This is a genomic window from Pantoea sp. Morm, from assembly GCF_016643525.1.
In the GTDB taxonomy this organism is placed as follows: Bacteria; Pseudomonadota; Gammaproteobacteria; order Enterobacterales; family Enterobacteriaceae; genus Pantoea; species Pantoea dispersa.
The window spans coordinates 1-99,867 of the sequence record NZ_VOQX01000009.1 but is presented as its reverse complement, the minus strand read 5'-3'; the positions used below and the strand labels follow the sequence as shown (position 1 = coordinate 99,867).

Sequence of the window (99,867 nt, the reverse complement as noted above, 5' to 3'; positions counted from 1 at the left end):
CGTCAAAAGACTGGGGCAACAAAACCGCCTTCCATCAGCTCACCTTTGTGAATGGCGCGCAGGCAAAGGTGTTTATTCAAAACGCGATTACCGATACCGGTGAGCAGATCGCCCAGCAAAACGGCGAGTTTTTGCTGCAGGATCACGATCCCGCAAACGCGGCGGCAGACCGCTGGGATGATGATTTAAAAATCAAACGCTGACTGTTTAGCCCTTCATCTGTGCCGCGATCGTCGCGCGTTTGGTTGCGGCACCCGATGCGTTATCCACAGCAAAGATTTTCCCTATCCCAGCGAGAATTGTTTCCGGCTGGCAACGCAGCGGAAACTCGATAATTATCAGGGCATGACTAAATATCGTGTAAGAGTGGGTTTTCACAACCCCTCAGCCCTGACCTTCAGGCAGCTGGATGAAATACTGGAACCGCAACGCTTCTGGCGCAGTGACACGCGCAGCGGTACGTTTCGCTACTTCATGGAGTATGAGTATGAGTCGGAAGTGCGCGATATCTGCGAAGTGTGCGAGCTGGCTTATTCGCAGGCGTGCAAGGTGAAGAAATGCCCGCTGATTCTGGTGCAACCCTGCGAGGCAGAGGTTTCGCTCAGCGTTAACGATTGAGATTCGCCGTAGCGAATCTCAAGCTTGCTGTCATCATGCCGCTATTTTACGGCACTCCTCTGCACAGCGCTGACAGGCCCGAGCGCATTGCTGGCAGTGCTGATGTTGATGCTGCTGGCATGCCTGCGCGCACTGCTGGCAGATGTCGGCACAGAACTGACAGAGCTGCTGCACCGATCCACTGTTCAGCGCCATAAACTGCGCCGCCAGGCGACAGGTATTCGCGCACTGCATATCCAGCCTGATGCACTCGCGCATCATCTCCACATTTTTCTCATCCAGACAGGACGTTGCGCAGTGGTCGCACGCGGCTGCGCACAGATAACAGGCCTCCACGCAGCGTTTATATTCATCAGGCATGTTTCCTCCCTGCATTAGTGATTAACCGTTTAAGCCTGGAAAGGATTGGTCATTATGCAATGAAGGAAAGCGTTAGGATTTATTACCGCGCTGTGCTTAACGTCGCGATTTTACAGCAGAAAATAAAAAAGCAGTCATAAAGGCTGCTTTCTTTGGGATTTTGGTCGGCACGAGAGGATTTGAACCTCCGACCCCTGACACCCTTGACTTTCCTAGAGGGATCAAAAGTCATGGTATTCAAGGCACAGCAGCATTCACACAAAGAAGGTAAATGTGAATGGCTACTATTAGACAACTACACTCGGGTAAATGGAATGCTCAAGTAAGAATTGCAGGACGCAAACCTGTTTCATCAACCCATCCTACAAGATATAAAGCTGAAACTTGGGCTAAATCTCAGGAGACGAATCACCCTAATCAAGTCACTGATACTCCTCAAAAAGGGCGACCAAAGGTAAACACGATTAATAAATTAATACCTTCATACTTGAAAGAGGCCATGACTGTGAAAGGTAAACAGCGTGGAGGCTATGAGGCAATCATGTACAAGTTGAATACTCTCTCAAAATTTTTCCACGATCAGCCTTTGGAAAACATAACAAGCGAAGCTGTTGCATCCTATCGAAGTAAACGTATGCAGTCCGTAGCAGGAAGCACTGTTAGGTTAGAGATGCAATTGTTATCAAGGCTTTTACGATGGGCTAAAGCTGAAAAGGGGATCAAATGCGATGATGTGGTGCAGCCAGTTAAACTCCCGCCACCTAGAAAGCCTCGCGTGAAGATCATTGAACCCTTGGAGTATCAAATGTTGCTTGATGCAATTAGCCCAAGGATAAAGCCAATAGTAATCCTTGCTTACGAAACAGCTATGCGCCGTGGCGAGATTTTAAGTATAAGGCCAGAGATGGTCGATCTCAGAAGACGCGTTCTCCATCTGACTCAAACAAAGAATGGTGAAAGCCGTGATGTTCCACTTTCGTCTATTGCCCTGTCGCTACTCACAGAATTATGTGATGGAAGAGATAGCAATCAAGAGTTATTCCCTTATGTTGACTACACAGTAACGCAGGGATTCAGAAGGGCAGCACGGCGTATTAAGTTGACTGATGTCTTTTTTCACAGTCTCAGACATACCGCAATTACACGTTATGCAGACAAGGGACTTAACACGATACAACTGCAATGCATTTCGGGACATAAAAGCATTACCATGCTTGCAAGATACAGTCACATTAAAGCAAGTAGTGTAGTTGATTTGATGGGGTTAGTTATTTGGGGGGGAGCCCCCCTAAATTCATTTTATAGTTCTAACTTCCATCATCATTTTCTTTCCTTTAGAAGTGAGTCGCCATTCTTTATCTTCCAAAGTGAATAAATTAAGAGCGATAAATTGTAATTCGATTGTTTGAAAATCGCTTTCATCCAATCTAACAATAAAGTCATTGGGAACATCTTTATCAAGTTTGTCTATGATTAAGTCAGAAAGTTTACTTTCACTGACGCCTTTGTAAACATAAGGAGAAAGAAAATGAAATAATTCACGCCATGACCAAGACATTTTATGTGATGAATGTTCTTCCCATTCATTGAAGACAGGTGATACTCTGTAATTAAGTTCAAAAACAGAATCAAAATCAGCAAGTTCACCAGCATAGGTAAGATCATTATCAATAGGAAACTCAGCTAACTTTCTTCTTAATTCTTCATTCTCTTTCTGGAGTTCAATTAAGTCACGTAAATCGGACTCATTAGATTTTTTATCGGATCTTACCCAGCCAATCGCAGGATGTATTTTTATGGTTTTTGTCATGCTCATGGATACAAGGCCAGGTAGTTCTTTGACAGATGACCAGGTTTTTCTGAGGCGTCCAGTTTCAGCTTTTTTAATAAACTTAATGAGTTTTTCTTTGGCTTCAGGAGATGACTCAGTTTTTTTGGATGGTAGTGACTCTGGGTCTTCATGAACTAACACAACAACCTTCAAGCCTTTAGAAACAGCATAATCGAATTCTTTCTCAGTGTAACTCAAACCATCTTCAGCTATAGTGCCGTACTTTCCACCTATAATCAGTAGATAGTAATCACAATCATCAATGATTTTTTTAATGAATTCCCATTGTTGCTCATCAATAGCGGGAAACAATTCCATTCCGGCAGGAATACAATCCATTTCCATCAATGTTTGAATAACACTACTTCGTTCTTCTTTAAGATCAGTAAAAGTAGAACTGACGAAAACCTGATATCTTTTATCCATTTTATTCACCAAATCAGAATGATAATCTAATTTTTTTGAGTCAATAAATTTCATTGCAAAGGTTGGAGCAATCCGAGATTGCTCCAATACTTTACAAAAGGGGTACTACTTAAGGTAGCGATCGAAAATAGACTTAAAAAGGGCACTCAGCGCAACCTTACTAATCCAAATCAAAGGGATTAGGTAGGGCTTAGGATTGCCGTTTCGGTCAAACAAGATTGAATGTAAGCGCATCGGGATTCCTTCAAGCGACTTTACATGGAACCGAAACTGCCATTACAATGACCTTGACGTGATCGTCAGTAAGGCAGTTCGGCAACGAAACTTCTTTACTGCAAAACACCTTCTGGTGTTGGGAAAGCTGGAAAACACCTAGCCGTGTTTCCAGCTTTTTTTCTTTTCATAGCCACTCCTCTCATGTTTAAACCCATCAGATTTGAACCATTAATAGAAGCCTACCACGTATCTTTAGAAGCCACTATCGCGGCTTATGGATAAGTTAATAATTTATCCACAATGATTCTAAGCATGTGAGTAAGTCTGTGCATAATCATCATGTAGTGGCTTGTGAAGCGACTTTCCCCTACATGCATACATTTTATCCTGTCACATCGTTCTCACAAGAGTTGATTTTCACAAAAAAATCCTTCCTGGGGGGTGGCGAAATTCCTAGATCCGCATTCCGTAAGGGCTGCCACTGATGTCAACGGTCAACAACTTTTTTTTCACTTTTTGATCGACTGCCTGTTTTTACTCAAATAAGAGTAAAATCAGGGGGTTTTAGCAAGAACAGGGTAATGAAATGTGGGGGAATGAAACTAAATTGCAGGTTTTTTTGTCACTAACGAAAATCTTTTCATTCCTATGTTTCGAGCGTCATAGCCGCCTTGCAATCCTGGCTTGCTGGAACCTCAACAGTGCGGGTTATGTTATGCCCTGTGTAAACGCATAGGGCAGATCTCCCATTCTCCACATGACCTGCTCCCCGTTTATTAACACACCGCAATGTTAGTAATGTCTTCATAAGTCACATGACGACTCCCCCATGAAGAAGCGTTTTTCCGACGAACAGATCATCAGTATTCTCCGCGAGGCTGAAGCCGGCGTTTCTGCCCGGGAACTCTGCCGTAAGCACGCCATTTCCGACGCCACGTTTTATACCTGGCGTAAGAAGTATGGCGGCATGGAGGTGCCTGAGGTTAAGCGCCTGAAGTCACTTGAGGAAGAGAACGCTAGACTCAGGAAGCTGCTCGCCAAGGCCATGCTGGATAAGGAGGCGCTTCAGGTGGCTCTGGGGCGAAAGTACTGACGACAGACCAGAAGCGCGAAGTCGTGGTGTTAATGTGTGATGCGACGGGTCTGTCGCAACGTCGTGCCTGCAGACTCACAGGTTTGTCCCTGTCGACCTGCCGCTATGACGCTCAGCGTCCGGCGGCTGATGCCCATTTATCAGGGCGCATTACTGAACTGGCACTGGAGCGCAGGCGTTTTGGCTATCGCCGCATCTGGCAGTTGCTGCGTCGGGAGAGCCTTCACGTCAATCACAAGCGGGTATACCGTATTTACCACCTTAATGGACTGAGCGTAAAACGCAGACGACGCCGTAAAGGGCTGGCAACCGAACGGTTTCCGCTTCTGCGCCCGGATGTGCCGAACCTGACATGGTCGATGGATTTCGTTATGGACGCACTGACCAATGGTCGGAGGATCAAGTGCCTGACCTGTGTGGATGATTTCACTAAGGAGTGTCTGACGATAACCGTTGCTTTCGGTATTTCAGGGGTTCAGGTCACGCGTATTCTGGACAGTATCGCGCTCTTTCGAGGCTATCCGGCGACAATAAGAACTGATCAGGGCCCGGAGTTTACCTGCCGCGCACTCGATCAATGGGCCTTTAAGCTTGGTGTGGAGTTACGACTTATTCAGCCAGGTAAGCCAACGCAGAACAGATTTATTGAGAGTTTCAACGGTCGCTTTCGGGATGAATGCCTGAACGAACACTGGTTCAGCGATATTCTTCATGCCCGGAAAATCATTAATGACTGGCGGCAGGACTATAACGAGTCCAGACTTCATTCATCGCTGAAATACCAGACGTCGGCTGAATTTGCAGCAAGCTGGAGAAATGGAAAATTAGAAGGTAAACAAACCGACATTACTAACTGAGTGTTGTATCTAATACTGGGGGTAGGTCACTGACTGTGAACAGACAGTTGTGAACGGAGGGATAAAACAATAGACTAAGCAGCGCATGACTCTCATCAAACGCTGCTATGTCGGGGAAATTGGTTGGTCGGCACGAGAGGATTTGAACCTCCGACCCCTGACACCCCATGACAGTGCGCTACCAGGCTGCGCTACGTGCCGAACGTGGAGGGTTATACTACTGGTTCCATTGGCGATTGCAATATGCCGGCAGCTTAACTGCCTCATAATTAATCAGTTTGCCGTGAACCGTTTCTCTTCCGTCAGCACCTGCAACAGCAGCGCCAGCTGAGGTTTATGATCTTTCAGCTCTTTGCCCTGGGCATCGTACGCGCTGTAGTTACCGTTGTTGCTGAGCACCAGCGTCACCGTTGGCGTGGTCACCACCAGTTTGCCATCTTCACTGCTGGCGACCCAGTTATGGCTGCGCTGCGCGGCAAACAGATCTTCACCTTGGGAATAGTTAACCGGATTGGTGCGCACGTGCAGCAGGCGCTGCATCAGCGTGGTCATCACATCCTGCTGATCGGTCAGGCGATCGATGCTCTGCGCCGGTGTATTCGGCCAGTGCACCACCAGCGGTACCTGCAGCGTCGCGCGGTTGCCCGGATTATCGCTGTTGTCGAAGGTAATGGCGCGCTGCGCCGTGATCACCACCACGGTATTCTTCAGCGCATCATTCTGCTGCAGCGTATGCAGCACCGTCGCGATTTGTTCATCCACGCCTGTTGCCTGGCGCATATAGCTGCGCTGGCGCGCTTTGGTGCTGTCGCCGGTTACCGTCACGCCGTTGAGCGCGATCCATGAGAACCAGGGCGCGCCGCCTTTCTGACCATTGAGCCAGTTCTGCCACTGTGTCACCGTGGTGCTGTTAGGCTGGGTATCGGCCTGCGGCAGGCTGTAATCCGCCAGCAGCGCCTGACGGTACAGCGGCTGGCTAAAGCCATCGGAAGAGAACAGGCCGAACTGATAACCCTGGCTGTTCAGCGCGCCGAGCAGGGCAGAGGGCATGCGCGCCGCCAGCACGCCGTCCATGTAGCTGGAGGAGATACCGTAGAACAGACCGAACAGGCCTTTTTCCGGCTGCAGTCCGGCGCTGTAATGCTGGGTAAAGCGCACGTTTTCACTGGCGAACTGATTAAGCGACGGCAGCGCTTTATCCACCGTGGCATTGTTCAGGCCGTCCACCGTCAGAATCAGCAGGTTGTGGCGCGTTCCGCCATCGCGGAACGTAATATCGCTGAGCGGATACTGCACCGACAGCGCTTCCGGATCGCCCTGTTGCACCAGACGGCGCTGATACTCCTGCGCATCCAGCAGGCCGTGTCGCTCCAGAAAACGCCGTGCGGTCATCGGATAGGAGAGCGGCAGGTTGGCACGCTGCATGGTAATCGGCCGGTAGAAGTTGGCGTCTGCCCAGATATACAGCAGATGACTGGCAAAGAAGGCGCTGATAAACAGCGCGGCCAGCGGCTTGCCAAACGAACGCCGGTTCAGGCTGCGCAGCTTTTGCCAGCTCCAGGTGGCAAACAGCATCTCAACCAGGAAAATCAGCGGTACGCTGATAAACATCAGCTGCCAGTCGCGCGCCATCTCGCTTTGATCGGGGTTGACCACCAGTTCCCACACCACCGGATTGAGGTGCAGATGGAAACGGCTGAACACCGCGCTGTCGACCATAATCAGCGTCAGCCCGGCGGTGGCGACCACGGCGGAGAGCACGCGCAGCAACCGCTGCGACATGGCGACAAAGGTCAGCGGGAAGATAATCAGCAGATAAGCGGCAAACACGATAAAGCTGAAATGGCCAATCCAGCTGGTAAACGCATAAATACGGCCGGCGAGGGAAGAGGGCCAGTCGGCGACCAACAGGTAGCGGCTGCCTAAAATAAGCGCAAACAGAATATTAAACAGGGCAAACCAGTGCCCCCAGCTGATCATCTGGGAGACTTTTTCACGGTAGCGCTGCCGGTTGGTTACCATATTTATGAGGTCAAATCTGCAATTTAGTGGGCGTTGTCATCGCGCACGGAAGACTGCAGCGCTTCCGCAAACGAGCGGGCGAGGCTGCGGCGCTGGGCCGGTGCGATGTCGGTGTTGATCAAATTGGTCACCATGTTCCCCAACACCATCAGGGAAAGATCGGTTGGCGCTTTGTCTTTTTCAAGAACCTGCGCCAGCTGCGCGAGAAGCTGTTCGACGCGCGCGTCGCTGTAACGGGATGATTGTGGCATATCGTCGACTAATCAAGTGTGAAAACGCGGTATATTACCGTAACAACGCACTTTTTTCCGCAATTTTATCGCAAGCAGAACGATCAGTTTGTGCGCGCAGTTGAAAGCGGCTGCGGGCGGTGTTTGAATACGCGCCTGAGCCAAAAGGAGAGTCTACCATGAGTCTGGATATCGACCAGATTGCCCTGCATCAGTTAGTCAAACGTGATGAAAACCAGCTGGAACTGGTGCTGCGCGATACCCTGTTACCTGCCACGCAGGCGGTGGAAGAGATGGCGGAAGAGTTACACCGCGTCTATAGCGCCAAAAGCAAGGCTTACGGCCTGTTTAATGAAGACAGCGAGCTGGCGGAAGCGCTGCGCAACTGCCGCAAAGGGCAGGATGACTTCCTGGCGTTCAGCCGTGCGGCTACCGGACGCCTGCGCGACGAGCTGAGCAAATACCCGTTCGCCGAAGGCGGCGTGGTGCTGTTTCTGCACTATCGCTATCTGGCGGTGGAGTATCTGCTGGTGGCTGTGCTGAACAGCCAGTCGAGCATGCGCGTTAACGAGCAGCTCGACATCAGCAGCACGCACTATCTGGACATCAACCATGCCGATATCGTGGCGCGTATCGATCTCACCGAGTGGGAAACCAACCCGGAATCCACGCGCTACCTGACCTTCCTGCGCGGACGCGTGGGGCGCAAAGTGGCTGATTTCTTCATGGATTTCCTCGGCGCCAGCGTCGGTCTGGATACCAAAGCACAGAACCGCGGGCTGCTGCAGGCGGTAGATGATTACTGTGCCGAGTCCAGCCTGGATAAAAATGAGCGCCAGAACTATCGCCAACAGGTCTACAGCTACTGCAATGAACAGCTGCAGGCGGGCGAGGAGATTGCGCTGGAAGATCTCTCCAGCGAACTGCCGCCGCTGGGCGAAAAAACCTTTCAGGCGTTTACCCAGGAACAGGGTTATGAGCTGGAAGAGCATTTCCCGGCTGACCGCAGCACCCTGCGTCAGCTGACGAAGTTTGCCGGTAGCGGCGGGGGATTAACGCTTAACTTTGATGCCATGCTGCTGGGCGAGCGCATTTTCTGGGATCCGGCCACCGATACGCTGACCATTAAAGGCACGCCGCCAAACCTGCGCGATCAGCTGCAGCGTCGTACCGGCGGCCAGTGATCGCCCGATTTGCGCCATAAAAAAACGCCGCAGATGCGGCGTTTTTTCGTCAACCCGTTAGCGATTAAGCGCGAACGAAGTCGATGTGGTGCAGTTTTGGCTTGAACGGGTGACGCTGAACAGCCTGAACTTTAACTTTGGTTTCTTTACCGTCAACAACCAGAGTCAGCACGTCGCTGTAGAACTCAGGCTTGGCCTGCATGTTCATCACAGCGTCGTGGTCCAGTTCGATAGAAACCGCAGCGTCTTTACCGCCATAGATGATGGCCGGGAATTTATTCGCTGCGCGCAGGCGGCGGCTCGCACCCTTACCCTGCTCTTTACGTACTTCTGCATTAATAGTGAACATCTTAAGATCTCTTCTATAGTTCCTGCTACAGGCGACCCAGCAACAGGACGGTTATTCAATACGCTTTTACGGATGCAAAAGCGGGCGGCATTATAGCCGGATTGCCACAGCGGGGCAAATGATTCCGCCGCTTAGCGCAGCTCGTTAGCGCGGCGATAGCGTCCCTGATAATCGAACATTTTTTCCCGCACCTGCCAGAAGTGGCCTTTGGCGCGCGCCACCACAAAATCGGGATGGCGCAGCAGCGGCTGCAGCGCCACCACATCGGCGGCGGTCTGCCAGCCGAGCTCCACGCCGGGCGCACGCTGATGTGGCCGCATAAACAGCTGCTCAAAGGCGGTGCGCTGCGCCGGGGTGCGCAGGCGAAAGCGCTCGCTGACGCTGGTGCCATCCTCATCAAAATAGGTGGCTTGCAGCCATTCGCCTTTATCATCGCGTCCGTGCGCCAGCGTCATACCACTGCAGCGCAGTACGCGCGCGTCTTTCAGCTTCAGCGCCGCTTTCAGCATATCATCGGGGTCGACCAGCACCTTGTCGCACTGCTGGCAGCGGCGCGCGGCGATATCATTTTCTGCACCGCAGTCCGGGCAGCTTTTAAAGCGGAAACGGTAGTCGCACTGCTCGCGATTGCCCTCGTCATCGTCGATCACGCCCTGACAGCGGCGGCCAAAGTGCTCGATGACGTGGCCATCTTCGGTCGCCTTGCCCCAAAAGGTATTCGCAAAGCCGCAGGCCGGACAAAACACCTGCACCGGCTGGTTATCGCTGGCGCCTTTCGGTGCGCCGACTTCGGGCGTAAAGAGATCGTGCGGGTTTCCGGCGTAATCAAGGATCAGGCAGTCGGTTTTGCCCGGTGCCAGCCGCAACCCGCGACCGACAATTTGCTGATACAGGCTGACCGATTCGGTCGGGCGCAGAATGGCGATCAAATCGACGTGCGGCGCGTCGAAGCCGGTGGTCAGCACCGCCACGTTAACCAGAAACTTAAGCTGTTGCGCTTTGAACTGCTGAATCAGCCGGTCACGCTCTTTCACCGGGGTTTCCGCCGACACCAGCGCACTGTTTTCCGGCAGCAGGCTGAGAATTTCCCGCGCGTGTTCAACGGTCGCGGCAAACACCATCACGCCGCGGCGCGTCTCAGCGAACTCGATGATCTGTCGCATGATCTGCGGCGTGACGCGCTGCTGCTGTTTCAGTTCACGGTTAAGATCGGCCTCACTGAACAGGCCATTATTCTGCGGGATCAGCCGACTGAAATCGTACTGCACCACCGGCATATCCAGCCGCTCAGGTGGCACCAGAAAGCCATGTTTGATCATATAGCGCAGCGGCAATTCGTAGATGCAGTCGCGGAACAGCGCGTTATCGTCGCCGCGCACCATGCCGTGATAGTGGTACTGGTAAATCCAGCCTTTGCCCAAGCGGAATGGCGTGGCGGTCAGCCCCAGCAGACGCAGCTGCGGATTGTGCTGGCGCAGATGGGCGAACAGCTGCTGATACTGGCTCTCCTCGTTGTCGCTGATGCGATGGCACTCATCGACGATCACCAGCGAAAAGGCGCTGTCAAAACTGGCCAGATTGCGCGCCGCTGATTGCACGCTGCCGAACACCACTTTACCGTCGCTCTGCTTGCGCTGCAGGCCCGCGGCGAAGATGTCCGCCTCCAGGCCATACGCCTGATATTTACTATGGTTCTGCTCCACCAGTTCTTTGACGTGAGCCAGCACCAGCACGCGACCGCGCGCCAGCCGCGCCAGTTCGGCGATCACCAGGCTTTTGCCGGCGCCGGTCGGCAGCACAATCACCGCTGGCGTGGCGTGGCGGCGAAAATGGGCAACGGTGGCATCAACGGCTTCTTGCTGATAGGGGCGCAGGGTAAACGACATGGGAACCGGCTTTTTCTGGAACGGACGCGCATTATGCCATGAAAGTGGCTGAAACGCAGGATCGGCACTATTAGCAGGCGAAGGTTCAGGCTATACTGCCCACACTTTTTCAACGGTTAACCCTGCGCTCAATTATGCCGTGGCCGCCGCGCTACGCTGTAAATGATTTACCGGGCAAATGCCGTTTCAGTTCCCCTCCGCAGTAACAGGCAAAAAAGCGAATTCATGCGACTCGACAAATTCATATCTCAGCAACTGGAAGTTAGCCGTGCCATCGCTGGCCGTGAAATACGTGGCAGAAAGATCACCATCAATGGCGAAGTGGTGCGCGACACCGCGTATAAAGTCCTGCCGGACGATGCCGTAGAGTACGACGGCAATCCGCTGACGGTGCAGCAGGGCCCGCGCTATTTCATGCTGAATAAACCGCAGGGCTATGTCTGCTCCACCGACGATCCGGATCATCCCACCATTCTCTATTTCATTGAGGAGCCGGCGGCGTTCAAACTGCACGCGGCAGGGCGGCTGGATATTGATACCACCGGGCTGGTGCTGCTGACCGATGATGGTCAGTGGTCGCATCGCATTACCTCTCCGCGCCATCACCTGGAGAAAACCTACCTGGTGGAACTGGAGCAGCCGCTTGACGCGGGGCTGATCGAAAAATTTGCTGCCGGCATTCAGCTGCACAACGAGAAAGATCTGACCAAACCGGCGCAGCTGGAAATCCTCGATGAGAAAGCCGCGCGCCTCACCCTCAGTGAAGGGCGCTATCACCAGGTGAAACGTATGTTTGCGGCGATGGGCAACCACGTCACGGCGCTGCATCGTGAAAGCATCGGTGAGATTGTGCTGGATGAGGAGCTCGGTGAAGGCGAATACCGTGAACTGACCGAGGCGGAAATCAACAGCATCGGCCTGCCGGACGAACTGAAACAGCGCAAATAGCGGGAGACAGTGGTGCGTAAGGAAAAAAATTCACCGGTGGGATTAGTGGTGATTCTGGGATTGCTGGCCATGCTGATGCCGCTCTCCATTGATATGTATCTGCCGGCGATGCCGCAAATTGCCCGTGAATTCGCGGTGTCGGCCGGCAGCGTACAGATGACGCTGAATCTCTACATCCTCGGCTTCGCCATTGGTCAGCTGGTGTATGGCCCGCTGGCCGACAGCTACGGACGTAAACCGGTGATTGTGCTTGGCACGCTGATTTTCGCCTGCGCGGCGGCAGCCTGTGCGCTGTCGCAATCCATTGACCAGCTGATTCTGATGCGTTTCCTGCACGGGCTCTCCGCCGCCGCGGCCAGCGTGGTGATTAACGCCCTGATGCGCGACAGTTATTCGAAAGAAGATTTCTCGCGCATGATGTCGTTTGTCATGCTGATCACCACCATTGCGCCGCTGCTGGCCCCGATCATCGGCGGCTGGCTGCTGCTGCTGTGGAACTGGCACGCCATCTTCTGGACGCTGGCGCTGGCGGCGCTGATTACCACCGTGCTGGTGGTAACGCAGATCCGCGAAACGCTTAAGCCCGAGCAGCGGCAGCGTTTTCACCTGCGCACCACGCTGAGCAATTTTGTCGCGCTGGTGCGGCACAAACGCGCCTTCAGCTATATGCTGGCAAGCGGCTTCTCGTTTGCCGGGCTGTTTACCTTTCTTAATGCCGGGCCGTTTGTTTACATTGAAGTGAACCATGTGTCGCCGCAGAATTTCGGCTACTACTTTGGCCTCAACGTGGTGTTTCTGTTTGTCATGACGCTGATTAACAGCCGCGCGGTGCGCCGTTTCGGACCGCTGGCGATGTTCCGCCTCGGTCTGCTGATTCAGTTTGCCATGGGCATCTGGCTGCTGATTGTCAGCGCGCTTAACCTCGGTTTCCTGCCGCTGGTGTTTGGCGTGGCAATGTTTATTGGCTGCGTATCGACCGTATCCTCCAATGCGATGGCGGTGATCCTTGACGAATTTCCCCATATGGCCGGCACCGCATCCTCGCTGGCCGGTACGCTGCGCTTTGGCGTCGGTGCGCTGGTTGGCGCGCTACTGTCGCTGGTCAGCGTCAACAGCGCCTGGCCGATGGTCGCCACCATCGCGCTGTGCGCTACCGTCTCAATCGTGCTGTTCAGCTACGCCGCTCGTCCGCGCCACACCGCGTGATGGCGGCGGGTCTATGCTGAGCCCGCTGTTATTTCACCTCCTGATTTGCTCCTCTCCGCACTCTCGCTCTGCTTAATGTTTCCATATTGTGAAAATTAATTGATAAAAAAGTAACGACATTGCGTCTAAAATGATTGTTAAGCGCCGCGTAACGCGGTAAACATAGGCATAAATGCGAGAAAGCTCGCAAATAATAAAGTTGCATCACGCTTTGTGCTTAAAACGAGAAGGCTATCCTTGACGTCCGTATGCTGAGCTTGCCAGGTGGGGATTCACCGCGATGAAGCCGTCCGTTGTGAATAACGTTACTGTCTCTGGGAACCGAAACACTATGCTGCAACTCTCGGTTGTGCATCGTTTACCACAACTATACCGCTGGTCGCTGGAACATGCCGGCGCCATTGAACGCCAGGAAGCAGCGAACGGCGCGCATGACGGGGATCTGGTCGCGCTGCGCCTGCTGAGCCATGATGGCCATCCGGCGCTGGAGATCCTGCAGCAGCTACAGGAAACGCTGGCGCAGATTCAGGTCGAGTGCAAAATTGCCGAATGTGAAGGGCAGCCGTGTTTGCTGATTCAGCGCGGCGACGAGAGCGCCACTAACTGTTGTCTGAAAAATCAGGGCGTGGCGATCGCCGAAACCTTTGACGGTCACTGAGGCCCGATCTCGCCCTGCGCGGAGGCCAGCAGCTGACGCGTATACTCTGCTGCGGGCGCGTTGAACAGCGCTTCGCATTCACCCTGTTCCACCACTTCACCCTGGCGCAACACCACCAGCTGATGACACAGCGCGCGCACCACCTGCAAATCGTGACTGATAAACAGATAGGCCAGCTGATGCTGCTGCTGTAAACGGCGCAGCAGGGTGAGGATCTGCTTTTGCACCGAGCGGTCCAGCGACGAGGTGGGTTCATCCAGCACGATCAGCTGCGGCTGCAGGATCAGCGCGCGGGCGATGGCGATACGCTGGCGCTGACCGCCAGAGAATTCCGCCGGGTAGCGACTGCGGCTCGCTGCCTCCAGGCCAACCTCTTCCATCACCGCAATGACTCTGGCTTCCTGTTCGGCAGCGCTGAGCTGCGGCTGGTGCACCGCCAGCCCTTCGGCAATCACCTGCTGTACCGTCATGCGCGGATTGAGTGAAGAGTTGGGATCCTGAAACACCACCTGAATGCGCTGGCGCAGCGGCAGTAGCTGCTTCGCGCTCAGCTGATGCAGCGGCTGGCCGTCGAACCAGATCTCGCCGCGCGCAGCAATCAGGCGCAGCAGCGCCAGGCCGGTGGTGCTTTTGCCTGACCCGGATTCGCCGACTAACCCGAGGCTTTCGCCGCGCCGCAGGGTAAAACTGAGATTGTGTAGCGCGGTTTTTTCCGCCATGGTGCGCTTCAGCAGTCCACGGCGAATCGGGAAACCCACCTGCAAATTATTCACCTGCAACAGCGGCGGCGCGTCGTTCAGCGGCACCGGTGCGCCGTCCGGCTCGGCGGCCAGCAGCTCACGGGTATAAGGCTGCTGTGGCTGGCGAAACAGTGCGTCACAGCGGTTGTGTTCCACCTCGCGCCCGTTGCGCATCACCGTCACGCTGTGGGCCAGCTGACGCACAATGTTCAGGTTATGGGTAATGAACAGCATGCCCATGTTCAGTTCGCGCTGCAGTTCGCGCAGCAGCTGTAAAATCTGTGCCTGTACCGTGACATCCAGCGCCGTGGTGGGCTCATCGGCAATCAGCAGTTTGGGCTGCGTCAGCAAGGCCATGGCGATCATCACGCGCTGGCGCTCGCCGCCGGACAGCTGGTGCGGAAAATCCTGCAGGCGCGTCGCGGCCTGGCGAATGCCTACGCGATCGAGGCAGCTGAGAATTTCAGCGCGCGCCGCTTCACGCCGCATGCCACGGTGCAGCGATAGCACTTCATACAGCTGTTTTTCCACGCTGTGCAGCGGATTGAGTGACACCATCGGCTCCTGAAAAATCATCGCCATCTGGTTGCCGCGCAGCCCGCGCATTTCACGCTCGCTGGCCTGCAGCACATCGCGCCCGTCAAACACAATTTCGCCCTGCGGATAGCTCACCGGCGGCTGCGGCAGCAGACGCATAATCGACAGCGCCGTCACGCTCTTGCCCGATCCCGATTCGCCCACCAGCGCCAGCGTTTCGCCGGCGTCGATGCGCAGCGAGATATCTTCCACCACGCGGCGCGGCCCGAACGCCACCGCCAGATGCTTCACCGTTAACAAACTCATTTAGCGCCCCCGGCTCGGATCAAAGGCATCGCGTACCGCTTCGCCGATAAAAATCAGCAGCGACAGCAGCAGGGCGAGGGCGAAGAAGCCGGAAAGGCCAAGCCACGGTGCCTGTAAATTGTTTTTTCCCTGCAGCAGCAGTTCGCCCAGCGACGGCGAGCCCACCGGCAGGCCGAAGCCGAGAAAATCCAGTGAGGTTAAGGTAGTAATCGAACCGCACAGGATAAACGGCAGAAAGGTGAGCGTGGCGACCATGGCGTTGGGCAACATGTGGCGCAGCATGATGCGGCTATCGCTCACGCCCAGCGCGCGCGCGGCGCGGATATAATCAAAGTTACGCGTGCGCAGGAACTCAGCGCGCACGACGCTCACCAGGCTCATCCAGCCGAAGATCACTGTCAGCAGTAACAGCCACCAGAAATTGGGCTGAATCACGCTGGAGAGCAGAATCAGCATGAACAGCGTCGGCATGCCGGACCACACTTCAATCAATCGCTGGCCGATCAGGTCAACGCGGCCGCCAAAGTAGCCCTGCAGGGCACCCACCACAATGCCAATCACGCTGGAGAACAGCGTTAACAGCAAACCGAACAGCAGCGAGATGCGCGTGCCGTACAGCAGACGCGCCAGTACATCGCCACCGTTAGCATCGGTACCCAGCCAGTTTTGCGCCGACGGCGGTGACGGGAAGGGCACGTCGGTGGCGAAATGAATGGTGCTGTCGCTGAAGCGGATGGGCGCCCACAGCGCCCAGCCCTGCTGATCAATACGTTGCTTCAGCCACGGATCCTGGTAATCCGCCGCCGTGGCAAACTGGCCGCCAAAATCGCTCTCGCTGTAGTTGAACAGCAGCGGTGCGTACCAGCGCTGCTGATAGTGCACCAGCAGCGGTTTGTCATTGGCTAATAATTCCGCGCCCAGCGACAACACAAAAATGAGCAGAAACAGCCACAGCGACCAGTAGCCGCGCCGGTTATGACGAAAGCGCTGCCAGCGCTGCTGGTTAACGGGAGATAAACGCATCAGCGGCCCTCAAAATCAATGCGTGGATCGACCAGCGTATAGGTCAGATCGCTGAGAATATTCATCAGCAGGCCAATCAGCGTAAAGATATACAGCGTGCCGAACATCACCGGATAGTCGCGCTGAATGGTGGCATCATAGCCGAGCAGCCCCATGCCGTTGAGTGAGAACATCACCTCAATCAGCACCGAGCTGGTGAAAAACATACTGATAAAGGTGGCGGGAAACCCGGCGATCACCAGCAGCATGGCGTTGCGAAACACGTGGCCGTACAGGATGCGCTTCTCATCCAGGCCCTTGGCGCGCGCCGTGACGACGTACTGTTTGCGCACCTCATCTAGGAACGAATTTTTCGTCAGCATGGTCAGGGTGGCAAAGCCGCCAATTACCGTAGCCAGCACCGGCAGGGTGATATGCCACAGATAATCGCTGATTTTGCTGTACCACGGCAGCGTATCAAACTGCGGCGAAGTGAGGCCGCGGAGCGGAAACCAGTCAAGATAGCTGCCGCCGGCAAACAGCACAATCAGCATGATGGCAAACAAAAACGCCGGAATAGAGTAGCCGATGATAATAAAGATGCTGCTCCAGATATCAAACGCACTGCCGTTGCGCACCGCTTTTTTGATGCCCAGCGGAATCGACACCAGATAGATGATCAGCGTGCTCCACAACCCGAGGCTGATCGACACCGGCAGGCTCTCTTTAATCAGCTGCAGCACCGAGGCGTTACGAAACAGGCTGTCGCCAAAGTCAAAACGCAGGTAATTCCACAGCATTTCACCATAGCGCTGCAGCAGTGGCTTATCGAAGCCGTAGCGATGGGTTATTTCTGCCACCACTTCCGGATCCAGCCCGCGCGCGCCGCGGTACTGGCTGTCGCCGGGATTGTCGCGCACCAGCGCACCGCGCGCGCCGCTGTCACTGCCGCCGCTGCCAGGCAGACCGGTACTATGACCAAACTGGATGTTGGCCAGCGCCTGATCGACCGGACCGCCCGGCGCAATCTGTACGATAAAGAAATTCAGGGTGATGATGGCCCACAGCGTGGGAATAATCAGCAACAGCCTGCGCAGGAAATAAGCACCCAAACCGCTCTCCTCAGCGTCGATCGGCCGGTAAACGACCGGCTTTGTTCACATCGTACCACCAGTTTTCCAGCCCGGTGGCAAACGCCGGTTTAATCTGCGGATGGGAAAACTTGTCCCACCAGGCCAGCCGCTGCTCAGCGTTGTACCACATCGGAATCATGTAGGCGTTCCACAGCAGCAGGCGATCCAGCGCCTGACCGAGCGGCAGCAGCGCTTTTTCATCGCCCTGATGCGCCACGATCTGCTGCACGAAATGGTCGACCAGCGGATCTTTTACCCGCGCGGTGTTCCACGAGGAGCTGATGTAATCCGACTGCCAGACATACTGCAGGCTGGTGGAAGGCCACGGCATCGCCTGATAAAGCGACGGAATCATGTCGTAATCGCCTTCGCGCAGCCGGCGCAGATATTGCGAACTGTCCACCTGGCGCAGCGTCATCGTAATGCCAAGCCGTGCCAGGCTGTGCTGGAACGGCAGCGCCCAGTCGTTCAGAGAACCGCTGCGCAGCAACAGTTCAAACTGAAACGGCTGGCCGGTTTTCACTTTCACCAGCTGCTGATTTTTGATCTGCCAGCCTGCCTGCTTCAGCAGCGCCATCGCCCGCAGCAAATTGTTGCGGTCAAAGCCGCTGCCGTCAGAATGCGGCGGCGCGTAGGCGTTGTTAAAGACCTCGGCAGGCAGCTGCGCCTTATAGGGCGCGAGCAGGACCAGCTGATCGGCGTCAGGATAGCCTTTGGCGGCGTAAGCGGTGTTCTGGAAGTAGCTGTCGGTTCGCTTGTAAGCGCCGTAGAACAGCGCTTTGTTCATCCACTCAAAATCAAACGCCAGCGTCAGCGCCTCGCGCACGCGGCGGTCGGCAAACAATGCTTTCTCGTTATTGAACGCCAGCCAGCGCGTGTCGGTGGCGACGTCATTCGGCGTGGTGGCTTTCACAATGGCGTGGCTGGTGAAGTTGCGCCCGCGATATTGTGTGGCCCATTTCTTCGCCGAACTCTCTTCGCGCAGGTCATAGGCACCGGCCTTAAACGCTTCAAAAGCCACGTTGTCATCAAGATAGTAGTCGTAGCGCAGGGTATCAAAATTAAAGCGACCGCGGTTCACCGGCAGATTGGCCGCCCAGTAGTTCTTCACCCGGCTATACTGGATGAACTGGCCGGATTTGTACGAAGTGACGCGGTAAGGCCCGCTGGCGAGCGGCGGATAGCCAATAGGCTCATTGAATTTTTTGTTCTGCCAGAATTTTTCCGGCAGCACCGGCAGCGTGATCCAGCTCAGCACCAGGTCTTTGTCTGGTTTGGGCATCTCAATGCGCACCGTCAGCCGGTTCAGCGCTTTCACCTGCACGCCACGAAACGCCACGCGAAACTGCGGCACGCCTTCGGTCATGAATTTGCCGAAGGTGAAGGCGACATCCTGTGCGGTGATCGGCGTACCGTCCTGAAACTGCGCGTGCGGATTGATCGACACTTCCATCCAGTGATAATCGCTGGGATAGCGTGCTGATTCGGCGATCAGCGGATAGTAGCTGCCGGGCTCATCGTCTGAGGTGGTAAACAGGCCGTCGTACAGCGTGTCAGTGCCGATACCGGGGTTGCCGCGCGACGCATAGCGGTTGAAGTTGTCGTAAGTGCCCACCACGGCGAGGGTGATCTTGCCACCTTTTGGCGCCGCCGGATTGGCGTAATCATAATGGCTGAAGTTGACCGCGTATTTCGGTTCGCCCAGCTTCGCAAAGGCATAGCTTTCATGGATAGTGACCGCGTGCACCGGCGCAATGGCGCTGCACATCAGTAGTGCTGTGGCAAGACGAAGCAGCATAAGTGGGGCGCTCTCCTGTGGTAATCCGCACTGTATGGTAGCAGTTTCATGCGCGGTACGTGACGTTAACCCAAACTGGCCTGGCTCTGATAGTAGCTGATCAGCTTTTCCGGGCGCAGCGGGCGGCTAAACAGATATCCCTGCAGATGCGTGACGCCGCGGTTAACCAGCCAGGCCGCCTGGTCGCCGGTTTCCACCCCTTCCGCCACGGTTTTCAGGTTGAGTTTCTTTGCCAGCAGCAACACGGTGTCAAGCACCGGCGAGGTTACGGTTTCGGTGCCGATACTCTGCACAAAGCCGCGATCGATTTTCAGGTAGTCGAACGGATATTTTTCCAGATAGATCAGCGCGCTATGGCCAGTGCCGAAATCATCGATGGCAATCTTGAAATTGTGTTCATGCAGCCAGGCGAAGATTTCGCCGGCGTTCTTCTCCCGCACCATGGTGCGCTCGGTGATTTCAAAGACATAGTTAAAATGATCGGCGGGCATACTGGCGATCCACGCCTGGACGTCGCGGCGAAAACTGGCCGATGCCAGATGCTGCGGTGACATATTCAGACTGAGACGGGTGCCGCGCGGCAGTTGCTGACAGAGAAAACGCGCGTCGCGCGCTACCAGGCTGAACAGATGTTGGGTCAGAGGAATAATCAGGTTCTGCGCTTCGGCGTGGCTGATAAATACATCGGGTGGGATCATGCCTTCAACCGGGTGGGTCCAGCGCAGCAGCGCTTCAACGCCATAGGGTTTGCCGTTGTGTGCCGTTACCAGCGGCTGATACTCAACGTGAAACTGACCGCGCCGGATGCCGAGCAGGATTTCACGTCCCGGTCGCTGATGCAGCGACAGCAGCAGCCAGCTGATTGCGGCAACCAGCAGCGCCAGCAGCAGGCCGGTCAGCAAAGCCAGCGTGTAATCGCGTGAGGCCAGCGTGCTGCCGTAAAGCACAAAGCGCATGCTGCCGTCATCAAGCGTCAGGTCGGTGAGGGCGGGCGGCAAATCGCGGCTGCGCACCACCTGGCTGGTGCCGCTGAGCAGCGCGCTGTCGCCTGCCACCAGCGCCATGCGCGTGATTTCGGGATGGTAAGAGGCCAGCAGCTGGTAAGGCGTCATGCTGAGGTTCATGGTGGCGAGGATGCCGGTTTCGTTCGCTCCCGGACTTTTCAGCCACAGCGCCAGCGCTGGTTTGGCGGGCTGCAGCGGCGTGCCGGGCAGCAGGCGGACATCACGGTCGCGCTCCAGCTCTGAATCGGGTGAAATGGCGCTGGCGGCCAGCAGAAATGCGCCGGTAGCCGAGGAGCAGTAAGCGTTGCCGTCGCGTACCAGTAATATCGCGCGAATGTTGCCGGCAAAGGCGGCGCGAGAGGTCAGCTCACGGTTGACGCTGTTGCAGCTGAGTTGAGTGTATTGCTGCAGTGGATAAAGGCTCTCGACCAGGGTTGACATCACCTGTTGCAGATCGTCACGGCTGTGAGCCAGCAGCTGCTGGTGTTGCTGGACGCGTTTTTGCCATGTCAGCGTGAGCAGGACGGTGACAAACAGGATAAAAAACGCGACCCCAATAATTACGCTACTCCAGGCGATGCGCCGCGAGTAGCTGGCATGACGATTTAACGTCCCCGACAGTGGCATGGAGTTGGTTCCCCTGATCTTGCCCTTTTTATTATAAAAACGCATACAACTGTGCTGGTTCAAGGCAACGAGAATATAACGAGGCTGCGCGAAAAGTCTCGTTATATTTTTGATTCACAATTACTTTTTCCGCCATGGATTTGGCTTAAGCAACCGCAGACGAAAAAAAACGCTGCCGGGGCAGCGTTTTCAGATTCTCTGGCTGAGAACATCAGGAAGGAAGGGGGTTAACTGGGGTTTTTTGCCAGTACCCGACGCGCTTCGCGGTAGCGGTTTTTCCAGTAACTGTCGTTAAGGCTGGAAATCATCACGCCGCTGCTGGTAGACGCGTGTACAAAATTGTCGTTGCCGAGATAGATGCCAACATGGCGACCGGTGGAGCCGGCGCGGAACAGCACTAAATCACCCGGACGCAGTTTACTGCGTGAAATCTCTTTACCGCTGTCCTGCTGTTCCGAGGTGGAACGCGGCAGCTCTAAACCAAACTGTTCGCGAAAGGTGCGCTGAACAAAAGCAGAACAGTCAATGCCGCGTTTGGTGTCGCCGCCTAAGCGATAACGCACGCCTTTCCAGTCACTGTACTGCTCCATGATGCGGGACTTAACGTCCACGTTCTGCACCATTTGTTCAAATTCGTCCTGAGACGCCTGAAGTAAAAAACCATTCTGGTTGTTAACTTCATGATTCTCGTTATTCGCGTTCTGACCGTTATGGGTACTGCTACATGCCGATAAGAGGGTTGCTAATGCTACTGCGGGAATAATCCGCCTGAGGTATCTCAGAATTGGTTGAGACTTGACCATTGTACGTGTTTTCCTTCGATGTCCTTACGACAGAATGTCGCCAGCCAGATGACAAAACGGGTTGAGATTAATAAGTGCGACCCTCTAAGACAATTCCTTAATTACTAAAATGTGTTAATGCACACATTTTTGTTGCTTAAGGTACCGAATTTTATGCTGCACGGTAGTAATCGGAGTTGAGGTTAACCGATTACAGACCGCGTGGCGAGTGCTTTTATATAAATTTTTATAGGTTTTTTTGATGTGAAATCAATCTGTAACACAACGGTTACTTTATCAACAACTGGTAGCGATTTAAGCGTCAATTAACGGCAGGAACAGCGGCTAATTCTGGCGCTAAGGGAGATTTTAAGAGGGTTCTGACTGGACAGGCCAGGAATAACGCCATTGTCAGACGATTTGACGCATAGGTTTTTCTTTTATCAGAAAACGCTTAGTTCGCTAATAATTTATTGCAGGATTAAATAAGCGCAGGCGATCTTAAAAACAGGAAATAATCGCCTGTGCTAAACTATTACGCCTGGGGTTTATATTTTCCGGGCAGCGAACGATAGAGCCAGTTCACCAGTTTGTCGCTGGCCGGTGTTAATAACCACCAGCTCAGGCCCACCAGCACCACCGACAGCGAACCGACCGCGATATCGGTAAACCAGTGTGCGCCTGCCATTACGCGCGGCAGGGAAAAGACCACCACAATCAGCAGGCCCATCAGGAAGGCGCGGAAGCCGAAATAGCGCCACATAAAGCAGGCGAAGATAATCAGCATCATGCCGTGGTCGCCGGGGAAGCTGTCTCTGGACGCATCTTTTGCCGGAATACCGGTCAGTTCGCTGACGCGATGCACGTTATCAAAGAACAGCGTCGGGCTGGCATGCTTAACCGGCAGCAGGTGGCCCAGCTGGTTAAGAATCACCGCCGTCAGCAGCATGGTGATACCAATCGCCAGCATACGACGTCGGCCCTGCGGCGTTTCGCGGCGCCAGAACCACAGATAGAGCAGGCCCATCGCCAGCAGCGACACCGCATCAAAACCGCGGAAATTGGTGATCGCCACCAGCAGCGCAAAGCCGTGATGGTCGACCATCTGGTCGTTAAAGCCAAAAAAGATGCCTTTGTCGAGAGCGAACCAGAACCCGTGCTCCGGCGGCAGATACCACGACATAAATAGCATCACACCCAGCGCATTCAGCAGCAGGATGGTGATCAAACGAGTAGTGCGCATAAAAGTAACTCAAAAAGAAAAAAATAACGGGCAAACCTACCGCAGCTAATTTAAACGAATCTTCAACAGGGCAGTCTGCAAGGCGTTCCAGTCGGCGGCCTGATGGTGGATCAATTCGATACGGCTATCCGGTGGCGTGACCGGGCGCGTTTCGATGAACAGGTCTTCGCCCTGACGGTTAATGCTGACCAGACCGTCAGCGGTACGCAGCACGCCTTTCACGCGATCCACCGGCGCAAGCCGCGCCCACTCTAAAGCCGGAATGGTATCGAACACCGTGTCACCATCAAAAATCCAGCCACAGGAAGCATAGCCCTGACCTTCATTTAACGCACGACGCCAGCGCGCTTCGCCTTCCAGTTTCAGCGCCGCCAGCCCCTGCGGGCGTGACGAATGATGATGATGCGCGGCATCGGGTACCGCACGATCCGCCAATGCCGGCTGACTCAGCAACGCCGGATCAATATTGCCCCAGCTGGCTTCCACCAGTTGACGGTCGCCTAAATGCTGCTGCTGCCAGCTCGCCAGCCGCTGACGATCTTCCGCATCCCATTTGTCGCTCTTATTGGCGATGATGATGTCTGCGGCGATCAGCTGGTCGCGAAAGTTTTCATTCTCCGTGACGCGCGTATCGGCTAACTGACGCGGATCGAGCAGCGTCAGCGTGGCGTCCACGTGGATCCACGGCTGATAGACCGCCGCGCGCAGCATATTCAGTAACTGTTTGGGATGGCCAAGGCCGGTGGGTTCGATAATCAGGCGGTCGGGCTGAGTCTGCTTCAGCAGCATATTCAGCCCGACCTGCAGCGGCAGGCCGTTAACACAGCACATGCAGCCGCCGGGGATCTCTTTCAGCGTGGCGCCGCGGTCGGCGAGCAGGGCGCCGTCAATGCCGATCTCGCCAAACTCGTTGACCAGAATGGCCCACTTCTCATTGGCCGGTTTGTGCGCCAGCAGATGTAACAGGGTGGTGGTTTTACCGCTACCGAGAAAACCGGTAATCAGGTTCACGCGCGTCATAATTTACTCCGTTAAAATAGCCGCGCCGGACAACCGCATCCGGCGCGCAGGCTGTTGTTATACTATAACAATCAACCGCCGCCGGAGAAAATCGTGCGCTTAATCGGCGCGTCCCATATAACGACGCTCGGCAATATGGATACGGATGCGATCGCCATTGCTCAGGTACTCCGGCACCTGAATCGACAGCCCGGTGCTCATGCCCGCCGGTTTGGTGCGCGCGCTGGCGGATGCCCCTTTGATGCCAGGTGAGGTATCAACGATCTCCATGTCTACCGTCTGCGGCAGTTCCAGCGCCAGCACCTGACCATCCATGGTAAGCACCTGGATACCGGGAATGCCGCCTTCCGGAATAAACAGCAGCTCTTCTTCGATCTGATCTTTTTTAAAGCTGTACGGCGTGTAATCTTCGTCATCCATAAACACGTATTCGTCGCCGTCGATGTATGAGAAGGTCACCGCGCGGCGGCTGAGCTGGATGGCATCAATAATGTCGTCGCCCTTGAAGCGCTCTTCAACTTTCAGGCCGGTGCGCACATCGGTGAAACGCATCTTGTACAGCGTGGCGGCACCGCGCGCGCTTGGGCTCTGGACATCGATATCCTTCACCAGCAACAGTTTACCGTTCCAGGTGACGGCCATTCCTTTTTTGATTTCGTTTGCCTTTGGCATAATGCTTGACTCGCTATAACCAGGTAGATGCGCGCCAACTTACTCGCGCGGTGAAAAACAGGCAAGTGAGGCCGGTGAAAATTGTTGGTCGCGCATAGAATTCCGCGGTGCAGACTGCTATTGTCGGCCGCTAATCTTTGCAGGAGCGCATGATGTTATGTCGAGACCAGTGCGGTGCCTGCTGCACAGCCCCCTCCATCTCTTCCCCCATTCCGGGTATGCCTGACGGCAAACCGGCCAATACCCGCTGCGTTCAGCTTGACGAACAGCAGCGCTGCAAAATCTTTGGTTCGCCGCTGCGTCCGGCGGTGTGTGCCGGTTTACAGCCACAGGCGGAGATGTGTGGCAACAGCCGCGCCGACGCCATGATCTACCTGCTGCAGCTGGAAGCGGATACCGCGCCCTGAGTTTCAGCTGACGCGAGCTGAACAGCACGCTCGTCACAGGCGCTGCGTTACAGCAACGCGTCAGCGCGCCCGCTGTGAAAAATCCTAAATCCGCCGCGAAGTGTGCGGAGCATCAAAAATCTGCTACGCCGATTGCGCATTTTCTTGCCTGTAACCGGGTGCTGTACCATATTCCCTGAAACGTTTCAGCGTTGTCCTCCCGGCTAAGTCCGTGTCGTACAGCGTATTTTTTCGCCATCAGGCTGAAACGATTCACTTTCAGCAAGCGAGGAGAAATATGTTCCAGCTCGAAGTTCAGGCCATTCACACCGGCGCCAGCGCGTCCGATAAAGAACAGGCCATTCGTCAGGTTGCCGCTGCGCTTACCGCGGCCGGAAATGTGGCCGAAGGCTACGTCGACGGCATGCTGGCGCGCGAACAGCAAACCACCACTTTTCTCGGCAACGGCATCGCCATTCCGCACGGCACCACCGATACCCGCGATCTGGTGCTGAAAACCGGCGTGCAGGTTTATCAGTTCCCGCAGGGCGTGGACTGGGGTGATGGCCAGACAGCGTACGTCGCCATCGGCATTGCCGCCAAATCTGACGAGCACCTCGCGCTGCTGCGCCAGCTGACCCACGTATTAAGCGATGACAGCATCGCGGAGCAGCTGAAATCTGCCTCTGCTGAAGAGCTGCGCGCGCTGCTGATGGGTGAAAAGCAGGCCGCTGAATTCCAGTTCGATACGTCGCTGATCGCCACTGACGTGGCCGCCAGCGATCTGATGACGCTGCAGGCGCTGAACGCCGGTCGTCTGCAGGCGGCCGGTGCCGTTGACGCCAGCTTTGTCGCGGACGTTGTCTCGCACGCGCCGCTCAGCCTCGGTCAGGGCATCTGGCTGAGCGACAGCACGCACGGCAACCTCAACAGCGCGGTGGCAGTGAGCCGCAGCGCGACGCCGCTGACACATCAGGGCGAACCGGTAGCGCTGCTGCTGACGGTCGCCGCCACCGATCAGCGCCCGCTTGAGGTGCTGGGCTACCTCAGCAATCTGCTGCTGAACAAGCAGGCTGAACGCCTTCTGAAGGCGGACGCGGCAGGTATTCTCGCGCTGCTGACCAGCGAAGTTGATGAGGCTGCGGACGTCTTAACCGCGGAATTCACCATCCGCAACGAGCACGGTCTGCATGCGCGTCCGGGCACCGCGCTGGTGAGCGTGATCAAGCAGTTCAACAGCGATATCACCGTGACCAATCTCGACGGCAGCGGTAAGCCGGCTAACGGGCGCAGCCTGATGAAGGTGGTCGCGCTGGGCGTGAAGAAAGGCCATCGTCTGCGTTTCACCGCCAGCGGTGACGATGCGCAGCAGGCACTGCACGCTATCGAAGAAGCCATTAATAGCGGTCTGGGCGAGGGGGCAGCATGAGTCGTCGCGTTGCCACTATCACCCTGAACCCGGCGTACGATCTGGTCGGCTACACGCCGGAGATCGAGCGCGGCGAAGTTAACCTGGTCAAAACCACCGGGCTGCACGCTGCGGGTAAAGGCATCAATGTCGCCAAAGTGCTGAAAGATCTCGGCATCGACGTCACCGTCGGCGGCTTCCTCGGTAAAGAGAATCAGGACGGCTTTCAGCAGCTGTTCAGCGAACTCGGCATCGCTAACCGTTTTCAGGTGGTGCAGGGGCGTACCCGCATTAACGTTAAGCTGACGGAAAAAGACGGCGACGTCACCGACCTCAACTTCTCGGGCTTTGACGTCACGCCACAGGACTGGGACCGCTTCACCGCCGACTCGCTGACCTGGCTGGGCCAGTTCGATATGGTGTGCGTCAGCGGTAGCCTGCCAGCGGGCGTTGCGCCGGACGCGTTCACCAAATGGATGAGCGATCTGCGCACCCACTGCCCATGCATCATTTTTGACAGCAGCCGTGAAGCGCTGGTGGCCGGTCTGAAAGCGGCACCGTGGCTGGTAAAACCCAATCGCCGCGAGCTGGAGATCTGGGCCGGCCGCAAGCTGCCGACGCTGCAGGATGTGATTGACGCCGCGCACCAGCTGCGCGAGCAGGGCATTGCCCACGTGGTGATCTCCCTCGGTGCGGAAGGCGCGCTGTGGGTCAATGCCTCTGGCGAATGGATCGCCAAACCGCCTGCGTGTGAAGTGGTCAGCACCGTAGGCGCCGGAGATTCGATGGTTGGCGGCCTGATTTATGGCCTGCTGATGCGGGAATCCAGTGAACACACGCTGCGTCTGGCGACGGCGGTGGCGGCCATGGCCGTCAGCCAGAGCAACGTCGGCGTGACCGATCGTACCCAGTTGGCCGCGATGATGGCGCGTGTCGACTTACAACCCGTTAACTAACAGCAGGAGAGCGATAATGAAAACGCTGCTGATAAAAGATTCTTCACTCGGCCTGGCATCAGGCCATTTAGCCTCGGAACGTCTGCAGGCGGCGGCAGGGCAGGCGGGACTGACGCTGGTCGACAGCGCCGCGGACGCCGAACTGGTGCTGGTGATTGGCCAGCAGGTTACCGACAACGCGCAGCTCGCCGGCAAGTCCGTTGCCCTCGTGGATGTGCAGCAGGCGCTGCGCGATCCGCGGGCGGCACTGGCGCTGGCTAAAGATGCGGCGCAACCGTGGCAGCCGGCTGCGGCAACCCCGGCGGCAAGCGCACCGGCGCAGAGCACCGGGCAGAAACGTATTGTGGCCGTCACCGCCTGTCCGACCGGCGTGGCGCACACCTTCATGGCAGCCGAGGCGATTGAGGCGGAAGCCAGTAAGCGCGGCTGGTGGGTAAAAGTGGAAACCCGCGGCTCAGTCGGCGCTGGCAACCCGATCACCCCGGAAGAAGTGGCTGCGGCCGATCTGGTGATCGTTGCGGCGGATATCGACGTTGACCTGGCGAAATTTGCCGGCAAGCCGATGTACCGCACCTCCACCAGTCTGGCGCTGAAGAAAACCGCACAGGAGCTGGATAAAGCGCAGGCGGAAGCCAAAGTCTGGCAGCCTTCCGGCAACCAGGCGGCAGCCAGCCAGAGCGACAGCAAAGAGAAAGCCGGTGCCTATCGGCATCTGCTGACCGGCGTATCTTATATGCTGCCGATGGTGGTCGCCGGCGGTCTGAGCATTGCGCTGTCATTCGCCTTTGGGATTACCGCGTTTAAAGAGCAGGGCACCTTAGCCGCGGCGCTGATGCAGATCGGTGGCGGCAGCGCCTTTGCGCTGATGGTGCCGGTGCTGGCGGGCTTTATCGCCTTCTCGATTGCTGACCGTCCGGGCCTGACGCCGGGTCTGATTGGCGGCATGATCGCCACCAGCATCAACGCCGGTTTCCTTGGCGGCATCATCGCCGGTTTCATCGCCGGTTACGCCGCGAAACTACTGAGCAGCAAAGTGAAGCTGCCGCAAAGTATGGAGGCGCTGAAGCCGATTCTGATCATTCCGCTGGTGGCCAGTCTGATTACCGGCCTGCTGATGATTTACGTGGTAGGCAAACCGGTTGCCGGCATCATGAGCGGCCTGACCAGCTGGCTGGCGAACATGGGCACTGCTAACGCGGTCCTGCTGGGCGCGATTCTGGGCGGCATGATGTGTACCGACATGGGCGGTCCGGTGAACAAAGTGGCTTACGCGTTTGGTGTTGGTCTGCTGAGTTCGCAAACCTACGCGCCGATGGCCGCGATCATGGCGGCCGGTATGGTGCCACCGCTGGCGATGGGGCTGGCAACGCTGGTAGCGCGTCGTAAGTTCAATAAAGGTCAGCAGGAGGGCGGTAAAGCCGCGCTGGTACTCGGCCTGTGCTTTATCTCCGAAGGTGCCATTCCGTTTGCGGCGCGAGATCCGATGCGCGTGCTGCCATGCTGTATCGTGGGTGGCGCAGTGACCGGTGCGATCTCCATGGCGATGGGTGCCAAACTGATGGCGCCGCACGGCGGGCTGTTCGTCCTGCTGATTCCAGGCGCCATTACCCCGGTGCTGGGTTACCTGCTGGCGATTGTGATTGGTACGCTGATTGCGGGTCTGGGCTATGCGATTCTGAAACGTCCGGAAGAGGAACTGGCCAAAGCCGCGTAACGGCAGCCAGGAACAACAAAGGGAGCCGCGGCTCCCTTTTTTTATTGGCGACAGGCCCCGGTGAAACCCGTTACGCCTGCTGCTCGGCCTTCAGCCAGGCAATTTCATCCTTCCAGATATCCGGATTGATGGTTTCGAGAATCATCGGGATACCGTCAAAACGCGCATCCTTCATCAGCCAGCTAAACGCGGTCTTGCCAATGTTGCCCTCGCCGAGGCTGTGATGGCGATCCACGCGGCTGCCGAGCGTGCTTTTGGCATCGTTAAGGTGCATACCGCGCAGATAATGGAAGCCTACCACGCGCTCAAACTCGGCAAAGGTGGCTTCACAGGCAGCTTCGCTGCGTAAATCATATCCGCCAGCGAAGGCGTGGCAGGTGTCGATGCATACGCCGACGCGCGATTTATCCTCGACGTGGTCAATAATCGCCGCGAGGTGTTCAAAGCGGAAACCGAGGTTGCTGCCCTGGCCGGCGGTATTCTCAATCACCGCTACCACGTTGTGGGTTTTATCCAGCGCAATGTTGATCGACTCGGCGATGCGCTTCAGGCAGGCATCTTCATCAATCTGCTGCAGGTGGCTGCCGGGATGGAAGTTGAGCAGCGTCAGACCAAGCTGTTCGGCGCGCTGCATCTCATCGATAAACGCCTCGCGCGATTTCTCCAGCGCGTCCATCACCGGATGGCCGAGGTTAATCAGATAGCTGTCGTGTGGCAGGATTTGCGCGGCGCTGAAGTTGTACTGATCGCAGGCGGTTTTAAAAGCGTCGATCACCTGCGCAGAGAGCGGCGCGGCTTTCCACTGGCGTTGATTTTTAGTGAACAGCGCAAAGGCTGTGGCTTCGATTTCATGGGCCCGGATCACTGCCTGGTCTACGCCGCCGGATGCGCTTACGTGTGCGCCGATATATTTCATGCCGCTCTCCTGAATGGGCGATTGCTGATGCAAAACGCCCATGATAGCGGATGCGCTTACGCCATGAAATGTTGCACCAGCACATTGAGTGCGCCGCCGCCGAGAATCAGCCAGATAAACATCAGCAGACCGAGCAGCAGCGGTTTGACGCCCGCCTGCTTCAGCGCGCCGAAACGGGTGGTTAAGCCCAGCGCCGCCATCGCCATCGCCAGCAGCAGATTCGCCAGCTGATTCAGTCCCGTTACCACCGGCGGTGGCAGCAGATGCAGCGAGTTAAACAGCGCCACCACAATAAACAACAAGGCAAACCACGGAAAGCGGATCGGCTGCTGTGCCTGACGCTGGTGGCTGCGCTGGCGCTGCAGCCAGCTGCCGAGGATCAGCAGAAACGGTGCCAGCATCATCACCCGCAGCATCTTGGCGATCACCGCCGTGTTCTCCGTTTCCGCGCCCATCGCATGGCCAGCCGCCACCACCTGCGCCACTTCGTGCAGCGTCGAGCCGGTAAAGACGCCAAAGTGCTGCGCGCTGACCTGCGGCAGCAGCGTCCAGAGAAACGGGTACAGCACAATGCCGACGGTGCCAAACAGCACCACGGTGGCCACCGCGACCGCCACTTTCGACGGTGCGGCTTTGATCACCGGTTCACTTGCCAGCACCGCTGCCGCACCGCAAATGCTGCTGCCGGCACCAATCAGCCACACGGTTTCGCGATCCATTTTCAGTACACGGATGCCGATCAGGCAGGTGATCAGAAAGGTTGAGCTTAGCACCAGCACATCAATCAGCACGCCGCTGACGCCGACATCGGCGATCTGCTGCACGGTGATGCGGAAGCCGTAAAGAATGATGCCGAGTCGCAGCAGTCGCTGTTTGGCCAGCAGCACCCCACTGTCGCACGGGGTCGCAACGCGGGGATACAGGCTATTACCCAGCACGATGCCGATAATGATGGCCAGCGTCAGCGCGCCGAATCCCGCGCCCGCCAGCCACGGCTGACTGGCCAGCCACGCGGCACCTGCGGCGATGGCGGCGGTCAGCAGCAGTCCCGGCAGCCAGCGATGAACATGAAAAGGGGTTTTGTTGACGCTTAGTTCAGCCATAATACGCTTCTCCTCAGTGAGGCTTTAGCGTGCGCCTGGCTGGCTTAAAAGTGAAATTGATAATATATTTATAATCAACCGGAATAAGTGATAAGGAAGGGCAACAATGTTCATGCGCTTGCGCCGCTGGGCGAAGCTCATCAAACGGGACGTGCTGACGCTGTGGTTTGCCTGTCGCGATCCGCGTACGCCGTGGTGGTTTAAGCTGCTGGCGTTTGGCATCGTCGCTTATGCGCTCAGCCCCATCGATCTGATTCCGGACTTCATCCCGATTATTGGCCTGCTGGATGACGCGATTATCATCCCGCTTGGCGTGATGATCCTGCTGCGTCTGCTGCCGCGCGACGTGCGCATCAGCAGCGCCGAACGCGCCGAGGTGCAGCGGGCGCGCGGCAAAAAGATCGTCAGCTGGAGCGGCCTGATTCTGATGCTGCTGATCTGGCTGGCGGTGGTGATCTATCTGGTGAAGCGGTACGCCATGTAAGGAGCACGCATGCACATTACGCTGCGTCAGATTGAAGTGTTTACCGAGGTGCTGAAAAGCGGCTCCACCACGCAGGCCTCACAGGTGCTGGCGCTGTCGCAGTCGGCGGTCAGCGCGGCCCTGGCCGATCTGGAAAGTCAGCTCGGCGTGCAGCTGTTTGACCGCGTCGGCAAACGGCTGGTGCTCAACGAGCACGGCCGGCTGCTCTATCCGCGTGCGGTCGGGCTGCTGGAGCAGGCGATTGAGATCGAACAGCTGTTTAAAGAAGACAACGGAGCGATTCGCCTGTTTGCCAGCAGCACCATCGGCAACTATCTGCTGCCGGGGATGATCGCCGCGTATCGCCGTGATTTTCCCACGCTGCCGCTGGAGCTGAGCGTCGGCAACAGCCAGGACGCCATCAATGCGGTGGCTGATTTTCGCGTCGATATCGGCCTGATTGAAGGGCCGTGCCATGAGCCGGATATCATCAGCGAACCGTGGCTGGAAGATGAACTGGTGGTGTTCGCCGCGCCGGATGCGCCGCTGTTACGGCAGCCGGTGACGCTGGAGACGCTGGCCGCTGCGCCGTGGATCCTGCGCGAGCGCGGTTCCGGTACGCGTGAGATTGTCGATTACCTGCTGCTGTCGCACCTGCCGCAGTTTCAGCTGGGGATGGAGTTAGGCAATTCGGAGGCGATTAAACACGCGGTGCGCCACGGCATGGGCATCAGCTGCTTATCGCGCCGGGTGATTACCGATCTGCTTGAGGCGGGCACGCTGACGGAAGTGCCGGTGCCCCTGCCGCGCCTGACGCGCACCCTGTATCGCATCCATCACCGGCAGAAACATCTGTCGAAAGCGCTGAGCCGCTTCCTCGCCTATTGCCGGGAATAGCTGCGGTGTGTCCTGTGCTGTGGCTAATAATTCCCGGCCGATTATGAAGGTAACTAATAACCCGAGGCGAATGCTATACAGTGCAGGCTTTGCTGCTACAATCGCGCCTTATTTTTATCCAGCATAGCGTTTACACATGCATAATGACTCAAAAACAACACAACAACCTGGGCTGCGCCGTGAATTAAAAGCGCGCCATCTCACCATGATCGCCATTGGCGGTTCTATCGGCACCGGCCTGTTTGTCGCCTCGGGTGCCACTATCTCTCAGGCGGGTCCTGGCGGTGCGTTACTCTCCTACGCGCTGATCGGCCTGATGGTCTACTTCCTGATGACCAGCCTCGGCGAACTGGCGGCGTTTATGCCGGTCTCCGGTTCCTTTGCCACCTACGGCGCCAAATATGTCGAAGAGGGCTTTGGCTTCGCGCTGGGCTGGAACTACTGGTACAACTGGGCGGTGACCATCGCTGTTGACCTCGTCGCCTCACAGCTGGTGATGAACTACTGGTTCCCGGACACGCCGGGCTGGATCTGGAGCGCGCTGTTCCTCGGTCTGATGTTCCTGCTCAACTATATTTCGGTCAAAGGCTTCGGCGAGGCGGAATACTGGTTCTCACTGATCAAAGTCGCCACCGTTATCATTTTTATTGTGGTCGGTGTGCTGATGATTACCGGCATCCTGCGCGGCGCAGAAAATGCTGGCTGGCACAACTGGACGGTGGGAGATGCGCCGTTTGCCGGCGGGTTTGCGGCGATGATTGGCGTGGCGATGATTGTCGGCTTCTCTTTCCAGGGCACCGAACTGATCGGGATTGCCGCCGGTGAATCAGAAGACCCGGCGAAGAATATCCCGCGCGCGGTGCGCCAGGTGTTCTGGCGCATTCTGCTGTTCTATGTGTTCGCGATCCTGATCATCAGCCTGATTCTGCCGTATACCGATCCGCAACTGCTGCATAACGATGTCACCGATATCAGCGTCAGCCCGTTCACGCTGGTGTTCCAGAATGCCGGTCTGCTGTCCGCGGCGGCGGTGATGAACGCGGTGATCCTGACGGCGGTGCTGTCGGCGGGTAACTCCGGGATGTACGCCTCAACGCGCATGCTGTTTAACCTGGCGCAGGAAGGCAAGGCACCGCGCATTTTTGCGAAGCTGTCGAAAGGCGGCGTACCGCGCAATGCCCTGCTGGCGACCACGGTGGTGGCAGCGCTGTGCTTCCTGACCTCGAAATTTGGCAATCAGGAAGTGTACCTGTGGCTGCTGAATACGTCAGGGATGACCGGCTTTATCGCCTGGCTCGGCATTGCTATCAGCCATTATCGCTTCCGCCGCGGCTATGTGGCGCAGGGGCTGAATCTGGCCGATCTGCCTTACCGCTCCGGCTTCTTCCCGCTGGGTCCGATGTTTGCGTTCGCGCTGTGTCTGATCATTACGCTGGGGCAGAATTATCAGGCATTTCTCGCCGATCGCATCGACTGGTACGGCGTAGCCGCAACCTATATCGGCATTCCGCTGTTCCTGGTTATCTGGCTGGGCTATAAGCTGACGCGCGGCACCCGCTTCGTGAAATACAGCGAGATGGAATTCCCTTCCTTTAAGCAGTAATGCCTGACAACGCGGCCACGGCCGCGTTTTTTTGCGAACTATTACGCTATGCAAACCTGGCGCAAACCATTCGGGCTTTGTTACAGAGACAGCATTGATAATTATTATCACCTGCTCTATTGTGGCAGCCGTTATAAGGCGACAGGAAACAGGTAGAACAATGCGTAGTACGGACTCCGCGCTGGTGGCGGAACATGGCACCGAAGCCGATACCCTGACCCGTTATCGTCAGGTTCTGCGTCAGCGACTGCTGCTGATTGGTGTGCTGGTGCTGGCGATCCTCGCTTCAGTTATCCTCGATTTCACCCTTGGCCCGGCCGGCCTGACGCTCGACACGCTGTGGCAAACGCTGCTCCATCCCGCAGCGGTGGACGCCGGCACGCGCGTGATCGTCTGGGACATCCGTCTGCCGTATGCGCTAATGGCGGTGGTGGTCGGCTTCTCACTCGGCCTCGCCGGTGCTGAAATGCAGACCATCCTCAATAACCCGCTGGCCAGCCCGTTTACGCTCGGCGTCTCGTCGGCAGCGGCGTTTGGTGCCGCGCTGGCGATCATTCTCGGCATTGGTATTCCCGGCGTGCCGGACCAGTGGCTGATCTCCGCCAATGCCTTTGTCTTCGCCTTGTTTGCCGCGCTGATGCTGGATGGCATCACGCGCTGGACCAAAGTCTCAACCTCCGGCGTGGTGCTGTTTGGCATCGCGCTGGTGTTCACCTTTAACGCCCTGGTTTCGATGATGCAGTTCATCGCCAGCGAAGATACGCTGCAGGGCCTGGTGTTCTGGACCATGGGCAGTCTGGCGCGTGCCTCATGGGAAAAACTGGGCGTGCTGAGCGCCGCCTTTGCCATCCTGCTGCCGTTCTCGATGCTCAGCAGCTGGAAACTCACGGCGCTGCGCCTGGGTGAAGATCGCGCGGTGAGCTTCGGCATTGATGTGCGGCGTCTGCGGCTGGCGACGCTGTTGCGCATCAGCATTCTCTCAGCGCTGGCGGTGGCATTCGTCGGCCCGATCGGCTTTATCGGCCTGGTCGCGCCGCACATTGCGCGCATGATGTTTGGTGAAGATCACCGCTACTATCTGCCGGCCAGTGCGCTGACCGGCGCGCTGGTGCTGTCGCTGGCGTCGGTGGCCTCGAAAAACCTCATTCCCGGCGTTATCATTCCGGTCGGCATCGTCACCTCGCTGGTGGGCGTGCCGTTCTTTCTCAGCATTATTCTGCGGCATCGGGGGACAGTGTGATGGAGCAGGGCTTACGCGTCAGCCACTTTTACGCCGGTTACCCGAAGCGGAACGTCATCGAGGATCTCAATGTCACGCAGCTGCCACGCGGCAAAATCACCGTGCTGCTGGGGCCCAACGGCTGCGGCAAATCGACGCTGCTGCGCGCGCTGGCCGGTCTGAGCAAAGGGCAGGGCGAGCTGTGGCTCAATGGTGAAGAGCTGATGAGCCAGCCGTTTGCCCGGCGCGCGCAGCGCGTGGTCTATCTGCCGCAGACGCTGCCAGCCGGTGTGCATCTGCACGTGCTGGAGTCGATCATCGTGGCGCAGCGTGCCTCCGGCGGATTACACAGCGCCGCCAGTGAAGCAGAAATCATGCACCTGCTGGAGCAGCTGGGCATTGCCCATCTGGCGATGCGTTATCTCGATCAGCTGTCCGGTGGCCAGAAGCAGCTGGTCGGGCTGGCGCAGTCGCTGATTCGCCGTCCGGAACTGCTGCTGCTGGATGAACCGCTCAGCGCGCTGGATTTGAATTATCAGTTCCACGTGATGGATTTGGTGCGGCGCGAAACCCGGCTGCGCAATATGGTGACGGTGGTGGTGGTGCATGACCTTAACATCGCTCTGCGTCATGCCGATCACGCGCTGATGCTGAAGCAGGGGCAATTACTGGCCGACGGTGTGCCGTCGCAGGTGATTACGCCGGAGACGCTGGCGCAGGTGTATGGCGTGCGCGGTCGCATTGAGCACTGCTCACAGGGCATGCCTCAGGTAATGATTGATGGGCTGGTGGCGGAATCACTGGCCTGACGCCAGACACGTTCTGCCCCTCAGCATCAGAGGGGCAGAGAAGTGCATTACGCCAGTAAATGCTGCGCGTGGAACCGCAGATGGTCCTCCACGAAGCTGGCGATAAAGAAGTAGCTGTGGTCATACCCCGGCTGGATACGCAGCTCCAGCGGGAAGTTCTGCTCGCGCGCCACTGCTTCCAGCCGCTCCGGGCGTAGCTGATCGGCGAGGAACTGATCGCTATCGCCCTGATCGATCAGCACTGGCAGGCGATGTTCAGCGTTCTGCATCAGCAGGCAGCTATCCCACTCGCGCCACGTCTGGCGATCGTCGCCCAGATAGGCGGCAAAGGCTTTCTGTCCCCACGGCACTTCGGTCGGGTTGACGATTGGCGCAAACGCGGACGCCGACGCAAAGCGCCCGCCGAGGCGCAGCGCCAGCACCAGCGCGCCGTGGCCGCCCATCGAATGTCCCATTACCGACTGGCGATCGCTCAGCTTGAAGTTATCCGCCACCAGTGCCGGCAGCTCCTCGCTGAGATAATCGAACATGCGATAATGTGCCGCCCACGGTTGCTGCGTGGCGTTGAGATAAAACCCGGCACCCTGGCCCAGATCGTACCCGCTGTCATTGGCCACTGCATCGCCGCGCGGACTGGTGTCCGGCATAATCAGCACCAGACCGAGTTCGGCCGCCACGCGCTGCGCACCGGCTTTGGTGGTGAAGTTCTCATCGTTGCAGGTCAGCCCGGCGAGAAACCACACCACCGGCGGTGGCGCGTCGTCGCGCGGCGGTGGCAGAAAAATGCTGAACGTCATCGGGCAGTTGAGCACGGCGGACTGATGACGCCAGCGCTGCTGCCAGCCGCCAAAAATACGGTGTTCTTCCAGCAGCTCCAGAGTGGATGCCATGTCGCCTCCTGCTTATTTATTAAAATGCACCACGGAACGGATCGATTTGCCTTCATGCATCAGCTCAAATGCCTCGTTGATCTCTTCCAGCGGCATGGTGTGGGTGATGAAATCATTCAGCGCAAACTTACCGTCGAGGTAATCCTGCACGATGCCCGGCAGCTGAGTGCGTCCTTTCACGCCGCCAAACGCCGACCCGCGCCATACGCGTCCGGTGACCAGCTGGAACGGCCGGGTAGAAATCTCTTCGCCGGCACCGGCAACGCCGATAATCACTGATTCGCCCCAGCCTTTATGGCAGCACTCCAGCGCGGAACGCATCACGTTGACGTTACCGATACACTCAAACGAGAAGTCCACGCCGCCGTCGGTCATCTCAACGATAACCTCCTGAATTGGCTTAGCAAAATCTTTCGGATTAACCAGGTCGGTCGCGCCCAGTTTGCGCGCCAGGTCAAACTTGCTGGTGTTGATATCAATACCGATGATGCGACCGGCCTTGGCCATTTTCGCCCCAATGATCGCCGACAGGCCAATACCGCCGAGGCCGAAAATCGCTACGGTGTCGCCTTCTTTCACTTTGGCGGTGTTCATCACCGCGCCCATGCCGGTGGTCACGCCACAGCCAAGCAGGCACACTTCTTCCAGCGGCGCTTCTTTGCTGATTTTCGCCAGGGAGATTTCCGGTACGACGGTGTACTCAGAGAAGGTCGAGGTGCCCATGTAATGGAAGATTGGCTTGCCGTCTTTGAAGAAGCGGGTGGTGCCGTCGGGCATCAGCCCTTTGCCCTGCGTGGTGCGGATTGCCTGACACAGGTTGGTTTTGCCGGAGAGACAGAATTTACACTTGCCGCACTCTGGCGTGTACAGCGGGATCACGTGATCGCCGACCGCGACGCTGGTAACGCCTTCGCCCACCGCTTCAACCACGCCGCCACCTTCGTGACCGAGGATCGCCGGGAATACGCCTTCCGGATCTTTACCTGACAAGGTGTAAGCATCGGTATGGCACACGCCGGTGGCAACGATGCGCACCAGCACTTCCCCTTTCTGTGGCGGCATCAGATCCACTTCTTCAATCTTCAGCGGTTCGCCAGCAGCCCAGGCCACGGCCGCGCGGGTTTTAATCATGTTCATGCAATCCCTCTTCCTGTGATGTCGTGATTGGATAAAAAATAACGCTTACTCAGCGGTCTGCAGCGGATGCAGCAGTTCATCGTTGAGCGGGCGGTCATCAAACATTTCAATAATCAGATACTTCAGCGCCTCAACGTTGGGCGTAAAGGCGTCGCGGCGCCACATCAGCCAGGTGGCCGTGTCGCGCCAGGTCGGCGGCAGGCTGTGCTGCTGCACGCGCGCGCGGGCCGGCATCTGCGCCAGCACCGAGGCGGGAATCATCGCCACGCCGCCGCCACCGGCTACGCAGGCGACCATGGCGTGATAAGACTGAATCTCCATAACGCTGTGCGGTGCGCTCTGGCTGTCGCGATACCAGGACTCCAGCCGGGTGCGGTACGAGCAGCTGTTGCCAAAGGCAAACAGCGTATCGCCCTGCGTATCGCGGGCGCTGTGAATCGGCGCGTGTTCGAGGCTGGTGATCAGCACCATCTCTTCACGAAAGGCAATGCAGCCATTCAGATCGTCATGACTGGCCGGACCGTCCACCAGCGCCGCCGCCAGCGTGCCGGCGCGCACTTTATCGATGATATCGCCTGAGGTGCCGGTCACCAGTGACAGCGCGACGTTGGGGAAGCGCTGATGATAGGCGGCCAGCAATCCCGGCAGGCGGGTGGCGGCGGTGCTCTCCATCGAACCGAAGGCAAAGTTACCACCGGGTTCACCGGCGCGCGCCATGTTCAGCGCCTCGTCGCTCAATGCCAGAATGCGCTGCGCATAATTGAGGAAATTGTGGCCCATCGGCGACAAACGAATGCGCTGCTTCTCACGAATAAACAGATCGACGCCGATTTCTTCTTCCAGCTGTCGCAGTCGCGTGGTGAGATTAGACGGCACGCGATGCAGCATTTCGGCGGCGCGCGCCAGTGAGCCGGTTTCGGCCACGGAACAGAACATGCGGAGCTGTACTAAATCCATATTCTCTTCTCGTAAACAACTTGGTTAATATTATTCACTTTTCGTGAGTCTAAACGTCATGCATGCTGCTGACAAGTGATAATCCAATCGATCCGGAGTCAGAATGGCGTGGCGAGTCGCGCTTAGCGCGTTTTTAAGTTTAGTGGTTGCAATGGGGATTGGGCGATTTGCGTTTACCCCGCAGGTGCCGCTGATGATTCACGACGGTCAGCTCACGCTCGCCAGCGCCAGCCTGGTCGCCGCGCTGAACTATCTCGGTTATCTGGCCGGATCGTTTGACGCGATGCGTGCGCAGCGGCGCGTGGAGTGGCGGCTGCAGCTGGGCGTCTGGGGTGCCGTCGCGCTGACGTTGCTGTCCGCCTGTATCAGCGGGCCGTGGCTGCATGCGGTGGTGCGTTTCCTGATCGGTGTCGCCAGCGGCTGGGCAATGGTGCTGGTGGCAGCATGGAGCAATGAGCAACTGCTGCATCACGGCCGGCCGGGCCTGTCGGCAGCGGTGTTTGCCGGTCCCGGCACCGGCATCTTCATCAGCGGCATGCTGGCGGTAATGCTGCACGCCAGCGGCGTGAGCGCGGCGTTTGCCTGGGCGGCGTACGGTGTGCTGGCGCTGCTGCTGATTGCCGCGATTGCGCGTTTCCTGCCGCGCAGCGGACAGCTGCATCGCCCGCAACAGGCCGCTGAGCCGCTGCTGCTGACGCGTGACCTGAAGCGTCTGATCCTCAGCTACAGCCTCGCCGGCTTTGGCTATATTCTGCCCGCCACCTTCCTGTCGCAAATGGCGGCGGCGCGCTTCCCTGATAGCGCTTTTGCGCAGTTTGTCTGGCCGGTGTTTGGCGGCGCGGCGGTGATCGGCATCGTGCTGGGGATCGTGACGCGCCACTGGGGCAGCAGCCATCGGCGGCTGGCGCTGGTGCTGTGGGCGCAGGCGCTGGGCGTAATCGCGGCCATCGTACTGCCGGGCATCAACGGTCTGCTGCTGGCGGCGCTGCTGATTGGCGGCGGCTTTCTCTGCGTGGTGCAGCTGTCGCTGCAGTACAGCCGGGAGCTGGCGCCGCACCACGCGCGCTATCTCGCCGGCCTGCTCACAACCGGTTATGCCATCGGACAGCTCGGTGGACCGCTGCTGTCCTGGATTTCCAGCCTGCTGTGGCACCGGCTCGATCCGGCGCTGTGGGTGGCCGGAGGCGGGTTGCTGCTGGCGGGGGCGCTGGTGATGCGGCGATCGCCCACCTGAAACGCTTTCATCTCCAATCGGATTGATTGCTGGATTAAGCGCGCGTTGTGTTTCACAATACGCGCTCAGAATTTCCCCCGCAGGCGCAGACCTGCGGGCGCATCACCTGCCGGAGAAGAGTACGATGAGCACCTTAAGTCAGGAAGCCGCCCTGGTTCACGAAGCACTGCTGGCGCGTGGCCTGGAAACGCCATTACGCGCCCCGGTGCGCGACATGGACGACGCGTCACGCAAGCGCGAGATCGCCGGCCACATGACCCAGATTATGCAGCTGCTGAATCTGGACCTGGAAGACGACAGCCTGATGGAGACGCCGCACCGCATCGCCAAGATGTACGTCGACGAAATCTTTTCAGGTCTGGATTACGCCAACTTCCCGAAAATCACCGTCATCGAAAACAAGATGAAGGTGGATGAAATGGTCACCGTGCGTGATATCACCCTGACCAGCACCTGTGAACACCACTTCGTGATCATCGACGGCAAAGCCACCGTGGCCTATATCCCTAAAGACAAGGTGATTGGCCTGTCGAAGATCAACCGTATCGTACAGTTCTTCGCCCAGCGTCCGCAGGTGCAGGAGCGTTTAACCCAGCAGGTGCTGGTGGCGCTGCAAACCCTGCTGGGCACCAATAACGTGGCGGTGTCGATCGATGCGGTGCACTACTGCGTGAAAGCGCGCGGCGTCAAAGATGCGACCAGCGCGACCACCACCACTTCACTCGGCGGATTGTTCAAATCGAGCCAGAACACGCGTCAGGAGTTCCTGCGCGCGGTACGCCACAGCTAAGCAGCGCGGGCGGCGTCGTTGTCGCCCGTGTTCCTCTCACCGTCAGGGCACTCGATGCAACGCTATCTCGCGCTGGATTTCATTCGTGGTTGCGCCATTCTCGGCATATTGCTGCTGAATATCGTCGGCTTTGGTCTGCCCTCGGCGGCCTATCTCAATCCGGCCTGGCAGGGTGAAGCCTCCGTTTCTGATGCCTGGACCTGGGCAATCATGGATGGCCTGGCGCAGCTAAAATTCCTGACGCTGTTTGCGCTGCTGTTTGGTGCCGGACTGGCACTGCAGGTGCCGCGCGGCAGCCGCTGGATCTCCTCACGCTTAACGCTGCTGGTCTTCATCGGGTTCATCCACGCGGTGTTCCTGTGGGAAGGCGACATCCTGCTGGATTATGGCCTGATTGGGTTGATTGTCTGGCGCATGCTGCGTGATGTGCCGTCGGAGCGGGCGCTATTACATACCGGCGTGCTGCTCTATCTGGTGGGCTGTGCCGTGCTGCTGGTGTTTGGCGTCATCTCCAGTCCGCAGCCGACGCGTTCGTGGCTGCCGGGCGCGGCAGATCTGGAGTATGAGAGCTACTGGAAACTGGTCGGCGGCTGGGAAGCGGTGCAGAATCGCCTCGAACACCTGTCATCCGGCCTGATGGCGCTGGCTTCGCAGTATGGCTGGCAGCTGGCCGGGCTGATGCTGATCGGTGCCGCGTTGATGCGCAGCGGCTGGCTGAGCGGCCAGTTTAGTCTGCAACACTACCGACGCGCGGCGGCGCTGTTACTGACCATCGGCTGGCTGATTGCCATACCCGGCGTGCTGGCACAGTGGCTGCTACAGTGGGAATTTCGCTGGAGCGGCTTTTTCCTGCAGGTGCCACGCGACCTCGCCAGTCCGTTTATCAGCCTTGGCTACGCTGCACTCTGTCTTGGTTACTGGCCGGCCATTGCCGCCACGCGGATCAGTTACGCCATTCAGTGCGTCGGGCGCATGGCGCTGAGCAATTATCTGCTGCAGACGCTGATCTGCACCACGCTGTTCTACCGCTTCGATCTGTTCCTCAAATTTGACCGCCTGCAGCTACTGGCTTTTGTACCGGCCATCTGGCTGGTCAATATTCTGTTCTCCGTGCTGTGGCTGCGCGTCTTCCCGCAGGGACCGATGGAGTGGCTCTGGCGCCGACTGACGCAGCTCGCCGCCGGAAAAGCGGATAACGCGTCCGCCGGCAGATAATGATGTTCATCACAAAGGTTGCATAATTGTATGTAACCGTTTTCATCCGTGTGACGTAATTCACGCAGCTGTTTCCGATGCCCTGACAGAATAGCGCCGTTACGCGCCAGTCGCGCATTTTCTCCTCTGTGGAACAACTGCATGATAACGATTCGTGATGTCGCCCGTCAGGCCGGGGTTTCCGTTGCCACCGTGTCGCGGGTGCTCAATAACAGCAGTGCAGTCACCTCTGATACCCGCGAAGCCGTGCTGCAGGCGGTTGAATTGCTCGGCTACCGGCCGAATGCTAACGCGCAGGCGCTGGCTACCCAGGTGAGCGATACCATCGGCGTGGTGGTCATGGACGTTTCCGATCCCTTCTTTGGTGCGCTGGTTAAAGCGGTGGATACCGTGGCGCAGCGCATGCACAAGCATGTGCTCATCAGCAATTCGTGGCATCAGGAAGAGAAAGAACGCCATGCCATTGAGGTGCTGATCCGCCAGCGCTGCAACGCGCTGGTGGTGCACGCGAAAACGCTTACAGACGCGGAGCTGGCCCGGTTTATGGATCAGGTTCCCGGTATGGTCCTGATTAATCGTACTATTCCCGGTTACGAGCACCGCTGCGTCTGCCTCGACAATGTTACCGGGGCGCAGGTAGCGACGCGCATGCTGTTACAGCAGGGCCATCAGCGCATTGGTTACCTCAGCTCCAGCCATCCGATTGAGGACGTGGCGCAGCGCCGCGACGGCTGGCTGCAGGCGCTGGCGGAGCAGGGCATCCGCCCGCCGGAGGGCTGGATTGCGCATGCCGAACCGGACATGCAGGGCGGTGAAGCCGCGATGGTGGAGCTGCTGGGGCGCAATCTGCACCTCACTGCGGTGTTCTCCTATAACGATGGCATGGCGGCCGGTGCGCTCACCGCGCTGAAAGATAACGGTATTCAGGTGCCGCAGCATTTCTCTGTCATCGGCTTCGATGACATCCCCATTTCCCGTTACACCGACCCGCAATTGACCACGGTGCGCTATCCCATTGTTTCTATGGCGAAACTGGCGACTGAGCTGGCCCTGCAGGGCGCAGCAGGCACGCTCGATCCGCACGCCGCGCACTGCTTCATGCCTACGCTGGTGCGGCGCCATTCGGTGGCGCAGCGGCAAACTGTGGAGTCGGTCACTAATTCAGGCGATAGCGCCGTGTAACCGTTTCCAATCTGTGATTGTATTCACAGTTAATTAACATGGCGCTCACTATGATGGCAGCGTCTTACCGGACTGAAACATTATGTAACGCCGGGCTTTCCTTCCCCGGTCTGGTTTCAGTAGCCGATTGAAATGGTTCACAACACACTTCAGGAAGCGTTTACCTACAGGGAAGTCAGGATAGCGATGGTGGTCCGGCTTGGTAGCAGCGCCTGCCCCATAAAAAAATAGCGTTTCAACCGACTGCGCTGTCTGCCCGCAGGCAATACGGCGCGATGAAATACCCTGCATAAAAAAACCGGAGATACCATGAATAAGAAGGTTTTCACGCTCACAGCACTGGTTGCCAGCATGATGTTTGGTGCAACTGCGCACGCCGCCGATACCCGCATTGGCGTGACAATTTATAAATATGACGACAACTTCATGTCGATGGTGCGCAAAGACATCGAAAAAGAGGCGAAAGCCGTTGGCGGCATTCAGCTGCTGATGAACGACTCACAGAACGACCAATCCAAACAGAACGACCAGATTGACGTGCTGATGGCGAAAGGCGTGAAAGCGCTGGCTATCAACCTGGTGGATCCGGCTGCTGCGGCAGTGGTGATCGACAAAGCGCGCTCGAACGACGTGCCGGTGGTGTTCTTCAACAAAGAGCCTAACGCGAAAGTGCTGGCCAGCTACGACAAAGCTTACTATGTCGGTACCGACTCCAAAGAGTCCGGCATCAAGCAGGGTGAGCTGATCGAGAAACACTGGAAAGCCACGCCAGCCTGGGATCTGAACAAAGACGGTCAGATTCAGTTCGTGCTGCTGAAAGGTGAACCGGGCCATCCGGATGCCGAAGCGCGTACCAAATACGTTATCGAAACCCTGAACAAAGACGGCATCAAAACCCAGCAGCTGGCGATGGATACTGCAATGTGGGATACCGCGCAGGCGAAAGACAAAGTGGACGCCTGGCTGTCTGGCCCGAACGCCAACAAAATTGAAGTAATCATCGCGAACAACGATGCGATGGCGATGGGTGCGGTTGAAGCGCTGAAGGCGCACAACAAAACCAGCATTCCGGTATTTGGTGTTGACGCCCTGCCAGAAGCGCTGGCGCTGGTGAAATCCGGTGCGATGGCCGGTACCGTGCTGAACGATGCGGAAAACCAGGCGAAAGCCACGCTGGACATTGCTAACAACCTGGCCAATGGCAAAGAGCCAACCGCAGGTACCAACTTCAAGATGGATGGCAAAGTCGTACGCGTACCGTACGTACCGGTTGATAAAGAAAACCTGTCGCAGTTTGTGAAGTAATTCGTCCCGGGCGCGGCTTTTCTGCCGCGCCTTATTGCATCTGACCAACGCTTTTTTTAGCCAGGTAAATTATGGCCAGTGAGAATCCGACCACACAGCGAGAATATCTGCTGGAGATGACGAATGTCTCGAAATCATTTCCAGGGGTGAAAGCCTTAGATAATGTGAATTTAAAAGTGCGGCCGCACTCCGTCCATGCCTTAATGGGTGAAAACGGCGCCGGAAAATCCACTTTATTAAAATGCCTGTTTGGGATTTATAAAAAGGATACGGGGAGCATCCTGTTTCAGGGTGAGGAAATAGATTACAAATCCTCCAAAGAGGCGCTGGAAAATGGCGTTTCAATGGTGCATCAGGAATTAAATCTGGTGCTGCAGCGCAACGTGATGGACAACATGTGGCTGGGGCGCTATCCGCGCAAAGGGCCGTTTGTCGATCAGGATAAAATGTATCGTGATACCAAAGCGATCTTTGATGAATTAGATATTGATATCGATCCGCGTGATAAAGTCGCGACGCTTTCGGTATCGCAAATGCAGATGATTGAAATCGCCAAGGCGTTTTCCTATGACGCGAAAATCGTCATTATGGATGAGCCCACGTCATCGCTGACCGAAAAAGAAGTTAACCACCTGTTCACCATTATCCGTAAGCTGAAAGATCGCGGCTGCGGTATTGTTTATATTTCGCATAAAATGGAAGAGATTTTCCAGCTGTGCGATGAGATCACCATTCTGCGTGACGGCCAGTGGATTGCCACCCAGCCGCTGGAAGGGCTGGACATGGACAAGATCATCGCCATGATGGTCGGCCGTTCACTCAACCAGCGCTTCCCGGACAAAACTAACGTGCCGGGTGAAGTGATTCTGGAGGTGCGCAATCTGACCTCGCTGCGCCAGCCATCGATCCGTGATATCTCGTTTGATCTGCACAAAGGCGAGATTCTCGGGATTGCCGGCCTGGTGGGCGCCAAGCGTACTGACATTGTGGAAACCTTATTTGGTATCCGTGAGAAGTCGGGTGGCACCATTAAACTGCACGGTAAAGCAATTAATAACCACAGCGCCAACGAAGCCATCAACCATGGTTTTGCGCTGGTGACGGAAGAGCGGCGTTCCACCGGGATTTATGCCTACCTGGATATTGGCTTTAACTCGCTCATTTCTAATATCAAGAAATATAAATCCAGTATGGGTCTGCTGGATAATAAACGCATGAAAAGCGATACCCAGTGGGTCATTGATGCCATGCGGGTGAAAACACCCGGCCATCATACCCAAATTGGATCGCTCTCCGGCGGTAACCAGCAAAAAGTCATTATTGGTCGCTGGTTATTGACGCAGCCGGAAATACTGATGCTTGATGAACCGACGCGCGGTATTGACGTCGGCGCTAAATTCGAGATTTATCAGCTGATCTCGGAGCTGGCGAAAAAAGAAAAGGGCATCATTATTATCTCTTCTGAAATGCCAGAGCTGCTGGGCATTACCGACCGTATTTTAGTAATGAGTAATGGTCAGGTAGCGGGCATTGTCGATACTAAAACGACCTCGCAGAATGAAATCCTGCGTTTAGCGTCATTACACCTTTAATGAAGCAAGGGCTTTAACATGAAAGCGACTACTAAAAAGAATGCGCTAACCTGGTTAAAAGAGGGCGGCATTTATGTTGTCCTGTTGGTACTGCTGGCGATTATTATTTTCCAGGATCCGACCTTTTTAAGCCTGATGAACCTGAGTAACATTCTGACTCAGTCATCGGTCCGTATTATTATCGCACTCGGCGTAGCCGGTCTGATCGTGACCCAGGGCACCGACCTGTCGGCAGGGCGCCAGGTGGGTCTGGCGGCGGTGGTGGCAGCAACGCTGCTGCAGTCGATGGATAACGCCAACAAGGTGTTCCCGCATCTGGAAACCGTGCCGATTCCGCTGGTGATTCTGACCGTGTGCATCATCGGTGGCGTGATTGGTCTGGTTAATGGCGTGATCATTGCTTACCTGAAGGTGACGCCGTTTATCACCACGCTGGGCACCATGATCATCGTTTACGGCATCAACTCGCTGTACTACGACTTCGTGGGCGCTTCACCGATTGCCGGTTTTGACGCTGGCTTCTCGAAGTTTGCCCAGGGCTTCCTGCGCTTCGGCGACTTCAAGCTGTCGTTTATCACCTTCTACGCGATTATCGCCATCGTGTTCGTCTGGATCCTGTGGAATAAAACCCGCTTCGGCAAAAACATTTTTGCTATTGGCGGTAACCCGGAAGCGGCGAAAGTCTCTGGCGTTAACGTTCCGCTTAACCTGATCCTGGTGTATGCGCTGTCCGGCGTGTTCTATGCCTTCGGCGGGATGCTGGAAGCGGGCCGTATCGGCAGCGCCACCAACAACCTCGGCTTTATGTATGAGCTGGATGCGATTGCGGCCTGCGTGGTGGGCGGCGTGTCGTTCGCCGGCGGGGTAGGTACCGTCGCGGGTGTGGTGACCGGTGTGATCATCTTCACCGTCATCAACTACGGTCTGACCTACATCGGCGTGAACCCGTACTGGCAGTACATCATCAAGGGCGGCATCATCATCTTCGCTGTGGCGCTTGATTCGCTGAAATACGCGCGCAAGAAATAGCAGAGAACAAGTTTAACCATCAGGGCTGCGGCAACGCGGCCCTTTTTGTTTTTATTGCACAATAAGGATAGCGGTGAGACTTGCAGGGGATGGCCGGTATTTTGTAGGGTGCGCATTGATGCGCACCGGCAGCATCGCCGCGATCCTGCTTAACTTGCCAACGTCAGATCCGGCTGCTGCCCTCTCGCCGGTTATTTCCGCAGCTTCTCTTCCAGCTCGAGCAACTGTTCCGGTGTGACCGCCGGGTAGCTCTGCGCATCTTCAGGCACTTCATGCACCGCCGGAATCGGCACCAGCGGGCCAAGGAAACGCGGCTCGCGCTTCATCAGATAGAGATCCGCCAGCGCACCGAGACGCGCACCCACCTCGCGGAACCGCACCGACAGCATATTCTTGGGCGACGGCACGGCGTAGCACTGCGCCTGAATGCCCAGATGCTGGGCGATATACAGTGCGCGTTCGCAGTGGAAGCGCTGGGTAATGATGATGAAGTCGTTGGTGTCGAAGACTTTGCGTGTGCGCACAATCGAATCCAGCGTACGGAAACCGGCATAATCCAGCACGATGTCTGAGGGATCGACGCCGGCTTTGATCAAATCGCGTCGCATGGTCATCGGTTCGTTGTAGCTCTGCAGCGCATTATCGCCGCTCAGCAGCAGATAATTCACCTTGCCGCTGTTGTAAGCGTTGAGCGCGCCCTGAATGCGATACAGGTAGTACTGATTGATGACGCCGGTGCGGTAATACTTGGCGGTGCCCAGCACCACGCCGACCTGACGATGCGGCAGCGAAGCGACATCTTCATAAATAAACGGCGCGGTTCGCCAGCTAATCCAGCGATCGAGGCCGAGCGCGGTCGCCATCACCAGTAAGATGATGATAAACAGACCAAAGAAAACGCGTTTAAATATGCGCACGGGCACTCGGTTGACGAAAATTCAGATGGGTCAAGGCTACTTGAGGCGGCACGGCTAAGCAAGTTCGCGCCGGTCGGCTGGCGTTTTTTTAAGCGCTGCCGCACCTGAAGCGTGCGGCAGCGTCGGTCTGCAATTAAATCGAGGTACGTCGATAGTAACGATACTGCGGCAGCCAGAAGTTGTTGTTGATGGCTTTCGACAGTACGTCCTCGGAGGTAACCACCGCCACGCCCGCCAGCTGCGCCGCTTTGCCCACTTCCATGGCGATCACTTTGGAGACGCCCTGGATGTCCTTAATCTCAGGCAGCACCGGACCTTCACCGTCGTTAACCAGCGGTGAGCAGTCAGCCAGCGCGCGGCTGGCGGTCATCAGCATCGAGTCCGTTACGCGGGTGGCACCGGCAGCGATCACGCCGAGACCGATACCCGGGAAGATATAGGAGTTGTTGCACTGGGCAATCGGGTAGGTTTTGCCTTTCCAGGTGACCGGTGCAAACGGGCTGCCGGTGGCGACCAGCGCGTCACCGTCGGTCCAGGCGATGATATCTGCCGGCGTTGCTTCCACGCGTGAGGTCGGGTTCGAGAGCGGCATCACGATCGGGCGTTTGCAGTGCTTGTGCATCTCGCGAATGATCTCTTCGGTGAACAGTCCCGGCTGGCCGGAAACGCCGATCAGGATATCCGGCCGGGCATTGCGCACCACGTCGAGCAGTGAAATCGAATCGCTGGTCACGTCCCAGTCTTTCAGATTGTCGCTCTTCTGCACCAGCTTGCTCTGGAAATCGAGCAGGTTAGGCAATTTGTCAGTGAGCAGGCCGAAACGGTCTACCATCATCACGCGCGCGCGCGCTTCATCATCGCTCAGGCCTTCGGATTTCATCTGTGCGACGATCTGCTCGGCAATACCGCAGCCGGCGGAACCGGCACCGAGGAACACCACTTTCTGCTCGCACAGACGGCTGCCTGCAGCGCGGCTGGCGGCGATCAGCGTGCCCACCGTGACAGCGGCCGTGCCCTGAATATCGTCATTGAAGCAGCAGATCTCATCGCGGTAACGCTCCAGCAGCGGCATGGCGTTTTTCTGCGCGAAATCTTCAAACTGCAGCAGCACGTTTGGCCAGCGGCGCTTCACCGCCTGAATGAATTCATCAACGAAGGCTTCGTACTCTTCGCCGGTGATGCGCGGATGGCGCCAGCCCATGTAGAGCGGATCGTTCAGCAGTTGCTGATTATTGGTGCCGACATCCAGCACCACCGGCAGGGTGTAGGCCGGGCTGATGCCACCACACGCGGTGTACAGCGACAGCTTACCGATAGGAATGCCCATGCCGCCGATGCCCAGATCGCCGAGGCCGAGAATACGCTCGCCGTCGGTGACCACGATAACTTTGACATTCTGCTTGGTGGCGTTTTGCAGCATGTCTTCAATGCGGTCGCGGTTGTTATAGGAGATAAACACCCCGCGCGCGCGACGGTAAATTTCTGAGAAGTGCTCGCAGGCCGCGCCAACCGTTGGGGTGTAGATGATCGGCATCATCTCTTCCAGGTGGTTGTCCAGCAAGCGATAGAATAGCGTTTCGTTGGTGTCCTGGATGTTGCGCAGGTAGACGTGCTTGTCGTTATTGTTTTTGAAGTCCAGGAACTGACGCCAGGCGCGCTCGGCCTGCTCTTCGATGGTTTCTACGGCGTCTGGCAGCAGGCCATTGAGGTTAAATTCGTTACGTTCTTCCAGCGAGAAGGCGCTGCCTTTGTTCAACAGCGGAAATTCCAGCAGGATCGGACCCGCGTAAGGAATATACAGCGGACGTTTACTTTCGTACTCGAGTTCCATGCAGTGTTTGCTCCGGTTGCAGTGTTTTCTGACGTGTCGCCAGCAAGAAGGTAACGCCAGACCCGTTTATTGTGAAGTTCTGGCGCCCGATCCTATGAAAATTCCTGCAGATGTACAGCTTTTGTTAATAGAAGGTCACAAAAGCGGTAAAAGGATCACTAAACTGTTGGTTTCGAAACTAAAGTAACCGAGAAATTGCTGCAGCCGAGCGCGGCGAGGGTGGTGCGGGTGGCATCAAACTGGCTCAGCGTGGCGTCGGCGCTTTCTGCCAGCACTGCCTGCTGAATCTCCTCCAGCGCTTCGTTGTGCATATTCATCAGAATCAACGCGGCCTGTAATGGCGGCAGGCTCGGGTTAAAGGCGGCATTTTCGGCATAGCGCCCGGTGTAAATCTGGCCGCTGCGGCTCTGCACCGCCACGCCGCTATAACTCTGGCTGTACGGTGCATGGCTGTGGCTGGCGGCATCAATCGCGGCCTGCTGCAGCACATCGCCCTGCGGCAGGAAACCGTGGTCGACGGGGGTAAGCAGCCGTTCGCTGATATTGAGATCGGCCGGGCCAAAGGCGTCCGGTAAATAGTCGGCCAGCGTGCTGACCGCGCGGCCCGGCAGGCTGATGCGAATCGCCGTACCGCTATTCAGTTCATTCATAAACTGGCGGCAGTGCCCGCACGGCGTGTAGTTGACGGTAATGGTCGCCAGCTGCGCTTCGCCCCGCAGCCAGGCATGCGTGACTGCGCTCTGCTCGGCGTGGACCGTTTGCTGCAGCGGCGCATGTAAAAACTCCATGTTGGCACCAAAGTACCAGTGGCCAGTGATGCCGCGCGCAATAGCGCCCACGTTAAAGTGCGAAACCGGTGCCACGGCACAACAGGCGGCAATCGGCAGCAGTGCGAGTGCCAGCGCATCATCATCCAGACCGGTTGCCTGTTGCAGCTGAGTCACCTCCTGCGGTCGCAGCACGCCGTGAAAATCAGCGGCGTCCAGCAGCGGCTGAAGCGCGCTCTGCAGCGTAGCGGGCAGGGCAGAGAAAGCGGAAGTGAATCGTGCATGCATGATGTTATGGCCTCATTAACTCGTCAGTGGCGAAGCGCCGCCTCAAGGTTTATATGTGATCCATGTCGCTATGACAATGCAAGCTGATTGGCTTGTTTCAACTTTGCGAGATCTCTCGCAAGTTTTACCCCAGTAAGCGCATCAGCAAAGGAAAAATGAAAGGCGCCAGTAACGAGGTGATGATGCCGCAGATTACCAGCGCCAGTGAGCTGAAGGCGCCTTCCTGATAGTCAATCTCCGCGGCGCGCGCGGTGCCGAGCGCATGTGACGCGTTGCCAATCGCCAGCCCGCGTGATGACTTGCTGCGCACTTTAAACAGATTCAGCAGCATGTGACCAAACACCGCGCCCAGCACGCCAGCAATCAACACGCAAATGGCGCTGATGGCCGGAATACCGTGTAGCGAGCCCGACACTGCCATGGCGATGGGCGTGGTCACTGACTTCGGCAGGATGGTGGCTGCGATTTCCGGCGTCGCCCCCATCCACAGCGCGATCGCCGTGCCGGACACCATGGCGGTAATGCTACCGATAAAACAGACGCTAATGATGGTTTTCCAGCGCGCGCGAATCTGGTGCATCTGCTCATACAGCGGCAGCGCCAGCGCCACCACGGCGGGCTGCAGCAGCTGATTAAGCAGCGCGCTGCCGGCGAAATAGCGCGCGTAGGGCAGGTGCGTCAGCAGTAGCAGTGGAATAATGATCGCCATGGCTACCAGCAGCGGATTGACGATAGAGAGGTTGATTCTGGCTGCCAGACGGCGTGCCAGCAGATACGCCACTACGGTAAGTGGCAGTGACCACCAGGCGTCACTCATGGCCAGACTCCTTCGGACGCTGCAGGCGCTCGGCGCTCAGGCCGACAATCAGTAATACCAGCAGGGTGCTGACCATGCAGGAGACGACAATCGGGCCAAACTGTGCGCTGAGGATATCGGTGTAGCCCATCACGCCAACGCTGATCGGTACAAACAGCAGCGCCATGTAGCGGATCAACAGCTGACAGCCGAGTTTCACCCACGTTACCGGGATAATCTGCAGCGCCAGCAGGGCAAACAGCAACAGCATGCCAAGGATGCTGCCGGGAATGGTAAATGGCAGCAGGGCGGCAAGGCCGTTGCCGGCGTACAGCGCGGCATAGACGATGGCAAAGGCGCGCAGATAGCGCCAGCAGGCAGATAGCACGGTGGGCATGTCAGGCTCCTGTTTTCGTGGCGCTTCATCATACGCATTAAGCGCTTAGCGTGCTAGCGATCACACTGGAATGCAGATTCAGGATTTCAACACCTTTGCTTTGAAGCTGAGTAAAGCGGCGTAAGCTGGTGCGCAGAGCGAAGGAGCAGCGATGAACCACACCGTGCAACCTCAGCGCGCGCTGCGAAAGGCGATGCCGCAAGCGGAGCAAAAACTATGGCGTTATTTACGCAACCGAAATGTGTGTGGCGCGAAGTTTCGCCGCCAGCATCCAGTTGGAGGGTATATCGTTGATTTTGCCTGCGTTGAGCGATCGCTAATCGTGGAACTGGATGGTGGACAGCACAATGCGCCTGAAGATCAGGCTTACGATGCCCGACGCACGGCGTATTTACAGCGCTGCGGCTGGCGCGTAATTCGCTTCTGGAATCATCAGGTGTTTAATGAGTTTGAGGCGGTGATGGCGGAGATTTATCGCTGCCTGATGTTAGCGCGATGAGCGCGGTGCGGTTTTCCCCTCACCCCAGCCCTCTCCCGCAGGCGGGAGAGGGGGTAGTCTTATGCGGGGTTTTGCTATGTGCAGGCCTGACTCTGAACCCAAACCCCGCACTCAGCGGTTCCCTCTCCCGCAGGCGGGAGAGGGTTAGGGTGAGGGCCAGCGCGCACCAACCGTTATTACACCGGCATAGTCGGCTGGGCACCGCTATTCACTGTCAGCACAAAGCTGCGCTTCTGGAATCATCAGGTGTTTAATGAGTTTGAGGTGGTGATGGCGGAGATTTATCGCTGTCTGATGCTGGCGCGATGAGCGCGGTGCGGTTTTCCCCTCACCCCAGCCCTCTCCCGCAGGCGGGAGAGGGGGTAGTCTTGTGCGGGGTTTTGCTATGTGCAGGTTTGATACCTGGGTAACAACGTGCGCTGTTCGGTCCCACCGGCAAAAGCGGGAGAGGGAGGCAATCGAACGAGGTGCAGGCCTGGCTCTGAACCCAAACCCCGCACTCAGCGGTTCCCTCTCCCGCAGGCGGGAGAGGGTTAGGGTGAGGGCCAGCGCGCACCAACCCTTACTTCACCGGCATACCCGGCTGCGCGCCGCTATCCACTGACAGCACAAACAGGTCTTTGCCGCCAGGCCCGGCAGACAGCACCATGCCTTCGGACACGCCGAAACGCATTTTGCGCGGCGCCAGGTTGGCGACGATGATGGTCATCTTGCCCACCAGCACCGACGGATCCGGATAAGCGGCGCGAATGCCGGAGAAAATCTGGCGCTTCTCGCCACCCAGATCCAGCTGCAGACGCAGTAGCTTATCGGAACCTTCTACCAGCTCAGCCTGCTCGATCAGCGCCACACGCATGTCGACTTTGGCGAAGTCATCAATGGTGATGGTCTCGCCAATCGGTGCATCGGCCAGTGGACCGCTTGCCGCTGGCTGGTTCGCCGCCGCTGCGTCCTCTTTCGAAGCCGCAATCAGCGCCTCCACTTTTGCCATCTCAATACGACCATACAGCGCTTTAAACGGCGCTACGCTGTGGTTGAGCAGCGGCTGCGCAATGCCATCCCAGCTCAGTTCGCTTTGCAGGAAGGCTTCTGTGCGCTCGCTCAGCGACGGCAGTACCGGCTTCAGCCAGGTCATCAGCACGCGGAACAGGTTGATGCCCATCGAGCAAATCGCCTGCAGGTCGGCATCACGGCCTTCCTGTTTCGCCACCACCCACGGTGCCTGCTCGTCAACGTAGCGGTTGGCCAGATCGGCCAGCGCCATGATCTCGCGGATCGCACGGTTGTATTCGCGGCTGGCCCAGGCTTCACCAATCTTCTCTGACGCATCAACAAAGGTCTGATACAGCGCCGGATCCGCCAGTTCGCTTGCCAGCTGGCCGTTAAAGCGTTTGGTGATAAAGCCGGCGTTGCGCGAGGCGAGGTTCACCACCTTATTAACGATGTCAGCGTTCACGCGCTGGACGAAATCTTCCAGATTGAGGTCAATATCGTCGATGCGCGAAGAGAGCTTGGCCGCGTAGTAGTAGCGCAGGCTGTCGGCATCGAGGTGCTGCAGCCAGGTGCTGGCTTTGATGAAGGTGCCGCGCGATTTCGACATCTTCGCGCCGTTCACCGTGACATAACCATGCACAAACAGGTTGGTTGGCTTGCGGAAATTGCTGCCTTCCAGCATCGCTGGCCAGAACAGGCTGTGGAAATAGACGATGTCTTTGCCGATGAAGTGATACAGCTCGGTGCTGGAATCTTTCTTCCAGAACTCGTCGAAATCGATGTCGCCGCGTTTGTCGCACAGGTTCTTGAACGACCCCATATAGCCGATTGGCGCATCCAGCCAGACGTAGAAGTATTTGCCCGGCGCGCCAGGGATCTCGAAGCCGAAGTACGGCGCATCGCGGGAGATATCCCACTGTTGCAAACCGGCTTCAAACCACTCCTGCATCTTGTTCGCCACCTGCTCCTGCAGCGCGCCGGAGCGCGTCCACGCCTGCAGCATCGCGCTGAAGGACGGCAGATCGAAGAAGAAGTGTTCAGAATCGCGCATCACCGGCGTCGCACCTGACACCACCGATTTCGGCTCAATCAGCTCGGTCGGGCTGTAAGTCGCGCCGCACACTTCGCAGTTATCGCCGTACTGATCGGGCGATTTACATTTCGGACAGGTGCCTTTGACGAAGCGGTCAGGCAGGAACATGCCTTTTTCCGGATCGTACAGCTGCGAAATGGTGCGGTTTTTAATGAAACCGTTCTCTTTCAGGCGCGTGTAAATCAGCTCAGACAGCTGGCGGTTTTCGTCGCCGTGCGTGGAGTGATAATTGTCATAGCTGATGTTGAAACCCGCGAAATCGGTCTCATGCTCCTGCTTCATTTCCGCAATCATCTGCTCCGGCGCGATACCCAGCTGCTGGGCTTTCAGCATGATCGGCGTGCCGTGGGCGTCGTCCGCACAGATGAAGAACACCTGATTGCCACGCATTCGCTGGTAACGGACCCACACGTCAGCCTGAATGTGTTCAAGCATGTGACCTAAGTGGATAGAGCCGTTTGCGTACGGCAGGGCGCACGTTACCAGTAGTTTTTTAGCGACTTGAGTCATAATTTGCGTAGCATTCCGTGAATAAAAAATCGGGCTTAGATGTTAACCGAAGCACCCTCTGGCGTAAACACAGCAGCTCGGCCACGTCACTTTTAGCGCCTATCTGATATGATTGATGGCACACCGCCATCGTCTGGCGTCATGACTAAATAAGGAGTTGGGATGACCGCACAATCCCGGGACCATCATTCACCTGAAGCATTGCGCGCCGTGGTTATCGGCGTGCTGAGCGAGTTTGAGCATCCGACGCTGCAACACAATCTGACTACCCTCAAAGCGCTACGCCACGTGGCGCTGCTCGACGACAAGCTGCACATTGAACTGGTGATGCCATTTGCCTGGGCCAGCGCGTTTGAGGCGCTGAAAGCCCAGACCAGCGCGGAACTGCTGCGCCTGACCAACACGCGCGCCATCGACTGGCGGCTGCGTCATGACATCGCCACCCTGAAACGCGTGAAAAATCAGCCGGGCGTCAACGGCGTGAAAAACATCGTCGCCGTCAGCTCCGGTAAAGGTGGCGTGGGCAAATCCAGCACCGCCGTGAATATGGCGCTGGCGCTGGCGGCCGAAGGCGCGCGCGTCGGTATTCTCGATGCGGATATTTACGGCCCGTCGATCCCGGACATGCTCGGCACCGAAAAGCAGCGCCCCACCTCGCCGGATGGCACGCACATGGCACCGATCATGGCGCACGGCCTGGCAACCAACTCTATCGGCTATCTGGTGACCGACGATAACGCCATGGTGTGGCGCGGACCGATGGCCAGCAAGGCGCTGATGCAGCTGCTGAATGAAACGCTGTGGCCGGATCTCGATTACCTGATTCTGGATATGCCGCCGGGCACCGGTGACATTCAGCTGACGCTGGCGCAGAACGTGCCGGTGACCGGCGCGCTGGTGGTGACCACGCCGCAGGACATTGCGCTGATTGATGCGCGCAAGGGCATGGTGATGTTCGAAAAAGTCAGCGTGCCGGTGCTGGGCGTGGTGGAAAACATGAGCATGCACATCTGCAGCGAATGCGGCCATCACGAGCCGATTTTTGGTACCGGCGGTGCGCAGAAGCTGGCTGAGGATTATCACACCCGCCTGCTGGCTCAGCTGCCGCTGCACATTAATCTGCGCGAAGATCTCGACGATGGTGAACCGACTGTGATTCGCCGTCCGGAGAGTGAATTCACCGCGCTGTATCGTGAACTTGCGGGCCGGGTTGCCGCCCAGCTTTACTGGCAGGGTGAGGTGATTCCGGGCGACATCGCCTTCCGCGCGGTTTAAGCCTTAGCTGCCGCTGGTGCGTGACGCCAGCGGCAGGTGCATCAACACGTACTGGCCCTGTTCGCTCTCTCCCAGCGCTTCGCGCTGCCAGCCGTGCTGCTGATAAAACTGCAGCGCCGCTTCGTTCTGGAGCAGACATTTCAGCGCGCCGGTGGAGGTAAAACGCTGCTGCACCGCGTTCAGCAGCGCACTGCCGACGCCCTGGCCCTGAAAGGCCGGATCAACATACAAACTGTGCAAAAAATTATCGTTATCCATCACGCCGGCAAACCCTGCGCGGTGGCCGTCGATCTCCGCCACCAGTACCGTTTCACCGGGAATAATCGCGTCGAAATCTTCCAGCTGCCAGTCGTCGCCGGCCAGCCATGTCCAGTTATGACGGCGCGCCGCGAGATACAGTGTGCGTAAGAAAGGGCGGTCGGCTTCTTCAAAAAGACGAATTTTCACTTCCAGACTCCATGACGAGTAAGCGGGCACGTTTTGTAGCGGAGTTGTGCACGCAGTAAAATCGTGCAGCAAAGATGATTGAATGTTTATAAAAAAATAGCAGTTGCCGTGCGCAAAGATAAAGCCTGTTAACTCTGCGGCTTTTCTGTGTAGAATGCCGCGGCAAGCCGCATCAAATCTGGCGTCGGCACTTTGATAGCTTTTGATTATCTGATTGATAACGTCTGCATATTAGAAGTTGGCCCGAAAATTATGTAGCCTGCATCACATCTTTTTAACGGAGGTCACCCATGTCTATCATCAATACCAAAATCAAACCGTTCAAAAACGCTGCATTCAAAAACGGCGAATTCATCGACGTAACCGAGAAAGACGTTGAAGGTAAATGGAGTGTTTTCTTCTTCTACCCGGCTGACTTCACCTTTGTATGCCCGACTGAACTGGGTGACGTGGCAGACCACTACGAAGAGTTCCAGAAACTGGGCGTAGACATCTACTCCGTTTCAACTGACACGCACTTTACCCACAAAGCCTGGCACGGTTCTTCAGACACCATCGCGAAAATCCAGTACGCGATGATCGGCGACCCGACCGGTGCTCTGACCCGTAACTTCGAAATCATGCGTGAAGCAGAAGGTCTGGCTGACCGCGGTACTTTCATCGTTGACCCGGAAGGCATCATCCAGGCCATCGAAATCACTGCAGAAGGCATCGGCCGTGACGCGTCTGACCTGCTGCGTAAAGTGAAAGCGGCTCAGTACGTGGCTTCTCACCCAGGTGAAGTTTGCCCGGCTAAATGGAAAGAAGGCGACGCAACGCTGGCTCCATCACTGGACCTGGTTGGCAAAATCTAAGTCACCTACGCCCTTTGATCTTTCTTCCATCGGGTGCTGCGGCACCCGATTTTCTTCACAGGAACTCACTATGCTCGACACCAATTTAAAAACCCAGCTCAAGGCCTACCTTGAGAAACTAACGAAACCGGTTGAGTTGATTGCCACACTGGACGATGGCGCAAAATCCGCAGAGATCCGTACTCTGTTGACCGATATCGCGAGTCTGTCTGATAAAGTCAGCTTCCGTGAAGAGAACGATCAACCGGTACGTAAACCATCATTCCTGATTACTAACCCAGGCAGCCACAGCGGTCCGCGCTTTGCCGGTTCGCCAATGGGCCACGAATTTACTTCACTGGTGCTGGCTCTGCTGCAGACCGGTGGACATCCGTCGAAAGAGGCGCAGAGCCTGCTGGATCAGGTTGTTGCGCTGGACAGCGACCTGCATTTCGAAACCTATTACTCTCTGTCGTGCCACAACTGTCCGGACGTGGTACAGGCGCTGAACCTGATGGCGGTGCTCAATCCACGCATCCGTCATACCGCCATCGACGGTGGCATGTTCCAGAACGAGATCACCGAACGCAACGTCATGGGCGTGCCGGCGGTTTACCTCAACGGCAAAGAGTTCGGTCAGGGTCGCATGAGCCTGGCAGAAATCGTCGGTAAGGTAGACACCAACGCGGATAAGCGTGCGGCTGAAGAGCTGAACAAGCGTGACGCCTATGAAGTGCTGATCGTCGGCAGCGGCCCGGCGGGCGCTGCGGCGGCCATCTACTCGGCGCGTAAAGGCATCCGCACCGGCCTGATGGGCGAGCGCTTTGGCGGCCAGGTGCTGGACACCGTTGACATTGAAAACTACATCTCCGTGCCGAAAACCGAAGGGGCGAAGCTCGCCGGTTCTCTGCGTGCGCACGTTGATGACTATGACGTTGACGTGATCGACACCCAGAGCGCCATCAAGCTGATTCCGGCAGCCAAAGAGGGCGGCCTGCACGCCATCGAAACCGCTTCCGGCGCGGTGCTGAAATCACGCAGCATCATCATTGCTACCGGCGCACGCTGGCGCAACATGGGCGTTCCGGGCGAAGAGCAGTATCGCACCAAAGGTGTAACCTACTGCCCGCACTGTGACGGCCCGCTGTTTAAAGGCAAACGCACGGCGGTGATCGGTGGCGGTAACTCCGGCGTTGAAGCGGCCATCGATCTGGCCGGTATTGTCGAGCACGTTACGCTGCTGGAGTTCGCCAGCGAAATGCGCGCCGATAAAGTGCTGCAGGATAAACTGCGCAGCCTGAAAAACGTCGATGTGATCCTCAACGCGCAGACCACCGAAGTAAAAGGCGACGGCAGTAAAGTTACCGGTCTGACCTACATCGACCGCAATAACCAGACCAGCCACGAACTGGCGCTGAGCGGTATTTTCGTACAGATTGGCCTGCTGCCTAACACCAACTGGCTGGAAGGCGCGGTAGAGCGCAACCGCATGGGCGAGATCCTGATCGACGCCAAAGGCGAAACCAGCCTGAAAGGCGTATTTGCCGCCGGCGACTGCACCACGGTGCCGTACAAGCAGATCATCATTGCCAGCGGGGAAGGGGCTAAAGCATCACTGAGCGCGTTTGATTACCTGATCCGCACCAAACCGGCTGAATAAGTTTTGCGATAGCCACGCAAGCGCCCTGCAACCTGTGTTGCGGGGCTTTTTTTTATCCCAGCCAGCGACGCGCCTGTTCATCGCTGATATCGCGATAATAAATTTTATGGATGCGCTCGCCGCAGCGTTTGCATTCGGCTTCGAGGTACGTGGAGTACCGGTAACGGCCGCCGGGGGAAACGGCGCCTTGACGGGAAATGGTGATATTGTGCCAGTGGTGCGCGTGCGGAAGAAAACTGAATAAAGTCATTAGCGATTCCGGGTGAAGGTGAAACAGCGGTCTTCAAATCCGGAAGGGAATTAGGCCGCGTTATGCCGCCGGCCGGTTTGATATTAATCAAGTTGCGCGCTTTCTTCTGTTTATTTCCCGCCTACTGCCCCGGCAGATTAAATTAACTATCCTGATGAATTTTAGGGCTTTTGGGAAAATTGATCTCCGTCGATTTGTTTATATTTTCCTGATGATCAAAAAATCATGAAAATTGATGGCGCACGTATTTTTGCTCATCGTTGTCCGACAAAAAAAGTGCACCTGCCGCAGGATTTACAACTTTAAGCTGACCCTTTATGCTGTGAAGGCACGTCTGACACGGACGTGCATGACTCGGGGTGCCCTTCTTTGTGAAGGCTGAGAAATACCCGTAATACCTGATCTGGATAATGCCAGCGTAGGGAAGTCAGATGCCTGACCGCATTCGCCTTCCTGATTGCCGGTTGGGAGCCTTATGACACAGCCTGACCCTCTTTCCCCGGCGCAACTCGCGCACTCTCTGCAACTGCTGCGGCAGCAGGCACCGCTGGTGCACTGTATGACCAACGACGTGGTGCAAACCTTTACCGCCAACGTGCTGCTGGCACTGCAGGCTTCGCCCGCGATGGTGATTGATGGCGATGAAGCGGCGCAGTTTGCCGGTTTTGCCGATGCGCTGCTGATCAACGTCGGTACGTTAACCCGTGAGCGCCGCGATGCGATGCTGGCGGCGGTACAGGCCGCTAACCAGGCCGGCACACCATGGACGCTCGATCCGGTGGCGGTAGGCGCGCTAACCCTGCGTACGGAATTCTGTCAGCAACTGCTGAGCCTGCGACCGGCGGCCATTCGCGGCAACGCTTCAGAGATTCTCGCCTTAGCCCACCAGGCCACGGGCGGACGCGGCGTGGATAGCGTGCATCAGGCCGATGCCGCACTGAACGCCGCGCAGCAGCTGGCGCAACGCTGCACGACTATCGTCGCGGTAACCGGCGAAGTCGATTACGTCACCGATGGCCGCCAGACGCTGGCAATTCCCGGCGGCAGCCCGCTGATGACGCGCGTGGTCGGCACCGGTTGTGCGCTATCCGCCGTCGTCGCGGCGTGCAGCAGCCTGCCGGGCGAGCGCATCCAGCACGTGGCAGCGGCCTGCCGCGTAATGTCACTGGCGGGAGAGCAGGCCGCGCGCGGCGTGGCAGGGCCCGGCAGCTTCGTCGCCGCTTTTCTCGATGCGCTGTGGACGCTGGAGGTGGCGGCATGAAACGCATCAATGCATTGACCATTGCCGGCACCGATCCCAGCGGCGGTGCGGGCATCCAGGCGGATCTGAAAGCCTTCTCCGCGCTCGGCGCGTACGGTACCAGCGTGATTACCGCGCTGGTGGCACAGAACACCCGCGGCGTGCAGTCGGTGTATCGCATCGAACCGGCATTTGTCGCGGCGCAGCTCGACTCGGTGCTGGACGACGTGCGCATTGACGCCGCGAAAATCGGTATGCTGGCGGAGACGGCGATCGTTGAGGTGGTGGCAGAGAAGCTGAAACGCGCCAGCCTGCCGTTTGTGGTGCTGGATACGGTGATGATTGCCAAAAGCGGCGATGCGCTGCTGTCGCCCGATGCGGTAGCCAGCATTCGTGAACGGCTGCTGCCGCAGGTATCGCTGATCACGCCCAATCTGCCGGAAGCCGCGGCACTGCTGGGTTGCCGCATGGCGCAGGACGAGGCGAGTATGCTGCAGCAGGGCGATGCGCTGCTGGAACTGGGCTGCGAAGCGGTGCTGATGAAGGGCGGTCATCTCAGCGATGTGGAAAGCCCGGACTGGCTGATCACCCGCGCCGGCCGCCAGCGCTTTACCGCACCGCGCGTTAACACCCGTCATACGCACGGCACCGGCTGCACGCTGTCGGCGGCGCTGGCGGCATTGCGACCGCGCCATGCGGACTGGGCGGGCACCGTAGCGGAGGCCAAGGCCTGGCTGCAGCAGGCGCTGCTGCACGCCGATTCGCTGGAGGTCGGTCACGGCATTGGGCCGGTGCATCATTTCCATCAGTGGTGGTAGGGCGTAACGCCAGATTGCCGTTTTTTCACTGCGTATCCGTCTGAAAAATGGAGTCAGCAATTTGCCAGCCTGGCGCGTTTCGGTCCAGGCTGTGGGGGCGAATCGGCAGGTGCCGGTTCTTTTCCAGCCATTTATCAGGAGCGAATATGACGGACATCGTACAGTTATTGGGTAAAGAAGCGGATACGCTTCTTCAACATCGCTGCATGACCATTCCAGCGGATAGCCTTTATTTGCCGGGCGCGGATTATGTCGATCGCGTGATGATTGATAACAATCGTTCTCCTGCGGTACTGCGCAATATGCAGACGCTCTACAACACCGGCCGTCTGGCGGGTACCGGCTATCTGTCGATTCTGCCGGTGGATCAGGGCGTGGAACACTCTGCCGGCGCCTCGTTCGCCGCCAATCCGGCCTATTTCGACCCGAAGAATATCGTCGAGCTGGCGATTGAAGCCGGCTGTAACTGTGTGGCGTCGACCTATGGCGTGCTGGCCTCCGTGTCACGTCGCTACGCACACCGTATCCCGTTTATGGTCAAGCTGAACCATAACGAAACCCTGAGCTATCCCACGCAGTATGACCAGACGCTGTACGCCAGCGTTGAACAGGCGTTCAACATGGGCGCGGTTGCGGTCGGCGCCACCATCTATTTTGGTTCTGAGCAGTCGCGCCGGCAGATCGAGGAAATTGCAGCGGCCTTCGAGCGCGCGCACGAGTTGGGCATGGTGACGGTGCTGTGGGCTTATCTGCGCAACAACGATTTCAAGAAGGATGGGGTGGATTATCACGCCAGCGCCGATTTAACCGGTCAGGCTAACCATCTGGCGGCCACCATTGGTGCCGACATTGTGAAGCAGAAAATGGCGGAGAATAACGGCGGTTATAACGCGGTGAAGTTTGGTCACACCGATGAGCGCGTGTACAGCAAGCTGACCAGTGAGAATCCGATCGATCTGGTGCGCTACCAGCTGGCCAACTGCTATATGGGCCGCGCCGGGCTGATTAACTCCGGCGGTGCTTCAGCCGGTGCGACCGATGTGGCAGAGTCGGTGCGTACGGCAGTGATCAATAAACGCGCCGGCGGCATGGGGCTGATTCTCGGGCGCAAGGCGTTTAAGAAGTCGCTGAAAGAGGGCGTGGCGCTGATTAATGCGGTGCAGGATGTGTATCTGGCGAAGGATGTGACGATTGCCTGATGGTGTGAGGGGCTTTTTCCCCCTCACCCTTACCCTCACCCTAACCCTCTCCCGCCAGCGGGAGAGGGGACAGAAATGTGCGGTTTTTCAGAGTTAATTATTGAAGACTAGCTGGAACAGCTCCCTCTCCCGGTGGGAGAGGGCCGGGGTGAGGGCATCACACCGCACCGCATCAAACCGCACCGCACCCCACCGCAAGCTCACCCCACAGCACTACGGCCCTTCAAACCATTCGCTGTTGCGCTCGGCAATCGGCGTGATGGTCAGAATCATCTCCTGTAGATGTCGCCGCATCGCCTTCTCCGCCGCATCGGCATCTTGCGCTTTCAGCGCGGCAAAAATCTCTTCGTGCTGCTGAATCAGGCTCTCCGGCGGCGACACTTCGCTCAGCGTCAGAAAGCGCACGCGGTCCATCGTCGCTTTAATGTTCTCCACCGTCTCCCACGCCAGCAGGCAGTCAATGCCTTCGGCAATCAACCGGTGAAACTCATCGTCGAGCGCCAGAAACGCCTGGCTGTCGTGGCGTTCCGCTGCCAGTCGCTGCAGCTGCAGATTGTGTTCCAGCGCCATCAGTCCGGTGGCAGCGATCTCCAGCGCGGCGCGACGAACCACGGCGATCTCCACCGCTTCACGGATGAAACGGCCGTCGGCCACGCGCTGGGCGGAGATTTTGCGCACGAAGGTGCCGCGCTGCGGCAGAACCTGCACCAGGCCGGCTTCCGCCAGTTTGATAAAGGCTTCCCGCACCGGCTGCCGCGACACGTTGAAGCGCGCCGACACTTCTTTCTCCGACAGCAGCGAGCCCGGATGGATCACGCAGGTCACGATATCCTTCCGCAGATAGCGATAAATTTGCTGATTTACCGGTTCGCTGGTGGTTATGGTATAGGCAATCGACATGCAGCAATATCCGTATTACGGCTGGCCGCCGCCAGCCCGATGAGAAAGCGTCAGTCTAATCAGCACGCTGCGTCTGCGCTACACATTTGTGCAGGCGGCTTAGCCTTCTGTGACCAGCGCCTGCACCGTGGCGCGTGCACCGGTAAGCCGCAGCTGCTGATACAGCTCGGTAAGCCGCGTAACAAACACCGTGTGATAACGTAAGTCGTCGCCGAACACTGCCTGCAGGCGCAGTAAGGCCTCAACGCGCTGCGGGCCATCCTCGCTATTGGCAACAATGCTGGCCAGCTGCGCGCTGAGCGGATCGCGAATCTCAATCGCCGCGCCCTGCTCATCGACGCCGCTGATATAGCGCATCCAGCCTGCTACGCCCAGCAGCAGATAATCACAGGCCGTCCCGTTACGCAGATGCCAGCGCACGCTATCCAGCAGGCGCTGTGGCAGCTTCTGCGTGCCGTCGGTGGCGATTTGATAAGTGCGATGTTTAATCGCCCGGTTTTCGTAACGGGCGATCAGCGAGTCGGCATAGGCGACCAAATCAACATCCTGCGTGCGCAGCGTGGGTGCCTGATCCTGCAGCATCAGCGCGCGCGCCGCCTGACGAAAATTGGCATCGGCCATGCAATCGCTGATGTGCTGATACCCGGCCAGGTAGCCGAGATAAGCCAGGAACGAGTGGCTGCCGTTGAGCATGCGCAGCTTCATCTCTTCGTACGGCAGCACATCACGCACCAGCTCCGCACCGGCCTGTTCCCACGCCGGGCGGCCGCTGACGAAGTTATCTTCAATCACCCACTGGAAAAAAGGTTCGGCTTCTACCGCCACCGGATCGCGACTGCCCAGCCGCGCTTCCAGCGTCGCGAAAGCCTCATCGGTCATCGCCGGTACGATGCGATCCACCATGGTTGAGGGAAAGGTGAGGTGGGTCTGAATGTAATCCGCCAGCGCCGGGCTGCGACGCTGCGCCAGCTGGGTAATCACATTGCGCGTAACGTGGCCGTTCTCCGGCATGTTGTCACACGACATCACGCTAAACGGCGGCAGATCGCGCTGGCGACGGCGTTCAATCGCCGCCAGGATCACGCCGGGCAGCGAGCGCGGCGCGTCAGGATGCGCCACATCGTGCACGATGTCCGGATGCGTCAGGTCGAGCTGGCCGCTCGACGGCAGCGAACAGTAGCCTTTTTCCGTGACCGTCATCGACACGATGGCGATTTCCGGCTGGCTCATCGCTTCAATCACCGCCTCAATACCGTCACTTTTCGCGTGCAGCGCCTGGGTAATTACGCCAACAATGCGCGTGTGCAGGCTGTCGTCGGCCATTTCGGTCACGCTGTACAGCAAATCCTGCTGGCGCAGAGCGGCGATCAGCGCGCCGCTGTTGAGATTCACTTCGCAGTAGCCCCAGTCGCTGCCGTGCTGCGCCAGTTGGTCAGTGGCCAGCGCCTGATGCGCGCGGTGAAAGGCACCAAAACCGATGTGCACCATGCGGGTTTTCAGCTGGCTGCGGTCGTAACGGGGGCGCTGTACGTCAGCGGGAAGGCGATCGGGTTGTAACATGCATAATCCTTGTGGCAAACGGGGCGCGCGGCGCCCCGGCAGAGTCATTCGATTAAACGGAAACCGGTTTGTCGCTGGCTTTCGGGCTGCGAATCACAAACAGCACCAGCAGCGCACCAAGGGCCGCCACCACGCCCGCCAGCACAAAGGCGCTGTCAAATTTGCCGGTGTGCTGCACGATGAAGCCGGTAACGATCGGGCCGATAATGCCGGACAGGCTGCCAATCAGGTGGATAAAGCCGCTGATGCTGCCGACGCGGCTTTTGTGCACCACATCCTGAATAATCGCCCAGTAAATGGCACCGGTGATGTAAAGGAAGAAGATGGAGATCGACATCATGATCACCGCCGAATTCACCTCTTTGATGGTGCCCGCCAGCGCCACACATATCGCTGCCGCCAGTAGCGACACTACTAACACAATCTTGCGCGATAGCAGCAGCTTACCGGTGATATTAAAGATTTTATCGGAGATCCAGCCGCCCAGCGCCAGGCCAACGAAGCCGACAATCCACGGGATCATGGTCGTGATGCTCATGGCTTTGATATCCAGCCCGTGCGCCTGCACCAGATAGGCCGGGAACCAGCTCAGGAAGAAGAACAGAATGTAGTTGTAGCAGAAGAAGGCGAATGCGGTAACGAGGATAATCGGCTGACGCAGATAGTAGCCCATGCCGTGCGCTTTGCCGTCCGCGTCGATGATATCTGCCGGCTCTTCCGCTTTCAGTTTCTCTACCAGCGCGCGCTCCTGCGCAGAGACGCGCTTACTGCGCGCCGGATTGTCGGCGGCGAAGAAGAACCACAGCGCCATCCACACCAGACCAATCAGGCAGATCACCACAAACGCCGGACGCCAGCCGAAGGAGAGCGCCAGGTAGCCGACAATCGGCCCGGCGACCGCGCCGCCGAGCGGGGAACCGGCACTCAGCAGGCCCATGGCGGTGGCGGCCTGCTTTTTCGGGAACCAGCCGTTGATGGCTTTGTTGGCCGAGGCGCAAATCGGGCCCTCCGCCATGCCGAACAGCACGCGCAGAATCATCATCGACCAGAAACCGGTCGCCAGCGCGGTCATGCCGCAGAACAGTGACCACATGCCGACGGCGGTGCCGAGCACAATCGTCGGGCCAAATTTATCGGTGGCCAGGCCGCCAATAAAGTTGAACAGCGCATAGCCGAAGAAGAAGCTGCCGAAGATCAGGCCGAACTGCTCGGCATTGATCATCAGATCTTTTTCCACCAGCGGCACGGTAAGCGACAGGGCAATACGATCGAGGTAGTTGATCATATACACCAGGAACAGCAGCAGTACGAGGGTCCAGCGTAGATTCTTCAGCATAGAAACTCCGTTTCCCTGTTCTTCTTCAGGCTGCAGCATCACGGGGAGATGACCTTGATGACTGCGGCGCTGCGCCTGATTTATGCAGGGGATTATTGTTGTGGCCGGCGGGTACGCACCGGCATCAGGGACATCTGGTGTGGCGCCTCACTCAATCCATTTGCAGGATCACTTTGCAGCAGGTGCGCGGGTCTTGTTCAAACAGCGTCATGGCGCGCTCGATCTGCGCCAGCGGGAAATAGTGGGTGACCAGTTTCTCCGGCTGGATCAGTCCCTGTTCCAGCCACGCAATCACCTGCGGGAAGCGGTTGCTGTTCAGGCGCGAGGTAAACAGCGACAACTCTTTACTGGTCAACGCCTGCTGCGTCAGGCTACACGGCTCAGCAGAAAACCCGAGCAGGCCGATGCGCGCCGCCGGCGAGGCCAGCGCCGCCGCTTCGGCGAGGATCGCCGGATGGCAGGCGGCGTCGATAATCAGCGTCGGCTGAACGCCTTCCAGCTGCGCCGCCAGCGGGATCTCGCTGTTGTTGAACAGGCGATCGGCACCGTTTTGCTGCGCCAGCGCCAGCCGCTCTGGCAGGCGGTCCACCACCAGCACCTGCTGTACGCCGTACACGCCTTTCAGCACCTGAATGGCGGTCAGCCCCATCGGACCGGCACCGTAAATCAGCGCCACATCCTGTGGCTGCGGTTTGAGGAACGCCGTGATATTCGCGGCAATGGTGAAGGGCTCAACCAGGCTGGCGAGTTGGTCGGGAATGCTCGCCGGCAGGCGATGGGCATTTTTGGCTGGTGCCACCGCATACTCACTGAAGCCGCCGTCGCGGTGGACGCCAATCACCTGCAGTGACTGACAGACATTAGGACGGCCAACGGAGCAGGGATAGCAGTGGCCACAGCTCACCACCGGATCGACCGCCACGCGCTCGCCCAGCCGGCTGGCATCAACGTCCTGTCCGACCGCGTCAATCACGCCAAAGAACTCATGGCCGATCACGCGCGGATAGCGGGCAAATGGATTGTGACCGTGCCAGATGTGCACGTCAGAGCCACAGATGCTGGCAAATTTCACTTTTACCCGTACTTCATCAGCGGCGGGCTGCGGCAGCGCGCGCTCGGCCAGCAGCAGTTTGCCCGGTTGTTCAATCACCACACTTTTCATCATTCACTCCTGGCTGGTGGCCTGAAGGCGCGGCACACCAGTAATAACGCGACAGTAATGACGAAAAAATACGCGCAATAATACTACCATACAAGTTGCTGTTGCAGAGTTGTGAACGCAATCACAGAGCGGATGGGGTAGTTGCAAAGCGAAGTTTCAGAATGGTGTTGCGGTGCGCATCACTGCACACCCTGTAAAGTCGTTACCTGGTTTACAGGGTCGCCATTTATGGCAACCGGGAAAAACGCAGCAGAATGACAGGCCTGCTGCGATCGACGGCACGCTCGCCGCGCAACATCACGGCCGCCGTAACGTCACCGCGCTGAGCGTGCGCCACAATAACTCTTTATCCTGCGGTGACACGTTGCGCTGCTGAATGTCGCGCATAAATTCGGCCTTTTGCGGTGCCTGCAGCGTCGCGCCCTGTTTCAACTGCGCGGCAAGCTGCGTCAGAATCGCGTCGCTGTAATGACCAATGCTTTTGCGCACCTCATCCAGCGGACGCGGCTGCCAGTGCGGCTCCGGCGTTGCCAGCCAGTCGGCGCGATAGCGATACTGAACCGCTTTCGCCACATCCATCTGTGCCTGAATAAACGGCTGCACCGTGGCATCATCCAGACCCAGCTGACGCGCTTCCGCCAGGGCTTTGTCCAGCACCTTGCGCTCCTGACCCAAATCTTCAATCGGCTGATGATGCTGCGCTTTATAACCCGCCACATCCTTCATGTAAGACAAACGCGTGTTAATAAGCTGGCCCGGCGAAGGACTGCTGAGTTCTGCCGCAGCGGCGGAACAGCTGCAAATCAGCAGCGCTAACGTGGCCGATCGTAACTGCATTTCCATACTGATGCTCCCAATGTTCAACCCAGGCGCTGGATCTGCGCGAGGCTCAGGCTAAGACAAAATAATGACATGACAAAGTACAGGGTGAAAAATTATCTTGTTTTTTAATCTACCAACTAGTAGGTTTGTTTTCCAGCGCCTTTTGCCGCAATGTTATTGCGCTTCAGGTTGAATGATTTCTGGCACAGGGCTGCCGCTGAGGCAGCGCTTATCATCAAAAGGAACACTCCATGACGGTCTTATCACATTACAAACGCCTTTCACTGCTGATTGCTGGTTCACTGCTGGCCGGCGCCACGCTGTCGCCGGCGATGGCGGCAGAGATGACAGGGCAAAAAGTGCAGGTACGTGGCGTTGTTGAATCGGTAAACGGGCAGCAGCTCACTATCAAGTCACGCGAAGGATCGGAGGTCAGCGTGGCCATGAAGCCAGGCGCGATGGTGTCTGCGGTGGCGAAAGCCAGCATCAGCGACATTAAAAAGGGCGATTACGTGGGCATAGCCTCACTGCCGAAAGCGGGCGGCGGAGATGGCGCGCTCGAAGTGCTGATTTTCCCGGCGCAGCTGAAAGGCGCAGGCGAGGGCAACTTCAGCTGGGATCTGAAGCCGGGCAGCTCAATGACCAACGCCACAGTCGCCAATAGCGTCACCTCGGTGGATAACAGCGAAGTGACGGTGAGCTATCACGGCCATCAGAAAAAAATTGCCATTCCGGCTGGTACGCCGGTGGTGACGCTGGCCGCCGCCACCCCGGATGACCTGAAACCCGGCACCACGGTGTTTGTTCCGGCCGAGAAGGGCGCCGACGGTAAGCTCACCGCAGGCAATGTCATTGTCGGCAAAAACGGCGTAGTGCCGCCGATGTAATCCGGATCCAGCCAGGCCTCGCCTGGCTGGTAAGGGGCTCGATGATGCAACAGCCTTCACCTTCCCGCAGTAAAACGCTAATCCGTCGTCATTCGCTGCTGGTGCGCGTGACGCACTGGGTCAACGCCCTGTGTTTTGCCGTACTGCTGATGAGCGGATTGCAAATCTTTAATGCGCATCCACGTCTGTATGTCGGCCTGTATGGCGCAGACCATGAGCAGCCGGTGTTTGAAATCGGCAATCGTCAGCAGCAGGGATTTGTCCGGCTCGGCTCGCTGCAACTGAATACCACCGGCGTGCTCGGTGTCTCGAAGCTGGAGGGCACGCTGACGGCGCGCGCGTTCCCCGGCTGGCTGACGCTGCCGTCGTGGCAGGATTTGGGAGCCGGTCGCCACTGGCACTTCTTTTTTGCCTGGCTGCTGCTGTTCAACGGCGTGATTTATCTGCTGCACGGTTTCTGGCACCGGCACTTTCGCCGCGATCTGTTGCCCGACCGTCAGCAGCTGGGCGCGCGTCATTTGTGGCAGGAGATTTGCGACCACGCCCGGCTGCGCTTCGCCCGCGGTGAAGCGGCGCGGCGCTATAACGCGTTGCAGAAACTCAGCTATCTGCTGGTGATCTTCATACTGTTGCCGCTGATGCTGCTCAGTGGATTAACCCTGTCGCCAGCGCTGGATGCGGCGCTGCCGTTTTTACCCGATCTGTTTGGCGGCCGTCCGACGGCGCGAACGGTGCACTTTATCACCGCCACGCTGCTGGTGCTGTTTGTGCTGGTGCATGTAGTGATGGTGCTGGTGTCAGGCGTGTTCAATAACCTGCGTTCGATGATCACCGGACGTTACGCGATCGACAAAGAGGATACCCCATCATGAAAATCGAGCTGTCGCGTCGCCGCCTGCTGCTGGGCGCGCTGTCCGGCGCCGGCGCGGCGCTGCTGAGCGGTTGCGATCAACTGACGCAAAACGACACGGTCAGCGGCTGGCTCAATCAGACCGAGCGGCTGACGCGTGCCAGCCAGCGCCTGCTGGGCGGCCAGCGGCTGGCACCGGAGTTCAGCGAGGCCGATATTTCGCCGCTGTTCCGCGCCAACGGCACGCAAATGCCCGACTCCGACGAATATGCGCGTTTGCTGGCGAACGGGTTTGCCGACTGGCGGTTGCGCGTCACCGGGCTGGTGCAACAGCCGCTGAGTTTATCGCTCAGCGATCTGCAGCGGTTCCCCAGTCGCACGCAGATTACCCGGCACGACTGCGTGGAGGGCTGGAGCGCGATTGGCAAATGGCAGGGCGTACCGCTCGGACTGGTGCTGGATGCAGCGCGCCTGCGGCCAGGTGCCCGCTACGTAGTGTTCCTGTGTGCCGACGAACTGGAGCAGACGCTGGACGGCAGCGGGCGCTACTACGAAAGTATCGATCTGCAGGATGCGTGGCATCCGCAAACGCTGCTGGCCTACCGTATGAACGATCAGCCGCTACCGGTCGCGCACGGTGCGCCGCTGCGTCTCCGGGTCGAGCGCCAGCTCGGTTACAAGCACGCCAAGTATCTGATGGAAATTAAAGTGGTGGATTCGTTTGCCCAGCTGTGGGGCGGACGCGGTGGCTACTGGGAAGATCGCGGTTACGAGTGGTATGGCGGTATCTGAACGTCAGAACGCAGAAAAGCAAAAAGCCTGCTTTAAAAGCAGGCTTTTCTAAATCTGGCTCCTCTGACTGGACTCGAACCAGTGACATACGGATTAACAGTCCGCCGTTCTACCGACTGAACTACAGAGGAATCGTTTGGAACGGGGCGCATATTATCGGGCAGGCTGTGGCTTGTCAAAGCTCTTTTTCACAATTTTTTCTGACTGCTGAATAAAGCGTCAATTGCCCGACGCGGGCCCGCGCGATGGCGCGAATTAGCGCCAGCACTGCGCCTGATTGTGAGAGATGTCACCAATGCTATGCAAAATTACATTCTGATTTGTCGCTTCTGTCAGATACCTCGCATGTATGATCACAGATATTTCATTTTTCCGTTGTCGCCGCCCAAAACGAAACATATATTCCGGGAAACTCATCCCCGTGAACCGCAGGTGCAGCATGAACAAAGTCAGAATCGGTATGATTGGCAGTGGATATATTGGGCGTTGTCACGCGATTGCCTATGCGCAGGCACCCACGGTGTTCGCCCTGAAGGGTGAGATTGTGCGCGAGATGCTGGCAGAGGTGAATTCGGCGCTGGCGGCGCAGCAGGCGGCGACGTTTGGCTTTGCCCGTTCGACGGGCGACTGGCGCGAGCTGGTACGCGATCCGCACATCGACGTGGTCGATATCTGCGCGCCCAATTTCCTGCACAAAGAGATGGCGCTGGAGGCGATTCGCCACGGCAAGCACGTCTACTCCGAAAAGCCACTGTCGCTCTCGGTGGCCGATGCCGAAGAGATGGTGCAGGCGGCAGAGCAGGCGGGAGTGAAAACCCTGGTAGGCTTTAACTACATGAAAAACCCCACCAGCCAGCTGGCACGGGAGATTATCGCGCGCGGTGAGATCGGCGAGGTGGTGCACTTTTACGGCACCCATAACGAAGATTATCTGGCGCGCGCGGAGACGCCGCTCGACTGGCACTGCCAGAAAGCGCTGGCCGGTCTCGGCGCGCTTGGCGATCTGGCGGCGCATATCGTCAACATGGCGCACTATCTGGTCGGTGATATTGATGAGGTGAGCGGTGACATGATGACGGTGATCAAACAGCGACCGGATCCGAAGGCGCCGTCACGTCTGCTGCCGGTGGAAAATGAAGATCAGGCCAGCGCGCTGCTGCGCTTTAAAAATGGCGCGCACGGCGTGATTGAAACCTCGCGTATCGCCTGCGGCAGCAAGATGGGGCTGACTTATGTGGTGACCGGCACCAAAGGCACGCTGCGCTACACGCAGGAACGCATGGCTGAGCTGGAACTGTACCTGCACGACGATCCGGCCGGCCGCCAGGGCTTTAAAACCATTCTCACCGGTCCGGCGCATCCCGATTACGCCAGCTTCTGCGTCTCGGCCGGCCACGGCATCGGTTTTAACGATCAGAAAACGGTTGAGATTCGCGATCTGATTAACGGCATCGCCGCCGGCGACCGCATGTGGCCGGATTTTGCCGAAGGGCTGCAGGTGCAGAAGGTGCTGGAAGCGGTGGCGATTTCCGCCGTGGAGCGCCGCTGGATGAAGGTGTGACGCAGAGCGTCAGCCGGAGACGCACGTAACCGCTCGCCATGAATGGCGACCTTACACGGTGCGTGCAGGGATGGCGAGCCTCACAGGGTGCGCATTTATGCGCACCGGGATAATGCAGGAATTTTCCAATGATTACGCCAGCAATGCACACTGCGGCGGCAGGCGGCAGCTCAGCGCGCCGGGCTGCACCTCAATCACAAACTCGCTGCCGGACAGCGGCTCGCCGTCGAGGTTAAAGGTCATCTCATGCGGTGAACGGATGGTCAGCGACGTCAGCTGTGCCGCGACAATGTTCGGGTTATCGTCGTCGCGCGTCAGCGAGTGCAACAACGTTGGCAGCAGCTCCTGGGCGGTGACGATGCTGAGATTGAGCTGTCCGTCATTGATCAGCGCTTCCGGACATAACCGCTGTCCGCCACCGGCCTGACGGCCATTGCCAATGCCAATCACCAGCGCGTCACCCTGCCAGTGAAAGCCCGGTCCGCTGATTTCGCAGCTGTCCGGCTTCAGCGCATCAACGCGCATCAGGCCATGAATAAAATAGGAAACGCCGCCCAGCGCCGATTTCAGTTTCTCCGGCGTTTCCGTAGTGATGCGTGTGCCAAAACCGCCGGTCGCCATGTTGATGAAGTAACGGTCGCCGTTCACCCGCGCCAGATCGATGGCCGTGGCTTTGCCCAGCACCGCCAGCCGCAGTGCCGCTTCCATTTCTGCCGGAATACCGGCGCTGGTAGCAAAATCGTTGGCAGTGCCAAGCGGTAAAATCCCCAGCACCGGCCGCTGCGCTGGCGGCAGGGCGGCCAGCGCGGTGGCAATCTCATTGATGGTGCCATCGCCGCCGCCAGCCACCACGGTTTCCGCCTGCAGCTGCAGCGCTTCCTGCACGTAGCGGTCACCGTCGCCTTTTTCCCAGGTCACGCGCACCGCCAGGTTAAAGCCTTCGTCGCGCAGGGTATTCACGGCGGCACGCAACTCTTCATTGCCTGCGCCTTTTCCATTCAGAATCAGCAAAGTGAGGGGTTTATTTTGCATTATCGCTTCCCTGATGAGTAAGACAGAGCTGTGGTTATAGCATAGCTGCGGCGGGAACTTTATCGGCGAACGATGAAAAAAAGAAAACCCGCACGGGGGAGCCGGGCGGGTGAATGAGGTGGTTCCTGGTACTACCTGCTGTTTGTTGTTACTCGTTAGCAGCAGGCGCGATTCTAAAGCGCGGCGAAGCGGCGGTCTGTGATCTTGTTCTAACTTCGCCGTTTTCTTTTCATTTAGTGCGATTTTTACCGTGCGGATCGTAAGTGCTGTTACCGTCGGTAAAATTGCGCAGCAGCAGCGCATAGGCCAGATCGACCCCCTCCGGCACGCTGATCCAGACGCGATGACCATCTCCCGGAGCGACTTCAACCGCGGCACCCTTGTCATTCTGCATCGCCTGCAGCGTGCAGTTGAGATTGCCGTCCGGCGTCATGATCTCCACTCTATCGCCCAGCATGAATTTGTTCTTCACCGCCACCTGCGCCCACGTACCGCGCCGCTCACCGGTAAATTCACCGACAAACTGCTGACGCTCCGAAATGGAAAAACCCTGCTCGTAGTTTTGATAGCTGTCATGGGTGTGGCGACGCAAAAAACCTTCGGTATAGCCGCGGTGCGCCAGCCCTTCCAGCGTCTCCAGCAGTGCCGGATCGAAAGGTTTGCCGGCGGCCGCATCGTCGATTGCGCGGCGGTACACCTGCGCGGTGCGCGCACAGTAGTAGAACGATTTGGTGCGGCCCTCAATTTTCAGCGAATGCACGCCCATCTGGCTCAGGCGTTCGACGTGCGCCACCGCGCGCAGATCTTTCGAGTTCATGATGTAGGTGCCGTGCTCATCTTCGAACGCGCTCATCACCTCGCCTGGCTTCATCTTCTCTTCCAGCAGGAATACCCGGTCGGTAGGCTGACCGACGCCGAGCGTCGCGGGCTGCACCGCAACCGGCTGATGGAAGCCAACAATGTTGCCGACCTCATCCTGCTGGCCTTCGGCCACGTTATATTCCCAGCGGCAGGCGTTGGTACAGGTGCCCTGATTAGGATCGCGCTTATTCAGATAGCCAGAGAGCAGGCAGCGGCCGGAGTAGGCCATGCACAGCGCGCCGTGGACAAAGATTTCGATCTCCATCTCCGGTACCTGCTGGCGAATTTCGGCGATCTCCTCCAGCGACAGCTCGCGTGACAGAATCACGCGCGTCAGCCCCATCTGCTGCCAGAACTTCACCGTGGCCCAGTTCACCGCGTTAGCCTGCACCGACAGGTGAATCGGCATCTGCGGGAAGGCTTCACGCACCAGCATGATCAGGCCGGGATCGGACATGATCAGCGCATCCGGCTGCATTTCGATGACCGGCGTCAGATCGCGGATAAAGGTTTTCAGCTTGGCGTTGTGCGGGGCAATGTTTACCACCACGTAAAACTTCTTGCCGAGCGCGTGCGCCTCGCTGATGCCTTTGGCGAGGTTTTCATGGGTGAATTCGTTATTGCGCACGCGCAGGCTGTAGCGCGGCTGGCCGGCATACACCGCGTCGGCGCCGTAGGCAAAGGCGTAACGCATATTTTTCAGCGTGCCTGCCGGCGAAAGCAGTTCGGGTTTAAGCATGGGAAGTTCTCACTGATGTCAGGTCAGCATGCCATCACGGATGGCACGTGCAGCGGCCGCGTCAGGCGGCCCTGCAAAAGGTGGGGAATTGTAGGCAGGGCGACTCCCGATGTAAATTGACCTGGATCAATCTAAGCGGTTACAGCAGGCGGCCAACATCCGCTTCCCAGCGATATCCCATGCCGTACACGGCGCGAATAAACGGCTGTTCGGCATCAAGGTTCTCCAGCTTGCGCCGCAGGTTCTTGATGTGGCTGTCAATGGTGCGATCGGTGACCACGCGATAGTCGTCATACAGATGGTTCAGCAGTTGCTCGCGCGAAAACACTTTGCCCGGCTCCAGCGCCAGGGTTTTCAGCAGGCGGAACTCGGCGGGCGTCAGCTCCAGCGGCTGTTCGCGCCAGCTGGCCTGGAAACGCCCTTCGTCGATCAGCAGATGCGAGGCCAGCTGCGCCTCTTCTGGCGAACGTTTCACCCGGCGCAGAATGGTTTTCACCCGCGCCACCACTTCACGCGGGCTGAAGGGTTTGCAGATATAGTCGTCAGCGCCAATCTCCAGCCCGAGCAGGCGATCGATCTCTTCCGTGCGTGCGGTCACCATGATAATCGGCAGCTCGGAGAAGCGGCGAATTTCCCGACACAGCGTCAGGCCGTCACGGCCCGGCAGCATCAAATCCAGCAGCATCAGGTCCGGCGGCGTTTGCTGCACGTAACTCAGTACCGCGTTGCCATCGGCGAGGTGATGCGTGCGGTAGTTTGACGCCTGCAGATAATCAATCATCAGCTGCGCCAGTTTGGGTTCGTCTTCCACAACAAGAATCAGGGGATCGCTATTTTCCGTGCTCATAAAGGGTGTCTAGTGAGGAACATACGGCAAGTTTAGCGTGATTTTCAGCCCACCTAAATCAGAGTCGGCCGCATTAATGCTGCCGTCATGCGCCTCAACAATATTCTTGCAGATCGCCAGACCGAGCCCGGAGCCGCCGCTGGCGCGATTGCGCGAGCTTTCGGCGCGGAAGAAGCGCTCAAACAGCTGTGCCTGCTGCTGGCGCTCGACGCCCGGTGCGCTGTCGGCAAACTGCAGCTGCCACTGCTCGCCGCTGAGCTGCATACTGAGCTGCACCGTGCCACCGGCATCGGTGTAGCGCAGGCTGTTTTCCAGCAGGTTAGTAAACAGCTGCATCAGCCGGTCCGGATCGCCAAAGCTGCTGGCCTGTGCCGGTAGCATCAGGCTGAGCGTCAACCCCCGGCTGCGATAGCGTTCGCCAAAACTGCCCGCCACCACCTCCAGCAGACTGACCAGATCCACCGGCTGTTTGCGGTAGGCGAGGGCGCCCGCGTCGGAGAGCGACAGCTGGTGCAGGTCTTCCACCAGCTGGGTCAGCAGCGCGACTTCGCTCTGCAGCGAACTGATGGCGTCGGGCGTCAGCTTGCGCACGCCATCCTGCATCGCCTCCAGCTCACCGCGCAAAATCGCCAGCGGCGTACGCAGCTCATGGGAAATATCGGCCATAAAGGCGCGCCGGTTGCTCTCGTTTTTCTCCAGCGAGCGCGCCAGCTGGTTGAAGTCGCGCGCCAGCTGGCCAATTTCGTCGCTGCTGCCAACCTCCACCCGGGTGGTAAATTTGCCCGCCGCCAGCTGATGGGTGCCGTCTACCAGCCGTTTCACCGGCGCCAGCAGGCCGCGCGCCAGCAGCCAGGTGACCAGCGCGGCCAGCAGCGTGGTGAGGCCGACAATCAGCCAGCTGGTCTGACGCTGCTGATGGTCAAAGTTGATGTCGGTGCTGCGCGTCAGCCGCTCGGCGGGCGAGGCAATCACCCAGCCAACAATCTTGCCGTTGCTGGTGGTGATATTGCGGCGCGAGCCTTCCGGCGGCACCGGCGAGCGCGGGCCGGACAATATTTTGTACTGCTGATCGATAATCCAGAACTGGGTGCGCCAGCCGTGCGGCGGCAGCTGCGTGCCGCTGCCAGGATTCTGTTCCAGCGAGCGCAGAATGGTGAAAATCAGCCGGTCGTTGTTACGCAAAAAATCCCAGCTACCGTGCTGTTCGTATTGATCGGCCAGCGCATCGCTCAGCAGCGTCAGGCGCTGCTCGTTGCCCTTTTTGATGTAATCGACAAAGCCATGCTCAAAGCTGAGGCGCACGCCCCAGTGCATGGTGATGATCACCAGCATGCAGGTGGAAAAAATCGCCATAAACAGTTTGGCGCTGATGCCGAGTTTTACCGGCTGCTTCATCCTTTTCTCCTGCCTCTCAGGTCCACGTTTTTACTCACATCGGCGGGTACGCGCCAGAACACCAGCGCCGGCAGCGCAATCACCAGCGCCATGCACAAATAGGTGTACATAAAGGTTTGATGGGTCGCGGCGCTGTCGCTCACCGCGCCATGGCCGAAAGCGCCGAGCAGCAGACCGGCCACGGTGACGCCGATACTCATCGACAGCTGCATGATCATCGACAGCAGGCTGTTGCCGCTCGAGGCCAGCTCGTCCGGCAGTTCTTTCAGCGTCAGGGTATTCATGGACGAAAAGCGGATGGCATTGACCATGCCCTGCAACAGCAGCACCACGGGCAGCAGCCAGATCCAGCCGAGCAGCGCCACCACGGGAAACAGCAGCACCACCAGCGCCAGCGCCAGCGTGCCGCCCACCAGCGCGTTACGATAGCCAAACAGGTTCACGATGCGCACCACCACACGTTTGATGCCCATGTTGCCCAGCACCATCGGGATCATCATCAGCCCGGCGTGGAACGGGCTAAAGCCGAGGCCCACCTGCAGAAAAATCGGCGTCATAAACGGCAGCATGCCGCTGCCGATGCGGCCGGTGAAGCTGCCGAGCAGGCCGATGGCGTATATGCGGTTGTCAAACAGCTTCAGGCTAAACAGCGCGTTATCGTTGTTGCGACCGTGCATCAGGTAGAACAACAGGGAAAACACCCCCAGCAGAATCAGCAGGCACAGCAGCAGCGGTGAGCCGCCGGCGCTGCGCTGGCCGTCGAGCGCCAGCGTCAGCGTAGCCATGCCGACCGCCAGCAGCACAAAACCGAGGAAGTCAAAGCGTCGCGTCTGCATGGTGTAGTTCGGCATCAGCAGCAGCGTGGCGATGGCACCGATGATGCCGACCGGAATGTTGATCAGGAAGATCCAGTGCCAGCTGGCATACTCCACCAAAATGCCGCCCAGCGCCGGGCCGAGCAGCGGGCCAATCTGGCCGGGCAGGGTGACAAAGGTCATGGCCGACATGTACTGCTCACGCGGCACGATTTTCATCACCGTCAGCCGGCCTACCGGCACCATCATCGCGCCGCCGATGCCCTGGACCACGCGCGCCATCACCAGCTGCTCGAGTGACGTGGCGAAGGCACACAGCAGCGAACCGAGGCTAAACAGCACGATGGCGCAGAAGAAGATGTTGCGCACGCCAAAGCGGTCCGCCAGCCAGCCGCTGAGCGGCAGCGTGACCGCCACGGTGAGCACGTAGGAGACAATCACCGAGTGCATATGCAGCGGGCTGACGTTGAGATCGTGGGCCATCGCCGGAATCGCGGTGTTCACAATGGTGGTATCCAGCGTCTGCATAAAAAAGCCGAAGGCCACAATCCACAGTTGCCAGCGGACGGTGGCGGTTTGTGCGTTCATGGTCATCCCGTGTTAACAGTTTCATCAGCCGCAGGTCGCGTAGCGGCGCGATTTATCGCGCGTTGAATTGCGCCGCTACGCTTAGTGCAGGTGTGACGTTATGGCTCCGTTATCAACCGCGGCTGCTTTTTCCGACGGCGCAGTTTATCCATCATCAGGTACACCACCGGTGTGGTGTACAGCGTCAGCAGCTGGCTCATCACCAGCCCACCGGCAATGGTGATGCCCAGCGGCTGGCGCAGCTCCGCGCCGTCCCCGCTGGTCAGCACCAGCGGCAGCGCACCAAACAGCGCCGCCAGCGTGGTCATCAGAATCGGGCGGAAACGCAGCTGGCACGCCTGGAAAATGGCGTCGCGCGCCGACAGGTTGCCGTTGCGCTCCGCCTCCAGCGCGAAATCCACCATCATGATGGCGTTCTTTTTCACAATGCCGATCAGCAGCAGGATGCCGATCAGCGCAATCAGGCTGAACGGCGTATTAAATAGCTGCAGCGCCAGCAGCGCGCCGACGCCCGCCGAAGGCAGGGTAGAGAGAATCGTCAGGGGATGCACGTAGCTCTCATACAGAATGCCGAGCACGATATACACCGCGGCAATCGCCGCCAGCATCAGCCACAGCTGGTTCGATTGCGAATCCTGAAATACCTGCGCGGTGCCGGCAAAGCTGCCACGCACGCTGGACGGCACGCCAATCGCCGTGATGGTGCGGTCAATCGCCTCCGATGCCTGCGACAGCGAGACCCCTTCCGGCAGGTTAAACGAGATGGTCGAGGCCGCCGACAGCCCCTGATGGTTGACCGACAGCGGCGCGTTGGCCGGCTGCCATTTGGCAAACCAGCTCAGCGGAATCGCTTTGCCGTCGCTGTTGATCACGAACATCTGATCCAGCGCGCTGACATCCTGGGTATAGCGCGGATCCACCTCCATCACCACTTTGTACTGATTCAGTGGCTGGTAGATGGTCGAGATTTGCCGCTGGCCGAAGGCGTTATTCAGCAGCGCATTGGTCGCCGACACGTCGATGCCGAGGCGCGCCATGCTTTCGCGATCGTAAGTCAGCGCCATTTCGCTGCCGTTGTCCTGCTGATCCGAGTTCACATCGGCCAGCTCTGGCAGCGCGGCAAACGCCTGGCGGATTTTCGGCTCCCACTCACGTAAATCGGCGAGGTTATCCGATAGCAGGCTGTACTGGTAGCTGGCGTTCGATTCGCGTCCGCCGACGCGAATATCCTGCACCGCATTGAGGTAGAGGTTGGCACCCGGTTCTTTCGCCAGCTTCACACGCAGGCGGGCGATCACTTCCTGCGCGCTTTCGCTGCGTTCTGACAGCGGCTTGAGTGACACAAACATCGAGCCGCTGTTGGTGCGCGAGCCGCCGGTGAAGCCGGTGACGTTATCGACCGCTGGGTCAGCCTTGATGATGTTCATGAAATCCTGCAGCTTACCGCGCATCGCCTGGAACGAAATGCTCTGATCGGCGGAGATAAAGCCGTTGAGACGGCCGGTGTCCTGCTCGGGCATAAAGGTTTTCGGGATGGCGATAAACAGCCAGATGGTCAGCCCGACGGTGCCGAGCAGCAGCAACAGTACCCAGATCGCGTGGTTCAGCACCCAGCCCAGCGAGCGCGCATAGCCCTGCTGCACCGCCAGCAGCACGCGGCCAAATCCGCGCGTGCGCGGCTGGCTGCGCTTCGCCTGCGGTTTCAGCAGATACGCGCACATCATCGGCGTCAGGGTAATTGAGATAAACAGCGAGATGAGAATCGCCACCGACAGCGTGATGGCAAACTCCGAGAAGAAGCGGCCAATAATACCGCCAATCATCAGCAGCGGCAGGAACACCGCAATCAGCGACAGGCTCATCGACAGCACGGTAAAGCCCACCTCGCGCACCCCGGTGAGTGCCGCCTGCAGCGGCTTCATGCCGGCTTCGACGTGGCGCGCGATGTTCTCCAGCACAACGATGGCGTCATCCACTACAAAGCCGGTGGCGATGGTCAGCGCCATCAGCGACAGGTTATTCAGGCTGAAACCGCACAGGTACATGGCGGCGAAGGTACCAATCAGTGATACCGGTACCGCCGCCGCCGGTATCAGCGTGGCGCGGCCGTCGCGCAGGAAGAAAAACACCACCAGAATCACCAGTGCCACGGCTATTACCAGCGACTGCTCCACTTCATGCAGCGAGGCGCGGATGGTGGGCGAACGGTCCTGGGCGATTTGCAGGTCGATAGCTGCCGGGATCACCTCATGCAGCTCCGGCATTTCCGCCCGGATGCGGTCGACGGTATCGATAATGTTGGCGTCCGGCGACTTGCGCACCACCAGCAGCACCGCTGGTTTACCGTTGGTCATCCCGGCGTTGCGCACGTCCTGTACCGAATCCTGCACGTTCGCCACATCGCTCAGCCGTACCGCCGCGCCGTTGTTGTAGTGCACCACCAGCGGCTGGTAGACGCTGGCGGTTTGCAGCTCATCGTTGGTCCGCACCTGCCAGCGCTGCTGGGTATCGTCGATGGCGCCCTGCGGACGGCGCTGGTTGGCGTTGCTGATGGCGGTGCGCACCGCATCCAGCGACACGCCCTGATTAAACAGCGCCTGCGGATTGAGGTCGACGCGCACCGCCGGCAGCGAACTGCCGCCTACCGTGACATCACCGACGCCATCAATCTGCGACAGCTTCTGCGCCAGTTGCGTCGACGCGTAATCATACAGTTGACCGGGATTATAAATGTCCGAGGTCATGGTGAGGATCATGATCGGCGCATCGGACGGGTTGGCTTTGCGGTAGGTTGGACGATTGGGCATGCCGGTCGGCAGCAGGCTCTGGGCGGCATTGATCGCCGCCTGCACATCGCGCGCCGCGCCGTTGATGTCGCGGTCGAAATCAAACACCAGGATGATGCGCGTGCTGCCCAGCGAGCTGGTGGAAGTCATTTCACTGACGCCGGCGATGCGCCCCAGCGAGCGCTCCAGCGGCGTGGCGACCGAGGCCGCCATGGTTTCCGGCGACGCGCCGGGCAGCGAGGCCGAAATCAGAATCACCGGGAAATCCAGCTGCGGCAGCGGCGCCACCGGCAGCAGACGGAAGCCAAGAATGCCCGCCAGCGCAATCGCCAGCGTCAGCAGCGTGGTGGCAACCGGCCGATGGATAAACAGGGCGAAAAACTTCACGACTGCGCCTCCGTGCCTTTCAGACGCCGGCGCGTGGCGTGGGCAAGGCGATCAAACAGCAGATAGATCACCGGGGTGGTAAACAGCGTCAGCACCTGGCTCAGCACCAGGCCACCGACCATGGCGATGCCGAGCGGACGACGCAGCTCTGCTCCGACCCCGGTGCTGAGCATCAGCGGCAGCGCGCCAAGCAGCGCCGCCAGCGTGGTCATCAGAATCGGCCGGAAGCGCAGCAGACAGGCCTGATAGATCGCCTCACGCGGCGCCATGCCCTGTTCACGCTCGGCGGCCAGCGCGAAGTCGATCATCATGATGGCGTTTTTCTTCACGATACCGATCAGCAAAATGATGCCGATGATGGCGATGATATCCAGTTCGTTGCCGCTCAGCATCAGCGCCAGCAGCGCGCCAACGCCGGCGGTGGGCAGCGTCGACAGAATGGTAATCGGGTGGATGAAGCTCTCATACAGCACGCCGAGCACGATATACATCGCCACTACCGCCGCGACGATCAGCCAGATGGTGCTGGTCAGCGCCGCTTCAAACGCCAGCGTGCTGCCCTGGAACTGCGTCATCATCTCTGCCGGCATGCCGACCTGATCTTCCGCCGTGGTGATCGCCTGCAGCGCATCGCCGAGCGAGTAGCCGTGCGCCACGTCAAACGAGAAGGTGGCCGACGGGAACTGGTCGAGATGATTAATGCTCAGCGCAGCGTGGCGCTCTTCGACTTGCGCGATGGCGCTGAGCGGCACGCTGCCGCCGTCGCTGCTGTTCAGGCGAATCGCGTCGAGGCTGGCGAGACCGGGGGTTTGCGTGTTGTCCTGCTCCAGCACCACGCGATACTGATTGGCCTGGGTGTAAATCGTTGAGATCAGGCGCTGACCAAAGGCGTTGTACAGCGCGTTATCAATGTCGGCCATGCTGATGCCGAGCCGGCTGGCGCTGTCGCGATCGACGCGTACAAAGGCTTCCAGCCCCTGATCCTGCCAGTCGCTGCTGACATTGCGCAGCTGTGGCAAGGTGTTGAGCTGTGCCAGCAGTTTCGGCACCCAGCTGCCCAGCGACTCCAGCGAACCCGACTGCAGAGTAAACTGGTACGGCGTGCGGCTCGCCTGGGTATCAATGGTCAGGTCCTGTACCGGCTGCAGCCACAGCGACACGCCGGGCAGGCGATCGATCGCCTGCTGCAGCCGCTGCTGCACTGCCGGAATACGATCGTCACGCTGGTCCAGCGGTTTCAGGTTGATTTGCAGCCGCGCGCTGTTAAGCGCCGCGTTGGTGCCATCCACGCCGACGAACGAGGTCAGGCTCTGCACCGCCGGATCTTTCATAATGATCGACGCCACGTCACGGGTGCGCTGCGCCATACTGGCGTAAGAGACCGACTGCGGCGCCTGCAATGTGCCCTGAATGATGCCGTTGTCCTGTTGCGGGAAAAAGCCCTTCGGAATCACCACCCACAGCAGCACCGTCAGCAGCAGCGTGCCAAGCGCCACTGACAGCGTCAGCCACGGATGGCGCAGCACGCGCGTCAGCCAGCGGCCATAGCCGGCAATCACCTTATCGAACATCGCCTCGCTGGCGCGGGAGAAGCGGTTCTGCCTGCGCAGCGATTCGGCGCTCAGCATGCGCGCGCACATCATCGGCGTCAGCGTCAGCGAGACCACCGCCGAGATCAGAATCGCCACCGCCAGGGTCACGGCGAACTCGCGGAACAAACGGCCAATCACGTCGCCCATAAACAGCAGCGGAATCAGCACCGCGATCAGCGAGAAGGTGAGGGAGATAATGGTGAAGCCAATCTCACCGGCACCTTTCAGCGCGGCGGTCATCGGCTTTTCGCCTTTTTCGATGTAGCGCGAGATGTTCTCGATTACCACGATGGCGTCATCGACCACAAAGCCGGTGGCGATGGTCAGCGCCATCAGCGTCAGGTTATTGATCGAAAAGCCAAGGAAATACATGGCGGCAAAGGTGCCGACCAGCGACAGCGGCACCGCGACTGCCGGAATAATGGTGGCCGGGACATTGCGCAGAAACAGATAGATGATCATCACCACCAGCCCGATGGCCAGCATCAGCTCATGCTGGGTATCCGCTACTGAGGCGCGAATGTTGGTAGTGCGATCGGTGAGCAGTTTGACGTCAACCGACTTCGGCAGCGTGGCGGTCAGCGACGGCAGCAGCGCGCGGATGCTGTCAGCGGTAGCGATAATATTGGCGCCCGGCTGGCGCTGCACGTTCAGCACAATCGCCGGCTGACGGTTGGCCCAGGCGCCCAGCCAGCTGTTTTCTGCGCCCTGTTCAACCGTGGCGACGTCGCCCAGCCGCACCGGCGCGCCGTTGCTGTAGCTGACGATCAGCTTGCGGTAATCCTCCGCGGAGGTCATCTGGTCATTGGCTGACAGCGTGATGGAGCGCGTTGGGCCATCAAGACTGCCTTTCGCCGAATTGACGTTGGCGTTGCTGATGGCGGTGCGCACCGTCTCGCTGGTGAGGCCGAGGGCCGCCAGCGCCTGAGCGTTCATCTTCACCCGCACTGCCGGACGCTGGCCGCCGGAGAGCGTGACCAGACCGACGCCGGAGACCTGGGAAATCTTCTGCGCCACCCGCGTCTCCACCATGTCCTGCACCTGCGTCAGCGGCATGCTGGTGGTGGTAACGGCCAGCGTCATGATTGGCGGATCGGCCGGATTCACTTTGCTGTACACAGGCGGATTTGGCAGATCGTTAGGCAGCAGGTTAGTGGCAGAGTTGATCGCCGCCTGCACTTCCTGTTCGGCAACGTCGAGCGCCAGCGTCAGCTGGAACTGCAGCGTAATCACCGAGGCACCGCCGGAGCTTTGCGACGCCATTTGCTTCAGGCCGGACATCTGCCCGAACTGGCGCTCAAGCGGCGCGGTAATCGACGAGGTCACCACATCCGGGCTGGCGCCGGGATAGAGCGTGACGACCTGGATGGTCGGGTAATCAACTTCCGGCAGCGCGGAAACCGGCAGGAAGCGATAGCCCAGCACGCCGGCCAGCAAAATCGCGATCATCAGCAGCGTGGTGGCCACCGGGCGCAGAATAAACTGGCGTGACGGGCCGCCGCTGGCGTCGGGAGGCATCACCTGCATTATTGACGTTCTCCGCGAGCCGGTTGCGCCGCGCGCGTGCTGTGCGTGGCGGTACTCTGTGCGGCGACAATTTCCACCGTGGCGCCTTCGGTCAGGCGGTCGAGACCGTCAGTGACCACGCGCTGACCGGCCTGCAGCCCGGCATCAATCACCACTTTCTGGCTATCCTGCAGCCCGGCGGTGACGCGTTTCTTACTCACTTTGTTATCGCTGTTCACCACCCAGACAAAGTGGCCGTCGTTGCTCATCTGCAGCGCGGCGGTCGGGATCACCACTGCGTTTTGCAGCGTATCCACCTTCAGCCGGGCATTAACAAACTGATTGGGAAACAGGGCGTCGTCCTGATTGCTGAAGCGCGCCTTGAGTTTAATGGTGCCGGTGGTGACGTCGATCTGGTTATCAATGCTCAGCAGCGCACCCGTGGTCAGCAGGGTTTTATTGCTGCGATCCCAGGCTTCAACCGGCAGCGGCTGGCCGCTTTTCTGGGCTTTCAGGATCTGGCTGATGTTGTTCTCGGCGACGCTGAACACCACGTCAATCGGGTGCGTCTGGGTGATCACCACCAGACCACTGGTATCGCCGGCGGTAATGTAGTTGCCGACATCCACCTGCTTCAGCCCGACGCGTCCGGCAATCGGCGCGGTGATGCGGCTGTAGGTCAGATTGAGCTGCGCGCTGGCCACATTGCCTTCGTCGGCTTTGATGGTGCCGAGGGTTTCACTGACCAGCGAGCGCTGGGTATCCAGCTCCTGCTGCGACACCAGCGAGGTTTTCGCCAGCTTTTCATAACGGCTGAGGTCGCGGCGCGCGTTAGCCAGCGTCGCCTGATCTTTGGCCAGCTGGCCCTGCGCCTGGGTGAGCGCTACCTGCCATGGTCGGGGATCGATTTCTGCCAGCAGCGCGCCGGCCTCCACCTGCTGACCTTCCGTGAAGTGCAGCGCCATCAGCTGGCCATCGACCCGGCTGCGCACCGTAACGGTATTGGCCGCGGTGACGGTGCCCAGTCCGCTGAGGTAATAGGGCACGCTTTCGGTGGTCGCGGTTGCGGCCTGCACCGGTGCCAGCGGACGGCGTCCGCCGCTGTTGTTGCCACCGCGTCCGTGATGCGGCTGGCCATCAGCCTGGTTAGCCTGTGCTGGCTCGGCCGGATGCTGCCACCAGTAGTAAGCGCCCGCCAGCGCAGCCAGTACCACCACGCTAATCAGGCCTGTTTTTAATCGTTTATTCATTGCTCTGTGTGCTCTCCGGCGGTTTCGTTTTCCCCACATGCGCGCGCAAACGAACCGCGGCGCAAACGAAATGATTGTAGTCGCCCGGGCCGGGCAAAAATTGAAGGAATTAAGAATATCGCCCCGGGCACGCTAAGTATTCATATTCAGTAAATATTTTGGCAGCAATACGCATAAGCGTGACTTTTTCCTTTGCTAAGCTGAATGACAGACCAGTCTCGTTTCACTAAGGAGGATCACATGCGTCAACACAAAACCCGTCAGCTGGGCGACAGCGGTATCAGCGTGCCGCTGCTGACGTTTGGCGGCAACGTTTTTGGCTGGACGGTCGATGAAAAAACCTCGTTTTCACTGCTCGACGCGCTGGTGGAAAAGGGGCTGTTCTTCATTGATACCGCAGACGTCTACTCTCGCTGGGCGCCGGGCAACGCCGGCGGTGAATCGGAAACCATCATCGGTAAGTGGCTGAAAAAAAGCGGTAAGCGCGACAGTATCGTGCTCGCCACCAAGGTAGGCATGGAGCTGACGCCGGAGAAAACCGGGCTGAAACCGGCCTATATCCGCCAGGCCGTGGAAGATTCGCTGCGCCGCCTGCAGACGGATGTCATCGATCTCTACCAGGCGCACCGTGATGACGACAGCACGCCGCTGGTGGAGACGCTGAAAGCCTTCGACTCGCTGATCAAAGAGGGCAAAGTGCGGGCAATCGGTGCGTCCAACTACAGCGCGCAGCGCCTGCAGGAAGCGCTCGACATCAGTAAGCAGGAGGGACTGGCGCGCTATGAAACCCTGCAGCCGGAGTACAACCTGTACGATCGTCAGGAGTATGAAAGCGGACTGGAGCAGGTGGCGGTGACAAACGGTCTCGGCGTGATTAACTACTACTCGCTGGCCAGCGGTTTCCTGAGCGGGAAATACAAAAAGCCGGAAGACGCCAGCAAAAGCGCGCGCGGCCAGGGCATTGTAGAAAAATATCTCAACGAGCGCGGTAAGCGCATCATTGAAGCGCTGGAAGATGTCGCGGCCTCGCACGACGCCTCTGCTACTCAGGTGGCGCTGGCGTGGCAGATTGCGCGACCGAGCATCACGGCACCGATTGTCAGTGCCACCTCGCTGCAGCAGCTGGATGAGCTGGTGAAAGCCACTGAGCTGGAGCTCAGCAAGCAGGAGATTGAAGAGCTGGCCAGCGCCAGCAAGCCGTAACGCGAAGCGGGACGCTGCGGCGTCCCGTCACGTAATAATTTTTTCGCCACGCAAAAAATGCCTTTTTCCCCCAGAAGATATCCATTCATCGATCGCTGTCACAATTGCGTTAAGTCACTGTCACCTTTGCACTAACTGCGCACAGATTTGCAAAAACTGACATAACCTCAGCATTATTCTCTGCCCGTTCCTCTCCGGAAATTCACAGAAGAATAATCATCATGAACAGAAAAAAAGCAGTGCAGCATATGCCTCGCCTGGCAGCGGGCACCCTGATGTTTGCCATGTTGAGTGCGTCGGCGGTGGCAGCCGATGCGTTCAGCTACGATTCCCCCTACATGTTTGGCGACTGGGGCGGTAACCGAACGCAGCTGGAAAACGACGGCGTGAAGTTCGACGTTAACTACACCATGGAAAGTGCCTCGAACCTGGGCGGCGGTGCCGATACCAACACCTCGATGCGCTACAGCGATCAGTGGGCGTTTGGCCTGAATCTTGACCTGCAAAAACTGCTCGACTGGCAGGATGCGCAGTTCCAGATGACCATTACCGACCGTAACGGTCGCAACATCTCCGATCAGGTGGCAGACCGCCGTACCGGCATGCTGTCATCGGTGCAGGAAGTGTACGGACGTGGCCAGACCTGGCGTCTGACGCAGTTCTGGCTCAGCAAAGGGCTGTTTGATAACACTGTCAACCTGAAAGCCGGTCGCGTCACCGTCGGGGAAGATTTCGACAACTTCGACAGCAAGTTCCAGAACCTTGCATTCGGCAGCGGCCAGGCGGGTAACTGGCGCGGCGACCGCTGGTTTAACTGGCCGGTTTCCCAGTGGGGCGGCCGCGTGAAGGTTAACTTCACGCCGGAAGTGTTCTTCCAGGTGGGCTTCTACAACCAGAACAGTGCCAACTACGATCGCGGTGACGGTTTCCGTCTGGACACCAGCAACTCCGAAGGCAACCTGGTGCCGGTGGAACTGGGCTGGAAGCCGACCTTCGGGCCGGCCAACCTGCCGGGTAACTACCGCATTGGTTACTACTACTCGTCGGCCAACGGCGATAACTACGGCAGCTGGCGCGATGGCGCTTATCAGAGCAAGGATCACGCCTACGGCGGCTACGTGCTGTTACAGCAGCAGCTGACCGCGCAGGGCGGCGATGCCAGCCGGGGTCTGGGCGTGACGGTGCAGGCGGTGATGAACGATCACAAAACCTCGAAAACCGACAACTATCAGTCGATCAGCTTTACCTGGAAAGGGCCGTTTGATGCGCGTCCGCAGGATGAGATTGGCGTCGGCGCGGCGCGTATTCACGTCAACAGCGCGTATACCCGTTCGCTGCGTCAGCAGAATGATGCCAACGGCGAAACTGATTTCGACAGCCCAACCTATCTGCCGATTCAGGATGGTTCCGAGTACAACTACGAGGTTTATTACAATGCGCAGCTGACCAAATGGCTGCAGCTGCGTCCAAACCTGCAATACGTGGTGGCACCGGGTGCGGTGAGCGAAGTGAAAGATGCGTTTGTGGGTGGGATCAGTGCGAACGTGAATTTCTAATCTGGCAGAATGTGTGACTTTTTCCTCTCCCTTTGGGAGAGGGCAGGGTGAGGGGAAAATCGCACGGAGCTGTCTGGCCCTCACCCTAACCCTCTCCCGCAAGCGGGAGAGGGAATTATCTGAACATCACTTCGGCCCAGCGCGCCAGGCCGGCGGTGACCGAGCCGAAATCATCGCCGCTGGCGATGGGCGTGTCGGGCAGTGCCTGCTGCAGCGCGGCGCGCAGGATCGGCGAACGGGCGCTACCGCCGGTGAGGTAAATCACCTCCGGACGGGTGTCACAACTGGCCAGCGCCAGCTGCACCTGCTCAAGAATGCGCGCCAGCGGCTGGTTGATCGCCTCTTCCAGCTGCGCGGCACTGATCTCCACCTGCAGCGTTTGCGCAATAAACGCCAGCGAGGCCGCGGTCTCGCGCTGATCGGAGAGCGCAATCTTGCTCTCTTCCGCCGCGCGCACCAGCCGGTAGCTCAGCTTCTGCTGCCATACTTTCAGCAGATGCGCGACTTTATCGCCCTGTTCGGCATCACGCACCAGATCGCGCAGCAACTTACCGCTGGCGGCCGAGTAGAAGTCGCTTTGTGCCGGCACATCGTTAATCGCCACCGCGTTCCACCACGGCAGGGCGGGCAGGGCAGTGCCCTTCAGCGTGTTACCGCCCAGACCCAGCAGCGGCATCAGCGTTTTGAACGCCAGCATGATATCGAGGTCGTTACCGCCGACGCGGCAGCCGCTGTGGCCAAGCAGGCTGGCACGGCGATCGGACTGATTACGCCACTGCGGACCCATCAGCAGCATGGAGCAGTCGGTGGTTCCGCCACCGATATCCACCACCAGCACGCGTGTCTCCTGCTGCAGCGTGGCTTCAAACTCCAGACCGGCGGCAACCGGCTCGAACTGAAACTCGACGTCGCGGAACCCGGCACGCTGTGCGGCACGCAGCAGAATGCCCTGCGCCTGCTGGTTGGCATCTTCACCGCCCAGCCCCTGGAAGTTGATTGGCCGGCCAATCACGGCCTGATCAATCGGTTGGTCGAGCTGGGTTTCACCCTGCTGGCGAATGTGCAGCATCATGGCGCACACCAAATCTTCAAAGAAGGCGATCTGCTGGGGTTTCAGGCCGCTGGCGCCGAGGAACGACTTCGGCGATTTGACGAACCACACCTCTTCCGGATCAACCATATAGTGCTGCAGCGCGGTCAGACCAAACTGTACGCTGGCAGGCGTTACCTCGATATCCTCTTCGCGGTTATAACGCAGCGCGCGCTGCAGCAGCGCGGTGCTTTCGCTGTCTGGCGTGGGGACCTGATGATGGCGATGCAGCCATTCACTGATGGCTTCGCGCGTGGGCGCGCAAATCATGGAGGGAAGCAGGCGCTGACCGTTTTCCAGTGTCAGTAACCGCGGTGTGCCGCTATCCGTTACTGCGATGGAACAGTTAGCTGTGCCGTAGTCGAATCCGATAAACATTGTATCCCCCATGCCAGAAAAAAGGGGGCGACTTTAGCGCAGCCAACGCGGGCTGGCAATGGGCAGCGCCGCAGTTTATCCCTGAACTTCCTGGTAAACCTGATACTGGCCGCGCCCGGCGTGTTTGGCGCTGTAACAGGCGACATCGGCCTGCGACATCACCACATTGCTGATGCAGTTATGCTGATCGATTTGCGTGATACCGGCGCTGGCGCCGACGTGATACGGCCGGTCCTGCCACATAAAGGTAAAGTCATGCACCGCGCTGACGATGCCCTGCACCACCTCGCGCACCTGGTCAACATTGCTGTAGGGCAGCAGCAGGCCAAATTCGTCACCGCCGAGGCGCGCCAGCACATCGCTATTGCGCAGGTGCTGTTGCATGAGATCGGCCAGTGCGCGCAGCAGCGCATCGCCAGCGGCATGGCCGGCGGTATCGTTGACCGCTTTAAACTTATCCAGATCGATAAACACCAGCACGTGCTCGCTGTGATGCGCGGCGGCGTCATTCACCAGTCGCTTCAGCTGCTGTTCAAAGCTGTGACGGTTCGGCAAACGCGTCAGCATATCGTGAGAGGCGCTGTAGCTCAGGCGTTTCATCATGCGGCGCGACTCGCTGACGTCATGAATGACCATTACGGCACCAATGTCGCTGCCGGTCAGGGTTTTCAGCGGCGTGATGCTGTAGTGAATCTCGACCTGGGCACCATCCGGGGTATGCAACACCAGCTCTTCTTCCAGGTCCGGTGTGGTTTTGCTGGCGGGCAGGCTGCACAGCAACAGATTCTCCACGCGCGGCCCCTGCGCGCCACGCGTAATCGTCAGCAGTTCGCTCAGCGCCACGCCAGCCGCTTTCGCCTGCGGCCAGCCGCTCAGCGTCTCGGCCACCGGATTCATGAAGGTCACCCGCATCTCATCGTCAGTACAAATCACCGCTTCACCGATCGAGTCGAGGGTGATCGCCATGCGTTCCTTCTCCTGGAACAGCGCTTCATTCAGCGTGCGCAGCGAAGTAATGTCCTGGCAAATGCCGAGCATGCGTTCGATCTGCCCGTCCTTACTGATGATGCTATTGGCCTCGGAGCGCACGTAGCGCACGCCCTGCGGCAGATTGATGCGGTACTCCAGCTGGAAGGCGCTGCGGCGTTCAATCGCCTGCTGAATGGTGAGCGCGGCCGCTTCACGTTCCTGAACATCGACCAGATGCAGCCACAGGTCGTAGCTCGGTACCCGGTGCGGCTCCAGCGCAAATAACTCGTACATGCGCTTGTCCCATAACATCTCGCCGTTTAGCAGGTTCCACTCCCACACGCCGATGCCGCCCGCTTCGTTGGCCAGCGTGATGCGCTCCATCAGCCGCTGGTTGACCTGCTCGCTCTGCTTCAGCTCGGAGATATCCACAATCTGCGCGATAAAGTAGAGCGGTTGCAGCCGCGCATCACGCACCATTGAGACCGTGAGGCGCGCCCAGACGATCTCGCCATCTTTGCGGAAATAGCGCTTCTCCAGGGTATAGGTCAGGATCTCACCGGCGATCAGCCGCTCCAGCTGCTGCAGGTCGCTGTTGAGATCGTCCGGATGGGTGATCTGCTGGAAGGTGAGTTTTTTCAGCTCTTCCGCCGCGAAGCCCAGCGTGCGGCACAGCGACTGGTTGACCTGCTGCCAGCCGCCTTCCGGTGATACCAGCGCCATGCCGATGGCGGAATACTCCATGGCGTTGCGGAAGCGGGTTTCGCTTTCGCTGATGTGGTGCTTTTCACGCTGGAAAGCATCCATCACCAGCGACATCACGTGGCTCGGCAGCAGCACCAGCAGAAACGGCAGCCAGGTGCTGACCTGGCCGAGCAGCAGATCGTTGCGCGCCAGGTTGACCCAGTCGAGCGCCAGCAGCAGCGAGATAAAGCTGGCGTTGAGGAAAAACAGCAGAAAGGCTTCGAATTTGGGCAGGCGCACCGCGCACCAGAACAGAATCACCACGATGAAGGTAAACGGCCACGGCAGGAAACGCAGCGCCAGATAGCTGGCCAGCAGCGTGACGATTAGCGTGAGCAGCGTCTCCAGCTGACGTTCCGGCGTGATCAGCTGGCGCAGCGGTTTATCAGGCCACAGCAGCAGCACCGGACCGAAGGCCAACACGCCAATCACTTCGGAGATCACCCATGTGGAGAAAAACGGCAACGAGGCGTGGCCGTCAACGTGCAGCATCCATAGCGCCACGACGCCGCCCAGCAGCGGCGCGATTAGGCCCGCAGCCAGCGCAAAGCGTATCCAGTCGGCCAGTGAGTTGAGCGGGGCTTTGCGGTCGAGCAGCGCGCGCAGCATCAGCCCGCCGAGGATGGCCTGCACCATATTAAGGATGGCGAATTTGACATTGCTCAGGGCCGGGCCGATCACCAGCAGATTGGCCAGCGCCGTGCCGAGCACGCAGCTGGCCAGCAGCAGCGGTACCTGTCGCGAGGGCGCGCGGAACACCACGACGGTCATTAACGCGGTGGAGTACCAGAGCGGGGAAATGCGGCCGCTGACAACAATCAGTTCCAGACAGAACAGCGTAAGTAAAAATGCCAGCGCGCAAAGCAGCAGGGCGCTGAGCCACTTTTTTTGCGGATTATCCTGCGAGGTTGTTATCTCAAGAGTCATGCACGAATCCAGCAGCGCGCATTGATTACTCGAAGAAAAATGCGCCAGTCAATCTCTTAATCCATGCTAGCACATCTGTCAGATATCTTTGTGCGGAAATGTTTTTTTGCGGCCTGCATCCAGGTGCGCATGAATGCGCACCCTACAAAACCGGTGAAATCTGCTTGCAGTATCGCGACTGCTGGATCTGCAGCGATTCAGGTAAGGACACGACAAATTGCACAATTTTGTAGCGGTGCGATTTATCGCGCAATAAATTGCGCCGCTACCGTATGTGCAATCATTTGTGGAACGTGTTCAAAACGTATTGGACAGACCTTACACCCTTTACCGCGCAACACACTCAGCGGAACAAATCGGCGCGGGTGAAGGGCTTTTCCAGCCCGGCGAGGTCAGCGGAAAAACGCTCGAGGAACTGCTGGGTGGTGGCGACGCGGCCGTGGCCCATCAGCAACAGCGGAATCAAAAATGCCACCGCCACCTGCACCACGCTAAACCCTTTCAGCGCGGTGCGGCGCTGGCTCAGCAGGAACGCGCTGCTCAGGGTAAAGCCCAGCATCAGTCCGGCCAGCACTTCACTCACCGAGTGCGCATGGATCACCAGGCGCGATAATCCCACCATCAGCGGAATCAGATAGCCGATACCGATGGTCAGGGCGCGCCAGAACGTAGGCCAGCGGCCGGAAATCAGCCACATCATCACCGGCCACAGCGTCGCTGACATCGCGCTATGGCCGCTGAAACCAGTAAAGTTGTAGCGCGCGCTGCCAATGCCGAAGCCGAGAAACATAATCTTCGAGATGCTGACCAGCAGGCCCGCCAGGCCAAACGCCAGCAGCCAGTACCAGACGGTGCGACGGTTGTCGCTTTTCCACGGCAGCACCAGTGCGATGATCACCGCAGTGGGGATCAGCAACATACTGTCGCCGAAATAAGTCAGGGTTCTCCAGCTCATACTTTTCCTTGCAACGACTATCGGGCTCCCGCCAGTCACACGGCGGGCAGAGAAACAGTGTATCGATTAAGCCGCTGGCTGCAAAACGGGATAGTCTGAAAAGGCGGCGCGCCGGTTTTCACTGGCATCAACCCGGTGAAATCCCTATAATTGCCGCCAACTAACCCTCTCAATCGGCCTGTTTTTGTGCAGACAGAAACCGGCTCCAGTTATCAGGTCTTAAAAAAGTATGACTGACAAGTCTCATCAGTGCGTGATCGTTGGCATTGCAGGTGCATCCGCATCCGGAAAAAGTCTTATTGCCAGCACGCTCTATCGTGAAATCCGTGACCAGGTCGGTGACGAGCATATCGGTGTGATCCCCGAAGATGCTTACTATAAAGATCAAAGCCACCTCACCATGGAAGAGAGGGTGAAAACCAACTACGACCATCCGAGCGCGATGGACCACGATTTGCTGTTGCAGCATCTGCGCGCGCTCAAGGCCGGCGAAGATATCGACCTGCCGGTTTACAGCTACGTTGAGCACACCCGCACCGACGAGTGTATTCATCTGAAGCCGAAGAAAGTGATTATTCTGGAAGGGATTCTGCTGCTGACCGATGCACGGCTGCGCCAGGAGCTTAACTTCTCGATCTTCGTTGATACCCCGCTGGATATCTGCCTGATGCGCCGTATGAAGCGCGACGTCAACGAGCGCGGGCGCTCGATGGACTCGGTGATGAGCCAGTACCAAAAGACCGTGCGCCCGATGTTCCTGCAGTTTATTGAGCCTTCCAAGCAGTATGCCGACATCATTGTGCCGCGTGGTGGTAAAAACCGCATCGCCATTGATATCCTCAAGGCCAAAATTAACCAGTATCTTTGACGACGCCTGTCCGGTTCAGCAGGACCGGAACGGGACACCGTGCGTCCGGATGGACGTGACGCGAACGGTTTGTCACAACCTGACCACCTTTCGCTACACTTAAATCATGGAGTTTCTGCGATGAGATTATGCGATCGCGATATTGAAAGCTGGCTGGACAGCGGCAAGCTGGCCATCGATCCCCGTCCGCCGGTTGAGCGCATCAACGGTGCTACCGTGGATGTGCGCCTCGGTAACCAGTTCCGAACCTTTAGCGGCCACACCGCACCGTTTATAGATTTGAGTGGTCCAAAGCATGAAGTGAGCGCGGCGCTGGATCGCGTGATGAGCGATGAGATTGTGCTGCCGGAAGGCGAAGCGTTCTTTCTGCATCCGGGTGAACTGGCGCTGGCGGTGACGCTGGAATCCGTCACCATTCCCGACGATCTGGTGGGCTGGCTGGATGGCCGCTCGTCACTGGCGCGCCTCGGGCTGATGGTGCACGTTACCGCGCACCGTATCGATCCGGGCTGGCAGGGCCGTATCGTGCTGGAGTTTTACAACTCCGGTAAGCTGCCGCTGGCGCTGCGTCCCGGCATGCTGATTGGCGCACTGAGCTTTGAACCGCTGTCCGGGCCGGCGGCGCGTCCTTACAATCGCCGCGAAGACGCCAAATATCGCGGGCAGCAGGGCGCTGACGCCAGCCGTATTGATAAAGACTAACGTTTCTCCTGGAGTGATTTCGCGCCAGCGGCCTGAAATCTGACGGTGATGAGGATGCAATGAGAAGACTGATAACCACGCTGGCCATCCTGTTAGTGGTGGTCGTAGCGGGCATGACGGCACTGGTATTGCTGGTCAATCCCAACGACTTTCGTACCTATATGGTACAGCAGGTAAAACAGCGCAGTGGTTATCAGCTTGAAGTGAGCGGCGACCTGCGCTGGCACGTCTGGCCGCAGCTCAGCATTCTGGCGGGCCGCATGAGCCTGACCGCGCCCGGCGCCAGCCAGCCGATGGTGACCGCCGATAATATGCGTCTGGACGTCAATCTGTGGCCGCTGCTGTCGCATCAGCTGAGCGTCAGCCAGGTGATGCTGAAAAACGCGATTATTCGCGCCACGCCGGACAGTGCGGTGCAGAAACCGCAGGGCGCGCCGATTGAGCCGGGCGACAGTGAACCGGTCATCGCCGCCAGCAACGGCTGGACCTTTAACATCAGTAAACTGCGCATCGCCGATAGCCTGCTCATCTGGCAGCAGCCGGGCGGTGACGAGTACAACTTCCGCGATCTCAACCTCAATCTGAATCAGGACGATAACCGGCAGGCCAGCGTTGAGCTGGCGACACGCGTGTCACGTAATCAGCGCAATCTCAGCCTGAACCTGAAAGGGCAGATGGACGTGGCGCACTATCCGCACCGTATCAGCGGCCAGCTGGATGAGCTGGATTACACGCTGGACGGCGCGAACCTGCCGCCGCAGGGCATTAAAGGGACGCTGAGCGGGCAGGCGCAGTGGGATGGCGACCAGCAGCAGTTTGCGCTGAACAAGCTGCAGTTAACCGCGAACGACAGCGCCCTCGACGGCAGCGCTGAGGGCCGGCTGGCCCTGCCGCAGCAGCTCAACCTCGCGCTGCACGCGACCTCGCTCAATCTGGATAACCTGATGGCCAGCGCGCCCGCCAGCGATAACAGCACCACGCAGCAGGCTAACGTGATGCGCACGCCGGTGATCGCTGAGCCGCGCGCGCACAATAATGCCGACTCGCCGCTCAACAGCATGGATTTACAGCTGACGCTCGAAGCTGACAGCAGCGTGTGGCGCGGTCTGACGCTCAGCAATCTGCAAATTGACGCCCGCAATCAGCGCGGGCTGCTGACGCTCAACAAGCTGCAGGGCAAATTTGGTGACGGCCACTTTTCCATTCCCGGCTCGGTGGATATCCGTCAGCCGGTCACGCAGGTGGCGTTTCAGCCGGAGCTGAGCAGCATTGCCATTGCGCCGCTGCTTAAAGCGCTGGAACTGCCAGCTTCGCTGCAGGGCACGGTCTCGCTCAAGGGCGACATCAGCGGTGCCGGGCTGAGCGTGGCGGAGGCGAAACAGAACTGGCAGGGCAATGCAGAACTGGAAGCGACTAATCTGCAGCTGGCGCAGCTGAATTTACAGCAGATGGTGCGCCGCGCCGTGGCGCGCGTCAGCAATCGCGTCAGTAACGATCAGCCGGATGATCAGGGAATTGAACAGTTAAGCGGGCGCATCAGCCTGAAGCAGGGTAACGTCACGCTGCCGGATCTGCAGGGCGGCAGCAGCCGGCTGGCGCTGCAAACCCACGGCAACGTGGATGTGGTGAAGCAGCAGCTGGATGTCACCATTAATATGATTCTGCGCGGCTGGCAGGGCGACGACCGGCTGGCGAAAGTCCTCAACGGCCAGCCGATTCCGCTGCGCATGTACGGTAACTGGAACAACCTGCAGTATTCGCTGCCAGTGGATGATGTGGTGCGCCAGCAGTTGCAGGGCGAAGCCAAAACGCGCCTTAATCAGTGGCTGGATAGTCAGAAGTCTGCACCGCGGCAATAAAGCCCGATGCCGGTGCGCATGAATGCGCACCCTACAAAAACCGATGCTTTCCGTGTAGGGTCGCCATTTATGGCGACCAGCTAAGCAACACGCGATAAATCACGCCCCGGCACCGGGTTAAATAAACGGTGCGGGCGCGACCGGCACAATCTCGACTTTTTGCACCCGATGGTTCTCCACCTGCAGGGTGCGCAGCAGATAATCCCCGACGCGCAACTCCTCACCTTCGGCCGGCACGTGCTGCAGGCTATCCATCAGCAATCCCGCCAGCGTATGGTAATTGCGCCTCTCGTCGAGCGGCAGCGCCACGTATAGCGCTAAATCTTCCAGCGGCATATGGCCGTTGGCGATCCAGCCGCCATGCTCTGCGGGCTGAATATCGTAACGGGCATCAATTTCTTCCCCTTCGTTGGGCAGGTTGCCGGCGATGGTCTCCATCACGTCGCTCAGCGTCACCACGCCTTCTACCGAACCAAACTCATCCACCACAAAGGCAAAATGGGTGCGCGCATGGCGAAACTGCTCCAGCGCCTGCAGCAGGGTGACGCGCTCGGGAAACACCAGCGGCTGGCGAATCAGCGCACGCAAATCCAGCGATTTACTGTGCAGCGACTGATGCAGCAGATCGATCACATGCACCACGCCCAGCGGCTCCCGTCCCTGTTCGGTGATCAGCAGGCGCGTATGCTGGTTGCGGTCGAGTTTATCCATGATCGACTGCGGGTCTTCGCTCAGATCGATGTGCTCGACGTCATGGCGTGACGTCATGATGCTGTTGATTTGGCGTTGACCCAGGCCCAGCACGCGCATGATCATGCGCCGCTCCTGACGGTTAAACAGCGCTGCGCCCTGGTTATCGCTCAGCAGCGATGCCGTGTCGGCATCCAGATCGGCGCGCTGCGCTTCACCGCGCAGAATGCGCAACACGGCTTCGGCAGTGCGCTGGCGCAGCGGTCGTCCGGCGGTAAGAAAACGGCGGCGATTAAACAGCGCCAGCTGGTTAAAGATCTCAATCACAATCGAGAAGCCAATGGCCGCGTACAGATAGCCTTTGGGGATGACGAAGCCGAAACCCTCTGCCACCAGACTAAAGCCGATCATCAGCAGAAAGCTCAGGCAGAGAATCACAATGGTAGGATGGCCGTTAACGAAGCGCGTCAGCGGCTTGCTGGCCAGCAGCATTAACAGGATGGCGATGGTCACGGCGATCATCATCACCGGCAGGTCGTTGACCATACCGACGGCGGTAATGACGGCATCAAGTGAAAAGATGGCGTCCAGCACCACGATTTGCGCCACCACCGGCCAGAATTTAGCACCGCTGTTATTTTGACCCGATTCCTCGTCGCTGCCCTCCAGCCGGGCGTTCAGTTCGGTGGTGGCTTTAAACAACAGGAAGATACCGCCGCCCAGCAGCAGCAGGTCGCGTGCGCTGAAGCTGTGCTGGAGGAGGGTGAACAGCGGTTGGGTCAGCGTAACCAGCCACGACAGCGACGCCAGCAGCACCAGCCGTGATACCAGCGCCAGCAGCAGGCCGAACACCCGCGCGCGGTCGCGCAGCGTCGGCGGCAGCTTCTCCACC

General features: G+C 58.2%; 84 protein-coding genes, 2 tRNA genes, 1 pseudogene and 1 riboswitch. Of the genes and pseudogenes, 40 read left to right on the top strand and 47 right to left on the bottom strand.

Annotated features, from left to right (window positions below; translation table 11 throughout):
* Positions 1 to 203 (top strand): annotated as a pseudogene (locus FT726_RS05575) (hypothetical protein); the annotation flags it as partial.
* Positions 204 to 345: 142 nt separating this feature from the next.
* The gene (locus FT726_RS05570; protein WP_058769922.1) at positions 346 to 618 is read left to right on the top strand and encodes a hypothetical protein; all 273 of its coding nucleotides are present in this window, start codon (positions 346 to 348) and stop codon (positions 616 to 618) included.
* Positions 619 to 651: 33 nt separating this feature from the next.
* Here the strand turns inward: FT726_RS05570 and FT726_RS05565 are convergent, their stop codons facing one another.
* Positions 652 to 978, bottom strand: coding sequence for a four-helix bundle copper-binding protein (locus tag FT726_RS05565; RefSeq protein WP_346302552.1), 327 nt, complete (start codon positions 976 to 978; stop codon positions 652 to 654).
* Positions 979 to 1,255: 277 nt separating this feature from the next.
* Here FT726_RS05565 and FT726_RS05560 point away from each other — a divergent pair, with 277 nt between their 5' ends.
* Entirely contained in the window at positions 1,256 to 2,353 is a 1,098-nt protein-coding gene (locus FT726_RS05560) for a site-specific integrase (RefSeq protein WP_346302551.1), read from the top strand.
* Here FT726_RS05560 and FT726_RS05555 read toward each other — a convergent pair.
* Positions 2,273 to 3,289, bottom strand: a complete 1,017-nt coding sequence (locus FT726_RS05555; protein WP_346302550.1) for a DUF4062 domain-containing protein — start codon at positions 3,287 to 3,289, stop codon at positions 2,273 to 2,275. The genes FT726_RS05560 and FT726_RS05555 overlap by 81 nt on opposite strands.
* A 991-nt stretch (positions 3,290 to 4,280) precedes the next feature.
* Here FT726_RS05555 and FT726_RS05550 point away from each other — a divergent pair.
* Positions 4,281 to 5,401 (top strand): IS3 family transposase gene (locus tag FT726_RS05550; protein WP_346302549.1). Its coding sequence is split into 2 segments (ribosomal slippage): positions 4,281 to 4,539 and positions 4,539 to 5,401, totalling 1,122 coding nucleotides; the frame shifts between segments, so codons are not numbered across the junction.
* Between the two features lie 124 nt (positions 5,402 to 5,525).
* Here FT726_RS05550 and FT726_RS05545 read toward each other — a convergent pair.
* From FT726_RS05545 to FT726_RS05535, 3 genes are all read right to left on the bottom strand, one after another.
* Positions 5,526 to 5,602, bottom strand: a tRNA-Pro gene (locus FT726_RS05545).
* Positions 5,603 to 5,674: 72 nt separating this feature from the next.
* Entirely contained in the window at positions 5,675 to 7,423 is a 1,749-nt protein-coding gene (yejM, locus tag FT726_RS05540) for an LPS biosynthesis-modulating metalloenzyme YejM (RefSeq protein ID WP_215800821.1), read from the bottom strand.
* 23 nt (positions 7,424 to 7,446) lie between these two features.
* Entirely contained in the window at positions 7,447 to 7,674 is a 228-nt protein-coding gene (locus FT726_RS05535) for a YejL family protein (protein ID WP_021509249.1), read from the bottom strand.
* 158 nt (positions 7,675 to 7,832) lie between these two features.
* Between FT726_RS05535 and yejK the strand changes: the two genes are divergently transcribed.
* Positions 7,833 to 8,837, top strand: a complete 1,005-nt coding sequence (gene yejK / locus FT726_RS05530; RefSeq protein ID WP_021509250.1) for a nucleoid-associated protein YejK — start codon at positions 7,833 to 7,835, stop codon at positions 8,835 to 8,837.
* A 64-nt stretch (positions 8,838 to 8,901) separates the two neighbouring features.
* On the opposite strand, the gene rplY is transcribed toward yejK, so the two are convergent.
* A complete protein-coding gene (rplY, locus tag FT726_RS05525; protein WP_010618083.1) occupies positions 8,902 to 9,186 on the bottom strand; it encodes a 50S ribosomal protein L25 in 285 nt (94 codons plus the stop codon).
* Positions 9,187 to 9,317: 131 nt separating this feature from the next.
* On the bottom strand, positions 9,318 to 11,072 hold the full coding sequence (locus tag FT726_RS05520) for a DEAD/DEAH box helicase (protein ID WP_346302548.1): 1,755 nt from the start codon (positions 11,070 to 11,072) through the stop codon (positions 9,318 to 9,320).
* Between the two features lie 225 nt (positions 11,073 to 11,297).
* Between FT726_RS05520 and rsuA the strand changes: the two genes are divergently transcribed.
* The 3 genes from rsuA to FT726_RS05505 all read left to right on the top strand — a co-directional run bounded on the left by rsuA (position 11,298) and on the right by FT726_RS05505 (position 13,884).
* A complete protein-coding gene (gene rsuA, locus FT726_RS05515; protein ID WP_021509252.1) occupies positions 11,298 to 12,020 on the top strand; it encodes a 16S rRNA pseudouridine(516) synthase RsuA in 723 nt (240 codons plus the stop codon).
* Between the two features lie 12 nt (positions 12,021 to 12,032).
* Complete coding sequence (locus tag FT726_RS05510) at positions 12,033 to 13,226, top strand: Bcr/CflA family multidrug efflux MFS transporter (protein WP_021509253.1); 1,194 nt, start codon at positions 12,033 to 12,035, stop codon at positions 13,224 to 13,226.
* Between the two features lie 331 nt (positions 13,227 to 13,557).
* Positions 13,558 to 13,884, top strand: a complete 327-nt coding sequence (locus FT726_RS05505; RefSeq protein ID WP_021509254.1) for a hypothetical protein — start codon at positions 13,558 to 13,560, stop codon at positions 13,882 to 13,884.
* Here the strand turns inward: FT726_RS05505 and yejF are convergent.
* From yejF to yeiP, 9 genes are all read right to left on the bottom strand, one after another.
* Positions 13,878 to 15,467: a microcin C ABC transporter ATP-binding protein YejF gene (gene yejF, locus FT726_RS05500; RefSeq protein ID WP_346302547.1), complete on the bottom strand. Its 1,590-nt coding sequence runs from the start codon at positions 15,465 to 15,467 to the stop codon at positions 13,878 to 13,880. The two genes, FT726_RS05505 and yejF, sit on opposite strands and share 7 nt — an antisense overlap.
* On the bottom strand, positions 15,468 to 16,490 hold the full coding sequence (locus FT726_RS05495; protein ID WP_021509256.1) for an ABC transporter permease: 1,023 nt from the start codon (positions 16,488 to 16,490) through the stop codon (positions 15,468 to 15,470).
* Entirely contained in the window at positions 16,490 to 17,581 is a 1,092-nt protein-coding gene (locus tag FT726_RS05490; RefSeq protein WP_059009158.1) for a microcin C ABC transporter permease YejB, read from the bottom strand. The genes FT726_RS05495 and FT726_RS05490 overlap by 1 nt, the downstream gene beginning before the upstream one ends.
* A 10-nt stretch (positions 17,582 to 17,591) precedes the next feature.
* Positions 17,592 to 19,400 carry an extracellular solute-binding protein gene (locus tag FT726_RS05485; protein ID WP_346302546.1) on the bottom strand — a complete coding sequence of 603 codons (1,809 nt, stop codon included), beginning with the start codon at positions 19,398 to 19,400 and terminating at the stop codon, positions 17,592 to 17,594.
* Between the two features lie 65 nt (positions 19,401 to 19,465).
* Positions 19,466 to 21,031, bottom strand: a complete 1,566-nt coding sequence (locus tag FT726_RS05480) for a cyclic di-GMP phosphodiesterase (protein ID WP_058757525.1) — start codon at positions 21,029 to 21,031, stop codon at positions 19,466 to 19,468.
* Between the two features lie 227 nt (positions 21,032 to 21,258).
* A complete protein-coding gene (mepS, locus tag FT726_RS05475) occupies positions 21,259 to 21,834 on the bottom strand; it encodes a bifunctional murein DD-endopeptidase/murein LD-carboxypeptidase (RefSeq protein WP_031280047.1) in 576 nt (191 codons plus the stop codon).
* Positions 21,835 to 22,348: 514 nt separating this feature from the next.
* Positions 22,349 to 23,056: a phosphatase PAP2 family protein gene (locus FT726_RS05470; RefSeq protein ID WP_104093087.1), complete on the bottom strand. Its 708-nt coding sequence runs from the start codon at positions 23,054 to 23,056 to the stop codon at positions 22,349 to 22,351.
* Between the two features lie 45 nt (positions 23,057 to 23,101).
* Complete coding sequence (locus tag FT726_RS05465) at positions 23,102 to 24,076, bottom strand: GTP-binding protein (protein ID WP_288422003.1); 975 nt, start codon at positions 24,074 to 24,076, stop codon at positions 23,102 to 23,104.
* Between the two features lie 99 nt (positions 24,077 to 24,175).
* Positions 24,176 to 24,748: an elongation factor P-like protein YeiP gene (gene yeiP / locus FT726_RS05460; protein WP_031280049.1), complete on the bottom strand. Its 573-nt coding sequence runs from the start codon at positions 24,746 to 24,748 to the stop codon at positions 24,176 to 24,178.
* A gap of 152 nt (positions 24,749 to 24,900) precedes the next feature.
* Here yeiP and FT726_RS05455 point away from each other — a divergent pair, with 152 nt between their 5' ends.
* From FT726_RS05455 to fruA, 4 genes are all read left to right on the top strand, one after another.
* Positions 24,901 to 25,155, top strand: coding sequence for a YkgJ family cysteine cluster protein (locus tag FT726_RS05455; protein ID WP_058757250.1), 255 nt, complete (start codon positions 24,901 to 24,903; stop codon positions 25,153 to 25,155).
* A 277-nt stretch (positions 25,156 to 25,432) separates the two neighbouring features.
* Positions 25,433 to 26,563 carry a fused PTS fructose transporter subunit IIA/HPr protein gene (fruB, locus tag FT726_RS05450; protein ID WP_058769932.1) on the top strand — a complete coding sequence of 377 codons (1,131 nt, stop codon included), beginning with the start codon at positions 25,433 to 25,435 and terminating at the stop codon, positions 26,561 to 26,563.
* The gene (gene fruK, locus FT726_RS05445) at positions 26,560 to 27,498 is read left to right on the top strand and encodes a 1-phosphofructokinase (protein ID WP_021509266.1); all 939 of its coding nucleotides are present in this window, start codon (positions 26,560 to 26,562) and stop codon (positions 27,496 to 27,498) included. Before fruB ends, fruK begins: the two co-directional genes overlap by 4 nt.
* Before the next feature lie 16 nt (positions 27,499 to 27,514).
* Complete coding sequence (gene fruA / locus FT726_RS05440; RefSeq protein ID WP_346302545.1) at positions 27,515 to 29,212, top strand: PTS fructose transporter subunit IIBC; 1,698 nt, start codon at positions 27,515 to 27,517, stop codon at positions 29,210 to 29,212.
* Between the two features lie 70 nt (positions 29,213 to 29,282).
* Here fruA and nfo read toward each other — a convergent pair whose 3' ends face one another.
* Together nfo and FT726_RS05430 are read right to left on the bottom strand one after the other, a co-directional pair.
* Positions 29,283 to 30,128: a deoxyribonuclease IV gene (gene nfo / locus FT726_RS05435; protein ID WP_346302544.1), complete on the bottom strand. Its 846-nt coding sequence runs from the start codon at positions 30,126 to 30,128 to the stop codon at positions 29,283 to 29,285.
* Positions 30,129 to 30,184: 56 nt separating this feature from the next.
* On the bottom strand, positions 30,185 to 31,231 hold the full coding sequence (locus FT726_RS05430) for a YeiH family putative sulfate export transporter (RefSeq protein WP_021509269.1): 1,047 nt from the start codon (positions 31,229 to 31,231) through the stop codon (positions 30,185 to 30,187).
* A gap of 106 nt (positions 31,232 to 31,337) precedes the next feature.
* On the opposite strand from FT726_RS05430, the gene FT726_RS05425 reads away from it, so the two are divergent.
* The 5 genes from FT726_RS05425 (at position 31,338) to FT726_RS05405 (ending at position 36,222) form a co-directional block, all read left to right on the top strand.
* Complete coding sequence (locus FT726_RS05425; RefSeq protein ID WP_058757253.1) at positions 31,338 to 31,715, top strand: YkvA family protein; 378 nt, start codon at positions 31,338 to 31,340, stop codon at positions 31,713 to 31,715.
* Positions 31,716 to 31,724: 9 nt separating this feature from the next.
* Positions 31,725 to 32,591 (top strand): DNA-binding transcriptional regulator YeiE, encoded by an 867-nt coding sequence (gene yieE / locus FT726_RS05420; protein WP_021509271.1) that lies wholly within the window; start codon positions 31,725 to 31,727, stop codon positions 32,589 to 32,591.
* Positions 32,592 to 32,727: 136 nt separating this feature from the next.
* Positions 32,728 to 34,194 carry an amino acid permease gene (locus tag FT726_RS05415; protein WP_021509272.1) on the top strand — a complete coding sequence of 489 codons (1,467 nt, stop codon included), beginning with the start codon at positions 32,728 to 32,730 and terminating at the stop codon, positions 34,192 to 34,194.
* Positions 34,195 to 34,354: 160 nt separating this feature from the next.
* The gene (locus FT726_RS05410; protein WP_058757255.1) at positions 34,355 to 35,434 is read left to right on the top strand and encodes an iron ABC transporter permease; all 1,080 of its coding nucleotides are present in this window, start codon (positions 34,355 to 34,357) and stop codon (positions 35,432 to 35,434) included.
* Entirely contained in the window at positions 35,434 to 36,222 is a 789-nt protein-coding gene (locus tag FT726_RS05405) for an ABC transporter ATP-binding protein (protein ID WP_346302543.1), read from the top strand. The genes FT726_RS05410 and FT726_RS05405 overlap by 1 nt, the downstream gene beginning before the upstream one ends.
* Positions 36,223 to 36,269: 47 nt before the next feature.
* Here FT726_RS05405 and fghA read toward each other — a convergent pair whose 3' ends face one another.
* The 3 genes from fghA to ptrR are packed head-to-tail and all read right to left on the bottom strand — an operon-like array spanning position 36,270 to position 39,206.
* Entirely contained in the window at positions 36,270 to 37,112 is an 843-nt protein-coding gene (fghA, locus tag FT726_RS05400; RefSeq protein ID WP_021509275.1) for an S-formylglutathione hydrolase, read from the bottom strand.
* Between the two features lie 12 nt (positions 37,113 to 37,124).
* Positions 37,125 to 38,249 carry an S-(hydroxymethyl)glutathione dehydrogenase/class III alcohol dehydrogenase gene (locus tag FT726_RS05395; RefSeq protein WP_021509276.1) on the bottom strand — a complete coding sequence of 375 codons (1,125 nt, stop codon included), beginning with the start codon at positions 38,247 to 38,249 and terminating at the stop codon, positions 37,125 to 37,127.
* A 45-nt stretch (positions 38,250 to 38,294) separates the two neighbouring features.
* Complete coding sequence (gene ptrR / locus FT726_RS05390) at positions 38,295 to 39,206, bottom strand: putrescine utilization regulator PtrR (RefSeq protein ID WP_288421995.1); 912 nt, start codon at positions 39,204 to 39,206, stop codon at positions 38,295 to 38,297.
* 103 nt (positions 39,207 to 39,309) lie between these two features.
* Here ptrR and FT726_RS05385 point away from each other — a divergent pair, with 103 nt between their 5' ends.
* From FT726_RS05385 to mglC, 7 genes are all read left to right on the top strand, one after another.
* Positions 39,310 to 40,440 carry a YbfB/YjiJ family MFS transporter gene (locus FT726_RS05385; RefSeq protein ID WP_104093090.1) on the top strand — a complete coding sequence of 377 codons (1,131 nt, stop codon included), beginning with the start codon at positions 39,310 to 39,312 and terminating at the stop codon, positions 40,438 to 40,440.
* Between the two features lie 124 nt (positions 40,441 to 40,564).
* Positions 40,565 to 41,230 carry a GTP cyclohydrolase I FolE gene (gene folE, locus FT726_RS05380; protein ID WP_021509279.1) on the top strand — a complete coding sequence of 222 codons (666 nt, stop codon included), beginning with the start codon at positions 40,565 to 40,567 and terminating at the stop codon, positions 41,228 to 41,230.
* Positions 41,231 to 41,284: 54 nt separating this feature from the next.
* Complete coding sequence (yeiB, locus tag FT726_RS05375) at positions 41,285 to 42,445, top strand: DUF418 domain-containing protein YeiB (protein ID WP_159378523.1); 1,161 nt, start codon at positions 41,285 to 41,287, stop codon at positions 42,443 to 42,445.
* 141 nt (positions 42,446 to 42,586) lie between these two features.
* On the top strand, positions 42,587 to 43,627 hold the full coding sequence (galS, locus tag FT726_RS05370; protein WP_346302542.1) for an HTH-type transcriptional regulator GalS: 1,041 nt from the start codon (positions 42,587 to 42,589) through the stop codon (positions 43,625 to 43,627).
* A 309-nt stretch (positions 43,628 to 43,936) separates the two neighbouring features.
* Positions 43,937 to 44,932 carry a galactose/glucose ABC transporter substrate-binding protein MglB gene (gene mglB / locus FT726_RS05365; RefSeq protein WP_021509282.1) on the top strand — a complete coding sequence of 332 codons (996 nt, stop codon included), beginning with the start codon at positions 43,937 to 43,939 and terminating at the stop codon, positions 44,930 to 44,932.
* 71 nt (positions 44,933 to 45,003) lie between these two features.
* A complete protein-coding gene (gene mglA, locus FT726_RS05360; protein WP_021509283.1) occupies positions 45,004 to 46,524 on the top strand; it encodes a galactose/methyl galactoside ABC transporter ATP-binding protein MglA in 1,521 nt (506 codons plus the stop codon).
* Between the two features lie 18 nt (positions 46,525 to 46,542).
* Positions 46,543 to 47,553 (top strand): galactose/methyl galactoside ABC transporter permease MglC, encoded by a 1,011-nt coding sequence (gene mglC / locus FT726_RS05355; RefSeq protein WP_021509284.1) that lies wholly within the window; start codon positions 46,543 to 46,545, stop codon positions 47,551 to 47,553.
* A gap of 191 nt (positions 47,554 to 47,744) precedes the next feature.
* On the opposite strand, the gene sanA is transcribed toward mglC, so the two are convergent.
* The 5 genes from sanA to FT726_RS05330 form a co-directional block, all read right to left on the bottom strand.
* The gene (gene sanA / locus FT726_RS05350; protein WP_215801088.1) at positions 47,745 to 48,464 is read right to left on the bottom strand and encodes an outer membrane permeability protein SanA; all 720 of its coding nucleotides are present in this window, start codon (positions 48,462 to 48,464) and stop codon (positions 47,745 to 47,747) included.
* 139 nt (positions 48,465 to 48,603) lie between these two features.
* Entirely contained in the window at positions 48,604 to 50,301 is a 1,698-nt protein-coding gene (locus tag FT726_RS05345; RefSeq protein ID WP_282996090.1) for an NAD-dependent malic enzyme, read from the bottom strand.
* A 158-nt stretch (positions 50,302 to 50,459) separates the two neighbouring features.
* Entirely contained in the window at positions 50,460 to 51,356 is an 897-nt protein-coding gene (gene cdd / locus FT726_RS05340) for a cytidine deaminase (RefSeq protein WP_346302541.1), read from the bottom strand.
* A gap of 124 nt (positions 51,357 to 51,480) precedes the next feature.
* Complete coding sequence (locus FT726_RS05335) at positions 51,481 to 52,173, bottom strand: CidB/LrgB family autolysis modulator (RefSeq protein ID WP_021509288.1); 693 nt, start codon at positions 52,171 to 52,173, stop codon at positions 51,481 to 51,483.
* The gene (locus FT726_RS05330) at positions 52,166 to 52,549 is read right to left on the bottom strand and encodes a CidA/LrgA family protein (RefSeq protein WP_346302540.1); all 384 of its coding nucleotides are present in this window, start codon (positions 52,547 to 52,549) and stop codon (positions 52,166 to 52,168) included. Before FT726_RS05330 ends, FT726_RS05335 begins: the two co-directional genes overlap by 8 nt.
* A 151-nt stretch (positions 52,550 to 52,700) precedes the next feature.
* Here FT726_RS05330 and FT726_RS05325 point away from each other — a divergent pair, with 151 nt between their 5' ends.
* Entirely contained in the window at positions 52,701 to 53,048 is a 348-nt protein-coding gene (locus tag FT726_RS05325; protein WP_088516611.1) for an endonuclease domain-containing protein, read from the top strand.
* Positions 53,049 to 53,610: 562 nt separating this feature from the next.
* Here FT726_RS05325 and metG read toward each other — a convergent pair.
* Positions 53,611 to 55,644 carry a methionine--tRNA ligase gene (gene metG / locus FT726_RS05320; RefSeq protein ID WP_031280054.1) on the bottom strand — a complete coding sequence of 678 codons (2,034 nt, stop codon included), beginning with the start codon at positions 55,642 to 55,644 and terminating at the stop codon, positions 53,611 to 53,613.
* 162 nt (positions 55,645 to 55,806) lie between these two features.
* Between metG and apbC the strand changes: the two genes are divergently transcribed.
* Entirely contained in the window at positions 55,807 to 56,919 is a 1,113-nt protein-coding gene (apbC, locus tag FT726_RS05315; RefSeq protein WP_058757266.1) for an iron-sulfur cluster carrier protein ApbC, read from the top strand.
* A 3-nt stretch (positions 56,920 to 56,922) separates the two neighbouring features.
* On the opposite strand, the gene FT726_RS05310 is transcribed toward apbC, so the two are convergent.
* A complete protein-coding gene (locus FT726_RS05310) occupies positions 56,923 to 57,366 on the bottom strand; it encodes a GNAT family N-acetyltransferase (protein WP_058757267.1) in 444 nt (147 codons plus the stop codon).
* Between the two features lie 290 nt (positions 57,367 to 57,656).
* On the opposite strand from FT726_RS05310, the gene ahpC reads away from it, so the two are divergent.
* Positions 57,657 to 58,220, top strand: a complete 564-nt coding sequence (ahpC, locus tag FT726_RS05305; protein ID WP_010617942.1) for an alkyl hydroperoxide reductase subunit C — start codon at positions 57,657 to 57,659, stop codon at positions 58,218 to 58,220.
* Between the two features lie 70 nt (positions 58,221 to 58,290).
* Positions 58,291 to 59,859, top strand: coding sequence for an alkyl hydroperoxide reductase subunit F (ahpF, locus tag FT726_RS05300; RefSeq protein WP_058769944.1), 1,569 nt, complete (start codon positions 58,291 to 58,293; stop codon positions 59,857 to 59,859).
* Between the two features lie 52 nt (positions 59,860 to 59,911).
* On the opposite strand, the gene FT726_RS05295 is transcribed toward ahpF, so the two are convergent.
* Positions 59,912 to 60,109 (bottom strand): hypothetical protein, encoded by a 198-nt coding sequence (locus tag FT726_RS05295; RefSeq protein WP_282996088.1) that lies wholly within the window; start codon positions 60,107 to 60,109, stop codon positions 59,912 to 59,914.
* Positions 60,110 to 60,454: 345 nt separating this feature from the next.
* A riboswitch (TPP riboswitch) is annotated at positions 60,455 to 60,551 on the top strand.
* Between the two features lie 33 nt (positions 60,552 to 60,584).
* On the opposite strand from FT726_RS05295, the gene thiM reads away from it, so the two are divergent.
* The 3 genes from thiM to fbaB all read left to right on the top strand — a co-directional run bounded on the left by thiM (position 60,585) and on the right by fbaB (position 63,366).
* The gene (gene thiM / locus FT726_RS05290; RefSeq protein ID WP_288421977.1) at positions 60,585 to 61,370 is read left to right on the top strand and encodes a hydroxyethylthiazole kinase; all 786 of its coding nucleotides are present in this window, start codon (positions 60,585 to 60,587) and stop codon (positions 61,368 to 61,370) included.
* Positions 61,367 to 62,167 (top strand): bifunctional hydroxymethylpyrimidine kinase/phosphomethylpyrimidine kinase, encoded by an 801-nt coding sequence (thiD, locus tag FT726_RS05285; RefSeq protein WP_282996087.1) that lies wholly within the window; start codon positions 61,367 to 61,369, stop codon positions 62,165 to 62,167. The genes thiM and thiD overlap by 4 nt, the downstream gene beginning before the upstream one ends.
* Positions 62,168 to 62,313: 146 nt before the next feature.
* Positions 62,314 to 63,366: a class I fructose-bisphosphate aldolase gene (gene fbaB / locus FT726_RS05280; RefSeq protein ID WP_058757271.1), complete on the top strand. Its 1,053-nt coding sequence runs from the start codon at positions 62,314 to 62,316 to the stop codon at positions 63,364 to 63,366.
* A 213-nt stretch (positions 63,367 to 63,579) separates the two neighbouring features.
* Here the strand turns inward: fbaB and FT726_RS05275 are convergent, their stop codons facing one another.
* The 5 genes from FT726_RS05275 to FT726_RS05255 all read right to left on the bottom strand — a co-directional run bounded on the left by FT726_RS05275 (position 63,580) and on the right by FT726_RS05255 (position 69,167).
* Positions 63,580 to 64,266 carry a GntR family transcriptional regulator gene (locus FT726_RS05275; RefSeq protein WP_021509299.1) on the bottom strand — a complete coding sequence of 229 codons (687 nt, stop codon included), beginning with the start codon at positions 64,264 to 64,266 and terminating at the stop codon, positions 63,580 to 63,582.
* Between the two features lie 99 nt (positions 64,267 to 64,365).
* Positions 64,366 to 65,826, bottom strand: coding sequence for a mannitol dehydrogenase family protein (locus FT726_RS05270; protein WP_058757272.1), 1,461 nt, complete (start codon positions 65,824 to 65,826; stop codon positions 64,366 to 64,368).
* A 52-nt stretch (positions 65,827 to 65,878) separates the two neighbouring features.
* The gene (locus FT726_RS05265) at positions 65,879 to 67,162 is read right to left on the bottom strand and encodes an MFS transporter (RefSeq protein ID WP_058757273.1); all 1,284 of its coding nucleotides are present in this window, start codon (positions 67,160 to 67,162) and stop codon (positions 65,879 to 65,881) included.
* A 151-nt stretch (positions 67,163 to 67,313) separates the two neighbouring features.
* Positions 67,314 to 68,324, bottom strand: coding sequence for a Zn-dependent oxidoreductase (locus FT726_RS05260; protein ID WP_222986676.1), 1,011 nt, complete (start codon positions 68,322 to 68,324; stop codon positions 67,314 to 67,316).
* 297 nt (positions 68,325 to 68,621) lie between these two features.
* Positions 68,622 to 69,167 carry a chorismate mutase gene (locus FT726_RS05255; RefSeq protein ID WP_058775774.1) on the bottom strand — a complete coding sequence of 182 codons (546 nt, stop codon included), beginning with the start codon at positions 69,165 to 69,167 and terminating at the stop codon, positions 68,622 to 68,624.
* 230 nt (positions 69,168 to 69,397) lie between these two features.
* On the opposite strand from FT726_RS05255, the gene FT726_RS05250 reads away from it, so the two are divergent.
* The 3 genes from FT726_RS05250 to FT726_RS05240 are packed head-to-tail and all read left to right on the top strand — an operon-like array spanning position 69,398 to position 71,675.
* A complete protein-coding gene (locus FT726_RS05250; protein ID WP_346302539.1) occupies positions 69,398 to 70,033 on the top strand; it encodes a hypothetical protein in 636 nt (211 codons plus the stop codon).
* 41 nt (positions 70,034 to 70,074) lie between these two features.
* A complete protein-coding gene (locus FT726_RS05245; RefSeq protein ID WP_150058663.1) occupies positions 70,075 to 70,905 on the top strand; it encodes a cytochrome b/b6 domain-containing protein in 831 nt (276 codons plus the stop codon).
* Entirely contained in the window at positions 70,902 to 71,675 is a 774-nt protein-coding gene (locus tag FT726_RS05240) for a molybdopterin-binding protein (protein WP_021509306.1), read from the top strand. Before FT726_RS05245 ends, FT726_RS05240 begins: the two co-directional genes overlap by 4 nt.
* A gap of 55 nt (positions 71,676 to 71,730) precedes the next feature.
* Here the strand turns inward: FT726_RS05240 and FT726_RS05235 are convergent.
* Positions 71,731 to 71,806 (bottom strand) — tRNA-Asn (locus FT726_RS05235).
* A 308-nt stretch (positions 71,807 to 72,114) separates the two neighbouring features.
* Between FT726_RS05235 and FT726_RS05230 the strand changes: the two genes are divergently transcribed.
* Positions 72,115 to 73,236: a Gfo/Idh/MocA family oxidoreductase gene (locus FT726_RS05230; RefSeq protein ID WP_282995956.1), complete on the top strand. Its 1,122-nt coding sequence runs from the start codon at positions 72,115 to 72,117 to the stop codon at positions 73,234 to 73,236.
* Between the two features lie 132 nt (positions 73,237 to 73,368).
* Here the strand turns inward: FT726_RS05230 and yegS are convergent, their stop codons facing one another.
* From yegS to FT726_RS05190, 8 genes are all read right to left on the bottom strand, one after another.
* Positions 73,369 to 74,268: a lipid kinase YegS gene (gene yegS / locus FT726_RS05225; RefSeq protein ID WP_288421966.1), complete on the bottom strand. Its 900-nt coding sequence runs from the start codon at positions 74,266 to 74,268 to the stop codon at positions 73,369 to 73,371.
* A gap of 229 nt (positions 74,269 to 74,497) precedes the next feature.
* Positions 74,498 to 75,868 carry a tRNA 5-hydroxyuridine modification protein YegQ gene (gene yegQ / locus FT726_RS05220; RefSeq protein ID WP_346302538.1) on the bottom strand — a complete coding sequence of 457 codons (1,371 nt, stop codon included), beginning with the start codon at positions 75,866 to 75,868 and terminating at the stop codon, positions 74,498 to 74,500.
* A gap of 139 nt (positions 75,869 to 76,007) precedes the next feature.
* Positions 76,008 to 76,715, bottom strand: coding sequence for a two-component system response regulator BaeR (gene baeR, locus FT726_RS05215; RefSeq protein ID WP_031280058.1), 708 nt, complete (start codon positions 76,713 to 76,715; stop codon positions 76,008 to 76,010).
* Positions 76,716 to 76,724: 9 nt separating this feature from the next.
* Positions 76,725 to 78,110, bottom strand: coding sequence for a two-component system sensor histidine kinase BaeS (gene baeS, locus FT726_RS05210; RefSeq protein ID WP_058757282.1), 1,386 nt, complete (start codon positions 78,108 to 78,110; stop codon positions 76,725 to 76,727).
* Positions 78,107 to 79,513 carry a multidrug transporter subunit MdtD gene (mdtD, locus tag FT726_RS05205; protein ID WP_166711706.1) on the bottom strand — a complete coding sequence of 469 codons (1,407 nt, stop codon included), beginning with the start codon at positions 79,511 to 79,513 and terminating at the stop codon, positions 78,107 to 78,109. The genes baeS and mdtD overlap by 4 nt, the downstream gene beginning before the upstream one ends.
* A 98-nt stretch (positions 79,514 to 79,611) precedes the next feature.
* Complete coding sequence (gene mdtC, locus FT726_RS05200) at positions 79,612 to 82,686, bottom strand: multidrug efflux RND transporter permease subunit MdtC (RefSeq protein ID WP_346302537.1); 3,075 nt, start codon at positions 82,684 to 82,686, stop codon at positions 79,612 to 79,614.
* Positions 82,683 to 85,805, bottom strand: coding sequence for an MdtB/MuxB family multidrug efflux RND transporter permease subunit (locus tag FT726_RS05195; protein WP_021509314.1), 3,123 nt, complete (start codon positions 85,803 to 85,805; stop codon positions 82,683 to 82,685). The genes mdtC and FT726_RS05195 overlap by 4 nt, the downstream gene beginning before the upstream one ends.
* Complete coding sequence (locus tag FT726_RS05190; RefSeq protein WP_346302536.1) at positions 85,805 to 87,034, bottom strand: MdtA/MuxA family multidrug efflux RND transporter periplasmic adaptor subunit; 1,230 nt, start codon at positions 87,032 to 87,034, stop codon at positions 85,805 to 85,807. The genes FT726_RS05195 and FT726_RS05190 overlap by 1 nt, the downstream gene beginning before the upstream one ends.
* Before the next feature lie 240 nt (positions 87,035 to 87,274).
* Between FT726_RS05190 and FT726_RS05185 the strand changes: the two genes are divergently transcribed.
* Together FT726_RS05185 and FT726_RS05180 are read left to right on the top strand one after the other, a co-directional pair.
* Positions 87,275 to 88,237 (top strand): aldo/keto reductase, encoded by a 963-nt coding sequence (locus FT726_RS05185; protein ID WP_104188470.1) that lies wholly within the window; start codon positions 87,275 to 87,277, stop codon positions 88,235 to 88,237.
* 221 nt (positions 88,238 to 88,458) lie between these two features.
* Positions 88,459 to 89,793, top strand: coding sequence for a carbohydrate porin (locus FT726_RS05180; RefSeq protein ID WP_021509317.1), 1,335 nt, complete (start codon positions 88,459 to 88,461; stop codon positions 89,791 to 89,793).
* A gap of 115 nt (positions 89,794 to 89,908) precedes the next feature.
* Here the strand turns inward: FT726_RS05180 and yegD are convergent, their stop codons facing one another.
* The 3 genes from yegD to FT726_RS05165 all read right to left on the bottom strand — a co-directional run bounded on the left by yegD (position 89,909) and on the right by FT726_RS05165 (position 94,856).
* Positions 89,909 to 91,261, bottom strand: coding sequence for a molecular chaperone (yegD, locus tag FT726_RS05175; RefSeq protein WP_346302535.1), 1,353 nt, complete (start codon positions 91,259 to 91,261; stop codon positions 89,909 to 89,911).
* A 75-nt stretch (positions 91,262 to 91,336) separates the two neighbouring features.
* Positions 91,337 to 93,901, bottom strand: coding sequence for a diguanylate cyclase (locus FT726_RS05170; protein WP_346302534.1), 2,565 nt, complete (start codon positions 93,899 to 93,901; stop codon positions 91,337 to 91,339).
* 343 nt (positions 93,902 to 94,244) lie between these two features.
* Entirely contained in the window at positions 94,245 to 94,856 is a 612-nt protein-coding gene (locus FT726_RS05165) for a phosphatase PAP2 family protein (protein WP_021509320.1), read from the bottom strand.
* 229 nt (positions 94,857 to 95,085) lie between these two features.
* Here FT726_RS05165 and udk point away from each other — a divergent pair, with 229 nt between their 5' ends.
* The 3 genes from udk (at position 95,086) to asmA (ending at position 98,285) form a co-directional block, all read left to right on the top strand.
* Positions 95,086 to 95,724, top strand: a complete 639-nt coding sequence (gene udk, locus FT726_RS05160) for a uridine kinase (RefSeq protein ID WP_010615887.1) — start codon at positions 95,086 to 95,088, stop codon at positions 95,722 to 95,724.
* 120 nt (positions 95,725 to 95,844) lie between these two features.
* Positions 95,845 to 96,426 (top strand): dCTP deaminase, encoded by a 582-nt coding sequence (gene dcd / locus FT726_RS05155; RefSeq protein WP_021509321.1) that lies wholly within the window; start codon positions 95,845 to 95,847, stop codon positions 96,424 to 96,426.
* Between the two features lie 59 nt (positions 96,427 to 96,485).
* Complete coding sequence (gene asmA, locus FT726_RS05150; RefSeq protein ID WP_346302533.1) at positions 96,486 to 98,285, top strand: outer membrane assembly protein AsmA; 1,800 nt, start codon at positions 96,486 to 96,488, stop codon at positions 98,283 to 98,285.
* 117 nt (positions 98,286 to 98,402) lie between these two features.
* Here the strand turns inward: asmA and FT726_RS05145 are convergent.
* Positions 98,403 to 99,867: TerC family protein (locus FT726_RS05145; RefSeq protein ID WP_346302532.1), on the bottom strand; the 1,465-nt coding region annotated here is incomplete at its 5' end.

Coding starts and splice junctions, on each gene's coding strand:
- FT726_RS05335 (WP_021509288.1), bottom strand. CDS start 52,173: ATGAGTGACGCCTGGTGGTCACTGCCACTTACCGTAGTGGCGTATCTG.
- FT726_RS05195 (WP_021509314.1), bottom strand. CDS start 85,805: ATGCAGGTGATGCCTCCCGACGCCAGCGGCGGCCCGTCACGCCAGTTT.
- yegS (WP_288421966.1), bottom strand. CDS start 74,268: ATGCAAAATAAACCCCTCACTTTGCTGATTCTGAATGGAAAAGGCGCA.
- FT726_RS05270 (WP_058757272.1), bottom strand. CDS start 65,826: ATGTTACAACCCGATCGCCTTCCCGCTGACGTACAGCGCCCCCGTTAC.
- FT726_RS05325 (WP_088516611.1), top strand. CDS start 52,701: ATGAACCACACCGTGCAACCTCAGCGCGCGCTGCGAAAGGCGATGCCG.
- rplY (WP_010618083.1), bottom strand. CDS start 9,186: ATGTTCACTATTAATGCAGAAGTACGTAAAGAGCAGGGTAAGGGTGCG.
- yejF (WP_346302547.1), bottom strand. CDS start 15,467: ATGAGTTTGTTAACGGTGAAGCATCTGGCGGTGGCGTTCGGGCCGCGC.
- FT726_RS05570 (WP_058769922.1), top strand. CDS start 346: ATGACTAAATATCGTGTAAGAGTGGGTTTTCACAACCCCTCAGCCCTG.
- FT726_RS05295 (WP_282996088.1), bottom strand. CDS start 60,109: ATGACTTTATTCAGTTTTCTTCCGCACGCGCACCACTGGCACAATATC.
- baeR (WP_031280058.1), bottom strand. CDS start 76,715: ATGAGCACGGAAAATAGCGATCCCCTGATTCTTGTTGTGGAAGACGAA.
- yejK (WP_021509250.1), top strand. CDS start 7,833: ATGAGTCTGGATATCGACCAGATTGCCCTGCATCAGTTAGTCAAACGT.
- yieE (WP_021509271.1), top strand. CDS start 31,725: ATGCACATTACGCTGCGTCAGATTGAAGTGTTTACCGAGGTGCTGAAA.
- FT726_RS05535 (WP_021509249.1), bottom strand. CDS start 7,674: ATGCCACAATCATCCCGTTACAGCGACGCGCGCGTCGAACAGCTTCTC.
- FT726_RS05485 (WP_346302546.1), bottom strand. CDS start 19,400: ATGCTGCTTCGTCTTGCCACAGCACTACTGATGTGCAGCGCCATTGCG.
- FT726_RS05505 (WP_021509254.1), top strand. CDS start 13,558: ATGCTGCAACTCTCGGTTGTGCATCGTTTACCACAACTATACCGCTGG.
- FT726_RS05240 (WP_021509306.1), top strand. CDS start 70,902: ATGAAAATCGAGCTGTCGCGTCGCCGCCTGCTGCTGGGCGCGCTGTCC.
- FT726_RS05230 (WP_282995956.1), top strand. CDS start 72,115: ATGAACAAAGTCAGAATCGGTATGATTGGCAGTGGATATATTGGGCGT.
- FT726_RS05415 (WP_021509272.1), top strand. CDS start 32,728: ATGCATAATGACTCAAAAACAACACAACAACCTGGGCTGCGCCGTGAA.
- mglA (WP_021509283.1), top strand. CDS start 45,004: ATGGCCAGTGAGAATCCGACCACACAGCGAGAATATCTGCTGGAGATG.
- yejM (WP_215800821.1), bottom strand. CDS start 7,423: ATGGTAACCAACCGGCAGCGCTACCGTGAAAAAGTCTCCCAGATGATC.
- mdtD (WP_166711706.1), bottom strand. CDS start 79,513: ATGAACGCACAAACCGCCACCGTCCGCTGGCAACTGTGGATTGTGGCC.
- apbC (WP_058757266.1), top strand. CDS start 55,807: ATGACCGCACAATCCCGGGACCATCATTCACCTGAAGCATTGCGCGCC.
- mglB (WP_021509282.1), top strand. CDS start 43,937: ATGAATAAGAAGGTTTTCACGCTCACAGCACTGGTTGCCAGCATGATG.
- FT726_RS05190 (WP_346302536.1), bottom strand. CDS start 87,034: ATGAATAAACGATTAAAAACAGGCCTGATTAGCGTGGTGGTACTGGCT.
- mepS (WP_031280047.1), bottom strand. CDS start 21,834: ATGGTCAAGTCTCAACCAATTCTGAGATACCTCAGGCGGATTATTCCC.
- nfo (WP_346302544.1), bottom strand. CDS start 30,128: ATGAAATATATCGGCGCACACGTAAGCGCATCCGGCGGCGTAGACCAG.
- FT726_RS05395 (WP_021509276.1), bottom strand. CDS start 38,249: ATGAACATGATTAAAACCCGCGCGGCCGTGGCCTGGGCTGCTGGCGAA.
- FT726_RS05560 (WP_346302551.1), top strand. CDS start 1,256: ATGGCTACTATTAGACAACTACACTCGGGTAAATGGAATGCTCAAGTA.
- udk (WP_010615887.1), top strand. CDS start 95,086: ATGACTGACAAGTCTCATCAGTGCGTGATCGTTGGCATTGCAGGTGCA.
- galS (WP_346302542.1), top strand. CDS start 42,587: ATGATAACGATTCGTGATGTCGCCCGTCAGGCCGGGGTTTCCGTTGCC.
- ptrR (WP_288421995.1), bottom strand. CDS start 39,206: ATGGATTTAGTACAGCTCCGCATGTTCTGTTCCGTGGCCGAAACCGGC.
- fruK (WP_021509266.1), top strand. CDS start 26,560: ATGAGTCGTCGCGTTGCCACTATCACCCTGAACCCGGCGTACGATCTG.
- FT726_RS05385 (WP_104093090.1), top strand. CDS start 39,310: ATGGCGTGGCGAGTCGCGCTTAGCGCGTTTTTAAGTTTAGTGGTTGCA.
- FT726_RS05245 (WP_150058663.1), top strand. CDS start 70,075: ATGATGCAACAGCCTTCACCTTCCCGCAGTAAAACGCTAATCCGTCGT.
- thiD (WP_282996087.1), top strand. CDS start 61,367: ATGAAACGCATCAATGCATTGACCATTGCCGGCACCGATCCCAGCGGC.
- folE (WP_021509279.1), top strand. CDS start 40,565: ATGAGCACCTTAAGTCAGGAAGCCGCCCTGGTTCACGAAGCACTGCTG.
- ahpC (WP_010617942.1), top strand. CDS start 57,657: ATGTCTATCATCAATACCAAAATCAAACCGTTCAAAAACGCTGCATTC.
- FT726_RS05255 (WP_058775774.1), bottom strand. CDS start 69,167: ATGGAAATGCAGTTACGATCGGCCACGTTAGCGCTGCTGATTTGCAGC.
- FT726_RS05465 (WP_288422003.1), bottom strand. CDS start 24,076: ATGACGCGCGTGAACCTGATTACCGGTTTTCTCGGTAGCGGTAAAACC.
- mglC (WP_021509284.1), top strand. CDS start 46,543: ATGAAAGCGACTACTAAAAAGAATGCGCTAACCTGGTTAAAAGAGGGC.
- FT726_RS05275 (WP_021509299.1), bottom strand. CDS start 64,266: ATGTCGATTGCCTATACCATAACCACCAGCGAACCGGTAAATCAGCAA.
- FT726_RS05410 (WP_058757255.1), top strand. CDS start 34,355: ATGCGTAGTACGGACTCCGCGCTGGTGGCGGAACATGGCACCGAAGCC.
- asmA (WP_346302533.1), top strand. CDS start 96,486: ATGAGAAGACTGATAACCACGCTGGCCATCCTGTTAGTGGTGGTCGTA.
- FT726_RS05330 (WP_346302540.1), bottom strand. CDS start 52,549: ATGCCCACCGTGCTATCTGCCTGCTGGCGCTATCTGCGCGCCTTTGCC.
- FT726_RS05430 (WP_021509269.1), bottom strand. CDS start 31,231: ATGGCTGAACTAAGCGTCAACAAAACCCCTTTTCATGTTCATCGCTGG.
- baeS (WP_058757282.1), bottom strand. CDS start 78,110: ATGAAGCAGCCGGTAAAACTCGGCATCAGCGCCAAACTGTTTATGGCG.
- FT726_RS05405 (WP_346302543.1), top strand. CDS start 35,434: ATGGAGCAGGGCTTACGCGTCAGCCACTTTTACGCCGGTTACCCGAAG.
- FT726_RS05480 (WP_058757525.1), bottom strand. CDS start 21,031: ATGCCACTGTCGGGGACGTTAAATCGTCATGCCAGCTACTCGCGGCGC.
- metG (WP_031280054.1), bottom strand. CDS start 55,644: ATGACTCAAGTCGCTAAAAAACTACTGGTAACGTGCGCCCTGCCGTAC.
- FT726_RS05185 (WP_104188470.1), top strand. CDS start 87,275: ATGCGTCAACACAAAACCCGTCAGCTGGGCGACAGCGGTATCAGCGTG.
- yegD (WP_346302535.1), bottom strand. CDS start 91,261: ATGTTTATCGGATTCGACTACGGCACAGCTAACTGTTCCATCGCAGTA.
- yeiP (WP_031280049.1), bottom strand. CDS start 24,748: ATGCCAAAGGCAAACGAAATCAAAAAAGGAATGGCCGTCACCTGGAAC.
- FT726_RS05555 (WP_346302550.1), bottom strand. CDS start 3,289: ATGAAATTTATTGACTCAAAAAAATTAGATTATCATTCTGATTTGGTG.
- FT726_RS05425 (WP_058757253.1), top strand. CDS start 31,338: ATGTTCATGCGCTTGCGCCGCTGGGCGAAGCTCATCAAACGGGACGTG.
- fbaB (WP_058757271.1), top strand. CDS start 62,314: ATGACGGACATCGTACAGTTATTGGGTAAAGAAGCGGATACGCTTCTT.
- thiM (WP_288421977.1), top strand. CDS start 60,585: ATGACACAGCCTGACCCTCTTTCCCCGGCGCAACTCGCGCACTCTCTG.
- FT726_RS05345 (WP_282996090.1), bottom strand. CDS start 50,301: ATGGAACTCGAGTACGAAAGTAAACGTCCGCTGTATATTCCTTACGCG.
- FT726_RS05455 (WP_058757250.1), top strand. CDS start 24,901: ATGTTATGTCGAGACCAGTGCGGTGCCTGCTGCACAGCCCCCTCCATC.
- fghA (WP_021509275.1), bottom strand. CDS start 37,112: ATGGCATCCACTCTGGAGCTGCTGGAAGAACACCGTATTTTTGGCGGC.
- FT726_RS05565 (WP_346302552.1), bottom strand. CDS start 978: ATGCCTGATGAATATAAACGCTGCGTGGAGGCCTGTTATCTGTGCGCA.
- FT726_RS05250 (WP_346302539.1), top strand. CDS start 69,398: ATGACGGTCTTATCACATTACAAACGCCTTTCACTGCTGATTGCTGGT.
- ahpF (WP_058769944.1), top strand. CDS start 58,291: ATGCTCGACACCAATTTAAAAACCCAGCTCAAGGCCTACCTTGAGAAA.
- fruB (WP_058769932.1), top strand. CDS start 25,433: ATGTTCCAGCTCGAAGTTCAGGCCATTCACACCGGCGCCAGCGCGTCC.
- fruA (WP_346302545.1), top strand. CDS start 27,515: ATGAAAACGCTGCTGATAAAAGATTCTTCACTCGGCCTGGCATCAGGC.
- yegQ (WP_346302538.1), bottom strand. CDS start 75,868: ATGCTTAAACCCGAACTGCTTTCGCCGGCAGGCACGCTGAAAAATATG.
- FT726_RS05180 (WP_021509317.1), top strand. CDS start 88,459: ATGAACAGAAAAAAAGCAGTGCAGCATATGCCTCGCCTGGCAGCGGGC.
- FT726_RS05170 (WP_346302534.1), bottom strand. CDS start 93,901: ATGACTCTTGAGATAACAACCTCGCAGGATAATCCGCAAAAAAAGTGG.
- FT726_RS05260 (WP_222986676.1), bottom strand. CDS start 68,324: ATGAAAAGTGTGGTGATTGAACAACCGGGCAAACTGCTGCTGGCCGAG.
- dcd (WP_021509321.1), top strand. CDS start 95,845: ATGAGATTATGCGATCGCGATATTGAAAGCTGGCTGGACAGCGGCAAG.
- FT726_RS05495 (WP_021509256.1), bottom strand. CDS start 16,490: ATGCGTTTATCTCCCGTTAACCAGCAGCGCTGGCAGCGCTTTCGTCAT.
- FT726_RS05520 (WP_346302548.1), bottom strand. CDS start 11,072: ATGTCGTTTACCCTGCGCCCCTATCAGCAAGAAGCCGTTGATGCCACC.
- FT726_RS05470 (WP_104093087.1), bottom strand. CDS start 23,056: ATGCGCACTACTCGTTTGATCACCATCCTGCTGCTGAATGCGCTGGGT.
- FT726_RS05165 (WP_021509320.1), bottom strand. CDS start 94,856: ATGAGCTGGAGAACCCTGACTTATTTCGGCGACAGTATGTTGCTGATC.
- rsuA (WP_021509252.1), top strand. CDS start 11,298: ATGCGACTCGACAAATTCATATCTCAGCAACTGGAAGTTAGCCGTGCC.
- FT726_RS05265 (WP_058757273.1), bottom strand. CDS start 67,162: ATGCTGAAGAATCTACGCTGGACCCTCGTACTGCTGCTGTTCCTGGTG.
- cdd (WP_346302541.1), bottom strand. CDS start 51,356: ATGCATGCACGATTCACTTCCGCTTTCTCTGCCCTGCCCGCTACGCTG.
- yeiB (WP_159378523.1), top strand. CDS start 41,285: ATGCAACGCTATCTCGCGCTGGATTTCATTCGTGGTTGCGCCATTCTC.